101 protein-coding genes, 1 riboswitch and 1 other annotated feature (1 of these 103 running past the window's edge) are annotated in these 112747 nt (G+C 27.5%); of the genes, 95 read left to right on the top strand and 6 right to left on the bottom strand.

Going from position 1 to position 112747, the window contains the following annotated elements; genetic code table 11:
• The first annotated feature begins 33 nt into the window (after positions 1-33).
• The 13 genes from ABGF45_RS01960 to ABGF45_RS01900 all read left to right on the top strand — a co-directional run bounded on the left by ABGF45_RS01960 (position 34) and on the right by ABGF45_RS01900 (position 10810).
• The gene (locus ABGF45_RS01960; protein WP_245151249.1) at positions 34-348 is read left to right on the top strand and encodes a type II toxin-antitoxin system HicA family toxin; all 315 of its coding nucleotides are present in this window, start codon (positions 34-36) and stop codon (positions 346-348) included.
• A 33-nt stretch (positions 349-381) separates the two neighbouring features.
• Positions 382-807: a type II toxin-antitoxin system HicB family antitoxin gene (locus ABGF45_RS01955; RefSeq protein ID WP_134710309.1), complete on the top strand. Its 426-nt coding sequence runs from the start codon at positions 382-384 to the stop codon at positions 805-807.
• A gap of 145 nt (positions 808-952) precedes the next feature.
• The gene (locus ABGF45_RS01950; RefSeq protein WP_408112816.1) at positions 953-1105 is read left to right on the top strand and encodes a terminase small subunit; all 153 of its coding nucleotides are present in this window, start codon (positions 953-955) and stop codon (positions 1103-1105) included.
• Complete coding sequence (locus tag ABGF45_RS01945; protein WP_408112820.1) at positions 1039-1227, top strand: terminase small subunit; 189 nt, start codon at positions 1039-1041, stop codon at positions 1225-1227. The genes ABGF45_RS01950 and ABGF45_RS01945 overlap by 67 nt, the downstream gene beginning before the upstream one ends.
• 214 nt (positions 1228-1441) lie before the next feature.
• Entirely contained in the window at positions 1442-2530 is a 1089-nt protein-coding gene (locus tag ABGF45_RS01940; RefSeq protein WP_134744498.1) for a cysteine desulfurase family protein, read from the top strand.
• Positions 2527-3636 carry a tRNA 2-thiouridine(34) synthase MnmA gene (gene mnmA / locus ABGF45_RS01935; protein ID WP_134710317.1) on the top strand — a complete coding sequence of 370 codons (1110 nt, stop codon included), beginning with the start codon at positions 2527-2529 and terminating at the stop codon, positions 3634-3636. Before ABGF45_RS01940 ends, mnmA begins: the two co-directional genes overlap by 4 nt.
• Before the next feature lie 199 nt (positions 3637-3835).
• On the top strand, positions 3836-5053 hold the full coding sequence (locus ABGF45_RS01930) for an NAD(P)H-hydrate dehydratase (protein WP_408112817.1): 1218 nt from the start codon (positions 3836-3838) through the stop codon (positions 5051-5053).
• Entirely contained in the window at positions 5043-6140 is a 1098-nt protein-coding gene (alr, locus tag ABGF45_RS01925) for an alanine racemase (protein WP_408112818.1), read from the top strand. The genes ABGF45_RS01930 and alr overlap by 11 nt, the downstream gene beginning before the upstream one ends.
• A 9-nt stretch (positions 6141-6149) precedes the next feature.
• Entirely contained in the window at positions 6150-6503 is a 354-nt protein-coding gene (locus tag ABGF45_RS01920) for a type II toxin-antitoxin system PemK/MazF family toxin (protein WP_134710321.1), read from the top strand.
• 18 nt (positions 6504-6521) lie between these two features.
• A complete protein-coding gene (locus ABGF45_RS01915; protein WP_134744496.1) occupies positions 6522-7352 on the top strand; it encodes a metallophosphoesterase in 831 nt (276 codons plus the stop codon).
• 71 nt (positions 7353-7423) lie between these two features.
• A complete protein-coding gene (locus tag ABGF45_RS01910) occupies positions 7424-7954 on the top strand; it encodes an adenine phosphoribosyltransferase (RefSeq protein WP_280633446.1) in 531 nt (176 codons plus the stop codon).
• Between the two features lie 45 nt (positions 7955-7999).
• Positions 8000-9499, top strand: a complete 1500-nt coding sequence (locus ABGF45_RS01905; protein WP_408111856.1) for a shikimate kinase — start codon at positions 8000-8002, stop codon at positions 9497-9499.
• A gap of 81 nt (positions 9500-9580) precedes the next feature.
• Positions 9581-10810 (top strand): DEAD/DEAH box helicase, encoded by a 1230-nt coding sequence (locus ABGF45_RS01900; RefSeq protein ID WP_408112803.1) that lies wholly within the window; start codon positions 9581-9583, stop codon positions 10808-10810.
• Positions 10811-10864: 54 nt separating this feature from the next.
• Here ABGF45_RS01900 and ABGF45_RS01895 read toward each other — a convergent pair whose 3' ends face one another.
• Positions 10865-11644, bottom strand: coding sequence for an endonuclease/exonuclease/phosphatase family protein (locus ABGF45_RS01895; protein WP_408112802.1), 780 nt, complete (start codon positions 11642-11644; stop codon positions 10865-10867).
• Between the two features lie 76 nt (positions 11645-11720).
• On the opposite strand from ABGF45_RS01895, the gene ABGF45_RS01890 reads away from it, so the two are divergent.
• The 26 genes from ABGF45_RS01890 to rplL all read left to right on the top strand — a co-directional run bounded on the left by ABGF45_RS01890 (position 11721) and on the right by rplL (position 35943).
• Entirely contained in the window at positions 11721-12611 is an 891-nt protein-coding gene (locus ABGF45_RS01890) for an N-acetylneuraminate lyase (RefSeq protein ID WP_408112801.1), read from the top strand.
• 11 nt (positions 12612-12622) lie between these two features.
• Positions 12623-13498, top strand: coding sequence for an ROK family protein (locus tag ABGF45_RS01885; RefSeq protein ID WP_408112800.1), 876 nt, complete (start codon positions 12623-12625; stop codon positions 13496-13498).
• Between the two features lie 255 nt (positions 13499-13753).
• The gene (locus tag ABGF45_RS01880) at positions 13754-15562 is read left to right on the top strand and encodes a BglG family transcription antiterminator (protein ID WP_408112799.1); all 1809 of its coding nucleotides are present in this window, start codon (positions 13754-13756) and stop codon (positions 15560-15562) included.
• A gap of 12 nt (positions 15563-15574) precedes the next feature.
• Positions 15575-16012 (top strand): PTS sugar transporter subunit IIA, encoded by a 438-nt coding sequence (locus tag ABGF45_RS01875; RefSeq protein WP_134710346.1) that lies wholly within the window; start codon positions 15575-15577, stop codon positions 16010-16012.
• A gap of 2 nt (positions 16013-16014) precedes the next feature.
• A complete protein-coding gene (locus ABGF45_RS01870) occupies positions 16015-16290 on the top strand; it encodes a PTS sugar transporter subunit IIB (RefSeq protein WP_134710348.1) in 276 nt (91 codons plus the stop codon).
• A gap of 9 nt (positions 16291-16299) precedes the next feature.
• Complete coding sequence (locus ABGF45_RS01865; RefSeq protein ID WP_134710350.1) at positions 16300-17556, top strand: PTS ascorbate transporter subunit IIC; 1257 nt, start codon at positions 16300-16302, stop codon at positions 17554-17556.
• Between the two features lie 6 nt (positions 17557-17562).
• Positions 17563-18297, top strand: a complete 735-nt coding sequence (locus ABGF45_RS01860) for a sugar isomerase domain-containing protein (protein ID WP_134710352.1) — start codon at positions 17563-17565, stop codon at positions 18295-18297.
• A 393-nt stretch (positions 18298-18690) separates the two neighbouring features.
• Positions 18691-19431 carry a DeoR/GlpR family DNA-binding transcription regulator gene (locus ABGF45_RS01855; protein ID WP_408112010.1) on the top strand — a complete coding sequence of 247 codons (741 nt, stop codon included), beginning with the start codon at positions 18691-18693 and terminating at the stop codon, positions 19429-19431.
• A gap of 8 nt (positions 19432-19439) precedes the next feature.
• Positions 19440-20342, top strand: coding sequence for a 1-phosphofructokinase (gene pfkB / locus ABGF45_RS01850; RefSeq protein WP_134710355.1), 903 nt, complete (start codon positions 19440-19442; stop codon positions 20340-20342).
• 9 nt (positions 20343-20351) lie between these two features.
• A complete protein-coding gene (locus ABGF45_RS01845; RefSeq protein WP_134710357.1) occupies positions 20352-22235 on the top strand; it encodes a fructose-specific PTS transporter subunit EIIC in 1884 nt (627 codons plus the stop codon).
• A gap of 457 nt (positions 22236-22692) precedes the next feature.
• Entirely contained in the window at positions 22693-24606 is a 1914-nt protein-coding gene (locus ABGF45_RS01840; protein ID WP_408132170.1) for a BglG family transcription antiterminator, read from the top strand.
• A complete protein-coding gene (locus ABGF45_RS01835; protein ID WP_245152869.1) occupies positions 24606-24878 on the top strand; it encodes a PTS sugar transporter subunit IIB in 273 nt (90 codons plus the stop codon). The genes ABGF45_RS01840 and ABGF45_RS01835 overlap by 1 nt, the downstream gene beginning before the upstream one ends.
• Before the next feature lie 111 nt (positions 24879-24989).
• Complete coding sequence (locus ABGF45_RS01830) at positions 24990-26360, top strand: PTS ascorbate transporter subunit IIC (RefSeq protein ID WP_408112558.1); 1371 nt, start codon at positions 24990-24992, stop codon at positions 26358-26360.
• Between the two features lie 9 nt (positions 26361-26369).
• Complete coding sequence (locus ABGF45_RS01825; protein ID WP_408112559.1) at positions 26370-27071, top strand: transaldolase; 702 nt, start codon at positions 26370-26372, stop codon at positions 27069-27071.
• A 223-nt stretch (positions 27072-27294) separates the two neighbouring features.
• Complete coding sequence (gene thiD, locus ABGF45_RS01820; protein WP_408112560.1) at positions 27295-28089, top strand: bifunctional hydroxymethylpyrimidine kinase/phosphomethylpyrimidine kinase; 795 nt, start codon at positions 27295-27297, stop codon at positions 28087-28089.
• A 112-nt stretch (positions 28090-28201) separates the two neighbouring features.
• Positions 28202-28900 (top strand): ATP-binding cassette domain-containing protein, encoded by a 699-nt coding sequence (locus tag ABGF45_RS01815; RefSeq protein ID WP_134710369.1) that lies wholly within the window; start codon positions 28202-28204, stop codon positions 28898-28900.
• Positions 28893-30530 (top strand): hypothetical protein, encoded by a 1638-nt coding sequence (locus ABGF45_RS01810; protein WP_408112561.1) that lies wholly within the window; start codon positions 28893-28895, stop codon positions 30528-30530. Before ABGF45_RS01815 ends, ABGF45_RS01810 begins: the two co-directional genes overlap by 8 nt.
• 12 nt (positions 30531-30542) lie before the next feature.
• Positions 30543-31772 (top strand): aminotransferase class I/II-fold pyridoxal phosphate-dependent enzyme, encoded by a 1230-nt coding sequence (locus ABGF45_RS01805; protein WP_134710373.1) that lies wholly within the window; start codon positions 30543-30545, stop codon positions 31770-31772.
• Positions 31772-32557, top strand: a complete 786-nt coding sequence (locus tag ABGF45_RS01800) for an SDR family NAD(P)-dependent oxidoreductase (protein WP_408112562.1) — start codon at positions 31772-31774, stop codon at positions 32555-32557. The genes ABGF45_RS01805 and ABGF45_RS01800 overlap by 1 nt, the downstream gene beginning before the upstream one ends.
• A 118-nt stretch (positions 32558-32675) precedes the next feature.
• Positions 32676-32825, top strand: a complete 150-nt coding sequence (gene rpmG / locus ABGF45_RS01795) for a 50S ribosomal protein L33 (RefSeq protein WP_134710376.1) — start codon at positions 32676-32678, stop codon at positions 32823-32825.
• Positions 32826-32834: 9 nt separating this feature from the next.
• On the top strand, positions 32835-33017 hold the full coding sequence (gene secE / locus ABGF45_RS01790) for a preprotein translocase subunit SecE (RefSeq protein WP_134710378.1): 183 nt from the start codon (positions 32835-32837) through the stop codon (positions 33015-33017).
• A gap of 12 nt (positions 33018-33029) precedes the next feature.
• A complete protein-coding gene (gene nusG, locus ABGF45_RS01785; protein ID WP_408112563.1) occupies positions 33030-33578 on the top strand; it encodes a transcription termination/antitermination protein NusG in 549 nt (182 codons plus the stop codon).
• A gap of 61 nt (positions 33579-33639) precedes the next feature.
• Positions 33640-34065, top strand: coding sequence for a 50S ribosomal protein L11 (rplK, locus tag ABGF45_RS01780; protein ID WP_134710382.1), 426 nt, complete (start codon positions 33640-33642; stop codon positions 34063-34065).
• Between the two features lie 41 nt (positions 34066-34106).
• Positions 34107-34805 carry a 50S ribosomal protein L1 gene (gene rplA, locus ABGF45_RS01775; protein WP_134710384.1) on the top strand — a complete coding sequence of 233 codons (699 nt, stop codon included), beginning with the start codon at positions 34107-34109 and terminating at the stop codon, positions 34803-34805.
• Between the two features lie 50 nt (positions 34806-34855).
• Positions 34856-34979 (top strand) — a sequence feature (ribosomal protein L10 leader region).
• A gap of 34 nt (positions 34980-35013) precedes the next feature.
• A complete protein-coding gene (gene rplJ, locus ABGF45_RS01770) occupies positions 35014-35547 on the top strand; it encodes a 50S ribosomal protein L10 (RefSeq protein WP_134710386.1) in 534 nt (177 codons plus the stop codon).
• A gap of 15 nt (positions 35548-35562) precedes the next feature.
• On the top strand, positions 35563-35943 hold the full coding sequence (gene rplL, locus ABGF45_RS01765) for a 50S ribosomal protein L7/L12 (RefSeq protein WP_134710388.1): 381 nt from the start codon (positions 35563-35565) through the stop codon (positions 35941-35943).
• Positions 35944-36293: 350 nt separating this feature from the next.
• Here the strand turns inward: rplL and ABGF45_RS01760 are convergent, their stop codons facing one another.
• Positions 36294-37706, bottom strand: coding sequence for a cation:dicarboxylate symporter family transporter (locus tag ABGF45_RS01760; protein ID WP_134743819.1), 1413 nt, complete (start codon positions 37704-37706; stop codon positions 36294-36296).
• Between the two features lie 30 nt (positions 37707-37736).
• A complete protein-coding gene (locus ABGF45_RS01755) occupies positions 37737-39074 on the bottom strand; it encodes a CoA-disulfide reductase (RefSeq protein ID WP_134710392.1) in 1338 nt (445 codons plus the stop codon).
• Between the two features lie 350 nt (positions 39075-39424).
• Between ABGF45_RS01755 and ABGF45_RS01750 the strand changes: the two genes are divergently transcribed.
• The 3 genes from ABGF45_RS01750 (at position 39425) to ABGF45_RS01740 (ending at position 44429) form a co-directional block, all read left to right on the top strand.
• Entirely contained in the window at positions 39425-40138 is a 714-nt protein-coding gene (locus tag ABGF45_RS01750) for an epoxyqueuosine reductase QueH (RefSeq protein WP_134710394.1), read from the top strand.
• Between the two features lie 45 nt (positions 40139-40183).
• Positions 40184-40281, top strand: a riboswitch (SAM riboswitch).
• 67 nt (positions 40282-40348) lie between these two features.
• Entirely contained in the window at positions 40349-41524 is a 1176-nt protein-coding gene (gene metK / locus ABGF45_RS01745) for a methionine adenosyltransferase (RefSeq protein WP_134743820.1), read from the top strand.
• Between the two features lie 1282 nt (positions 41525-42806).
• Positions 42807-44429 carry an ABC transporter ATP-binding protein gene (locus ABGF45_RS01740; RefSeq protein ID WP_134743821.1) on the top strand — a complete coding sequence of 541 codons (1623 nt, stop codon included), beginning with the start codon at positions 42807-42809 and terminating at the stop codon, positions 44427-44429.
• Positions 44430-44564: 135 nt separating this feature from the next.
• On the opposite strand, the gene yaaA is transcribed toward ABGF45_RS01740, so the two are convergent.
• Entirely contained in the window at positions 44565-45278 is a 714-nt protein-coding gene (gene yaaA / locus ABGF45_RS01735; protein ID WP_134743822.1) for a peroxide stress protein YaaA, read from the bottom strand.
• 82 nt (positions 45279-45360) lie between these two features.
• Between yaaA and tadA the strand changes: the two genes are divergently transcribed.
• From tadA to ABGF45_RS01580, 31 genes are all read left to right on the top strand, one after another.
• Positions 45361-45816 carry a tRNA adenosine(34) deaminase TadA gene (tadA, locus tag ABGF45_RS01730; RefSeq protein WP_134710406.1) on the top strand — a complete coding sequence of 152 codons (456 nt, stop codon included), beginning with the start codon at positions 45361-45363 and terminating at the stop codon, positions 45814-45816.
• A 9-nt stretch (positions 45817-45825) separates the two neighbouring features.
• Complete coding sequence (locus ABGF45_RS01725) at positions 45826-49278, top strand: DNA polymerase III subunit alpha (RefSeq protein ID WP_408111739.1); 3453 nt, start codon at positions 45826-45828, stop codon at positions 49276-49278.
• An 8-nt stretch (positions 49279-49286) separates the two neighbouring features.
• Positions 49287-50246 (top strand): 6-phosphofructokinase, encoded by a 960-nt coding sequence (gene pfkA / locus ABGF45_RS01720; protein ID WP_134710407.1) that lies wholly within the window; start codon positions 49287-49289, stop codon positions 50244-50246.
• Between the two features lie 11 nt (positions 50247-50257).
• Positions 50258-52015, top strand: coding sequence for a pyruvate kinase (gene pyk, locus ABGF45_RS01715; protein ID WP_134710409.1), 1758 nt, complete (start codon positions 50258-50260; stop codon positions 52013-52015).
• A 233-nt stretch (positions 52016-52248) separates the two neighbouring features.
• Positions 52249-52932: a cell division ATP-binding protein FtsE gene (ftsE, locus tag ABGF45_RS01710; RefSeq protein ID WP_134710411.1), complete on the top strand. Its 684-nt coding sequence runs from the start codon at positions 52249-52251 to the stop codon at positions 52930-52932.
• Entirely contained in the window at positions 52919-53845 is a 927-nt protein-coding gene (ftsX, locus tag ABGF45_RS01705) for a permease-like cell division protein FtsX (protein WP_167554136.1), read from the top strand. Before ftsE ends, ftsX begins: the two co-directional genes overlap by 14 nt.
• Positions 53835-55208, top strand: coding sequence for a murein hydrolase activator EnvC (locus ABGF45_RS01700; protein ID WP_134743823.1), 1374 nt, complete (start codon positions 53835-53837; stop codon positions 55206-55208). The genes ftsX and ABGF45_RS01700 overlap by 11 nt, the downstream gene beginning before the upstream one ends.
• A gap of 105 nt (positions 55209-55313) precedes the next feature.
• Positions 55314-56537, top strand: coding sequence for a S41 family peptidase (locus ABGF45_RS01695; RefSeq protein ID WP_134743824.1), 1224 nt, complete (start codon positions 55314-55316; stop codon positions 56535-56537).
• Positions 56538-56551: 14 nt separating this feature from the next.
• A complete protein-coding gene (gene uvrB / locus ABGF45_RS01690; RefSeq protein ID WP_134743825.1) occupies positions 56552-58528 on the top strand; it encodes an excinuclease ABC subunit UvrB in 1977 nt (658 codons plus the stop codon).
• A gap of 8 nt (positions 58529-58536) precedes the next feature.
• A complete protein-coding gene (gene uvrA, locus ABGF45_RS01685) occupies positions 58537-61374 on the top strand; it encodes an excinuclease ABC subunit UvrA (protein WP_134743826.1) in 2838 nt (945 codons plus the stop codon).
• 62 nt (positions 61375-61436) lie between these two features.
• Positions 61437-62324, top strand: coding sequence for an aspartate carbamoyltransferase catalytic subunit (locus ABGF45_RS01680; protein ID WP_408112564.1), 888 nt, complete (start codon positions 61437-61439; stop codon positions 62322-62324).
• An 8-nt stretch (positions 62325-62332) separates the two neighbouring features.
• The gene (locus ABGF45_RS01675) at positions 62333-63601 is read left to right on the top strand and encodes a dihydroorotase (protein WP_408112565.1); all 1269 of its coding nucleotides are present in this window, start codon (positions 62333-62335) and stop codon (positions 63599-63601) included.
• Positions 63589-64683 carry a carbamoyl phosphate synthase small subunit gene (locus ABGF45_RS01670; RefSeq protein ID WP_408112566.1) on the top strand — a complete coding sequence of 365 codons (1095 nt, stop codon included), beginning with the start codon at positions 63589-63591 and terminating at the stop codon, positions 64681-64683. Before ABGF45_RS01675 ends, ABGF45_RS01670 begins: the two co-directional genes overlap by 13 nt.
• Complete coding sequence (carB, locus tag ABGF45_RS01665; RefSeq protein WP_408112567.1) at positions 64676-67870, top strand: carbamoyl-phosphate synthase large subunit; 3195 nt, start codon at positions 64676-64678, stop codon at positions 67868-67870. The genes ABGF45_RS01670 and carB overlap by 8 nt, the downstream gene beginning before the upstream one ends.
• Positions 67870-68604 carry a dihydroorotate dehydrogenase electron transfer subunit gene (locus tag ABGF45_RS01660; protein WP_408112568.1) on the top strand — a complete coding sequence of 245 codons (735 nt, stop codon included), beginning with the start codon at positions 67870-67872 and terminating at the stop codon, positions 68602-68604. The genes carB and ABGF45_RS01660 overlap by 1 nt, the downstream gene beginning before the upstream one ends.
• Positions 68604-69512, top strand: a complete 909-nt coding sequence (locus ABGF45_RS01655; RefSeq protein WP_408111736.1) for a dihydroorotate dehydrogenase — start codon at positions 68604-68606, stop codon at positions 69510-69512. The genes ABGF45_RS01660 and ABGF45_RS01655 overlap by 1 nt, the downstream gene beginning before the upstream one ends.
• On the top strand, positions 69505-70203 hold the full coding sequence (gene pyrF, locus ABGF45_RS01650) for an orotidine-5'-phosphate decarboxylase (protein WP_408111735.1): 699 nt from the start codon (positions 69505-69507) through the stop codon (positions 70201-70203). Before ABGF45_RS01655 ends, pyrF begins: the two co-directional genes overlap by 8 nt.
• Position 70204: 1 nt before the next feature.
• Positions 70205-70879, top strand: a complete 675-nt coding sequence (gene pyrE / locus ABGF45_RS01645) for an orotate phosphoribosyltransferase (RefSeq protein WP_408111734.1) — start codon at positions 70205-70207, stop codon at positions 70877-70879.
• A gap of 90 nt (positions 70880-70969) precedes the next feature.
• Positions 70970-71929: a metal ABC transporter solute-binding protein, Zn/Mn family gene (locus ABGF45_RS01640; RefSeq protein ID WP_408111733.1), complete on the top strand. Its 960-nt coding sequence runs from the start codon at positions 70970-70972 to the stop codon at positions 71927-71929.
• A 287-nt stretch (positions 71930-72216) separates the two neighbouring features.
• The gene (locus tag ABGF45_RS01635) at positions 72217-72924 is read left to right on the top strand and encodes a metal ABC transporter ATP-binding protein (RefSeq protein ID WP_408111732.1); all 708 of its coding nucleotides are present in this window, start codon (positions 72217-72219) and stop codon (positions 72922-72924) included.
• Position 72925: 1 nt separating this feature from the next.
• Positions 72926-73780 (top strand): metal ABC transporter permease, encoded by an 855-nt coding sequence (locus ABGF45_RS01630; RefSeq protein ID WP_408111731.1) that lies wholly within the window; start codon positions 72926-72928, stop codon positions 73778-73780.
• A 1-nt stretch (position 73781) separates the two neighbouring features.
• Complete coding sequence (locus ABGF45_RS01625; RefSeq protein WP_408111730.1) at positions 73782-74618, top strand: metal ABC transporter permease; 837 nt, start codon at positions 73782-73784, stop codon at positions 74616-74618.
• Positions 74619-74635: 17 nt separating this feature from the next.
• A complete protein-coding gene (locus tag ABGF45_RS01620; RefSeq protein WP_408111729.1) occupies positions 74636-75277 on the top strand; it encodes a metal-dependent transcriptional regulator in 642 nt (213 codons plus the stop codon).
• Between the two features lie 14 nt (positions 75278-75291).
• Entirely contained in the window at positions 75292-75924 is a 633-nt protein-coding gene (locus ABGF45_RS01615; RefSeq protein WP_408111728.1) for an SGNH/GDSL hydrolase family protein, read from the top strand.
• A gap of 227 nt (positions 75925-76151) precedes the next feature.
• Complete coding sequence (gene rpoB, locus ABGF45_RS01610; protein WP_134710448.1) at positions 76152-79793, top strand: DNA-directed RNA polymerase subunit beta; 3642 nt, start codon at positions 76152-76154, stop codon at positions 79791-79793.
• Between the two features lie 25 nt (positions 79794-79818).
• Positions 79819-83355 carry a DNA-directed RNA polymerase subunit beta' gene (gene rpoC, locus ABGF45_RS01605; protein ID WP_134710450.1) on the top strand — a complete coding sequence of 1179 codons (3537 nt, stop codon included), beginning with the start codon at positions 79819-79821 and terminating at the stop codon, positions 83353-83355.
• A gap of 140 nt (positions 83356-83495) precedes the next feature.
• Positions 83496-83903 (top strand): 30S ribosomal protein S12, encoded by a 408-nt coding sequence (gene rpsL / locus ABGF45_RS01600; protein WP_134710452.1) that lies wholly within the window; start codon positions 83496-83498, stop codon positions 83901-83903.
• Positions 83904-84022: 119 nt separating this feature from the next.
• Positions 84023-84493, top strand: coding sequence for a 30S ribosomal protein S7 (gene rpsG, locus ABGF45_RS01595; protein ID WP_134710454.1), 471 nt, complete (start codon positions 84023-84025; stop codon positions 84491-84493).
• Positions 84494-84558: 65 nt separating this feature from the next.
• The gene (gene fusA, locus ABGF45_RS01590) at positions 84559-86610 is read left to right on the top strand and encodes an elongation factor G (protein ID WP_245151234.1); all 2052 of its coding nucleotides are present in this window, start codon (positions 84559-84561) and stop codon (positions 86608-86610) included.
• Between the two features lie 20 nt (positions 86611-86630).
• On the top strand, positions 86631-87824 hold the full coding sequence (gene tuf, locus ABGF45_RS01585) for an elongation factor Tu (protein WP_134710457.1): 1194 nt from the start codon (positions 86631-86633) through the stop codon (positions 87822-87824).
• An 86-nt stretch (positions 87825-87910) separates the two neighbouring features.
• Positions 87911-88540, top strand: a complete 630-nt coding sequence (locus ABGF45_RS01580; RefSeq protein WP_134710459.1) for a thymidine kinase — start codon at positions 87911-87913, stop codon at positions 88538-88540.
• A gap of 36 nt (positions 88541-88576) precedes the next feature.
• On the opposite strand, the gene rocF is transcribed toward ABGF45_RS01580, so the two are convergent.
• Positions 88577-89485 carry an arginase gene (rocF, locus tag ABGF45_RS01575; protein WP_134710461.1) on the bottom strand — a complete coding sequence of 303 codons (909 nt, stop codon included), beginning with the start codon at positions 89483-89485 and terminating at the stop codon, positions 88577-88579.
• Positions 89486-89560: 75 nt separating this feature from the next.
• Between rocF and ABGF45_RS01570 the strand changes: the two genes are divergently transcribed.
• On the top strand, positions 89561-91054 hold the full coding sequence (locus ABGF45_RS01570; protein WP_134743829.1) for a Mur ligase family protein: 1494 nt from the start codon (positions 89561-89563) through the stop codon (positions 91052-91054).
• 9 nt (positions 91055-91063) lie between these two features.
• Entirely contained in the window at positions 91064-92893 is a 1830-nt protein-coding gene (locus ABGF45_RS01565; RefSeq protein ID WP_134743830.1) for a glycerophosphodiester phosphodiesterase family protein, read from the top strand.
• 63 nt (positions 92894-92956) lie between these two features.
• Here ABGF45_RS01565 and ABGF45_RS01560 read toward each other — a convergent pair whose 3' ends face one another.
• Positions 92957-93733 (bottom strand): DeoR/GlpR family DNA-binding transcription regulator, encoded by a 777-nt coding sequence (locus tag ABGF45_RS01560; protein ID WP_134710467.1) that lies wholly within the window; start codon positions 93731-93733, stop codon positions 92957-92959.
• A gap of 291 nt (positions 93734-94024) precedes the next feature.
• On the opposite strand from ABGF45_RS01560, the gene ulaG reads away from it, so the two are divergent.
• The 20 genes from ulaG to ABGF45_RS01460 form a co-directional block, all read left to right on the top strand.
• Positions 94025-95086: an L-ascorbate 6-phosphate lactonase gene (gene ulaG, locus ABGF45_RS01555; RefSeq protein WP_134710469.1), complete on the top strand. Its 1062-nt coding sequence runs from the start codon at positions 94025-94027 to the stop codon at positions 95084-95086.
• A 26-nt stretch (positions 95087-95112) separates the two neighbouring features.
• Entirely contained in the window at positions 95113-96570 is a 1458-nt protein-coding gene (locus ABGF45_RS01550; protein ID WP_134743831.1) for a PTS ascorbate transporter subunit IIC, read from the top strand.
• Between the two features lie 9 nt (positions 96571-96579).
• The gene (locus ABGF45_RS01545; RefSeq protein WP_134710473.1) at positions 96580-96867 is read left to right on the top strand and encodes a PTS sugar transporter subunit IIB; all 288 of its coding nucleotides are present in this window, start codon (positions 96580-96582) and stop codon (positions 96865-96867) included.
• Between the two features lie 25 nt (positions 96868-96892).
• Complete coding sequence (locus ABGF45_RS01540; RefSeq protein ID WP_134710475.1) at positions 96893-97354, top strand: PTS sugar transporter subunit IIA; 462 nt, start codon at positions 96893-96895, stop codon at positions 97352-97354.
• Entirely contained in the window at positions 97341-98384 is a 1044-nt protein-coding gene (locus ABGF45_RS01535; RefSeq protein ID WP_134710477.1) for a hypothetical protein, read from the top strand. Before ABGF45_RS01540 ends, ABGF45_RS01535 begins: the two co-directional genes overlap by 14 nt.
• The gene (locus ABGF45_RS01530) at positions 98385-99227 is read left to right on the top strand and encodes an L-ribulose-5-phosphate 3-epimerase (RefSeq protein ID WP_134743833.1); all 843 of its coding nucleotides are present in this window, start codon (positions 98385-98387) and stop codon (positions 99225-99227) included. It abuts the gene before it with no gap.
• An 8-nt stretch (positions 99228-99235) separates the two neighbouring features.
• Positions 99236-99922 carry an L-ribulose-5-phosphate 4-epimerase gene (locus tag ABGF45_RS01525; protein WP_408112569.1) on the top strand — a complete coding sequence of 229 codons (687 nt, stop codon included), beginning with the start codon at positions 99236-99238 and terminating at the stop codon, positions 99920-99922.
• A gap of 16 nt (positions 99923-99938) precedes the next feature.
• Positions 99939-100592, top strand: coding sequence for a fructose-6-phosphate aldolase (fsa, locus tag ABGF45_RS01520; protein ID WP_134710483.1), 654 nt, complete (start codon positions 99939-99941; stop codon positions 100590-100592).
• Positions 100593-100675: 83 nt separating this feature from the next.
• A complete protein-coding gene (gene tkt, locus ABGF45_RS01515; RefSeq protein ID WP_134710485.1) occupies positions 100676-102649 on the top strand; it encodes a transketolase in 1974 nt (657 codons plus the stop codon).
• 168 nt (positions 102650-102817) lie between these two features.
• Positions 102818-103663, top strand: coding sequence for a hypothetical protein (locus ABGF45_RS01510; RefSeq protein WP_408112570.1), 846 nt, complete (start codon positions 102818-102820; stop codon positions 103661-103663).
• Positions 103660-104850 (top strand): CpaF family protein, encoded by a 1191-nt coding sequence (locus tag ABGF45_RS01505; RefSeq protein ID WP_408112571.1) that lies wholly within the window; start codon positions 103660-103662, stop codon positions 104848-104850. Before ABGF45_RS01510 ends, ABGF45_RS01505 begins: the two co-directional genes overlap by 4 nt.
• The gene (locus ABGF45_RS01500) at positions 104840-105541 is read left to right on the top strand and encodes a type II secretion system F family protein (protein ID WP_134710491.1); all 702 of its coding nucleotides are present in this window, start codon (positions 104840-104842) and stop codon (positions 105539-105541) included. Before ABGF45_RS01505 ends, ABGF45_RS01500 begins: the two co-directional genes overlap by 11 nt.
• A gap of 187 nt (positions 105542-105728) precedes the next feature.
• Positions 105729-106400 carry a type II secretion system F family protein gene (locus tag ABGF45_RS01495; protein WP_280633447.1) on the top strand — a complete coding sequence of 224 codons (672 nt, stop codon included), beginning with the start codon at positions 105729-105731 and terminating at the stop codon, positions 106398-106400.
• Between the two features lie 8 nt (positions 106401-106408).
• Complete coding sequence (locus ABGF45_RS01490) at positions 106409-106588, top strand: Flp1 family type IVb pilin (protein ID WP_134710496.1); 180 nt, start codon at positions 106409-106411, stop codon at positions 106586-106588.
• Positions 106566-107093 carry a hypothetical protein gene (locus tag ABGF45_RS01485; protein WP_134710497.1) on the top strand — a complete coding sequence of 176 codons (528 nt, stop codon included), beginning with the start codon at positions 106566-106568 and terminating at the stop codon, positions 107091-107093. Before ABGF45_RS01490 ends, ABGF45_RS01485 begins: the two co-directional genes overlap by 23 nt.
• Positions 107090-109723 (top strand): DUF5702 domain-containing protein, encoded by a 2634-nt coding sequence (locus ABGF45_RS01480; RefSeq protein WP_134710499.1) that lies wholly within the window; start codon positions 107090-107092, stop codon positions 109721-109723. The genes ABGF45_RS01485 and ABGF45_RS01480 overlap by 4 nt, the downstream gene beginning before the upstream one ends.
• Entirely contained in the window at positions 109723-110166 is a 444-nt protein-coding gene (locus ABGF45_RS01475) for a hypothetical protein (RefSeq protein ID WP_134710501.1), read from the top strand. The genes ABGF45_RS01480 and ABGF45_RS01475 overlap by 1 nt, the downstream gene beginning before the upstream one ends.
• Positions 110147-111211: a hypothetical protein gene (locus ABGF45_RS01470; protein ID WP_134710503.1), complete on the top strand. Its 1065-nt coding sequence runs from the start codon at positions 110147-110149 to the stop codon at positions 111209-111211. Before ABGF45_RS01475 ends, ABGF45_RS01470 begins: the two co-directional genes overlap by 20 nt.
• Complete coding sequence (locus ABGF45_RS01465) at positions 111201-111722, top strand: prepilin peptidase (RefSeq protein WP_134710505.1); 522 nt, start codon at positions 111201-111203, stop codon at positions 111720-111722. The genes ABGF45_RS01470 and ABGF45_RS01465 overlap by 11 nt, the downstream gene beginning before the upstream one ends.
• A protein-coding gene (locus ABGF45_RS01460; RefSeq protein WP_134710507.1) for a WG repeat-containing protein crosses the window boundary here: on the top strand, positions 111719-112747 show its 5' portion. Its footprint extends 228 nt past the window's final position; the window shows 1029 of its 1257 coding nt (coding positions 1-1029); its start codon is at positions 111719-111721; the stop codon falls past the right edge of the window. The genes ABGF45_RS01465 and ABGF45_RS01460 overlap by 4 nt, the downstream gene beginning before the upstream one ends.

The following is a 112747-nucleotide window of genomic DNA, read 5'->3' as shown; positions in this document are numbered from 1 at the left end:
TTTTAACTGTCAATCTCCCGGGATTATACTTATATGAGTATAGGTAAAGTTCAAAAATTACACAAAAATAGATTAATAGAAATATCTAAAATTATTAAAAAAACGCTTGATATTATACACACTATTGTGTATAATAATGATTGTAAGGAGGGAGTTATGCCGATGAGCTCAAAAGAGATGATTAAACTTCTTAAGAAAAACGGCTTTATTTACGTAAAAAGTGGTCGTGGTTCTCATAGAAAGTTTATGAATCCCGAAACCGGTAAGGTGACTCAAGTTCCGTACCATTCTAAGGAAATACCTAAAGGATTGGAAATGGAAATACTTAAACAAGCAGGGTTGAAATAAACCCTGCACCCTTACAAAAAAAAGGAGAATATTATGTTTTTAACTTACCCAGCACACTTTTATAAACTAAAAAATAAAGATATGTATTTTATATCTTTCCCTGATTTAGGAGCTACACAAGGAAATAGTATAGAAGATTCTATAGAAATGGCACAAGACTACTTAGGGACTTATTTACAAGAATACTATGAAAAAGGAATTGAAATGCCAGTATCATCGGGGATAGATGGATTAGAAATAAATGAAAATATAGAGTTTGCAGAAGAATACGACTTTGAAAAATCGTTCACTTCATTGGTTGGTTTAGATATCGCTGAATACACTAAATTAGCAAAAAAACAAACAGTTAGAAGGAATGTGTCTATTCCCATGTATTTAAATGAGTATGCTAAAAGGGAAAAAATAAATGTTAGCAGATTAATTACTTCTTTACTTGAAGAAAAATTTGAAGAGATTTAAAAAATAAAAAATGAACAACAAACTATGATAATATAGTATTGTAAAAAATATAGACAATTAAATAAATAAGAATTTTTTTAGGCAACCATATTACAACAAACAGATATTATATCTGCGTAAGGTTGTCTTTTTTGTGTTTATTTTTATGAAAGGAGCTGATGAATTGAAGTTAACAATTAAACAAAAACGATTTGCTGATGAATATATCATCAGTGGGAATGCGACAGACGCATATTTGAAAGCTTATCCGGGCACAAAAAAGAAACTACCGCTAGGGATAATTCGTCTAGATTGCTAACAAATGCTAACATTACTTCATATTTAGAACAAAGGGAAAAAGAAATAAATGATAAAGCTATAGCCAAACAAGAAGAAGTCTTAAAAATACTTACTGCTCATGCAAGAAGAGAAACGAAATAATATGGAGTAACTAATTAACTTGCTATATGTGTACATATGTGGAAGCTTAATATGATTGTTTAGTATATATCCATTTCTTAAAATAATTTTATCGTTTAAGTTTTTATTCATTATTACTTAAAAATTAGCTTAGTTTATAAATTATTACACCCAAAACTATTATTCTTCACAAAAAAAGATGATTCTAGTATAATTGATATAGAAAGAGGTTAATATGACATATTTAGACTACGCTGCATCATCATTGAAAAGAAAAGATGTATTGCAGGATTTAATAAATAAAATTGAAGAATATGATGGGAATCCAAGTAGTACTCATTGTTTAGGAAGAAATAGTAATAAATATTTAGAGAAATCTAGAAAAAAAATTGCGAGTTTTATTAATGCTAATCCTAGAGATGTTTATTTTACAAGTGGAGCGAGTGAGTCTAATAATACAATTATAAAAAATTTTGATAAATCCGATATTCAAATTATCAGTACTAAAATTGAACATAAATCTGTATTGGAGTCATTAGAAAATGTGAATGCTGAAGTTATATTAATTGATGCTGAAAAATCTGGAAGAATTAATTTCGAAGAGTTAAAAAATAATATAACTGAAAAGACAAAACTTGTATGTGTTATGTATGTAAATAATGAAACGGGAATAATCCAACCTATTGAAGAAATAGGGGAATATTTAAGAGGTAGAAACATATGGTTTCATGTTGATGCTGTCCAAGCCTTAGGACACATAGATATAGATGTGGATAAAATTAATTGCGATTCTATGAGCTTATCCGGTCATAAATTAGGAGCTATGAATGGATTTGGAGTTTTATATTTAAGAAATAAGGTAAAAAAATTTATTCACGGTGGGAATCAGGAAAACAATCAAAGAGCTGGAACATCTAATTTATTGGCAGCAATTTCTATGGCGAGTTGCATTGAGCCAACTATTTTGGAGAGAGATAGAATATGGAATGTTAAGGAATATTTTATAGAAGAATTAACAAATATTCCATTTGAAATAAATGGAGATCAAAAATATTCTACAAATCATATTGTTAATATATATTTTCCATTTGTTAAAAGTGATTTGTTGTTGACTTATTTGGATATGAATGGTATATATGTTTCATCCGGTTCTGCATGTTTGGCAGGTGCGTTAGAACCTAGTTATGTAATTGAAAATATGTATGATAAAAATAGAGCAAAAAGATCTATTAGATTTAGTTTTGGTTTTTCAAATACTAAAGAAGATATAGACAGAGTTATAAATGTTTTAACTGAGTTTTATGAAAGAAAGAGTGCTAAATGAAAGAAAATAAAGATATTAAAGTTGTAGTAGGAGTTAGTGGTGGTGTTGATTCATCAGTAGCTGCATTATTATTGAAACAACAAGGGTATGATGTAACTGGGGTATTCATGAAGAATTGGGATGATACTGATGATAATGGTTTTTGTACAGCGGAAGAAGACTTTAAGGATGCAATAGCAGTTTGTAATGAAATAGGAATACCTTATTATTCTATAAATTTTGAGGATGAATATTACAATCGTGTATTCTCATATTTTTTAGATGAATATAAAAAAGGTCGTACGCCAAATCCTGATATTATGTGTAATAAAGAAATTAAGTTTAAGGCTTTTTTAGATTTTGCAAAAGATTTAGGTGCTGATTATCTTGCTACAGGCCATTATGCAAGAATAAGAAGAAATGAAGATGGCACGGTAGAGATGTTAAGAGGACTTGATGATAATAAAGATCAAACTTATTTTTTATCACAATTAACTCAAGAGCAAATCAAAGATGTAATGTTTCCAATTGGAGATTTACAAAAGTTCGAAGTAAGAGAAATAGCCAAAAAGTATAATTTAGCAACTGCAACAAAAAAAGATTCTACAGGTATTTGTTTTATTGGAGAAAGAAATTTTAATGAATTTCTTTCCAATTATTTACCTGCAAAACCGGGAAAAATTGTTGATGTTGAAAGCGGAAAGGTTTTAGGGAAACATCAAGGATTAATGTATCACACAATTGGTCAAAGAAAGGGATTGGGTATCGGTGGAGATGGCGAAGCTTGGTTTGTATGCGGTAAAGATTTAGAAAATAATAATTTATTAGTATGTCAAGGAACAAATAATGAAAATTTATTTTCAAATAGACTTTTAGCATCGGGTTTTGTTTCGTCAAATAAAAATTTTCAAAAGAAAGATTTTGAATGTACAGCCAAGTTTAGATATAGACAAAAAGATATAAAAGTAAAAGTTAAATTTTTGGAAGATGATAAATTAGAAATAGTATATGATCACATAAAATCTGTAACACCAGGGCAAGCTGCTGTTTTATATGATGGAGAAGTTTGTCTAGGCTCTGCAATAATTGATGAAGTTTATAGAGATGGTAAGAAATTACAAGTTTAATAAATGTTTTTATTTTTAGTACTTTTTCCTTTTGAATTCAATATTTTTTTGTTTTGGGATTTCATCAAAAAGTTTATAATCATTTGAAGAAAGTTATTTATGTAATTTATGCAATCTTCTCATATTTTCTAAATTTACAAAATAATTTAATAGTGATATATTTAATATATATTATATCATTATTATAAAGGAGAATTTTATGATAGGAATTGATATTTTTAAAATTAAAAGAGTTGAAAAACTTCTTACTAGAGAAAGATTTTTAGATAAGTTTTTTACTGATTCTGAAAAAAAATATTTAGAATCTAAAAATTTAAGTCAAAATAGTATAGCAGGGATTATTGCGGCCAAAGAAGCGGTTACAAAGGCTTTTGGAGTAGGAATTTCTGAAGAGCTAGGTCTATTGGATGTTGAAATTCTTCATAATGAAAAAAATGCTCCTTATGTTAATATTGAAAAATATAAAATTAAGTTATTGATGGATAAAGAAAATATACAAAGTATCAATATTACAATAAGTCATGATGGAGAATATGCTATAGCGGTATGCAAATTGTTGGAAATAAGACATAATAAATTTTCCAATTCAATGCTTCCTGAAAGAAAAGAAAACTCTAATAAATATGATTTTGGTAAAATATTGATAATTGGTGGCTCCAGAGGAATGGTGGGCTCTGTTTATTTAGCATCAGAAGCTGCTTTGAAAGCGGGAGCAGGTTTAGTTTATACTTTAGTTCCTGAATGTGTCGCCGATACGTTAGAATGTAAGACGACGGAGCAGATAATTCTAACTTTAGGAGATAATGGTAAATCATATTTTGGTGATTTTAGAAGAGAAGATTTATTAAATATAATTCAAAATAAATCTGTAGTTGCTATTGGTCCGGGTATGGGAGTTTCAGAGAATTCTAGAAAAATTTTAGAAATAGTATTAAACAATTTTGATGGACCTGTTATAGTTGATGCGGATGCTATAAACATTCTTGCAAAATATCCGGAACTTATAAAAGATAATATATACATAACACCTCATGAAATGGAATTTTCAAGAATATCAGGATATTCCTTAAATGAAATTTTTTATGATAGAGAAGGCTTTATTCATAATTTTTTAGATAGATATGATTTAAATATTTTATTAAAGGGTAAAAACAGTATTGTTGCAGATAGAAATCAGATATATATAAATCAAACAGGAAATAGTGGAATGTCAACAGCAGGAGCTGGAGATGTTTTGACAGGAATTATTGCTGCGTTTTTAGCTAGAGAAAATAGTATTGAAATGTTTAAGTTAGCATGTTTTATTCATGGAATGGCTGGGGATTTAGCCTCAAAAAGATTTGGAAAAACAAGTTTGATAGCTAGAAATATTATTGAATATTTACCATATGCAATAGGAGAAATTGATGGTGATTGATGCAAATGTACTTGAAATTGATTTGGGTATAATAAAAAAAAATGTTGAAATACTAAGGAGTTTATCTAATAAGAAGTTTTTTGCTGTAGTTAAGGCGAATGCATATGGTCTTGGTGCTGTTGAAATTTCAAAATTTATTGAAGATAATGTTGATATGTTTTGTGTTGCGAATATCAATGAAGCAATTGAACTTAGAAAATCGGGAATAAAAAAAGATATTTTAATTTTAGGATATATTCACCCTAAAAATTATAAATATCTTAATGAATATAATATAATTGTAAATATTTATGATTTTGAAATTGCTAAAGAAATGAATAAACTTGGAAAAACTATTAGAGGGCATATTAAAATAGAAACCGGTCATAACAGATTAGGATTTAAGCCTACAGAAGATAATTTTGACATAATTAGACAAATAGATTCTTTAGAAAATATAAATATTGAAGGTATGTTTTCTCATTTATCGAGTGCTGATGAAGCAGACAGAGAATATACTTACTTACAATATGATAAATTTCAAAAAGCAGTAGATGGATTATCTGATATAAATGTTAACTGGATAAAGCATATATCAAATGATGCAGGGCTATTGGCTTATGATGTAAAATATGATGGTTTCAGATCGGGGATTTCACTTTATGGAATGTATCCATCACAATATATGAAAGAAAAATATAATGTTGGAATTGAAAATTCATTTAGATTAATTTCAAGTATTTCATTTATAAAAGAACTTGAAAAAGGTGAAGGAGTTTCATATAATCATACATTTATCGCAGAAAAGAAAATGAAAATAGCAACAGTTTCTATCGGATATGCTGATGGGTATTTTAGAATTGTATCAAATAAGGGATTTGTATTGATTAATGGTAAAAAAGCTAAAATTCTTGGACGAGTGACAATGGATCAATTGATGGTTGATATAAGTGATATTGAAGCTAAATTACATGACGAAGTTGTACTTATCGGAAAATCCGGAGAAGAATATATTTCTCCTGATTTAATAGCTAAGTGGGCTAATACAATTTCTTATGAAATAATGACATCTATTTCTAATAGAGTTTATAGAGTTTATAAAAAATAAGGAGAAAAATTGAAAGTAAAAAGAGGTGATGTATTATATGCTGATTTAAGTCCGGTTGTGGGGTCAGAACAAGGCGGGATTAGACCGGTAGTTATAATACAAAATGATATGGGAAATAAATATAGTCCAACTGTTATTATCGCAGCTATCACTTCTCAACAAAATAAAACTAATTTACCTACACATGTTCAAATTTTGTGTGATATCAATTTACCTAAAAATTCGGTAGTTTTATTGGAACAGATAAGAACTATTGATAAGAAAAGATTGAGAGATAAAGTTGGGAGTTTAGATGGTAAAACTATGAGAAAGATAGATAGGTCACTTATAATATCATTAAATTTGCAGGACTATATGGATTAAAATTTAGGAAAACAATTTATGATTTATTTAATTATTTTTATTACGATTTTAATATTTTTAGTCTACATATTATTTGAAAATGCAAATCCGATGGTAGATACATATATTATAGAAAGAGATTTGCCAAGTTCAATAAAACAATTGAACTTATTACATATTTCAGATTTACATAATTACAAATTTGGTGTTAAACAGTCTAAGATAAAAAAAATAATTAAAAATAATTATGATTTAATTTTCATTACAGGAGATATAATTGATAGAAGATACATAGGGCATGAAAATGCAATGGATTTAATAGATTTACTTAACGGTAATATATTTTTTGTAACAGGTAACCATGAAAAAGGATATAAAGATTTTGACAAGTTAAGAAAGATGATGATCTCAAAAGGAGTGAAAATCTTAGATGATGAAGTCATAAGTTATAAAGGAATTGATATTTTAGGAATAAATGATCCCTCAGAATATATAAGTTTAAATAAAAAAGTTAAGAAAAATACTAGAAAAGAAATTGATGAAAAATTAAGTAGTATAATTAAAAAGTCGAAAAATGATTTTAGAATTTTACTTGTACACAGACCTGAATTTTTTGATATTTATGCTAAATATAATATTAATTTGATTTTTTCAGGACATACTCATGGAGGTCAAGTAAGAATATTTAATAAAGGTGTTTTTTCATCTGGACAAGGATTTTTTGGTAAGTATTGTGGAGGTATTTTTACTAAAAAAGATTCCGTAATGTATAATTCTAGGGGGTTAGGTAATAACTTTCCTTTTGCAAAAAGAGTTTTTAATAGACCGCAGATAATAGAAGTTATAATAAAAAATACAAATAGCAATTAAGCTTGTAGTATTTATACATTTATTGTAGAATAATATATGGACATTTCAAATAATTGGTTTTCATTATGAAAATGGAGGATATAATGGATTTAAAATCTAAAATTAGAGTCATTGAAGGATTTCCTAAAGAAGGGATTAGTTTTAAGGATATTACAACATTATTAAAGGATAAAGACGCTTTTAAGGAAACAGTTGATATGTTATGCGATAAAGTTAAAGATTTAGAATTTGATTATATTGCAGGTATTGAGGCAAGAGGATTTATCTTTGCAGTTCCAATGGCTTATAAATTAAATAAAGGATTTATACCTGTTAGAAAACCTGGTAAATTACCGGGAAAAGTCATTACAAAAGAATACGACTTAGAGTATGGTAAAAATCAGATTGAAATTGATGCGGATGTTTTAAAATCAGGAGATAGAGTATTATTAATTGATGATTTATTAGCAACAGGTGGTACAGCGAAAGCTGCATTAGAAATTATTGAAGAAACAGGAGCAAAGGTGGTTTGTGCTGGCTTTTTAATAGAATTGGAAGATTTAAAAGGAATTGAATTATTTGGGGATTACAATACATTTACTTTAATAAAATATGAACACTAAAATTAAGGAATCAAATTTGATTCCTTTTTTTATAAAAGAGGAATTATGAATTTAAATAATGAAGATAAATTAAAGAAAATTGAATATATAAAAGATAAAATTTCCACAATTGATGAGCAAATTGTAGAGTTAGTTGATGAAAGATTTAATATGGGAGATGTTCTTTTTGAGTATATCTATAAAAATAATATTGACTTGATAGATAAGGAATGTAATCAAATTAATTTTTCTGAGAAAACAATGGAATATGATGAGTATATTACTGAGTTTTTAGATTATTTAACAGATATAAGTGAAAAAAGAAATAATTATATCTTGAAAAAATATAATTCTAAATATGCCTATGTAGGTGAAAAAAGCAATTATGATTTAACAAAATTTATATATGAAAAGTTTTTGGATGAAAAATATTATAGATTTAAACCGGAAGAAAATTTAATTGAAAATTTAATAAAAAGAAAAAATTTCATAGGATTAAATATTGCCTCACCATATAAAACTGAAATTATTAAGTATTTGGATAATGTTACAGATCAAGTTCAAGAAATAAAAGAAGTTAATTTAGTGCAATTTTATAGAAATAGAAAATTTGGATTTAATACTGAGTATTTTGGAATTATTAAACTGTTAAAAAGACACGATATTGAGCTAAAAGATAAAAATGTCTTAATTATAAAAAAAGATGAATCTACTAAAACTATTGAATATGTACTAAAATCATTAAACGCAGGAAATGTGGTTATTCATAATTTAAATAATTCAAATGTAATTAATTTTAAAAATTTTAATATAGTATTTAATCTTACAAAATTTTCGTCTTTAGAAGTAACTCCGGAAATTAATTATAATGATACAAATTTAGATTTTTTAATAGATATTTCAACCAGCACAATTTTTTCTAAATTATATCTTGATGCAAAAAATCATGGAATTAAAGTTATAAATGGCGTATACAAAACAATGTATCAAGAAAAGAAAAGTATTGAGATTTTATCTAGGAAAAGATTTGATGATGAAGAATTTGAAAAAATTGTTACAGAATTTGTAAAATCTAAATTGAATATAGTTCTAGTAGGAATGCCAGGTGCCGGAAAAACAACAATTGGTAAAAAGCTTGCAAAAATTTTAGATAGAAAACATATAGATTTGGATAAAGAATTTGCAAGTGAATATGGAATTAGCCCTTCAAAATATCTTCTTGAAAGAAGTGAAGAGTCATTTAGAGAAAAAGAGTCAGTAGTCGTAAAAAAACTTGCTAATTTAACAAATACAGTTATATCGACAAGTGGAGGCGTTGTTCAAAAATTAGATAATTATTATTATTTAAAAACAAATTCAATTATTTTTAGAATTGATAGAGATTTGGAAAAGCTTTCTACTAAAAATAGACCATTATCATATGGTGGTATAGAAACTTTAATTAAGATGAGAGATGAAAGAGAAGAAAAATATAAATACTTTACTGATTTTGTTGTGAAAAATTATGGTGATTTTAATGGGGTTGCATATTTAATAGCCGAACAATTTAAGGATTTACAATTTTAAAAAATTTAGTGATATATTTTATATACTATAAAATATAAATAGACATTATTTAAAATATTTAATGGCTAATTTATATTTTTTATGTTACATAGTCTAATAATTTGTCCGGCATCATTAGTTCTTAATTGGGAAAGTGAGTTTTCAAAATTTAGTGATATAAATGAGTTACTTGTAATTCATGGAAATAAGGAATCAAGAATTGTGAAAATATCAAATATAAAGGATGAAATAGTAATAACGTCTTATGATTATATAAAGAGAGATATTGATTTATATAAAGAAATAAAATTTGATACGCTTGTTATTGATGAAGCTCAGTATATTAAAAATTATAAAACAAAGGTTTCAAAAACGATTAAACAAATTATTTCAGAATATAAGATAGCTTTTACTGGTACTCCTATAGAAAATACTTTGTTAGAATTATGGTCGATATTTGATTTTCTTATGAGAGGATATTTATTTAAATATGAAAAGTTTTCAAATTTATTTGAAAAGCAAATAGTTTTAAATAATAATGAAAATTCTAAACAAAAATTGAAAGATATGGTAGAGCCTTTTATACTTAGAAGGTTGAAATCAGAAGTTTTGGATGAATTGCCTGAAAAAATAGAAGAAACTTATTATGTTGAGCAATCTGAAGAGGAAAAGAAAATATATTTGTCGAATTTGATGATGGTTAATAAGGCGATATCTTCTAAAGAAGATAATAATAAAATTGAGATTTTAGCTATGCTTACAAAATTAAGGCAAATTTGTATAGATCCAAGATTATTATACGAAAGCGTAACTGATGTTTCTTCTAAAATTAAAGTGTCTATAGAATTGATTCAAAAATCTATAGAAAATAAAGAAAAAGTAATCTTATTTTCTAATTTTACATCTGTTTTAGATTTATTAAGTCAAGAGTTAAATAAAATTAATATAGATTATTATACATTGACAGGCTCTACTAATAAAATTATGAGAAAAAAATTAGTTGATGATTTCCAATCTGATGATACACCTGTATTCTTAATATCTCTAAAAGCTGGCGGCACAGGTCTTAATTTAACAAAAGCAAGTGTTGTAATCCATATTGACCCTTGGTGGAATTTGTCTGCACAAAATCAGGCAACAGATAGAGCATATAGAATTGGTCAGAAAAATGTAGTTCAGGTTTTTAATTTAATAACAAAGGATACAATTGAAGAAAAAATTCAAAAACTACAACTATCGAAGAAAGATTTAAGTGATATATTTATAGAAAATTCAAAGGGTTCATTTGCTAATATGAGCAAAGAAGATTTATTAGAATTATTTAAATATTAAATTATGGAGACAAAAAGCATAATATGCTAATTGTCTCTATTTTTTATTAAATTTTTAAATTTCAATTTTTACTAATACTTGATAGTGGTCGGATGTAAAAATATCATCAAATTTGTCCCTGATAATTTCGCTACTTAAAATTTTAATGGGATTTTGAGTAAACACATAATCAATAGGTTGTCCTTCAATTTCATCACTATAATTGTGAATTGTAAGGGTGTTTTCTTTATTTTTAAAATGATTAAAGCTATTATCAAAATCTTTATGATTTAGTAATTTATCAATATATCCGTCTATTGGTCTAGTATTGAAATCGCCCGTAATTATAACAGGTATGTTAAATGCTAAACTTAATAATTTACTAGAATTTATTATTAAATCTGAAGATTTTATTCTTGCGTTAATTCCTACATGGTCAAAATGGGTGTTCATGAATACAAATAAATTTTCATTTGTAGATTTATCGCTAACAATTCCAAAAGAACAAATTCTTGCTAAATCGCCGTCCCATCCGATATTAAATTTTTTTGTAATATTTTTTGATAGCCAAAATGTATTTGTGTGTCTTAAATTAAATTTATTATTTTTTACAAATATTGGGTTCATTTCTTTTCCGTCGGTTTCATCTCTAAAAACTCCGTAAAAATCATATTTATTTTCAAGTAAAATTTTTAAATCTTTTAGCTGATTTTCTTTAACTTCTTGAAATCCAATAAAATCCGGAGAATATTTTTCGATAACTTTTTTTACACTATTTTTTCTAATATTCCAAGAATATTTATCAAATTCGTTTTCATAACGAAGATTAAAACTCATAATTTTATATTTTTTCATAATTTCCTCTTTAAATTTTTTTTGTTTAATACTATTATAGTATATGTATTGCAAATATTAAATTTTTGGAGGGAAAATGTTAAGAGAAGACTTGAAAGGCTTGTATTCAGCTTTATTGGTGCCATTTAATGAAGATGGAAGTGTAAATGAAGAGGGACTTAGAAAAATTATAAGACATAATATTGATAAAATGAATATCGATGGACTTTATGTTGGAGGCTCAAGTGGTGAAAACTTTTTACTGGGAAAAGAAGAAAAAAAACAAATATTTGAAATTGCAAAAGATGAAGCAAAAGATCAAATTAAATTAATTGCTCAAATTGGTAGTTCAAATATTTATGAGGCAATTGAATTAGGAAAATTTGTAACAGATTTAGGTTATGATGCGATTTCAGCAGTAACACCATTTTATTACAGATTCAATGCTGATGAGGTTTATAATTACTATAAAGAAATTACAGAAAATGTAGAAAATGACTTAATTATTTATTCTATTCCACTATTAACAGGTGTTGATATGGGAATTAAAGATTTTGAAAGATTATTTAAGCTACCAAGAATTGTTGGAGTAAAATACACATCAGCAGATTTTTATTTATTAGAAAGATTAAGAAAGACATTTAAGCAACAACTAATTTTTTCGGGGTTTGATGAAATGTTAGTGCCTGCGGTTGCGAATAATGTAGATGGGGCAATTGGTTCAACATATAATGTAAATGGAATTCGCTCAAGACAAATTTTTGATGCCGTAAAATCTAATGATTTACAAAAAGCATTGGAAATTCAAAATTTGACAAATGATTTTATTTCAGCTGTTTTAAATAATGGACTATATCAAACATTAAAATATATTTTACAAAGAGAGGTAAAATTTGATAAGCAATTTTATTCAAGAAAACCAATGGCTCAAATTACAGAAGAACAAAAGCAAGAAGCAGAAAATATTTATCAAAAATTTATTAAATAGTGGAGTAAATAATGATTTTAACATTAGACATAGGTGGAACCAATATTAAAACAGGAATATTTGAAAATTCAACATTCACACAATTAAATTCCTACGAAACGGGTATTAAGGATAGCTCTTTTAACATGCTTGACAGAATTTCATTCATAATTGATGAAACTCTTAAATCTTATGAAATAAATGGAGTTGCAATATCCACTGCTGGTATAGTTGATAGTATAAATGGTAAAATAGCCTATGCTAATGAAAATATTCCAAACTACAAAGGTACCGAAATTTCAAAATATATTATGAAAAAATATAATTTACCATCAACCGTTGAAAATGATGTAAATTGTGCGTTACTTGGAGAGCTTACTCAAGCAAAATATAGGGATGTACAAAATGCGTTAATGTTTACTATTGGTACTGGAGTAGGAGGAGCTTTATATGTAAATGGAAAACTTTTATTCGGACATTCATTTAGTGGTGGAGAAGTAGGATATTCAATATTTAACGGGCAAAATATTGAGAAAATAGCTTCAACAACATCTCTTGTAAATAATGTTAAATCAAGAATTAATATTGAAGAAATAGATGGGAAATGGATATTTGATCAAGCTATAAACCACAAAAATCAAATTTGTGTTGAAGAAATTGATAAATTGGTTAAAAATATTGTTAATTTAATTCTAAATTCTGTGAGTTTGTTAAATCCTGAGTATGTAATTTTGGGTGGGGGAATCATGGAACAAAAAGAATATCTTCAACCGATAATTCAAAAAAAATTCGATAAAATGTACACAAATAATTTTGTAAAGAAGTTTACAAAAATTGTATTTGCTGAATTAGGTAATACAGCTGGAATGTTTGGGGCGTATGAGGTTTATAGGAATAAAATTAAATAAATTTATAAGATAAAACGAGGTAGTTGTAAAATAATAGATACCATTTAAATTATAAAAATTTAATAAAAATTTAATAAAAATATAAAACAAGCTATTACAAAATAAAATTTTAAGGTGCCCCAAAAAAGTTGGACTTAAAAAACCAACTTTGAGGAGGTCAGTTCATTTTTAGTTATTTTGTAATAGCTTTTTTTATTTTGTGTCAATCAACAAATAATATTCATATATTTTATATTATTAAAATAAGGAGGGAAAATGTTTACATATAGAGAAATAGATATATTGTTATTGCTAATGAAAAATAAATATATAAAACTTGAGGATTTATCAATAAGATTAGATGTTTCTACAAGAACTATAATAAGAGATATTTATAATATAAATTTGTTGGGGAAAAAATTTGATTATAATTTAGAGTCGACAGATAAAGGATATACATTGAATTTTAATATCGAAGATTCAGAAAAAAAATTACGAACACATTTAGTCTCTTCTAAACTTAAAAATATTAATAAAAAAATATTTTTGCTTATTTTATCAAATAGTAACATGAAGATATATGATTTAGCTGAAATTTTATTTGAAAGTGAATCTGGTATTAATAATAAATTAAGTATATTAAAAAAGGCTGTTTTAAAATATGATATTGAATTAAAATATACTTCTACTAATGGATTTAAGATAGTTGCTGAAGAAATAGATTTAAGAAGATATTTATTAGAAAATTATATGATTATAAAAGATAATATTTTTTATGGAACTTTATTTAATTTAATTGATGAAAGTGTTATAGAAAAATTAAAAAATATTGTTAAACAGGAATTGATAAATTCGAATTTAATTATAACAGATGGTGATTTTTCAAACTTAATATCCTTAATAGTAGTAAGTATATTTAGAAATGGAAAAATAAATAAATTTGAGTATATCAAAGATAAGGAAGTTTTTATAAATATATTTAATTCTATAGAAAAAAAATTAAATATTAAATTAGGTGAAAATGAAATACGATATATAATAAAAAATTCTATATTTAGCAATGTAATAAACCAAGATTATTTGAATAATGGTATAAAAAAAATTATAGAAAATTCATTAAAAAGATTGAGGGAAACATCCTTAAATGAATATGTGTTTGATACAAAATTTTACGACTCTATTTTTTCTCATTTGAGATTACTAATAAAACGAAATTTAGATAAAAAAAATAATATAATTAATCCATTATTAAATGAATTAAAGAAGAAATACATTATAGAAATTAGTGATGCTTATATCATAAAAGAAGAAATTTACAAAGAATTTCATATTAATATATCTGAAGATGAGATAGGATATTTAGCGATATATTTAGGTGCGACTAAAAAAAACAGTGAAAGGAAAAATAGTGCAATAATAATATGTAATTATGGAATAGGAACATCAAAAGTTGTAGAGATGAAAATAAAAGAAAAGTATAAATCAATTAATGTAATTGGAAATTATCCTTTATCTTATTTAGATTTAGCTATTGCACAAAAGCCGGATTTTATAATTTCTACAGTGGAAATTTTACAAAATACAAAAGGGATACCTATAGTGGATGCATCAAAAATTTTATATGATGAGGAAGTTTTAAATTTTAATATTATTGAAGATAATACTTTAGAAAATATATTATACGAAAATTTATTTTTTGAAATTAATGTAAATACAAAAGAGGAATTTTTTAATGTTTCTAGAAATTTAATTTTGAAAAATTTTGATGTAAATGAAAAAGTACTTGATATTGTGTATGAACATGAAAGTATCGTTTCGACAGAAATTGGAAATCTTGTTGCTATTCCTCACGCAATTGCAAAGGGAGATTTTAAATCGTTTATAGGGATTTTTAAATTGAATAAACAAATTTTATGGAATACAGAAAAAGTACAGTTTGTATTTTATATATTATTAAATGAAAAAGAGAAAAAATATATTAAATCATTAGGAAATTTATATGAATATATATTACAACCTAATAATATATCAAAAATGAAAAATTTATATAATTTGAAAGATTTTATAAAGGAAATAAGGAAATAAGGAAATAAAGAAATGAAACAATTATCAAAATTTTTAAATGAAAAAACAATACAACTTCAAAATAATATTAGAAGCTGGGAGGATGCGATTAATTTAGCATCGTTTCCCTTGTTAGAATCAAAAAGTATTGAAAAAAAATATATTTATTCAATGAAAGAAGCTGTTAACACTTATGGGACATATATGGTTTTAAGAGACTATTTTGCATTGATGCATGCAAGACCTGAAAATGGGGTTAATAAAACAGCAATGTCAATGCTTATATTAAATGAGCCGGTCACTATGAAAGACCAGAAAATAAAAATATTTTTGATTTTAGCAGCAAAAGACAATAATTCTCATATAGAAGCATTATCAATGATTACTGAACTTTTTTCAAATGATCAAATGTTTAATAAGTTTTTAAGTTCAAATAAAGAAGAAATATTAAAAATTATAGAAGGGAGGTAACTATGAAAATTTTAGCGGTTTGTGGATTTGGTGTTGGGTCTTCAATGGTTTTAAAAATGACCATAGAAAAAGTTGCACGAAATTTAGAATTAGATGCAGATGTAGAAAACACAGATATAAGTTCAGCTAAAGGTATGCATGCAGATGTAATATTTACTAGTGCTGAATTTGCTGAAGAATTATCTAAAGATACAAATACTAAAATTTATTCAATAAAAAAATATATGGATAAAGAAGAAGTAGAGAAAGCGTTAAATGATTTTATAAATAATAAATAAGGAGGATATATGTCATTTATTACTAATAATATTTTGAAAAACCCACCTATACTTTTAGGTTTAATATCAATGTTAGGGTTAATCATTCAAAGAAAAAATTTATCAGACATTTTAAAAGGAGGGCTAATAGCTGCATTTGGTATGTTAATTTTGAGTTCAGGAGTTAATATGCTTATAGGTGCAATAGCTCCTATAAATACGACTTTTTCTAATACATTATCAGCAGGTGCAATAAAAGAAGGTTTAAATGATATAAGTTTTACTCAAGTACATGGTGGAGAAGTTGGATTGGCAATGTTTATTGGTCTAGGTTTACATTTATTAATTGCAAGATTTACAAGAGTTAAAACTATATTTTTAACAGGACACATGATTTGGTGGTTTCCATTTATATTTGTAGCGGCAGGAGTTGAAGGTGGGTTAAGTGGAATTTCATTGATTTTATTTGGAGCTATAATTTCGGCTTTATATTGGTCATTTATGCCATGGGTAATGAGAAATTATGTGTGGGATGCAACAGGAGATAAATCATTTTTAATTGGACATCCAACAGGAATATTATCATTAGTTTCAGGATTTGTTGCTAAAAGACTTGGAGATAAATCAAAATCAACAGAAGATTTAAGATTACCAAAAAATTTATCATTTTTTAGAGAAATATCAATAACAGGCTGTATTGTAATTATCATAATGTATTTAGTTATAGGCTTAATATTACCAAGTATATTGCCTGAAGGGCAAAATCTATTAATGTATTCTATACAACAAGGCTTATCATTTGGAGCAGGTTTACTAGTGATGCTATATGGAGTTAGAATGCTTATTAATCAGATAATACCAGCATTTCAAGGAATATCTGAAAAAGTTATACCTAATGCAATACCGGCCTTTGATTGTCCAATATTATTTAATTATAAACCAAATGCAGTTATAATAGGTTTTATTGTTGCTATGATTACTTCAACAGTATTAATTATTATTTCTAATACATTTAATCTGTTTGGAGTTGTATTGGTTCCTTTAGTAATTACAAGTTTCTTTGAATGTGGTTCAGCATCAGTAATAGGTGAGGGACAAGGTGGATTAAAAGGTTCAATTATTGGGACGTTTATAGCTTCAATTGTTATGGTATTAATTATGGCTGTTTCTGTAATAATATTTAAGACAACAATTCAAAATTGGTTGTTAATATTTGGTGGAAATGATTTTTCAATATTTGGAGCAATAGCCAAATTTATATCTGAATTTATATCATTAGTATTGTAGGTTATTATGTTTGAATATTTTGATAAAATAAAAAAAATTTTATATGATGTAGAAAAAAATGAATGTGAAAATATAAAGAAATTTAAGGATTGTTTAGTAGAAGCTACAATAAATAAGAATAATATTTATATATTTGGAGCTAGTCATGCCGGGATATTAGTACAGGAAATGTATTACAGAGCGGGAGGTTTAATAACTGTAAATCCTATTTTTGGTAGAGAAATTTCTTTAACTAATCAACCTATTACAATAACTAGTAAAATGGAAAGACTTCATGGTTATGGTTCTATTTTAGCGTCTACAATTAAGTTTAAAAAGAATGATTTGCTTATTTTACACTCAGTTTCAGGAAGAAATCCTGTAACGATAGAATTGGGAATTTACGCTAAAGAAAAAGGAGTTAAAATAATAGTGTTAACAAATTTGAACTATTCTAAAAATTCAAAGTCAAGACACAAATCCGGGAAACTTTTATATGAAATAGCGGATGTAATTATAGATAATCATGGAGATATAGGAGATGCAACAATAAGTATAAAGGAAGGATTAAATGTTGCTCCGACTTCAACAGTAATAGGTGCAACAATATTAAATACGGTAATAAGCGAAACTGCTAAAGAACTCTTAAAAAATAATATTGATCCTTTACCATTTTTTTATAGTGCTAATTTAGATGGAGGGGATGAAAAAAATAAACTAGTAGCAAAATATTATAAAAATAATATTATTTATAAATTTTAATAAAAAGACATTGTTTCAAAATAGATAACAGATTTAAATTATAAAAATATTGCACAAAGACAAGCTCTAGATTTTAATATCTAGGGCTTGTTTTTGTGTAATATTAATATGAATAAAAAACATAAAATGATTAAATTATTAATTAATATAGACATGTTGTTTCGATTTTTGACTGATAAATTTTGTGAGTAATATTTTTTATTAAAATGGAGTTAAATATTCACGAAAAAAGTGACATAATCTGAGTACAAATTTTAATGTAAGAAAAAGATTTTATAAATAACTAAAAATTATATCATAGTTCAATTTATTACAAATAATGATTGAATGTGATTTAATTTGATTGACTTTGATTGTTTAATGTGTTATCCTTAAACCAAAAGAGGTGATTATATGCTTAAAGAAGAAAGATTATCTAAAATTATAGAGCTTTTAAATAAAAATAACACATTAAAAACTGAAGAAATATCTGATTATTTAAATGTTTCGTTAGCAACTGTAAGAAGGGATTTAAATGAATTAGATGAATCAAAAAAAATCAAAAAAATTTTTGGTGGTGCAAAATCAATCAAAAATATCAATTATATAACTACTGAAGATAGAATGGACGATAAAATAAATGTCAATATTAAACAAAAGCTTGCTATAGGGAAATTTGCAGCTGAATTGATACATGATAATGATTTTGTGTATATGGATGCTGGTTCAAGTGTTGAAGCGATGATTACATATATTCATGCGAATAATGTTGTATTTGTTACAAATTCAATATGGATTGCAAGAGAATTATCTGCTTTGAAATATAAAGTATATATTTTACCGGGAGAAATTAAATTGAGCACAGACTCAATAATAGGAGTATCTGCAATTCAGTATTTGGCAAATTTTAATTTTACTTTAGGTTTTTTTGGAACTAATGGTATTCATAAAGATTTTGGATTCACTACTCCGGATATTAATGAGGCTATGATTAAGTCGGAAGCGATAAAAAGATGTAAAAAAACGTATATTTTAGCGGATTCAAGTAAATTTGATAAAGTTTCACAGGTAAGTTTTTGTAAAGATTTTTCAACCTATATAATTACTGAAAAATCAGAAAATCAAGAATTTATTGGTGAAATTTTGAAAATATAGGGGGAACTATGATTTATACATTAACATTAAATCCTGCAATTGATCATGTTGTAAAACTTGATAAATTGGAAATTGGTGAAACAAATAGGATGCATGAAGAAAATATTAGTGCCGGTGGAAAAGGAATTAATGTAAGTAAGATTTTAAAAAATTTAGGAGAAAATAGTATTGTATTAGGATATATAGCGGGATTTACAGGAAATGAAATAGATAGAATATTAAAAGAGGAAGGTTTATCAACTGACTTTATATATATTAGAGATGGATTTACAAGAATAAATACAAAAATAAAAAGTGAAAAAGAAACTGAAATAAATGGGCCGGGATTAAAAATTTGCAAACAAGAAATTGAGAAATTGTTTGATAAACTTGATGATATAAAAGATGGAGATTATTTATTTTTATCAGGGAGTATACCTTCATCCATGGATAATGGGTTTTATGCGAAAATTATGGAGAGATTATTTTCTAAAAATGTTAATATCGCTGTTGATACAACAGGGGGTGCATTAGTAAAAACACTAAAGTATTCTCCTAAAATTATAAAGCCTAATCTTAGAGAATTAGAAGAGTTATTTAATTGTCAGATAGCAGAGAATGTTCAAATTGAAAGATATTCTAAAAGATTACAAGAAATGGGAGCTAAAAATATAATAATTTCAATGGGTGGAGATGGAGCGTATTTTTTATCTGAAAAAGGAGATAGCATCTTTTTAGAAGCACCAAAAGGAAATGTAATTGATACGGTTGGATCAGGAGATTCTATGCTTGCCGGTTTTATTTTTGCATTAAAAAATAATTTTTCTTTAGTTGAAGCATTTAAATTTAGTGTTAGTTGTGGCTCTGCTACAGCATTTTCGGAAAAATTGGCAACAAAAAATGAAATATATAAAATATATAAAAATTTATAGGAGGAATAAATGAAAATCATAGAATTATTACAATTGCAAGGAATTAGTCTTAGACAAAGTTCTGCAACAAAAGAAGAAATGATTTCAAAATTGGTTGATTTAATGTCTGAGACAGGAAGTCTAGTAGATAAAAATCAATACATGAAAGATGTGTTAAAAAGAGAAGAGTCGGGGACAACCGGTATAGGTGAGGGGGTTGCTATCCCTCATGCTAAATCAAAAGGGGTAAAACATCCTCAATTAGCAGCAATGACTGTAACCAATGGAACAGATTATGATTCACTTGATGGAGAACCAACAAATTTATTTTTTATGATAGCTGTACCCGAAAATTCATCAGATGAACATTTAAAAGTTTTGTCAAGACTTTCAACAATGCTTATGGATAAGTCATTTAGAGATGAATTATTAGATGCTAAAACTAAGGAAGAATTTTTATCAATTATTGAAAAAAAAGAAATTGAAAAGTTTCCTGGTGAAGCAAATTCAGTTATTAATAATAAAAAAGATGTATACGATTTACTTGCGGTAACGGGTTGTCCAACAGGTATTGCTCATACATATATGTCTGCGGAAAATTTGATAAATAAAGCTAAAGAAATGGGATATAATCTAAAGGTTGAAACACATGGTTCTACCGGTGTGGAAAATCAGTTAACTGATGAAGAAATTAAGTATGCAAAGGGTATTATAATTGCAAGTGACATTAATATAGATAAAAGTAGATTTAACGGTAAAAGGCTTATTGTTACAAAAGTATCTGATGGTATAAACAAGCCGGGACAACTAATTAATAATGTATTAGATGAGAATAGACCTGTTTATAAGGCGGAAAAAATATCAGAAACTAAAGTAGAACATAAAAATTATAGTATTGGACAATCAATATATAAACACTTAATGAATGGTGTATCTCATATGTTACCATTTGTTGTAGGAGGAGGTATATTAATTGCAATAGCGTTTTTACTTGATGATTATTCAATAAATCCTGCGAAATTTGGTTCGAATACACCTTTAGCAGCTTTATTTATGCAAATTGGTGGAGCAGCATTTAGCTTTATGTTACCAGTACTTGCTGGATTTATAGCTATGAGTATTGCTGACAGGCCTGGTTTAGCTGTTGGTTTTGTTGGAGGTTATCTAGCAAATACAGGAGGAGCAGGATTCTTAGGAGCATTAGCAGCGGGATTTATTGCGGGTTACTTAATTGTATTTTTAAGAAAAATTACAAATGTTTTACCTAAATCTATGGATGGGGTAAAACCTATGTTGATATTCCCTGTATTTGGAATATTAGGCATTGGAGCTATAATGTTGTATTTATTAAATCCGCCACTAGCTTCTGTAAATTCGGCAATTAGTAATTGGTTAAATAATATGGGGAGTGCATCAAAATTAGTTTTGGGAATAATTTTAGGTGGAATGATGGCTGTTGATATGGGTGGACCAATTAATAAAGCGGCTTATGTATTTGGTACGGCATCTCTTGCATCAGGTTCTTCAACGGTTATGGCAGCGGTAATGGCAGGTGGTATGGTGCCTCCATTAGCTATATCATTAGCGATGATATTATTTAAAAATAAATTTACATCAAAAGATAGACAAACAATTCCAACTAACATAATAATGGGTTTATCATTTATTACAGAAGGAGCTATTCCTTTTGCAGCAGCAGATCCTCTTAGAGTTTTACCGGCTTCAGTAATTGGTAGTGCATTAGCAGGATTATTGTCGATGTTATTTGATTGTTCATTAAGAGCCCCTCATGGTGGAGTTTGGGTTATTGGTGTAGTGCAAAATCCATTAATGTATCTGCTAGCAATTGTATCAGGTGCGATAGTAGGAGCTATAATTTTAGGAATATTGAAGAAAAAAGTTATAAATGAATAGTAATAACTAAAAAAAGATAGAAGATTTAGGTAAATTATTAAAAATACTTAAATTTTTCTATCTTTTTTAATTTATATCATCCTTAAATTTTATAAATTTAATATTAGTATGAGTATAGTTAGTGTGAAATGAAATTAGTTAATACATAATTTATGAATATTAAGTATAAGTAAGAACATTTATTAGTCTATTTAGTATTTTAATCATACTTATTTTATTTATGCTTAAATTAATCATGAAGAATTTATATTCTTTGAGTAAATTAACTTAATTGATAAGTTTATATTGACTTAAATAAGTTGTGTTTTCGATTTCACGTGTAGAGCAAAACATAATATTATAATTTAAATAAATAATATATTTACTCATTGTGCAAAATATTTTTTTTTGTGCAATATTTTGTTATTTATGATGTCGTTTACATTTGCTATAATTGATTTAAGAAAAGGGAAAAGATATGAAAAAAAGACAAAAACAAATTTTAAATTACATTTTTAATAATCAAAATATTGACTTTTATTATATTTTAAGAAAATTTAATATTTCAAAACGTACTCTTTATTATGATATAGAAAATATAAATTATGAAATTAAAAAATTTGGAAAGGTCGAAAAAATAGATAATTTGCTGATATATTGCGGGAGTGATGAAATTAAAAATGAATTTAATTTTAATACGAAAAATTTTGAAGATATTGAGTATAGAAGAAATAAAATTATAGATAAGATTTTTAATGATGATGTTGAAAATTTAGATTTATTATCCCAAGAATTGCTTGTAAGTAAAACTACAATTTTAAATGATTTAGAAAATATCAAAACCAAATTAGAAAAAAATAAAATAAAACTCATATATGATTCAAGGTATAAAATTTTTGGAAATGAAAATACGATTAGGGAGTTTTACTTAAAACATTTAATGCTTGACGAAAATTTATTAAAATATCAAGATGATGGAATATTAAAAATAAATAGAGAAGCAAATTTAAAACTTACAGATTTTTCTATTTCTTCTCTTTCTAAATATTTATATTTTTGTAGAAAAAGAATAAATAATGGATTTATATTAAAAGAGCTAAATTTTAATATTTTAGAAGTGAAAAATATATATTATTACGATATAGTTTCTAATATTATAGACCTTGAGGATGAATTAGAGAATATATATTTTGTAGCATATATAGCGAGTTTAACTAATACTAGAGATAAAGAAATTAAAACGGAGATTAAGGATTATATTGAAGAATTAATTTTAAATTTTGAGAAATTTTCGGCTATTCATATAAAAGATAAAGATAATTTTATAAGGCAAATATCTAATCATTTATTGTCTTCATATTATAGAATAAAATTTGATTTTCCTATAATAAACCCTTTATTGGGAGATATAAAAAACAAGTATCATTATTTATATGATATTGTTAAGGATTCTATAAATCAAATGGATAATGATGTTTTTAAAAATTTACGAGATGATGAAATTGGATTTATCACAGTATATTTTGGTTCCAACATCAATTATTTCTTAAATGAAAATATAAAAGTGATTATTGTGTGTCCAAATGGATTAATGATATCTAAATTAATTGAGATGCAAATTATAAATTACTTTCCATCTGTTGAGATATTAGCTTCTATATCAAGTAGAGATATCAAAAAAATAAATAAAAATTATGATTATATAATTTCTACAATTGATTTGAAAGAATATAAAAACGTAATTTTAGTAAATCCAATATTTTCGAATCAAAATATTGCAGAACTTTCAGAAAAATTAATAAGATTTGACAATTTTATAAGTGAAAATGCAATATCAAAATTGATGGAAATTATCAAACAAAATGCAAAAATTTATAATGAAGAAAAATTATCAAGAGAAATATTTAAATTTTTTATAAAGAAAAAAGAATTTAAAGAAAGGAAAGCTCCATTGTTAAGTGAATTATTAAATGAAAAGAGAGTAAAAAAAATAAAAGAGGTTGATGATTGGAAGATTGCTATAGGTGAAGCAGCAAAACCGTTAATTCAAGATAAAAGCATTGATGAATCTTACGTGAAATTGATGATAGATTCAGTTTTAGAACATGGACCATATATTGTTTTAGAAGATGGATTTGCTATGCCCCATGCTAATGGGGGAAAGGGAGTGAATAGATTATCTGTAAGTATAATGGCTTTAGAAAAACCGGTTGATTTATTAGGGAAAAGTGTAAGTGTATTTTTAGTTTTAGCAACAACTGATTCTAAAACTCATTTAAGAGCTTTGTCAGGATTATCTAAAATTTTGGAGGATGAAGAAAATATCAAAGTTTTAGAAACTGGGGATTATAAAAAAATTATTAATTTAATAAAGAAAAAGGAGGTGGAATAATGAAAATATATACAGTATGTGGAAATGGGATAGGAAGTAGTCTTTTACTAAAAATGAAAGTAGAAGAAATTGCAATGGAAAATGGAATTGATGTTGAAGTAGAATCAGTAGATTCAAATGCTGCAGTAGGAAAAGATGCAGACTTATTTATAACTGTTAAGGAATTTGAAAATATTTTTCCTAGTGATAAAAAAGTTGCAATTATAAGAAGTTATACAAATAAGAAAAAAATTACAGAAGATGTATTACCAATATTAAAAGAAATGATCTAATGATTTGTTGGGATATGTAAATAATTTTAGAATTTTAAACCGTCTTATTGGCAATAAAGAATTATAGTCTATCTTTAACAACGTAATAACATTATATTTAAGGAGGATTTTATGAATGGTATTTTATCTTTTATTAAGAATATTTTAGAACAACCGGCATTTTTAATGGGTTTGTTTGCTTTTGTTGGATTAATTGCACTAAAAAGACCGGCACACAAAGTTTTTTCTGGAACTATAGGACCGATAATAGGATATTTAATGTTAGCAGCAGGGGCGGGAGTTATAGTTTCTAACTTAGATCCTTTAGCAAAAATGATTCAAAAAGGATTTAATATTACAGGTGTTGTACCTAATAATGAAGCAGTTACATCGGTTGCACAAAAAGTATTAGGTGTGGAAACAATGTCTATTTTAGTTGTAGGTTTAGCTATAAATTTGATTATTGCACGTGCGACAAGATATAAATATGTATTTTTAACAGGTCATCACAGCTTTTTCATGGCGTGTTTATTATCAGCAGTATTGGGGGCAATAGGATTTAAGGGTATTGAATTAATTGTTTTTGGTGGATTTTTCTTAGGAGCATGGTCTGCTATTTCTCCAGCAATTGGACAAAAATACACATTGAAGGTTACAGATAATGACGATATCGCCATGGGACATTTTTCAAGCTTAGGTTACTATGTTAGTGCATTTATTGGAAGTTTAGTAGGAAAAGGGTCAAAATCAACAGAAGAAATAAAAGTTCCTGAATCATTAGGATTTTTAAGAAATACTACGATTTCTACAGCATTAACTATGATGATATTTTATTTGTTTGCAGCTATGGTTGCCGGATCAGAATATGTAACTAAGGAATTATCAAATGGTCAAAATCCATATGTATTTGCCATAATTTCAGCATTGAACTTTGCTGTTGGTGTAGCTATAGTTTATGCCGGTGTAAGAATGATATTGGCTGACTTAATTCCTGCTTTCCAAGGAATTGCGAAAAAAGTTATACCAAATGCTATACCAGCTGTTGACTGTGCTGTATTCTTTACATATGCACAAACAGCAGTTGTTTTAGGATTTATTTCATCATTTATTGGTGGTGTTGTAGGTATGTTGATTTTAGGTTTTGCAGGAGGGGTTTTAATCATACCTGGTATGGTTCCTCATTTCTTCTGTGGGGCAACTGCAGGTATTTATGGAAATTCTACAGGTGGTAAAAGAGGTGCTATAATTGGTGCATTTGTAAATGGGCTTCTATTATCATTTTTACCAGCATTGTTATTACCGGTTTTAGGACAATTAGGATTTGCAAATACAACATTTGGAGATGTAGATTTTGCAGTTTTAGGAATAGTTTTAGGCAGAGTTGGAGAATTTATGCATAATACAGGAGTTTATTTATTAGCGGTTGTTGTATTAATTGTATTAATTTTACCAAGTATTTTTAGACCATCAGATAAACCAATTAATCATATTGTTGAAGATTAGGAGTAATATATGAAAGTTAAAATTTATGCAGATGGTGCAGATATAAATGGAATGCTTGAAGAATATAATAAAGGTGTTGTTTCAGGATTTACAACTAATCCATCTTTAATGAAAAAAGCAGGAGTTAAGGATTATAAAATATTTGCGAAAGAAGTTACAAGTAAAATAAAAGATTTATCGGTTTCTTTTGAAGTTTTTGGAGATGATTTTGAAACTATGAAAAAAGAAGCTTTGATATTGAAAGAATATGGAGAAAATGTTTTTGTTAAAATTCCTATTCAAAATACAAAAGGAGAATCCAGTATTCCATTAATTAAAGAACTATCATCATTAGGTGTTAATGTTAATGCAACAGCTATTTTTACAGTAGAGCAAGTTAAAGAAGTTGTCAATGCAGTATCTGAAGAATCAAATACAATAATTTCTGTATTCGCAGGAAGAATTGCTGATTTAGGAGTTAATCCTATACCTATTATGGAAGAAGCGGTAAAACTTGTTAAGACAAAGAAAAATATTGAATTATTATGGGCTTCAACAAGAGAGGTTTACAATATAGTTCAAGCTGATGAGTTAGGAGTAGATATAATAACTGTTCAAAATGATTTGTTGAAAAAAATAGCTGATTTTGGAAAGGACTTAAATCAAAGATCATTAGAAACGGTAATAGACTTTAATAAAGATGTAAAGTACTTAGGATTTTCAATTTTATAGAAATGTAAAGAGAGTTAGAAACTTTAAGTTTCTGATTCTTTTTTTGTAATACACAATTAAAATCACAAGATGATATGTTCTAGATATATTTATTTAAAATTCAATGTATATTTCATACACATTTTATGAATGCTTAAATTAAGTATGAAGAATTATAATTCTATTCAAATTTTATATTAAAAAATGCTATAATTAAATAGAAAAAAATTAAAAAGGAAATACAATGAAAAAAGTACTAACAATTGCTGGGATGGATCCGATTGGTGGAGCAGGTATGATGTCTGATATCAAGACTATGACAGCACATGATGTATATGGGATGTGTGCGATTACTTTGCTTAGTATTCAAAATACAATTGGATTTTATGAGGTGCAGCCAGTTGAATCACGATTTTTAGAAAAACAAATAGATGTAATTTTTTCTGACATTATTCCTGATGCGACAAAAACCGGAATGCTTTTAAATTCTGATTTGATAAAGGTTGTAGCTCAAAAAATGAAACAGTATAAACCCAAAAATTTAGTAATAGATCCTGTTATGATTGCTCATAGAAAATTTAAATTAATTGATGATGAAGCAATAGAAACTTTAATTGATGAATTAATACCTTTGGCGGATTTGATTACTCCAAATATTGGAGAAGGTGAAATTTTAGCAGGAATTACAATTGAAAATAAAAAAGATATGGAAACTGCTGCCAAAATAATATATGAAAAATTTGGAACTAATGTAGTATTGAAAAGTGGAGTTAGCGAAGAGGATGCTGATGACTTGCTTTATACTGATAAAGGAATATTTTGGATAAAAGGGGAAAAAGTTGATACTAAAAATACTAGAGGTACAGGAGATGCACTTTCTAGTTCTATTGTGTCAAATTTGGCGAAGGGATATGATTTGAAAACCTCTGTTAAACTAGCTAAAAAATTTGTTTATAATGCTTTGTCAGAAAAATTACAAATAGGAAGAGGAGTAGGATCTATTCATCATTCATTTGAAATTAAAAATATATTGAAGTGAAAATTTATAAATTAGGTTAATTTTATTAATTATTTGTAAAAAAAATAGTGATAATGTAAAATAAAGTTATAAAAATAGCTTTTTTATTTAGTTATTAGTAGGGGGAGAATTGATGAAATTAGTTATTAAAAATATTAAAAAATCTTTTAAGGAAAAAGATGTATTAATTGATGCAAGTTACCAATTTGAAAATGGTAAAATTTATGGTTTACTTGGTAGAAATGGTGCCGGAAAAACTACACTATTTAATATCTTATATAGAGAACTTGAAGAAGATGATGGAAATATCGGATTCTTTGATGATGAAAAATTAAGGGAACTTAAAGTTGAAGATATAGGAATGGTTTTTGCTGAAACACATTTACCAGATTTTTTAACAGCATATGAATATATTAAATTTATTATTGATATTAATAATCCGAATGAATTATTTAAAATAGATACATATTTTGATGAAATGAATATTGAACAAGAAGATAGACATAGACTCCTAAAAGATTTTTCATCAGGAATGAAGTCAAAAGTAGCGTTGTTGGCTATTTATATTCAAAAACCAAAAATAATTTTACTTGATGAACCTTTAACAGCGGTTGATGTCGTAAGTGCTGCAGAAATTAAAAGATTCTTTAGATCTCTTAAAAATGATCATATAGTTATAGTTTCAACACATATGCTTGATTTAGCTAAAGACTTATGTGATGAAATTGTATTGTTACATAATGGTAAGTTGCAATCATTGAGTAATCTTGAAAAAGATGAAAATTATGAAAGTAAGATTGTAGAAGCTTTGAAGGAAGAAAAAGATGTTTAGAGCAATTAGTATAATTAAGAAAAAAGAATTTTATTCTAATTACAATTTTTTAATTTATTATTTACAAAGAATACCGTTGATAGGAAAATTGTTTAAAAATAAGGCTTACAATATAACAGTAGCAGATGATTTGCTTTTCTTTATTTCAACAATTTGGCATTTTATAAAAAAAATATTTTCAAAGTTACTATTTTATGGTTTAATTCTGGGTTGGAATGAAAAAATTTTAAGAGAAATATTAAATGATTTTGGTAAAAAAAATGGATATAAAACTCTTGAAAACTTACAAAAAGGAGATTTTTTATTTTATTTGATTTCATTGAGTTTATTTTTAGGTGTATTTGTCTATATTTCATATTTCTATGAAAATACTAAAGAAAATTATTTATATATTAAACAAATGAAGATGAAGCCTAGAGATTATCATTTGAGCCTATTTTTTTATGATGCAATTATTTTCATTTTAACTTATACCATTTCAAATAAAATATTATTTTTAATATTTCGAATAAATATTGATTTATTAAAAATATTGTATTTTGTAATATTTGGGTATAGTATAAGATACTTAGCAGCTGTGATATTTCTTAAATTTAATTTTAAAAATAAATCATTTTTGAAAAAATTAAATATAGTTTCTTGGATACTTGCATCTATAGTATTAGTTGTCTTTGTAGCGGTAATATTTTTTATAAAAGATTTAATTAATTTCATTGCTTTATATGATTTTAAGTTTGCAATAATTGGTATTTTAATTTTTGTAATTTCAACATATTTAGCATTAAAAAGAGATAATATTGAAGAAGTTTCTTATAGATATTTGAATTATAAGGAACTTAATGAAGTTGATATTAAAGAAATTAATAAAAAAAATTATTCATTATCTGAAAAGAAAATATCAAAAGATGAAAAAGATTTTTCAAAATTTAGCGGAATAGAATATATTAATAAAATATTTTTCTATAGAACACTTGGAGCTATCAAGAAAAAACTTATAATTCAAGGAATAATTAAAGCTATATTCTTAATTGGATTTGCGGTTGGATCGTATTTTATATCCGCCCAAAATGAAAAAAAAATAATTGAAACTGCACCAACGTATTTTCCATTAGTGATATTTGCCGGATGTTATATGTTGTTTAATGCGGATTTTTTCATTAGATATTGTTTTATAAACATGGATTATAGTTTATTAAAATATAGTTATTATCGAAGAAAAGATTTTTTAATGAAATCAATAAAAATAAGAATGATGCAATTATTAAAACTTCAAGCTGTGATTTTTATGATTTTATTAACTTCAATTACAGTTATTACATATAATTTTAAATTTACAGTATTTGAAACTATAATTTGCTATATTTATGCAATTACTGCTCTTTTGTTTTATACATTACATTATTTATTTGCATATTATATTATTCAACCATTTAATAAAGATATAGAAGCTAAAAATCCATTGTATTCAATGCTTACCTGGTTTATCTATATGATATCGTATTTATCAATAATTTTTGGTGCGGTTAGTCCGGTTGTTTCATGGGGATTATTAGTTTTTTGTGTAATATATATTATTTTAGGATTTGTGGGAATTAAATATTTAGCGGTAAAGAGATTTAAATTGAGATAAAAGAGGATAAATATGGAAGAAATAAAAAAAATAACAGATTTTGAAAATTCAAGAGAATTTGGAAAATACATGCAAATGGTAAAAGGAGTTTCTGAAATTTTAGAAACGTTTGGAAATCCCTATTTTGTACCACATGACTCAGCATTAACCGATAAATCAATTATGAATGGTAAAGAAGTTTTAAACTTTGGAAGTTATAATTATTTGTGTTTATCAGGAGATCCGGAAGTTAATCAAGCTGCGAAAGAAGCGGTTGATAAATATGGTACAAGTGCAAGTGGTAGTAGATTATTAGCCGGTGAGAAAACTTTGCATAAAGAATTAGAAAAAGCAATTGCAGAATGGAAACATACAGAGGATGCTATAGTTTTAGTTGGAGGACACTCAACAAATGTAACATTTGTTGGGAATTTCTGTAATGAAAATGATTTGATTCTTTATGATATTTTGATGCATAATTCAGTAACTGAAGGTATCAGAATGAGCAGTGCTAAAGCTAAGAGATTTAAGCATAACGATTATGAAATGCTTGAAAGATTGGTAGAAAAAAACAGAGATAAGTATGAAAAAATTCTCATAATCGCAGAAGGTGTATACAGTATGGATGGAGATATTGCACCTATTGATGAATATGTAAGAATTAAGAAGAAATATGGATGTTTCTTAATGGTTGATGAAGCACATTCAGCATGTGTAATTGGTGAAAATGGGAAAGGAGTAGATGAATACTTTAATTTAGATCCAAATGATATAGATATAAAAATGGGAACATTATCTAAAGGGTTAGGAACTTGTGGAGGATATTTGGCAGGAAAGCATAGTTTAATTGAATATTTAAGATATTCTTTACCTGGGTTTGTATTTTCAGTAGGAATTTCACCGGTGTTAGCAGCTGCAACAAAGAAATCTGTTGAATTAATTCAAAGAGATAATAGTAGAGTGAAGAGTTTAAAATCTAATATTAAGTACTTTATAGAACAGGCAAAGTTAAGAGGATTAGACACTTGTCTTGCTAAAGAAAGTGCAATAATTCCTATATACGTAGGTGATGAGTCAATGTCATTTAAATTAAGTATGGAATTACAAGATGAAGGAATTTTTGTTCCACCGGCAGTTTATCCTGCTGTGCCTAAAAAAAGAGCTAGATTGAGATTTTGTTTAACAAGTGGTCATACATTTGAACAAATACAATACACCTTAGATAAAGTTCAAGAATTAATGAAAAAAGAGGGATTGTTATAGTGTCAAAAGTAGTTGTGATAACCGGTGCTTCAAAAGGTATAGGATTTGAAGCGGCTAAAGTTTTTAAAAAAAATAATTATAAGGTGTATGATTTAAGCAGAACGGGGAAAGATAGTGATATATCAAGTCATATTTACTGTGATGTAACAGATTATAATACTGTTGAGAGTGCTATAAATGAAGTAATTAATAGAGAAGGAAGGATAGATACAGTTATATCAAATGCAGGATTTGGGATTTCCGGATCAGTTGAAGGTCACTCATATAAAAATATAAGAAGTCAAATTGATGTAAATTTTGTTGGTTGTTCATTTTTAGCTAATGCAACATTAAAACATATAAGAAATACGAAGGGGCGTATAATTTTTATGTCTTCAGTTGCTGCGGTTATACCAATACCCTTTCAATCGATTTATTCAGCGACAAAGGCGGCGATTCTTTCATTAGCACAGTGTTTGGATAATGAATTGGAAGGTTCAGGGGCTAGAGCAATTGCTTTATTACCGGGAGATTTATCTACATCTTTTACAAAAAATAGAATAAAAAATGAATTCGAACCGGATTTTTATCATTTAAGAGTTGAAAATTCTGTAGGCAAAATGGAAAAAGATGAAATAAATGGAATGAAGCCTATTGTAATAGCTAACAAGTTATATAAATTAGCTACACAAAAGAATCCAAAAGTTAAGAGTAGTGTAGGAATATTATATAAATTTGCATTAGTTTTAGGTATGATTTTGCCTGTAAGATTAAAACAATTTATTATAAAAAAAATGTATGCTTAAAATAGGTGGTTAATTAATAAAAAGTCAAGTGAAAAACTTGACTTTTTAAGTGTTTAGATATAAAATATATTGATGTATCAGAGTTACCGTCTGATAATAATTACGTAGGAGGTATAATATGAGGGATAAGGTAAAACTTGCATGTTCGGAATGTAAACAAAGAAACTACGATACTATGAAAAATAAGAGAAATACTACAGATAGGATTGAACTTAAAAAGTATTGTAAATTCTGTGAAAAACATACTATTCACAAAGAAACTAAATAGGAGATTAGTATGAGTACAGAAAAAAAAGGATTCTTAAAAGGAATTAGAAGTGAATACGGAAAAATAGCTTGGCCAACAAAGAGTGAATTGTTAAAGGCAACATTTGTTGTTATTGTAACAATAGCTGTTGTTTCAGCAGTTACAAAATTGCTTGACATGCTATTTGGATTTATATTATCATTTACTGTTTAATAAGGAGTTAAAATGAACAACGAAAATATTGAACAAGCGAATTGGTATGTTGTTCATACTTATTCAGGATATGAAAATAAAGTTAGAAGTAAAATAGAAAATATGATTGAAAATGGGAAGGCTCACAATGTTTTTGATGTGAAAGTTCCTATGGAAGAGTATGAAGATATTAAAGGCGGAAAAAAAGTTTCAAAAGAAAGAAAGATTTTTCCAGGATATGTACTAATAAAAATGATTGTTGATTCTAAAAATTGGTATTTAATAAGAAATACAAGAGGGGTTACGGGATTTATTGGACCTGATGGAGAACCTGTGCCTTTGAGTGCGAAAGAAATTAGAGAATTTGGAATTGAAAAATCTGAACCGGTTCAAACTGTAAAACAAGTTGTAGAAATTGATTTAGAAATTGGGGATGAAATAGAAATTATTTCCGGACCGTTTAGCGGATTTAATGCAAAAGTTACAGCAATCAATACTGAAAAGCAATTTGTTACTGCATTAATTGATATTTTAGGTAGGGATACAGCAGCAGAAATAGAATTTACAGATATAAAACAATAATCGTTTTATTTAGTGGGAGGAAAGACCGCAATTAACCACATTAGTTATTTAGGAGGATATAATGGCTAAAAAAGTACAATCAATAGTTAAATTACAAATACCTGCAGCAAAGGCAACACCAGCACCACCAGTTGGTACAGCTTTAGGGCCAACAGGTATTAATATTATGGAATTTACAAAGGCATTTAATGCTAAGACACAAGAACAAGCAGGATTAATCATTCCTGTTGTAATCACAATCTATGCAGATAGATCATTTACATTTATTACAAAGACACCACCAGCACCTGTTTTAATAAAAAAAGCTTTAGGATTAGAAAGTGCTTCTGGTACACCAAATAAAGTAAAAGTAGGACAATTAACAAAAGCCCAAGTAAGAGAAATTGCTGAAACAAAAATGCCTGACTTAAATGCAGCATCATTAGAGGCAGCTGAAAGCATGATAGCTGGGACAGCAAGATCAATGGGGATTACAGTCGAAGAATAATAGTGGGAGGTTAACAACCGTTTAACCACAAGGAGGAAAATATGCCAAGAGTAGGGAAAAGATTTAAAGAAGTATCAAATTTAGTAGATAGAGAAAAATTTTATGAACTAGAAGAAGCTGTTGAATTAGTAAAAAAGGTTGCAACAGCAAAATTTGATGAAACAGTAGAATTGCATTTAAAATTAGGTGTTGACTCAAGACATGCTGACCAACAAGTTAGAAATACAGTAGTATTACCAAATGGTACAGGGAAAGATGTTAAAGTAGCTGTATTTGCAAAAGGTGAAAAAGTTAATGAAGCTTTAGAAGCAGGTGCAGATTTTGCTGGTGAAGATTTAATAGATAGAGTTCAAAAAGAAAATTGGATGGATTTTGATGTAGCTATTGCAACACCTGATATGATGGGACAAGTAGGTAAAGTAGCTAGAGTTTTAGGACCAAGAGGTTTAATGCCAAATCCTAAAGCTGGTACAGTAACATTTGATTTAGCTAAAGCTGTTAAAGAAGCAAAATCTGGTAAGGTTGAATACAGAACAGATAAGCAAAATATAGTTCACGTTGCTGTAGGTAAAGCAAGCTTTGGTGAAAAAGAATTATTAGAAAATATTAAAACATTGATTCGTTCAGTTATAAAAGATAAACCAGCTTCAGCTAAAGGTAAGTATTTAAGATCAGTAACAATTACAAGTACAATGGGACCTGGTGTAAAATTAAACACTGTTAGATTAATGGAATTATAATTTCTATAATTTAATATTGCATTATATTGAATAATGTGATATATTATACAAGTAAATTAAATAGGCTGCCAAAGACTATAGGTGGGTTTCCCTTAATTTCCTATATAGGAGCGATTATATGATTATTAACTCTCCTTATGTCTTTATGTCATAGGGAGATTTTTTATTAAAATTGTTCAAAAGTAGCCAAGAATTTTGGAGGTGAAAAGTGAGTCAATCAGCATTATCATTAAAACAACAAGTGGTAAGCGAGATTAAAGATGCTATTCAAAACTCTAAATCTGTAGTAATTGTAGAATACCGTGGATTAAATGTAGAACAAGTATCCGATTTAAGAAATAAGTATAGATCTGAAGGAGTTAGCTATAAAGTATATAAAAATACAATGGTTAAAATCGCTTTAGAAGAATTAGGATATGAAGGATTCGAAGAATATCTAGCAGGACCAAACGGTTTTGTATTCAGCAATGAAGATATGGTTGCAGGACCAAGGATTACAGTTAACTTTTCAAAAGAAAATGAAAAATTAGTTGTAAAAGCAGGTTTACTTGATGGAAAAGTTGTTGATGTAGAAGATGTAAAAGCATTAGCAAAATTACCAACAAGAGAAGTATTAGTAGCACAAGTATTAGGTGGATTAAATGCACCTATCGCTGGATTTGCAAATGTATTGCAAGGAACATTAAGACAAGTAGTTTATGCATTAAATGCAGTAAAAGAAAAACAAGAGCAAAATGCTTAATTTATGGAGGATAAGATGTCAGAAAAAGTAACAAAATTAGTAGAAGAAGTAAAAGAATTAACAGTTTTAGAATTATCAGAATTAGTTAAAGCTTTAGAAGAAGAATTTGGTGTTTCAGCAGCAGCACCAGTTGCAGTAGCAGCAGCACCAGTTGCAGGTGGCGAAGTAGCTGCAGCAGCAGAACAAACAGAATTTGATGTTGTTTTAGAATCAGCAGGTTCTGGAAAAATCAAAGTAATCAAAGTTGTTAGAGAAGAAACAGGCTTAGGATTAAAAGAAGCTAAAGAAATCGTTGATGGTGCACCAAAAACATTAAAAGAAAAAGTTTCTAAAGAAGAAGCAGAAGCATTAAAAGCTAAATTAGAAGAAGCTGGTGCAACAGTAGAAATTAAATAATTTAATTTACACATTAAAAAAAGAGCAGATGTATCTGCTCTTTTTTTATACTGTAAGTTAGTCACAATACTAGGGACAGTTGCAAAATAAAAGATAGCCCTTAAATTACAAAAAATTAATAAAACCATAAAACAAGCCCTAGATTTCAACATCTAGTGCTTGTTTTCGGTATAATATTAATATGAAAAGCAAAAATAATATACCATGCTTAAATTTTAATTTAAATCACGGGACAAATTCAATTTCTAAAGTATATAAATGTTTTGATTAAAACTTCAATTAAAAATTAAAAAGAAAAAGCTATTGCAAAATAACCAAAAAAGTTATTTCGCAACAGCCTCATGATATTATTATTCATTTTTTGAAGCTAATTTTGAATTAAATTTGTTCATATCCATCTTACCTTCCCAACGGTCTACAACAACTGCACATACCATTGAGCCGCATACATTTAACATTGTACGTCCCATGTCGACGATTGGATCAATTCCAAATACTGCACCTATACTATCAATTACACCTCCTAATCCGATACCGTTTAATGTAACTGTAGCTGCTACTGTAGCTGTTCCGGGTACACCTGCTATACCGATTGAACCGATGGTTACAACGATTACTAATAATACCAAGAATGATATATCTATTGTTACACCTGTTGCGGAAGCTACTAAAACACCAAGCATTGCAGGGAATACACCGGCACAACCATTCATACCAATTGTTGTACCTAATGTCCCGATAAAGTTAGCAGTTTGGTTTGATACACCCATTTCATTTTCTAATGTTGAGAGTGTATATGGTAATGTCCCGACACTTGAACGTGATGAAAATGCAAATAATAGTGTTGTAAATGCCTTTTTATAGAATTTGATAGGATTTACACCAACTGTTAGTAAAATTAATACATATACTAATAACATTATAATTACAGAAGTGTATAATGCAGTGATGAAGCCAATCATACCCATTATTGAATTAATACCATTTGAAATTATTGCATTTGCGACTAATGCGATTACGCCATAAGGCATAAATTTAATAATGTTAGTTAAAACACTGGTCACAGCAACTTTTGCTGATACTAGAAAATCCTTAAAAGGCTTTATTTTTTCCGGCTTTTTAGCTGATAAGAAACGCAATGCTGATGCAAATAAAGCAGCAACTATAACTACTGATACTATACTACTATTTGTAGACATTACTTGAAAAATATTATTAGGTATTAATTGTAAGAAAAATTGAGGAAAGCTTTGAGAAGCAATATTTTTCATTGACTCAATTTTTCCTTCTGTTAACTCCGCTGCGAAACCAGAAGCGTTTAGATTAAATATATTTACTACAATTATTGCAACTATAGCAGCTATAGCTGTTGTGCCTAAAAGTGTTAAAAATGATTTCCATGTTAAAGATTTAATGCTTCCACTTTTGATATTTGTCATTACTTCTATAATTGATAAAAATACTACCGGAACAGCAAGTAATTGAACAAGCTTTAAGAATCCACTACCTACAAGAGAATACCACGTAGTAATTTCAACACGAGCAAATTCTTTATATAGAGTATTTGTTGTTCCTAAAATGTCTAACCCTATTCCTAAAATTAAACCTATAACTAGAGATATTATCATTCTTTTTGCAAATGAAACTTTTTTGTCTTTTAATACTTTTAGTAAAAATATACTCGCAATTAAAAGTATTATAGCTATTATAGTATAGTAATTGCTGATTTTTAAGAAACCAGTAAAAAATTTATTATTTATCATAAATTTTCTCCTTAATTATAATTATGTTTTTTATTTGGCAGCATTTGCTGCTACATTTATTGCTTCCCATGTTGAAGCGAATGGAGGGGAGTATGCAAAATCAATAAATCCTAATTCGCTTGTTTTTAATCCTGCATAAATTGCTGTTGTTAATCCTGTCATACGTAAGATTGCATCTGATTTCCCAAATACCTGAGCCCCTAAAATAACTTTAGTATTTGCATCATAAACAAGCTTTATAGTTATTTTTGATTGACCGGGCCAATAGTTTGTATGATTATTTGTATTTACAATTGTAGTTTTAATATTAAAGCCTTTTTCAATTGCAAGTTTTTCTGTTAAACCAGTGCTACCGGCTTCGAAATCACCGACCTTAATTGAACAGCTTCCTAAAGTTCCGATAAACTCCTCATAATTTTTTTCATCTGATACAATATTGGTGCCTATTAATCTACCTAATTTATTTGCGGATGTTGCTAAAGGTAAGTAAATATCACCTATTATTTTGTGAGGGACTGTGGCACAGTCGCCGGCAGCAAATACATCTTTTATAGAAGTCCTTCCGAATTTATCAATAATAATTGCTCCATTAGGTAATTTGGCTAGATTTTCATCTTTAATGAATGATGTATTTGGTTTAAATCCTATAGCTAATATTACAGCATCCGCATCGAATTTATCATTAGTTGTAATAACCTTTTTAATAGCGTTATTTTCAGTAATCAGGTTTTCAAATTTTTCATTTAAAACTATTTTGATACCTTTTTCTTCTAATGCTTTTTGAATTTGATCAGAAAATTCTGGATCGAATGGTCCGTTTATTATTTTATCTGCACCTTGTATTAATGTAATTTTTTTACCTAAATGAGCTAGTTGTTCTGCTACTTCTATACCTATAAATCCAGCACCGACTATAACAATTTTTTCATAATTAGGTAAGTTTTTTTTCAATTTTTCAACATTTGATAATTTTGTAATGGTATAAAAATTATCAGAATTGATTCCATTTATGTTTGGAATAATAGGGACAGCTCCTGATGAAATCATAAGTTTATCATATGATTTTTCGAAAGTGATACCATTTTCTAAATTTTTAACTAGAATTTTTTTATCCTTGAAATTAATTTCTAATACTTCATGTTTTAACATTAGATTTATTCCGGATTCTTCTATTTGTTGAGGTGTACGAGCAAACATATTATTTGGGTCTTCAAATTGATTTCCTAAGTAATATGGTAATCCACACGCTCCAAATGATATGTAAGATTCTTTTTCTATTACAGTGATGTTAGTGTTTTTATTAACTCGTTTAGCTTTTGCTGCCACACTCATACCTGCAGCTATACCACCTATGATGATTATTTCCATTTTTCCTCCATAATTTAATGTTATTGATTCCTTTTTTATTTTATAATTAGTTTTTTTAATACTAATTAATAAAAGAATAAAAAAATCACTACAATGAAAAATATACCCAAAAGTTTTATTATTTATCAGTTGTTTGAATATTAATATTGATTTAGTTAAATCAAAAGTCATATCATAAACTTATATAGAAAAATGATTATTACAAATTTTTTCAAATATCTTATTATTTTTTTGATTTTCTTTATGATATTAATAAAAATTGAATTGTTTTATTTACTCTTAGAATGTATAATGTATATTGTTAATATAATTTATATATTAAATTTAAATAATATGATGAAGGGTAAAGTATGAGTGAACCACAAATACATAAGATTAATTATCAAATTAAGTTGGAGCAAATATTAGAAAAAGAGTCAAAAGTTGGTAGAATTCCAAAACTTTTATTACATAGTTGTTGTGCTCCATGTAGTACATATGTTTTGGAGTACTTAACACCATATTTTGATATTACAGTTTTATATTATAATCCAAACATTCATCCTACAGAAGAATTTTACAAGCGAGAAGCAGAACAAGAGAGATTTATAAATCTTGTTAATAAAGTAAATAAGATTGAACTTATGAAAACAGATTATAATCCTAAAGAATACTTTTCAGTTGTTAAAGGCCATGAGCTCGATAAGGAAGGTGGTCCACGATGTGGAATTTGTTTTAACCTTAGACTTGGATATGCTGCCAAATTTGCAAAAGAACATGGATTTGACTATTTTACAACAACTCTTTCTATTTCACCATATAAAAATTCACAATTGATAAATCATATTGGTGAAGAATTAGAAAAAAAATATAATGTAAGATATTTGTATGCTGATTTTAAGAAGAAGAATGGATTTAAGCGTTCTTTGGAGCTTTGTAAAAAATTTGATATATATAGACAAAATTATTGTGGATGTGTATTTTCATTAAAAGAGGCAAATGATAGAAGAAAGCAAAAAGAGTTAGAAGAACAAAAATTAATGGAACAGTTAAAAGAAGATATAAAAGGAGTAAATGCAAAATAGTTTGCATTTTATCTTTTTTTATCATACAATTATATTAACTTAATAATATTATCAAGAGAGACTGAGGGAATAGCCCCAATGAAGTCCGGCAACCTATTAAGTTAGGTGCTAAATGCTACAGGTGATCACCTGAAAGATAAGACAGACAGCCTTACTTTTCAGTGAGGTATTTTTGTTTTAAATAAAAATTATTTTAAGAAAGGAAGAGTTATGAAAAAATTATTAACATCAGAATCGGTTACACAAGGTCATCCGGATAAAGTATGTGACCAAATATCAGATGCTATTTTAGATGCTTATTTAAGTCAAGATGAAAATTCAAGAGTTGCATGTGAAGTCGTAGCTTCTTATAACACTTTGTTTATAACAGGAGAAATCACATCAAAAGGCAATGTAGATGTAGAACAAGTTGCAAGAGATGTTATTGCAAAAATAGGATACAATAAAAAAGAATATGGTTTTGAATCTAAAAATTGTGAAATTATTATAAAATTAAATGAACAATCTCCGGATATTGCATTAGGAGTAGATAATTCTCAAGAAGCTAAAGGACACAGCACTGACCCATATGATAAAATCGGGGCAGGAGATCAAGGTATGGTATTTGGATATGCAACAGATGAAACAGAAGAATATATGCCAATGCCTTTGATTCTATCCCACAAGCTAGCTAAAAAACTGGCGGAAGTTAGAGAAAATGGAGAACTAAGCTATTTAAGACCAGATGGGAAAACTCAGGTAACAGTTGAATATGTTGATGGTAAGCCTAAAAAGATAGAAACGATTTTAATTTCAACGCAACATGATGAAGACGTGACATTAGAAACAATTAGAAAAGATTTAATGGAAAAAGTTATTGCACCAATAATTGATAAATCTCTTGTGGATGAAAATACGAAATATCTTGTAAATCCAACAGGTCGATTTGTTATTGGTGGACCTGTAAGTGATAGTGGACTAACAGGAAGGAAAATAATAGTTGACACTTATGGGGGCTTTTCAAGACATGGCGGTGGAGCATATTCAGGAAAAGATGCATCTAAAGTTGATAGATCTGCATCATACATGGCAAGATATATTGCTAAAAATATGGTTGCAGCAGGACTTGCTAAAAAGTTAGAAGTAGGAGTTGCTTATTCAATAGGAATCGCAAAACCAGTTTCAATTTATGTGGATAGCTATGAAACAGGTGTTTTAGATGATGATAGATTGACAGAAATTGTTAAAGAAAAATTTGATTTAAGACCAGCAGCAATAATTGATACTTTAGGATTAAAAAAACCAATATTTGCACAAACTGCAGTATATGGACATTATGGTAGATGTGATGTAAATTTACCATGGGAAAGATTAGATAGAGTTGAAGAATTGAAGAAATTAATATAGTAAACCAAAAATCAACTTACGGCACTAGTCCTCGCTTCTTGAACTGTCCAAAAAAGTTGATTTTTGGTATAACTTTTTTGGACAGTTCACCTGTGGAACTAAGGAAGTGTCTACGTTGATTTTTGGCTTTTTATTAATATAAAATATATTTTGCAGTCAATATATGAAACTTTCATAAATTAAAAAGATTATTTCTAAAGTATGCTACCTAAATTTTTGAGTTGGATATAAAAATCTAAGCTAGATTTTAAAACCTATGGATTATTTATTCATACTTAAAGTGTTTATGCGGTTTAACTAGTTTTTTTTTCTTCGGATAATTAGTTATAGATGTAGTCTATATTGTTATTGGATATAAATTTGTAATTCTTATTATATAAAATTATGGTAGAAATGCGATAAAATGTTAATGTCAATATTGTTACATTTTTTTTATAATTAAAAGCAGACAGATTTCAAAATTTTACAGGTTTTGTCCGTAAAATTTTGAATATTTTGAAGAAAATAGCAGACAAAAAGCCTTTATTTGCCATTTTTGTCCGTAAATTTTAAGTAGGAATGTGAATTACTTCGATAAAAGCAGATGAAATTAATGAAATTAAACATTTCATCCGTAAAATATGCTGATAAAAGCAGATGAAAATGTTAAAAATAGAGATTTTATCCGTAAAATAGTTAAATATCTATAAGTTCGTGAATATAACCAATAGGTTTATATGATTTATGAGCAGTATAGCCACGTTTATGCTCATAAAAACTTGAATAGATTTGTAAATAATTTCCTTTTTTATTGTTAGTTTTTTAGAAATAAGCCATAAAATGCAATACTTATCATTACAGCACCATAGTACCATTTAGTTAATCTACACAGACACTTGGAGAAAAGAAATCCCTTATTTTATAGCACCATAGCACCATTTAGTAAATAAGAGAAAAATTTTTTTGTCAAGTTTTTTAGAATTTAAAAAATCTAGTAAATATGCCAGCTTAAAGTATGTGGGATATTAATTTAATCAAAAAAATCATGGTGCTAAATCATAAAGACGGGAAAAAATATATATTCAATTATAGTTTTGAAATATATTGACATATACAAAAAAATCTAATAAACTGATGTAGTAGGTAGTATTTTTAAATATAATATTAAATTTTAATTAAATATTTTCAAATGTTATCTACTAAATTTATTTTTAAATGAGGAAAATATGTGGTTCAAACCTAAAGTGATAGTTGCAGAATTTTTTGAGATATTAACAAAGTACGAAGTGATTTGAGGTTTGATATGGATAATTTTAAGAAATATAAATCTAAGACAATAAGTATAATTTCTTTTATTATATTTATTTTATTACAACTTATAACGTTAGTTCCGCCCATTATTATGAAAAATATAGTAGATGAATATATTCCTAAAAATAGTGTAGATAAGATTTTTTTAGGTATATTTTTATTTGTCCTAATTCCGTTTACATATATTACAATTCAGGCTATATTTAATTATATAACTATTGTATTTGCAAGAAAAAATGGTAATAAGTTATCTATAGATATTTTAAGTAATTTAATTAATCAAAATAAATCTTTTTTTGATAAAAATAATTCAGTCGAGTTGGCTACTTATGCTTCAAAGGAATCTGTAAATTATATAAATTTTTATGTATCTGAGCTTCCAAAATATTATGGCTTTATAATTATTTGTGTAGTGATTTTTGGATTAATATTAAGATATTCAATTTATCTATCTTTATTGCAATTATTTATTATACCTTTAGCTATATTTCCAATTAAAATAATATCTTCAAAATTAGATAAAAACATACGTAGTGTTTTAGAAAATAATGCTAAGTCAAATCAAATTAGAGCGGATATATTTAAAAGAATAGATACGGTAAAATCTTTAAGAATTGAGAACCAAAAGATTGATGAGGTTAAGGTAATAAATTCAAAAACATCAAAGATATGGGGGAAAATAGCAGCACTAGATATGATAACGGGTATTTGGATGACAGGATTTTTATCTATGTTATTTACCGGTTTAACATTTGGTATTGGAGCATATATTATTAGTCAAAATATCGAAATGATTTCTATTGGTGAATTGATATCTATACTCTCATTAGTTTCTATTTTGTATGTAAATATAAATAATATATTTAGAACTAATATTGAAATAAAAAAACATGATGCTGAAAATCATAAGTTATTTTCATATTTAACCTTAATAGGCGAGGATACGAAGGACAAGATAAATCTAAACAGCATAGATAGCATAAAAATTAACAAACTAAGTTTTTCATATAATGAAAATAAAAGTATAATAAAAGACTTTGATTTTGAATGTAAAAAAGGTGATTTTATAGGATTAATAGGGAAAAGTGGAGTAGGGAAATCTACCATTTTTAATTTATTACTTAAATTTTATGATGTGGAAAATAATATAATATTTTATAATGATATAGATATTAATAAAATAAACCCGTTAAGTATTAGAGATAATGTAACAAAAATTTCACAACAAATTGATTTATTTCCTGGAACTATTGAATATAATTTAAGACTTTCAAATAAAGAAGTATCGAATGAAGAAATACACGAAATATTAAAATTTGTTAAATTAGATAATTATATTTCAAGTTTAGAGGAGGGTATAAATACCGATATAGGAGAGGCTGGTAAGCTAATGTCCGGTGGAGAGATGCAAAGATTAGCATTAGCACAAGGTTTACTTAGAAAAAATAATGTATTATTATTAGATGAAATAACATCAAATATAGATAAGAATACTGAAAAAATTATTAAGGAAAATATATTGAAGTTGCATAATACTGGGGAATATATTATAATAGCAATCAGTCATAACAAGGAATTTCTTGAGGATTGTGATAAAATTTATGAACTTAAATAGAATTAAAATAATAATTTTTTAATGTCTTTATCATTAAAATAAGGGAAAATAGAAAAACTAAAATAAAAAAAATCAACGTAGGCACCTCCGCAGAGTTCGCAAGAACTAGAGGATTAGTGCCGAGAGTTGATTTTTTTATTCTTTAATAAACACTAACCTATTTTCTTCTGACAATTCTTCACTATATGACAATTCATCTTTAATCTTTTTTAATTTTTCTGTAGATTTAATATTATTTTTTGCAAGATATGATACCATCCATCCACGTCCTTTTTTTGAGGTTGTTGAATGAGTTTTTAATTTACCATTTTTATTTTCATAAAATTCAAAGTCTATCCAATTGTAGTTTGATTTATCGAATAAATCTGAAAATTCATTACTTGCAAGGTTTAATACAGTTTCACCATTTGGAATTTCTAGATTGTATAATGGTTTCCAAAAGGATTTTAGAGTTGTATTATCAATTTTTATTTTTGATAGAAAATCAAGTCTATAAGGCTTTATAAGTGTATTTGGAGAAATTGGACCATATAAAGCTGATAAAATAAGCAAATTTTCGTTTAAGTATTTTAATTGTTCATCATTAAATGAAGATGGGTTCATGATTTTGTAAGATAAACCATTATACATAAAAAGAGCTAGATAAGTTATATTTTTACTGAATGATGAAATGTAGCCTTTTACTGTTTCTAAAATACTGTCATTAATTTTTAATTTTTTCTTTAACTCTTCATCTGATAATTTTTGTAATTCATTAATTATTTTGTGAGTTTCTTCTGTTAAAATCCAATCTGTATTAATTGGATTATCTAATTTCATATCTTTTGTAGGTGAGAATATTATTTTCATAGTAATCCTTTCTAGTTTAATACTTTAATTATAGCAAAAAATACAAGAGTTTATGTGATATAATTTATATAAGTGAGGTTTTATGGATTTAGAATACTTTATGAATGAGGCAATAAAAGAGGCTAAAAAGGCTTTAGAAAATGGAGAAGTTCCAATTGGAGCAGTTGTGGTTTTAGATGGAAAGATTATTGGGAGAGGACACAATATGGTTGAAACTAATAATCATGCATTTGAACATGCAGAAATAAACGCAATAAAAGAAGCTGAAGATTATATTGGAGATTGGAGACTTGATGGTGCGGTTTTATTTACTACATTGGAGCCATGTATAATGTGTGCAGGGGCAATAATTCATAGTAGGATTAAAACTTTGGTATTTGGTGCGAAGGATGTGCAAAGAGGATTTGCAGGCTCTATATTAAATGTTGTTGATGATGGTATTTTTAACCATAGAGTTGAGGTTGTTTCAGGAATTAAATCTCAAGAATGTAAAGAATTAATAGATAATTTTTTTAAGGAAAAACGTAAGAAGAAGTAGGTGATATACATGGAATTTACACATTTACATTTACATACAGAATATAGCCTTTTAGATGGTTTTGCTAAAATTGACAAAGTATTAGATAGATGTGTTGAATATGGAATGAAATCTGTAGCGATTACAGACCATGGAGTGATGTTTGGAGTTATAGATTTTTATAAAAAGGCAAAAAAAAGAGGAATAAAACCAATTATTGGGTGTGAGATATATTTAAGTGAGGGCTCTTATTTAGAAAAAACACCTCAAAATAAAAAAAGATATCATTTAATTTTACTTGCTGAAAATTGGATAGGATATCAAAATTTAATAAAAATTGTTTCAGAGAGTTTCATCAATGGATATTATTACAAACCTAGAGTTGATAAAAGTGTATTGAAAAAATATTCTGAAGGGATAATAGCATTGTCAGCTTGCATGAGTGGTGAAGTCCAAATTCATATAAGAAATAATGAAATAGAATTTGCTAAAAAATCTGCTTTAGAATATAAGGAAATATTTGGTGAAGATAACTTTTATTTAGAATTACAAGATCATGGGCTTTTAGAACAAAAGAAAATTAATAAATATCTAAAAGAATTTAGTAAAGAATTAGAAATTCCACTAGTTGCTACAAATGATGTTCATTATACAGATCAGGAAGATGCAAAAATTCAAGATATTTTAATGTGTATATCAACAGGAAAGACTGTTGATAATCTTGATAGAATGAGATTTCCAAATTCTCAATTTTATTTTAAGAGTCCTAAAGAAATGGAAAAATTATTTCAGGATACTCCAGAGGCACTTATAAATACACAAGTTATAGCAGAAAGATGTAATGTTGATTTTAAGTTTCATGATATGCATTTACCATTTTTTGATATTCAAGAAAATCATGAACAATATTTAAGAGAACTTGTGTTTAGCGGACTTAAAAATAAATATAATGAATTAACTGAAAATATAATAAATAGAGCTAATGAAGAACTTGATATAATCAATAAAATGGGTTTTACGGATTATTTCTTAATTGTATGGGATTTTATTGACTATGCTAAAAAGCAAGGTATAGCTGTAGGACCTGGAAGAGGGTCAGCTGCCGGGTCAATAGTTTCGTATTCATTGGGAATTACAGGATTGGATCCTATAAAATATGATTTACTTTTTGAAAGATTTTTAAATCCTGAGAGAGTATCAATGCCTGATATTGATATTGATTTTGATTATGAAAGAAGAAATGAAGTAATTGAATATGTAAAAGAAAAATATGGGGAAAGTAATGTGGCTCAAATAGTTACATTTGGAACGTTAGCTGCCAGAAATGCAATTAGAGATGTAGGTAGAGTTACATCAGTTAATAGTGATGTTGTTGATAAAATTGCAAAGCAAGTACCTCAAGAAATAAATATGACTATAAAAAAAGCTCTTAATATCTCGGAAGATTTTAGAAAGTCTTATGAGGCTTCCGATGAAAATAAAAAACTTATTGATACAGCGATGCAAATAGAAGGAATGCCGAAAAATACATCTACTCATGCAGCAGGTGTAGTAATAGCATCTAAACCATTAAATGAATTTGTCCCATTATATATAGGAGATAAATCTATTCTTACTCAATACAATATGACGGAACTTGAAGAATTGGGTTTATTGAAAATGGATTTTTTAGGTCTTCGTACGCTGACAGTTATAAGTGATTCTATAAAATTGGTAAAATACAATAAGGGAATAGATATAGATATTGAAAATATAGATTTAAATGATAAAGAAGTTTTGAATATTTTTAATGTTGCAGAAACAATAGGGGTATTTCAATTTGAATCAGAAGGAATGCGAGCGTTTTTGAAAGAATTGAAACCTACGAGGTTTGATGATCTTATAGCAGCAAATTCACTATTTAGACCTGGCCCCATGAATGAAATTCCAAATTATATCAGAAATAGACACAATAAAGAGTTAGTAACATATCTTCACCCTTTATTAGAATCTATTTTAGAGCCAACATACGGAACGATAGTATTTCAAGAACAAGTTATGCAAATTGTACAGAAGTTAGCAGGTTTTTCATTAGGAGAAGCTGATAATTTAAGACGTGCAATGGGGAAAAAGAAAATGAAAGTCATGGAAGAAAATAGAGAATATTTTATTTATGGAAGGATTGAAAATGGAGAAATATCAGTTCCGGGATGCCTTAGAAATGGAATTGATGAAGATATAGCAAATAAAATTTATGATTTGATGATTGATTTTGCAAAATATGCATTTAATAAATCACATTCTGCGGCATATTCCTTTGTTGCATTTCAAACAGCTTGGCTTAAAGTTCATTATCCGGAAGAGTTTATGGCATCATTATTATCTTCTGTAATGGGAAGCTCAGATAAAGTTTATCTTTATATAAAAGAAGCAAAAAAAATGGGAATAGAAATATTATTGCCTAGTGTAAATTCATCTTATAAAAATTTTTCGGTAGAAGGCAGAAAAATCAGAATTGGACTTTCTGTAATAAAAAGCTTAGGAGTTAATATTGTTGAAGCAATAGTAAATGAAAGAAAAAAGGGCAAATTTAAGGATTTTGATGATTTTGTTGAAAGAATGGTAAATAATTCAGAAGCCAAACTAAACAAAAAATCTTTAGAATATTTAATTTTTTCCGGAGCTATGGATGGATTTGGACTGAATAGAGCACAGATGGTTTCAATATGTGAAAGAGCTGTAGAGAGATATTCAAAAAGCAATAACAATATAATTGGACAGGAAGATATATTTTCAATGATAAATGGAAATAATTTTAAAATTGAAGTCCCAAAAATACCGGAATTTTCAAAGGTAGAGATGTTAAAAAAAGAAAAAGAATATATAGGGGCATATATTACAGATCACCCTTTTAGTTCGTATGAGAAATTAGTTTCCAATTATGTTGATTTTACTACATTAGATTTAATTGAGGAAAAAGTTAAATATGATAAAAATGTAATATTTTCTGGCATAATAATTTCAGTTAAAGCAATTTTTACAAAACAAAATAGAAAAATGTGTTTTATAGAGTTAGAAGATATTTACGGAAAAATAGAAGCTGTTGTTTTTCCGCAAATATATGAAAAATACAAGGAAATATTAATAGAGGATAAGGCGGTTCTCATAAATGGAAAATTACAAATAAATGATAATAGAGCTGCAAATATAATAATTAATAATATAAGAGAAATAAATAACGAAATTTTTTCACAAAATAGTGAAAGAAATGGTATAATATACGAGGACAAAGTTCTATATTTAAAAATGAAATATTCAGATAAAAATATATATTCTAAAATTAGAAATGAATTACTTAAATATAAAGGAAAATCTGAGGTAGTTATTTATTTTTATGATATAAGTAAATCAGTTTCATTAAAAAATATAAAAATAAATTTAGATTTAACTTTGATAAATAGTTTAGTAAATTTACTAGGCAATGATAGTGTAATAATAAAGTAGGAGGAAGTATGAAGACAATTGGTATCTTGACTTCAGGTGGAGATGCACCTGGGATGAATGCCGCTATTAGAGCTATTGCAAGAACTGCATTTGCAAATGGTTTAAGAGTAAAAGGAATAAGAAATGGTTTTGATGGTTTAATCAAAGGTGATATATATGAAATGAATATATCATCTGTAGCAGATATTGTTCACAAAGGTGGTACAATTTTAGGTTCTGCAAGATCTTTGGAATTTAAGACTAAAGAAGGTCAAGACAAAGCTATGGAAATCATTAAAAACTTTGATATAGATGGAATAGTTGTATTAGGTGGAGATGGATCATTCCAAGGAGCAAATGTATTACATGAAAGAGGAATTAAGACAATAGGGATACCATGTACCATTGATAATGATATGGGATATACAGATTGGACAATAGGGTTTGATACAGCCGTTGAAACATGTAAAGAAGCTATAAGCAAATTAAGAGATACATCATCATCTCATGGTAGAGGAAATGTGGTTGAAGTAATGGGAAGAAACTGTGGGGACATTGCACTTTATGCAGGTGTTGCAGGAGGTGCGGAAAGTATTTTAGTTCCTGAAGTTCCGGTTGATATGGAACAGGTTATTTCAAGAGTTCAAAGAGGTAAAGCTAGAGGTAAATTACATCATATCGTTGTTGTAGCTGAAGGTATAGGAAATCCACAAAATATAGCAAAAGAAATCCAAGATAAAACAGGAGTTGAAACAAAATTAACTATTTTAGGTCATGTTCAAAGAGGTGGAAGCCCTGCATTAAGAGATGCAATTATGGCAAGTGAAATGGGGGTTAAGGCTGTTGAATTGTTGATGGAAGGTAAGAGCTCTTTAGCAATTGGTATTAAAGGAGGTAAAATATTTTCAATGTATATACCAGATGCTATAAAAATTAAGAGTGAATTTAACACGGAATTATACACAATAGCTAGTATATTAGCAAATTAGGAGGGATTATAATGAAAAGAACAAAAATTGTATGTACAATTGGACCGGCTTCTGAATCAGAAGACAAATTAAAGGAATTAATGGAAATGGGAATGAATGTTTGTCGCTTGAATTTTTCACATGGCGATCATTCAGAACATTTACAAAGAATTCAAAATATTAAAAAAGTTAGAGAAAAATTAGGCAACTATACTGCGATTATGTTGGATACAAAAGGACCAGAAATTAGAATTGGTACTTTTAAGGATGGTATGGTTGTAAGTTTAAAATCCGGGGATAAATTTACACTAACAACAAGAGATATTGTTGGTGACCAATCAATCGTTTCAGTTTCATATAAAGATTTACCAAAAGATTTAGTTCCGGGAAATAGAGTTTTAATTGATGATGGTTTAGTAGAATTTGTCGTAGATTCAATTGAAGATACAGAAATTCATACAACTGTTGTTAACTATGGTGATATTAAAGATAGAAAAGGATTAAATGCACCAAGTATCAAAATTAATCTACCAGCATTAACAGAAAAAGATATTAATGATATTAAATTTGGTGTTGAAAACGGAATTGATTTTATTGCAGCATCATTTATTAGAAAAGCAGATGACGTTTTAGCAATTAGAAAAGTTTTAGAAGAATGTGGCGGAGAACATGTACACATAATCTCAAAAATTGAAAGTGAAGAGGGTGTTGAAAACTTAGATGAAATCATTGAAGTATCAGATGGTATAATGGTTGCTAGAGGGGATTTGGGTGTTGAAGTTTCAAATGAAAGAGTTCCTTTGGTACAAAAAGAAATTATTAGAAAATGTAATTTATTAGGAAAACCTGTTATAACAGCTACTCAAATGTTAGATTCAATGATAAGAAATCCGAGACCAACAAGAGCTGAAGTAAATGACGTTGCTAATGCTATTTTAGATGGTTCTGATGCAATTATGTTATCAGGAGAAACAGCAGCAGGTAAATATCCGGTTGAAGCTGTAGAAACGATGAAAAGAATTGCATTACATATTGAATCATCAATTGACTATAAAAAAGCTGTTGAATCAAGAAAAGAATGGATTGAAAGTGATCCAACTAATGCAATTTCTAATTCGGTATCAAGAATTGCAGAGCAATTAAATGCTAATGCTATTGTTGCAGCTACAACATCAGGTGGTACAGCAAGATCAATTTCTAAATTTAGACCTGAAACTCAAATTATTGCTACAACACATATCCCAGAGGTTGCAAGAAAATTATCATTGGTATGGGGTGTTTATCCAATATTAACAAAGAGAGTTGAATTAACAGATCAATTAATTGACAATTCAATTTCAGAAGCACTGAAAAATAAATTTATCAATGAAGGTGATTTAATAGTATTATCAGCAGGGATTCCAGTTGCGACACCTGGTTCAACAAATATGTTAAAAGTTCATACTGTTGCTAAAATTCTTTCACAAGGACAACCAATAGGAAAGAGTTCTGTAGTTGCGAGAGCTTGTGTTGTTGAAACATCAGAACAACTAAAGGATAAATTTATGGATGGAGATATTATTGTTGCTAAGTATACAGATGCAGAAATGATTCCATTCATTGAAAAATCAGCAGGTATTATTGTAGAACAAGGTGGTTTGACATCTCATGCAGCAATTACAGCATTAAATTACAAATTACCGGCAATTATCGGTGCTGATTTGACAAAAGAAAAGATTGAAAATGGACAATTAATAACATTAGACGCTTATGCAGGTATCGTATATGACGGTTCAGCAAAAGTTATGTAATAAAAAAATTTAAGTATAATTTAAAATATTAAAATAAACAAGGGGGTATAGCAAAATAACTAAAAATGTTATTTTGTAATTCTCCCTTGTTTTATTTTTTTTTATTTATTTTTTTGAAAACTTTCGCATTAAATTTTATTTTATTAAAATAAATTAACTTTTTTGTAACTTGTGTAATGTTTTTTAATCTTTTTGTAACTTTTTGTGTTATAATATTTTTTGGGTAGGTACATATGATTAGATTTGAAAATGTTAATAAAAAATATTCAGATAAAATTGTAGCGATAAACAATGTTTCATTTGAAGTAAAAAATGGAGAATTTGTATTTATTACAGGTGCAAGTGGAGCAGGAAAATCTACAATTACTAGATTATTATTAAAAGAGATAGACCCGGATGGTGGGAAGTTATATCTGATGGATGAGGATATTACAAAAGTTTCAAGAAGAATGATTCCAAAAATAAGAACAACAATAGGAGTAGTTTTTCAAGATTTTAGATTATTAGCAAATAGAACGGTTTATGAAAATATAGAATTTGTTTTAGATGTAAAAGGTTTATCAAGAAAAGATAAAAGAGAAAAGATAGATGAAGTGTTAGATATTGTTCATTTAAAGCATAGAAAAAAGGCTTATCCGAATGAATTATCCGGAGGGGAAAAGCAAAGATTATCTATAGCTAGAGCGTTATCCATTGAACCAAAGATAATATTAGCTGATGAACCAACCGGTAATTTGGATCCTAATACTGCGTGGGAAATTATGGATTGTTTTGAAGAAGTTAATAAAAAAGGCACAACTGTAGTTATAAATACACATTCAAAGGAAATTGTTGATAAAATGCAAAAAAGAGTAATTTCTTTGGCAAACGGAAATATTATTAGAGATTCCGTAGGAGGTTATGATGAAAGCATTTAGAAAATTAATTAATACCCTTAAAGAGGGACTTAAAGGAATATGGAAACATAAAAATTTAGGTCTTGTATCAATAACATCGACATTTTCTACACTTTTTGTAATAGGTATTATAATTATTATTACAGTGAGCATAAATAATGTAGCTTTACAGATACAAGGTAAAGTAAATGATGTTGAAATTTTTATAAAAAAAGATGCTACAGAAGTGCAAATTGCAGAGTTAAAACATAAAATAGAAACATCTCCAATAAAAAAGATTGTAGAATATAGATCTTCAAAACAGGCTTTGTCTATAATGAAACAGAGTTGGGGTGACAATTCTAAGTTGCTGGATAATTTAGAATTGGAAAAAGTTTTACCATCATCATTCATAGTAAAATTAGAAGATATATCTCAAACTAAAGAATTTGCAAAATCTTTACAAAGTGACAATATCATTGAAGAAATAAATTATTATAAAGATTTAGTTGATAAAGTTTATAAAGTATCAAATTATGTAAAAATATTTGGAGCGATTTTGGTTGCTGTATTGATGGTAGTATCATTGTTTATAATTTCAAATACTATAAAATTAACAGTAGTTTCTAGGATAAATGAGATTGCGATAATGAAAAACGTTGGTGCAACTAATAATTACATAAGAATACCATTTATTATAGAGGGTATTTTTTATAGTTTATTAGCATCTATATTATCATTTATGGCTGTGTATTACCTATATAGATTTGTTTATATAAATTTTGGGGCGAGATTACAAAGTAACTTTACAATATTAAGTTTAATTAACCCTGAATTGTTGAAAGTAAGTTTATTCCAAATTATTAATTCATTGGGATTAGGAATAGGTGTAATAGGATCAATTTTCTCAATAAGGAGATATTTAATTAATAGAGAGGTAAAATATGTCAAGTAGGAAAAAATATATAAGATTTACAGCTTATGTTTTATCTATGATTTTGTTATTTGGAAATACAAAGTTTAATCACGCTTCTAATTTAAATCAAAAATTAAATAATACAAAAGATTCTTTAAATAAAATTGATTATGATATTGAAGCTAGAAATTATAAAATTGATAGTTATCAAGAAGAAATTGATGTAAATAAGGATGTTAAAAAGTCAATAAATGAAGAACTTTTGAAATTGCAGAAAGATAAAGCCTCTCTAGAGGAGCAGGTTGGTTTTTTAAATGGTGAGATTCAAAAAACTTTAAATAAAATCTATGAAAATGAAACTCAAATTTTAGAAATAAAAGATAAAATAATTAAAAATGAAAAAGAAGTAGAAGAAGTAAAGAAGAAAATATTAAAAAATACAAAATTATTAAAAGAAAGATTAGTAATTATGTATAAAATGGGAGATGCTCAAAAAGTAGAGGTTTTATTATCATCGAAAAATTTTAATGATTTTTTATCAAGAAATAAGATGATGACAACAATTACAAAAAATGATAAAAGTTTAATTCAAACATTAAAAACAGATAAAGAAAAATTAGATAAATTAATAAATGAATTAAATGGTCAGAAAAAAGTTTTAGAAATTACAAAACAAAATCTAAAAAAAGAAAAATCTGATTTAGATTCTCAGAAATCAGTTAAAGATAAATTGTTAAATGAAGTAAGAGCTAAAGAAGGGGAAAAATCTAAAAAGATTGAAGAATTAGATAAATATATAAGTGACTATGAATCAAAAATAAGTGAAAAGATTTCTGAAAAAAGGAGTTTACAAGAAAAAAAAGAATCTTTACAAAGTGAAATTGCAGATTTGGAAAGAAAAATTGAAGAAGAGGCTGAAGAAGCAAGATTGGAAGCTCTTAGAATCAAAAAAGCGGAATTGGATGAAATAAATACTTCAACTCACAATCATGGCAATGGTCAATTAGCATGGCCAACTGATGCAACTTATATTTCAAGTTATTTTGGATGGAGATCCGGTTTTACATTACAAGATGGTTCTTGGTATAATGGAGGATTCCATACTGGAGTGGATTTAGCCGGACCATTAGGCACAAATATATATGCAGCAGAAGATGGGGTTGTAACATTTGCCGGATGGAATGATTATGGTTATGGGAATTTAATTATAATTGATCATGGCAATGGAATGACAACAAGATATGCTCACCTAAATAGCGTACCTGTTTCGGTTGGACAACGTGTAAGTAGAGGACAATATATTGCTCCTATGGGAACTACGGGATATTCAACCGGTTCACATTTGCACTTTGAAGTAAGAATAAATGGAGAAGCACAAAATCCATTGTCTTATATTAGGTAATAAGATTAGGTACTATTACAAAATGACATTAGGCTATTTTGTAATAGTACCTTTTGTATTATATGTAATATGTAATATAATATATGTATAATTTTTGGAGGTAATATGAATAAAAAAGTTAAAATTATTATGTATTCATGTATTGTTGTTTTAATTTCTTTGGTTAGTTTTAATTTTGGAAGAAAGAGTATGCAACAAGATATAAAAAATACAACAATAAATTCAAGCAAAAAAGAAATTAAAACATTAAATTTTGATAGAGTTAATAAAAATATTTCATCTTTAGTTGATTTGATAGAGATAAAATATTTACACAAATTTAAATATGAAGATTTAGAACAAGGTATATATAAAGGTATGATTGATTCATTGAAAGATCAATATTCAACATTTTTTAATGAAGAAGAATTTAAGGAATTAATGAATCATACTTCAGGAGAATTTTCAGGGGTTGGTATACAAGTAGGGGTATCTGAAGATGGATATATTGAAGTTATTGCACCAATAAAGGGATCTCCTGCTGATAATGCAGGTGTTAAACCGGGAGATAAAATTTCTAAAATAAATGGTGAAGTATTTTTAGGAAAAGATTTAAATAAGGCCGTTAAAATAATGAGAGGAAAAGAAGGCGAATCAGTTGTTCTTACAGTAAAAAGATTAATAGACAATAAAGAACAAGATATTAATATTAAAATTACAAGAGCTGTAATTAATTTAGAGTCTGTATATCCAAAAATGTTGGATAATAATATTGGATATGTTTTAGTAACAAATTTTCAGGAAAATACAGCTAAAGAATTTGAAAAAGCTATAAAGGACTTAAAATCTCAAGGTGCTCAAAAATTGATTTTGGATTTAAGAAATAATCCAGGAGGACTTTTGGATTCGACGGTAAACATTGCAAATATGTTAATGAATAAAGGGATACTTATAACTGCTAAAGATAAAAATGGAAATGTGGAAAAATACGAGACTAAAGATGGTACATTAACAGATATGCCGATGGTAACATTAATTAATAAAGGTTCTGCATCAGCATCAGAAGTTATGTCCGGAGCATTAAAAGATAGAAAAAGGAGTATACTTGTTGGTGAAAATTCATATGGTAAGGGAGTAATTCAACAAATATTTCCATTTAATATAGATAATAAAAAAGAAGGATTAAAGATTACTATAGCTGAGTTTTTCACACCTAATGGAAATCAAATAAATAAAAAAGGTATAAAGCCTGATTATGAAGTGAAAATTCCGGGAAACGTGAAAAAAATAGGAGTTGATAATTTAGAAAATGATACACAACTACAAAAAGCTATTGAATTATTAAAATAAAGAAAAGAGTAATAATGACAGAATTTAATTTACAATCAAAATTTAAACCGATGGGAGATCAATCAAATGCAATAAAAACTTTGGTTGAAGGATTAAATAATGGAGATAAATTTCAAACATTAAAAGGTGTAACTGGTTCAGGTAAAACCTTTACTATGGCTAATATAATACAAAATGTAAATAGACCTACTTTAGTTTTAGCTCATAATAAAACTTTAGCTTATCAGTTATTTCAAGAGTTTAAGGAATTTTTTCCAAATGATTCTGTTGAATACTTTGTATCATATTATGATTATTATCAACCTGAAGCTTATGTATTTGCAACAGATACATATATTGCTAAAGATTCGTCAATAAATGATGAAATTGATAAAATGAGACACTCTGCAACGGCTGCTTTATATGAAAATAGAAATGTAATTATAGTGGCATCAGTTTCTTGTATTTATGGTTTGGGAGATCCGATTGATTATGAAAAGATGACAGTATCTTTAAGACCCGGAATGGAAATAGAAAGAGATGAAGTTTTAAAGAAATTAATCAATATACAATTCATGAGAAATGATATCGATTTTTCAAGAGGTACATTTAGGGTTAGAGGAGATATTGTAGATATATTTCCTGCTAATGCTACTGAAAATATATATAGAGTAGAGTTTTTTGGGGATGAAATAGATAGAATCTCAGAACTTAATTACTTAACTGGTGAAGTCATAAAACATTTAAATCACATCATGATTTTCCCGGCATCTCATTATGCAACTTCTAGAGATAAGATAAGTCTTGCAGTTAAGAGTATAGGTGAAGAACTACAAGAAAGATTAAAATGGTTTAATGATCATAATAAATTATTGGAAGCCCAAAGATTAGAGCAAAGAACAACCTATGATATTGAAATGCTTACAGAAGTTGGATTTGTATCGGGTATTGAAAATTATTCAAGACATTTAAGTCAAAGAGCTCCCGGTTCTAGACCATTTACATTATTAGACTATTTTTCAAAAGATTGGCTTTTGCTAGTTGATGAGTCACATGTTACTTTACCACAAGTTAGAGGAATGTATGAGGGAGACAGATCCAGAAAACAAAACCTTGTAGATTATGGATTTAGGTTACCATCAGCACTTGACAATAGACCTTTAAAGTTTAATGAGTTTGAACATTTGATAAATCAGGCTATATTCGTTTCAGCAACACCTGGAGAATATGAAAAAAATCATCAAAGTATAGAAGTTGAACAGGTTATTAGACCAACAGGATTGTTAGATCCTATAGTTGAAGTTAGACCAACAGAAAACCAAATTGATGATTTGTTTAATGAAATTACAGAAAATACAAAAAATGGGTATAGAACGCTTGTAACAACATTAACAAAAAGAATGGCAGAAGATTTGACTGATTTTATGAAAGATCATGGTATAAATGTTACCTATTTGCATTCAGACATAGATACAATAGAAAGAGTTGAAATTTTAAGAGATTTAAGACTTGGGAAATATGATGTTTTAGTGGGGATTAACTTATTAAGGGAAGGTTTAGATCTTCCTGAAGTGTCTTTGATAGCCATTATGGATGCGGATAAAGAAGGATTTTTAAGATCTGAAACATCTTTAATCCAAACTATTGGTAGAGCTGCGAGAAATGAAAATGGTAGAGTAATAATGTATGGGGATTCTATTACAAAATCAATGAATGTAGCGATAACTGAAACTAATAGAAGAAGAAAAATTCAAGAAGAATATAATAGAAAACATAATATAAAACCAAAATCAATTATAAAAGAAATTACAAATATCGTTACTGTATCAATGGCGGCTGAAAATTCTGAAATATATAAAACGGATACAAAATCTGTATCAACAGAACAAATGCATGAAATCATTGTAAATCTTGAAAAAGAAATGATTTCTGCTGCTGAAGTTTTGGATTTTGAAAAAGCAGCAAATTTAAGAGATCAAATAAGAAAATTAAAAAAAGAGTATGGAATTTAGGTGATTAGATGAGTTTAGAAAAAATAATAATAAAAGATGCAAGGGTAAATAACTTAAATCACATTGATCTAGAATTACCTAGAGATAAGATGATTGTTTTTACTGGACTTTCCGGTTCAGGAAAATCTTCTTTAGCGTTTGATACAATTTATGCAGAAGGGCAAAGAAGATATGTAGAGTCATTATCATCATATGCTAGACAATTTTTAGGTCAAATGGATAAACCTGAAGTAGAATCTATAGAGGGTTTATCCCCTTCTATTTCAATTGATCAAAAAACTACTAATAGGAATCCACGTTCAACAGTTGGAACTGTAACTGAAATATATGATTATCTAAGATTGTTGTTTGCAAAAGTTGGTCTTCCTCATTGTCCTGTATGTGGAAAAGAAATAAAAGCTATGTCTATCGATCAAATGGTTGATAGAGTATTAGAACTTGAAGAAAGAGATAAAATTTTAATTTTGTCATCAGTTATTGTTGCAAAAAAAGGTGAACATAAAAAGATTATTGAAAATATAAAGAAACAGGGATTTACAAGAATAAGAGTAGATGGAAATGTTTTAGATTTATCTATTGATGAAATCGAATTGGAAAAAAATAAAAAACATGATATTGAAATAGTTGTTGACAGATTAGTTATTAAAGATGGTATTGAATCAAGATTAGCCGGTTCGTTAGAAACTGCCTTAGATTTATCTGACGGAAGGGTTGTAGTTAATGTCATAAATAAAAAAGAATTTGTTATGTCATCATCACTATCTTGTCCTGATGGACACATGTCTTTAGGGGAAATATCTCCAAGATTATTTTCATTTAATGCTCCTTTTGGGGCATGTAGTGCATGTGACGGTTTAGGATATCATAAAGCGGTAGATCCGGAACTGGTAATACCTAATTATGAGGAATCTATCGATGATGGTGCCATTAAACCATTTGCAACAGCAAAAAAAGGGACGTTTTACTACGAAATATTTAGAGAATTAGCAAGGTTAAATAATTTTGATATGCAAACACCATTATCAAAAGCACCTAAAAAATTAATTGATGAAATACTTTATGGTTCGGATAAAAAATTAAAAATTAATTTTTCGTCACATTTTAAAGACGGTGGGAAAGATTTTAAAGTTGTAATGTGGGAAGGAGTGATTGAAAATTTAACAAGAAGACAAAATCAAACTTTTTCTGATGCAATGAAAAATAAAATAGAAGAATTTATGTCAGAGAATCAATGTGAAGTTTGTCATGGAAATAAATTAAAACCTGAAGTTTTAGCCATTACAATTAATGATAAGTCTATTATTGAGGTAACTGATTTATCAATTAGAGATGCATACAAATTTATAGAAAATATTAAATTTAGCGAGTCGCAAAGTATTATTGCTCAGCCTATAATTAAAGAAATTAAAGCAAGATTAAATTTTTTAAATGAAGTAGGATTAGATTATCTTACAATGTCAAGACAAGCGGGCACCCTTTCAGGGGGAGAATCTCAAAGAATTAGACTTGCTACACAAATTGGGGCTGGATTAGTAGGAGTTGTTTATGTTTTAGATGAACCAAGTATCGGTTTACATCAAAGAGATAATGAGAAATTGCTTAAGTCATTAAGAAATTTAACTAATTTGGGAAATACATTAATTGTTGTAGAGCATGATGAGGATACTATGAAGGAATCCGATTTAATTGTTGACATTGGGCCAGGGGCAGGTGTGCATGGTGGTAATGTCGTTGCTAAAGGCACTTATAATCAAATAATGAAGAATACTAAATCTATTACTGGTCAATATCTTTCGAGAAAAAAATTCATACCTGTTCCTGCTAAAAGAAGAAAACCATCTGGATTTATTGAAATAAAAGGGGCTAGACAAAACAATTTAAAAAATATTGATGTAAAAATTCCTTTAGGAGTAATGACATTAATTACAGGAGTTTCAGGATCTGGAAAATCATCACTGATTAATCAAATTTTTTATAATGGACTTATGAAAAAATTACATGGTTCAAGAGTTATAGTTGGAGAACATGATGAAATAACAGGTGTGCAACAAATTGATAAAATTATACAAATTGATCAAAGTCCGATAGGTAGGACACCACGTTCAAATCCTGTGACATATACAAAGACATTTGATAATATCAGAGATGTTTTTGCGATGACAAATGAAGCTAAAATGAGAGGATATGATAAAGGCCGATTTTCATTTAATGTAAAGGGAGGACGTTGTGAAAATTGTGATGGCGACGGTGTAATAAAAGTTGAAATGCACTTCTTACCGGATGTTTATGTTCCATGTGAAGTGTGTGGAGGTAAAAGATACAATAGGGAAACACTTCAAGTAAAATATAAAGATAAAGATATTTCGGATGTATTAAATATGACTGTTGAAGAGGGGCTTGAATTTTTCAAAAACCATGAACCAATAAAAAGAAAACTTCAAACATTAAATGATGTTGGGTTATCATATATCAAATTGGGGCAGCCATCAACACAACTTTCAGGTGGGGAAGCTCAAAGAATTAAGTTATCTAGCGAACTAGCTAAACGTTCAACAGGTAAAACTCTATATGTTTTAGATGAACCAACAACAGGTCTTCATACGGCTGATATTCATAAATTGGTTAAAGTATTAAATGATTTAGTAGAAGCAGGTAATTCGGTTGTAGTAATTGAACATAATTTAGATGTAATAAAAACAGCTGATTATATCATTGATTTAGGACCTGAAGGTGGAGATGGTGGTGGTATGATTGTCGCAGAAGGTACACCTGAAGAAATAGTAAAAGTAAATGAATCATATACAGGAAAATTTTTAAAACCTTATTTGGAAGAAAAAAATAAATAAAATATTGATTTATATAATTTAATATGTTATTATATTCCAAGAAAAAAATTAGGAGAAATAATATGCTAAAAAAATCAATTTTAACAATGGATAAATTAAAGAAAAAAGATATTTATAACATTTTAGATGATGCATTATTATTTTCTAATTCTTTTAAAGATTGGCATTTATCTCGTAAGAGATTAATTGCCAATCTTTTTTTTGAGCCAAGTACCAGAACACACTATTCATTTATATCAGCAGAGAATCAGTTGGGATTAAATATTGCAGATTTTAATCCTCAGACTAGTTCTCTTACAAAGGGAGAAAGTCTTTACGATACGGTAAAGACTTTTTCTTGTATAGGATATGATGCAGTTGTTATTAGACATACTCAAGATAATTATTTTGAAGAATTGGAAAATATTGATGTACATATAATTAATGCTGGAGATGGTAAGGGAAATCATCCAAGTCAATCGCTTTTAGATTTGTATACTGTTTATGATGAATTTAATACTTTTGAAAACATTAATGTATTAATTGTAGGAGATGTGAAGCACTCTAGAGTAGCACATTCAAACATACATGCTTTTGAAAAGATGGGTGCAAATGTTAAAGTTACCGGACCATTAGAACTTATGGATAAAGATGATAAGAGATATGTTAATTTTGACAAAGGGATAAAGTGGGCAGATGTAGTTATGCTTTTAAGAGTTCAATTTGAAAGACATGGAGAATTGTTAAAAATTAAAAAAGATGAATATCTTGAAAAATATGGTTTGACTATTGAAAGATATGAAAAAATGAAAAAACATGCAATAATAATGCATCCCGCTCCAGTTAATAGAGGCATAGAAATAGATGATTTACTTGTGGAATGTGAAAAATCAAGAATATTTAGACAAATGACAAATGGTGTATATATTAGAAAAGCCATGATTAAATATATTTTTGATGAAGAATTTTAGGAGTATTTATGATTATAAAAAATGCAAAAATTGTTGTAAAAGGCAACGAAACAAGAATAGTAGATATTAGGATAGAAAATGATAAGATAAGTAAAATTTTAGATAATATTGAAAATGTGGGAAATGAAAAAATAATTGATGCTGGAAATAATTTAACAATTCCCGGAGGAATTGATGTACATGTTCATTTAAGAGAGCCGGGATATGAATATAAAGAAACTATTAAAACCGGTACTATGGCAGCAGCTAAAGGAGGATATACAACGATATTACCAATGCCGAATTTGAATCCTCATCCGGATAATGTAAAAGCCTTCGAAAAATATTTAAATAAAATAAAACAAGATGCAGTAGTGAAAGTAATTCCTTATTCATGTATTACAATTTTATCTAAAGGTGAAGAACTTGTAGATATGGAAGCTCTAAATAAAATATATGGAGTTAGATATTTTACAGATGATGGAGTTGGTGTAGATACAGAGAAAATTATGAAATTAGCAATGATAAAGGCTAAAGAAATAAATGGTCTTATAGCGGCACATACAGAAGATATGAGTTATAGAAAGCTAAATTCATGTGTTCATGATGGTGAAAATGCTAAAAAAAATGGATGGGTGGGAATCCCGTCAGAAACAGAATTTAAGCAGATTGAAAGAGATTTAAGATTAGCGGAAGAAACAGGAACTAAATATCATATTTGTCATATTTCTGCAAAAGAATCCGTTGAACTGTTAAGAAAATCAAAGGATAGAGGAGTTGATGTTAGTGGGGAGGTAACTATTCATCATTTATTATTAACCGAGGATGATGTTAAGGATACAAATGCTAAAATGAATCCACCACTTAGAACAAAAGAAGATAGAGAATCTTTAATAAATGGATTATTAGATGGAACAATAGATTTTTTAGCTAATGATCATGCCCCTCATTCAGAAGAAGAAAAAAAACAAACTATGGAAAAAGCTCCATTTGGAATTGTTACTATAGAAACTGCAATACCACTTTTTTATACAAATTTTGTAAAAAAAGGAATAATAACTTTAGAACAATTTATTGAATTTACTTCATTGAAGCCGGCGAAAAGATTTGAAATAAAAGGAAAAGGTAAAATTGAAGAAGGATATGATGCAGACATTGTTATTCTTTCAGATGATGAAGAAGTAATAAATAAAGAAAAATTTTTATCAAAAGGGAAAAATACTCCATTTGATGGATATATTTGTCAAGGATTTCCTAAAATTACAATATGTGGAGGTAAGATAGTATGGGAAAAGTAAGGTATTTGATATTAGAAGATGGAAGCTATTTTGAAGGGAAAGCATTTGGTGGAGATAATTTTAAAATTGGTAAAATTATCTCTAATACGTCAATGTTAGGTTACCAAGAGATACTTTTAGATAATAAAAATTCAGGTAAAATAGTTACATTAACTTATCCGGTGATTGGTAGTTATGGAATAACTAGAGAAGGTTTTGAAAATATGAATCCTTATATATTTGGAATTATTGTTGGAGAAAAGACAGATTGTCCAAGTAATTGGAAAAGTCAAATGACATTGAATGAATATTTACAAATTAAAAATATTCCTGCTATAGAAGGAATTGATACGAGAATGTTGGCAAAAAAAATAAAGAAATCCGGAGAGTTAAAGGCGACTTTTTCTGACACAATAGAAAATTTGGAAGATATAGTTAATGAGCTTAAAATTTCATTATTAGATGAAAACTTTATTGAAAAAATTTCTGTAAATAAGCCATTTAGAATTTCAAATAATGGAGATAAAATTTTAGTTATTGACAATGGTTGCGTAGAAGAAATTTTAAGGGAATTAAATTGTAAAGATAAAGATATTTCGGTTGTACCTTATAATTTTTCTTCAGAAGATATATTAAAAGTTCATTCAAAAGGGGTTATTATTTCAGATGGGCCGGGAAATCCTGAATTAATGACAAAGCAAGTTGAAAATATAAAAAAATTAATAGGAAACATTCCACTTTTTGGAATTGGACTAGGGCATCAATTAATTTCTCAAGCATTAGATATTAAAGTGCGAAGATTAAAATATAGTAAGAGAGGTGGAAATTATCCGGTTAAAAATATTTTAACTGGAAAAATTAAAAATGTAGAAATGAATAATGAATTTACATTAAAAAAAGAAAACTTAAGAAAAGATGTGCAAATAACACATATAGATGTAAATTCTGGAGATGTTGAAGGAATAAAATTAGATTCTAGTTTTATAAATAGTATTCAATATAAACCTGTATATTTCGAAAATGAAAAAATTGAAGAATATGAAACTTTTTATAGTAATATTGCTAAATTTGAAATAAGTAAAAAGGAGAAAAAAAATGCCTAAAAGAACTGATATAAAAAAAATATTAGTAATAGGATCTGGTCCGATTATAATAGGTCAAGCTGCAGAATTTGATTATTCCGGATCGCAAGCGTGTCAATCACTAAAAGAAGAAGGTTATGAAGTTGTTTTGGTAAACTCAAATCCTGCAACAATAATGACGGATATTAATATTGCTGATAAAACATACATAGAACCGTTAACTGTTGAATTTGTTTCAAGAATAATAAATATTGAACATCCTGATGCAATTTTAGGTACATTTGGTGGACAGACAGGATTAAATTTAGTTGTTGAATTAGATAAATCCGGTGTACTGGAAGCTAATAATGTTGAAATAATCGGTACTACATTAGATGCTATTGAAAAAGCTGAAGATAGAGAAAAATTTAAAAATTTAATGATAGAACTTGGAGAACCCATCCCTGATTCAACAATTGTTCATACATTGGAAGAGGCTCGAAAATTTGCAACTGAAATAGGATATCCGGTAGTTGTTAGACCTGCATTTACACTTGGAGGAACAGGTGGAGGATTTGCAAGAAATGATGAAGAGCTAAGAGATATTACAGATAATGGATTAAAATTATCTCCGGTAGGTCAATGCTTGATTGAAAAAAGTATTGCTGGATTTAAAGAAATTGAATACGAAATGATGAGGGATAATAATGATAATGCAATAGTTGTATGTAATATGGAAAATGTTGATCCTGTAGGAATTCATACAGGTGATTCAATAGTTGTTGCACCTACTCAAACTTTAACAAATGATCAACATTTAAAATTAAAAAAGGCATCATTAAAAATTATAAGAGCGTTAGGAATAAATGGGGGGTGTAATGTTCAATTAGCTTTAGATACTGATACGGATAATTATTATGTAATAGAAGTGAATCCAAGAGTATCTAGATCATCAGCATTGGCCTCAAAAGCTACAGGCTATCCGATAGCAAAAATAGCGGCTAAAACTGCGGTAGGAATGACTTTAGATGAAATTGTAAATCCTGTTACAAAAATTAATTATGCTGCAAAAGAGCCTTCAATAGATTATATAGTAGCAAAATTTCCAAGATTTGCTTTTGATAAATTTACTAGTGCGGATAGGAGGATGGGAACTCAGATGAAGGCTACCGGGGAAGTAGTTTCAATGGGGAGAAATTTTGAAGAAGCAATATTGAAATCCATAAGATCAAATGAAATGAAGACGGATCATATTATATTAAAAGATATTCCACAAACTGAAGAAGAACTTTATAAAAAGATTAAGTTTAGAGATAGCGAAAGAATATTTGCCATCATGGAGTATCTAAGAAAAGGATATGATTTGGAAAAAATTTATCAATTGACAAAAATTGATAGATTCTTTTTAGAAAAATTAAATCATATTAAAGAGTTAGAAGAAAAAGTAGATAATAAAGAGTTTGAAAATCTTAAAGAATTTAAGAAATATGGATTTTCAGATAGCTATTTAGCCAGAAAATGGGATATAACTGAACTAGAATTATCTGAAATGAGAAAGAAAAAGGGGATTATACCTGTATTTAAGAGAATTGATACTTGTGCGGGTGAATTTGAATCCAATACTCCATATTTCTATTCAACTTATGCAGATGAAAATGAAAGTGAATCATCAGACAATAAAAAAGTTATAGTTTTAGGTTCCGGACCAATTAGGATAGGTCAAGGTGTAGAATTTGACTATACTACGGTAAATTGTGTAAAAACATTAAAAAAATTAGGATATGAATCAATAGTAATAAATAACAATCCTGAAACGGTATCGACAGATTTTTCAATTTCAGATAAATTATATTTTGAACCGTTAACGGTTGAAGATGTTATGAATATCGTGGATTTAGAAAATCCTTTAGGTGTTATTGTTCAATTTGGGGGACAAACTGCAATAAATCTAGCTTCATCACTTGAAAATAGGGGGGTTAAAATTTTAGGTACATCTCTTCAATCAATTGATAAAGCAGAGGATAGGAAATTATTTGAAGAAATGTTACAAAGATTAGAAATCCCACAACCTAAAGGATATACATCAACAACAGTTGAAAAGTCTGTAAAAATTGCAAACGAAATAGGATATCCCGTTTTAGTTAGACCATCATATGTTTTAGGTGGTAGAGCTATGGAAATTGTAAAAAATGATGATGACTTAAGAAAATATATGAAAGAAGCCATAAAAGAAATTACGCATGATTCTCCTATTTTAGTAGATAGATATATTAAGGGAAAAGAAATAGAAGTTGATGCTATATCTGATGGAGAAACGGTGTTTATACCGGGTATTATGGAACATATTGAAAGTGCGGGAATCCACTCTGGTGATTCAATGTCCGTATACCCAACTCAAACCTTAAAACAAGAAATTAAAGATAAAATTGCAGAATATTCAATAAGAATAGGGAAGGGATTTAATTTCGTAGGACTATTCAATATTCAATTTATTGTTGACGAAAATGATAAAGTATATGTACTTGAAGTAAATCCTAGATCAAGTAGGACGGTGCCGTTTTTATCTAAAATTACGGGAATTAAAATGTCAGATATTGCAACTAAACTTATCATGGGGAAAAAATTAAAAGATTTTGGGCTTAAGGATGGCGTGTATAAAGAATCATCAAAAGTTTTTGTTAAAGCACCAGTATTTTCATTTGCAAAATTACGTTCGGTAGATACAACATTAGGCCCTGAAATGAAGTCTACAGGTGAGGTTATGGGATCTGATGATAATTTAGAAAAGGCTTTGTATAAAGCGTTAGTATCAGCGGGAATAAAAATCCCAACGTATGGATCTGTTTTATTAACAGTTTCCGATGAAAATAAAGAAAATATTTTAGAACTTGCAAAAAGATTTGCAAAAGTAGGATATAGAATTTATGCAACACCTGGTACTTATACATTTTTACAAAAAAATAAAATTTACTCTAAAAAAGTATCAAAAATAATGGAAAATGAAGAAGAAAATGTTTTAGATTTAATTGTTAAAGGAAAAGTAAACTTTGTAATTAACGCAATATCACAAAATAAAGAAGCTGCAAATGATGGATTTATGATTAGAAGAGTTTCAGCTGAAAATTCAATACCATGTTTTACATCTTTAGATACAGCTAATGCAATACTAAAGGTAATAGAATCACAAACATTTAATTTATTATCAATGAATGAATTGGAGAACTTATAATGATAAAATATCAAATTATAAAATCAAATGAATTGATTGCTAAAGATACATATAAAATGGTTGTATTTTGTGAAAATACCTCAGATATTAAACCTGGACAATTTATAAATATTAAAGTTGAAGGATTTTCACTTAGAAGACCAATTTCTATATGCTCGATAGATGATGATACATATACAATAATATATAAAATTTTTGGAGATGGCACAAAAAAAATGTCTAAAATGAAATCAGGAGATTGCATTGATGTAATGGGATTTTTAGGAAATTCATTTCCTATTTTTAAGAATCAGGATGAAATTTTAATTATAGGAGGTGGTATAGGAGTTCCACCATTATATGAAGTTGCTAAACGATATAGAAGGTTAGGAAAAATTGTAAATGTTGTTTTAGGTTTTAATGATAAAGACTCAATATTCTTAAAAGATGAATTTTCTAGATTAGGCTGTAATATTTATGTAGCTACAATAGATGGAAGTTTCGGATTTAAGGGAAATGTAATTGAACTAATTAAACATTTTAATTTAAAGGGATTTGTGTACTCTTGTGGTCCCAATATAATGTTAAAAGCTGTTGAATCAAATTTTAGAGATGGTTATATTTCTAAAGAATCAAGAATGGTTTGTGGAGTAGGAGTTTGCATGGCATGTGTATGTAAAGCAAAAAAAAGTGAAGATAATTATTATAGAATTTGTAAAGAAGGGCCCGTATTTAAGATTGGAACGGTGGAATGATGGATATAAGTACTGAAATTAATGGTTTAAAATTCAAAAATCCAATTATGCCGGCAAGTGGTTGTTTTGGCTTTGGAGAAGAATTTTCAGAATTTTACGATTTAAATATTTTGGGAGGAATAGCAATTAAAAGTATTACCCCGGAAACTAGATTTGGAAATCCAACACCTAGAGTTGCAGAAACTCCATCAGGAATGCTTAATTCAATTGGATTACAAAATCCTGGTTTGAATAAGGTTATAGAAAATCAGCTTGTATTTTTAGAACAATTTGATACTAGGATTTTAGCTAATGTGGCAGGGGCAACAGAAGAAGATTATATAGAAGTTATTGAGGCATTAAATGATTTAGACGTTGTAGATGCATTTGAATTAAATATTTCATGTCCAAATGTTAATCATGGTGGTATTGGATTAGGAACAAATCCGGAATTGGCATTTAATATTACAAAATTAGCAAAAAAATATTCAAGAAAGCCTTTATATGTAAAATTATCACCTAATGTTACAAACATTGTGGAAATAGCTCAGGCGGTTGAAAAAGCGGGAGCAGATGCAATAGTAATGATTAATACTTTAATTGGAATGAAAATAGATATTAAGTCAAGGAAACCTCTTATAGCTAGAAAAATTGGCGGATTAAGCGGACCGGCAATTAGACCTATAGCTATAGCGATGGTATATAAGGTATATGAAGCGGTAAATATCCCGATAATTGGAGTTGGAGGGATTGAGACTTGTGATGATGTAATAGAATTTTTAATGGCTGGAGCGTCAGCTGTTCAAATAGGTATGCAAAATTTTATAAATCCTTATGTTTGCAAAGAAATCATAGAAGAATTGCCAAGTAAATTAAAAGAGTATGGTTTTAATTCAGTTAAAGAAGTTATAGGAGTAGCACATGAATAAATGTATTTTAGCATTAGATTTTGAAAATGCAATCGATGCGGTAAGTTTTTTGGATAATTTTGATGAACCTATATATGTAAAAGTAGGAATGGAGCTATTTTATGGATCTGGTTTGCAATTAATAAATGAAATAAAAAATAGAGGGCATAATATTTTTGTAGATTTAAAATTACATGATATACCTAATACTGTTAAAGGTGCAATGAGAAATTTAGCTAAATTAGGTGTTGATATGGTAAATGTACATTGTGCAGGTGGGATAAGCATGATGAAAGCAGCTATTGAAGGACTGGAAGAGGGAAAATTAAATAAGAAAAGACCGTTATGTATTGGAGTTACACAATTAACATCCATATCACAAGAAATTATGAATGAAGAACTTTTAATTAAGGGAAATATTACTGATACGGTACTACATTATGCAATAAATGCAACAAAAGCGGGATTAGATGGGGTTGTATGTTCGGTTTATGAATCAAAAATTATTCATGAGGTATGTGGTAATGATTTTCTAACAATTACACCGGGTATAAGACTTAAAGGTGATTGTAAGGATGATCAAAAAAGAGTTGCAACACCTGAATTAGCAAAAGAAGAGGGCAGTGATTTTATAGTTGTTGGTAGAAGTATAACAAGAAGTAAAAATCCAAATAAAACATATATTAAAATTGAAAATATTATGAGAGGTTGATATGCAAGAATATAAGAAGGAATTTATTGATTTTATGCTTGAAAGTAATGTTTTAAGGTTTGGAGATTTCACACTTAAAAGTGGAAGAAAATCACCATTTTTTATGAATGCGGGATTATATAAATCTGGAAGTCAATTAAAAAAAATTGGAGAATTTTATGCAAAAGCCATTAAAGAAAATTTCGGTTTAGAATTTGATGCTATTTTTGGACCGGCATACAAAGGAATTCCATTATCAGTTACAACATCTGTTGCAATTTATGATTTATATGGTAAAGAAGTGGTTTATTCTTCAAATCGAAAAGAAATAAAAGATCATGGAGATACAGGAATATTTTTAGGCGATAAACTTAATAGTAAAATGAAAGTTTTAATTATTGAGGACGTAACAACCTCTGGAAAATCAATTGAAGAAATATATCCAATAATAACACAAAATAAAAATATAGAAGTAATCGGTTTAATTGTATCATTAAATAGAATGGAGTATGGAAATTCAAAAGATAAAACAGCATTAGAGGAAATTTCTGAAAAGTATAGAATAAAAACTTGTTCAATTGTATCAATGGATGAAGTTATAAAATATTTAAGAGAAAATACTGAATTAATAAATAAACAAATAGAAAACTCTTTAGATGATTACTATAATAAATATGGAGTAAAATTTGAAAAATGAAAAAATATTTGGTTTACCTAAAAAAATGCTTTACAATAAATAAATAAAGTGTTAATATATCCATATAGAAAGAAAATAAAGGAGATTTTTATGAAAAAAGGTAAACATATATTACTCTCAATTATGCTTTTATTAAGTATAGTTGTAGTTGGTTGTCAAGCACAAAAAACAAAAGAAACTAAAATGGAAAAAGAAAAAAATGTTAAGACATCTGAAAAGAAAACTGTAACTGTTACAACTTCATTTTTACAAGATATGGTTGATGTTTTAATTGGAAACAAAGTTAATACAGAACTTGTGATTCCAGCTGGCGAAGATCCACATTTATATGTAGCTAAACCGGAAGATTTAGGAAAAATACAAAAAGCTGATTTACTTTTATATCATGGACTTCATTTTGAAGGTAAAATGGTAGAAGTATTAGAAAAAAAAGGTGTAGCTGTAAGTAAGGATTTTGATAAATCAAAAATCAATCAAATGGAAGAAGATGGAAAGATGCAAATTGACCCACACTTTTGGTTTGATTTAGGATTATACAAAGATGCATTTACAGTTGCAAAAGATTCTTTAGTAAAATTATTACCTGAAGAAAAAGAAAATTTGGAAAAAAATTATAAAGCTTATGTTGCTAAATTAGCAGAATTAGATAAAGAAAATAAAGAAAAATTAGGACAAATTCCAAAAAATAGTAGATATTTAATTACTCCACATGATGCATTTCAATATTTCTCGAAAGCATATAAAATTGAAGTAATGGCACCTCAAGGTGTAAGTACAGATTCTGAAGTTGCAAATAAGGAAATAGAACAAACCGCAAAATTTATTGCAGAACACAAGATAAAAGCAATATTTGCTGAAAGTACAACAAATCCTGAAAGAATGAAAAAATTACAAGATGTTGTAAAATCAAAAGGTTTTGATGTTAAAGTTGTAAGTGGAGATGGTAACGAATTATTCTCCGATTCATTGGCACCAAAAGGTGAAAAAGGTGATAATTTCTTAGATATGTATAGACACAATATTGAATTGATTGTTAATAACTTAAAATAGACGTATATAATAAACATATATATTGCTAAAAAGATTAGATTTGCTATCTTTTAGCTTTCTCCCTATTAAAATTAGATAAAAATAATCCCTACAAAACACTATGATATGCTATTTATAAATTAGATAGGTAAAAAGTACTTATTAAGAAAGTTATAGTTTTATTAGTGTTGTTGGGATTATTTTTATTTATAGCATATTTAAATAATATAAAGAATTAAGAAGTTAAGAATGTTATAATAGTTATAATATAATATTAAAGATGGTAAATAATTTAAAATGAGGATAAAATGACAGATATTATTAAAATTGAAAATTTAACTACATCATATTTAGATAAAGTCGCGATAAAGGATATAAATTTAAATATACCTAAAGGAGTTAGATGTGCTATTGTTGGTCCAAATGGAGCGGGTAAATCAACATTGTTAAAATCAATCTTGGGTTTAGTTAAATATGATAATGGAAATGTTGAAGTTTTTGAAAAAACAATAAAGGAAGTAAGTAAAAATATAGCGTATGTACCACAAAAAGGATCGGTAAATTGGGATTTCCCAATATCTGTTTTTGATGTTGTTTTAATGGGAAGATATGCATATATTCCTGTTGGAAGAAGACCATCAAAAAAAGATAAAGAAATAGCAATGAAATCTCTAAAAATAATGAATATGACAGAATTTAAAAATAGACAGATTTCCGAACTTTCTGGAGGACAAAAACAAAGAGTTTTTTTAGCTCGCGCATTATGTCAACAAGTGGATTTATATATGTTGGATGAGCCATTTACCGGAATAGATATAACAACAGAGAAGCTAATTGCTGATAAGTTTTTTGAATTACAAAAATTAGGAAAGACAGTTATTGCTGTTCATCACAATTTGAATACTGTTAAGGATTATTTTGATTATATAGTAGTTTTAAATGAGAAGGTTGTATATAGTGGAAGTATTGATAATCCGGAATTAGATAAAAAATTAGAGATTGCATTTAGGGGTTGATATGGAAATATTAAAAACATATTCTTTTCAGATTGTAGCTATTGGAACTATAATTTTAGCTATTGTTTCTAGCTTTGTTGGAAGTATAAATGTTTATAAGGGACAAAGTTTAATAGGTGATGCTATGGGGCATTCAACATTTTCAGGTATTGTGCTTTCTTTCATATTGTTTTCCAGTAGAAATCCGGTTATTTTATTAGGTGGAGCAATGCTATCAAGTGCAATTTCTTATTATTTAATCCAATTTGGAAGAAAACATTCAAAAATAGGTTTAGATGCTAATATGGCTATATTTTTGTCAGGATTTTTTGGCTTAGGAATGGTTTTAAAATCATATATCCAAGGGAATAAGGCATTTTCAGGGGTTTCACAAGCTGGATTAGAAAACTATATTTTTGGACAAGCAGCATATTTATTAGAAGAAGATGTTAAGTTGATTTTAATTGCATCTATGATTTGTATTTTTATAATATTATTCTTTTTAAAAGAATTTAAGGTTTATTTATTTGATAAAGAATATGCTAAATTAATTAGAATAAATACGGGATTATTAGATTATTTAATATTATTTATGACTATATTAGTTATTGGAGTGGGAATTAAAGCTGTTGGAGCTATTTTAATTAGTTCATTTTTAATTATTCCTACCGTAAGTGCCAGTCAATGGACAAATAGATTTTCAATATTGCTTTTGATTAGTTCGGTTTTTGGAGCAATTTCGGCATTTGTAGGAAGTTACGTCTCAACAGTATTTGCTGGCTTTTCAACGGGTCCGTCCATTATATTAATTTCAGGAATTTTGTTTGTTATTTCATTTATTTTTGGTCGAAATGGCATAAGAAGAAAGGTGGGGTAAAATGACAGATGCATTATTGGTTTTAATTTTTACTGCCATTTCATGTAGTTTGCTTGGCGTTTTTATGGTTTTAAGAAAATTGTCCATGGTAACAGATGCTATAAGCCATACTGTTTTGTTAGGGATAGTTTTAGTATTCTTTTTTGTTAACGACTTAAGATCTCCGCTTTTAATATTTGGAGCAACAGTTATAGGTGTGTTAACGGTTATATTAATTGAATCTTTGGGTAATTTAAATACAATAAAATATGAAGATAGTATAGGTGTTATTTATCCGGTTTTATTTTCAATTGCAGTAATTTTAATTAGTAAGTATTTCAGAGGAGTACATTTAGATACAGATATTGTATTAGTTGGAGAAGTAATATTTTCAAGTTTAGAACATGTAGAAATTTTAGGTTTCAATATTTCTAAAAGTGTATTGCAATCAGGGATTACGTCTATAGTTGTATTAACATATATTGTTTTGTTATTTAAAGAATTAAAGGCTACTACATTTGATAGAGATTATGCAAAATTAATAGGAATTAATACTTTATTTATATTTTATTCTTTGATGACAATGAGTTCATTTGTATCGGTTATATCTTTTGAAGCTGTAGGAGGAATGCTGGTAATATCATTTTTTATAGCACCTGCAGCAACGGCTTTGATAATAACTAAAGACTTGAAATATACATTATTGTATACAGCAATTATTGCGACTATAAATTGTATAATAGGATATATTTTTTCGCTATATTTAAATGCATCCATGTCAGGAATGTGTGCATTTGTAAATATGCTTACATATATTGTCTTTTTATTATATAATAAATATAGGAATAAAAATAATTAGAATTAGAGAGGGTTCAAATGGAAGTAAATGCACAAAGAGAAGACTATTTAACAACTATTTTCAAATTAAATAGAACAGGTGGAGGTGCAACTAACAAGTCTATAAGTGAATGGCTTGATATTAGCCCTGCTTCTGTAACTGAAATGATAAAAAAATTGAAGACAGATGGTTTATTAAAAGATTCTAAAAAAATAGAACTTTCTGAAGTAGGTGAAAAACTTGCTAAAGATATTCTTTCAAAACATAGACTATGGGAAACATTTTTACAAAACGTTTTAGATTATGATTGGAAAGATGTTCATGAACATGCTAAAAAATTTCAATCTGTTACTAATGATGAATTGTTTAATAGATTAAATAAATATTTAGGATTTCCTGATTATTGTCCACATGGATCAATAATCTATGTAAATAGTGAAGAATCTAATCACGACTTGATTCGTCTTTCAAATGCAATTCCTAATACAGAGTATAGAATTCGTAGAATAAGAGATAATAGAGATTTATTAAACTACGTTGAAAAAATAGGATTCGATATAGGAGATAAAATATTTGTAGAAGGATTTGATCCTTTTGATGATACGGTCATTGTAAATGTTAATGGGAAAAATTTAAGAATTTCTCCTAAAGCTAGTGTAGATATCTATTTAAAAAAATAATGCAGGAGAATAAGTTGAAAAAATTAACTTTAATTGGTGATAGTATAACAGAATATAACTATAGAGCTGCAAAAAATTGGGCAATGTGGTTAGAAGAAAATACTGATTATGAAATACAAAATTTAGGAATTAGTGGAACGGGGTTTTATGTTACAAGTCCATATATCAATAGAATTTCAAAAATAGATAAAGATGTTGATATTATAGGGGTGGCAATTTCATTTAATGATTTAAATCATGAAATAACTTTACCATCAGGCACTGCTGATGATGAGGGTAAGAATACATTATGTGGTTGGGCGATAAAATTTTTTGATGAATTAATTTATAATTTTCCTAATACCCCTATAATTGTATATTCTCAAGGACCATGGCAAAAATATAGACTTGGAGTAAAGGAAAGTGATCAATATTTAAGAAGTATATCTAAAATATGCGAAGACAGAGGATTACCATTTTACACTGATTTATATTTTAAAGGGTCGGTATTAAGACCTTGGATTGAAGAAAATAGAAAAAAATACTTTACATCAGACAACTATGAATTAGGAGATTATGGGGTAGTTGACAATATCCATCCTAATTCATTAGGACATAAAGTTATTTATAAGTATTTAAAACATTTATTTGAAATAAATACAATATAATTTTTCTAAATGCATTATAAAAAAATATGAAAAATTTTCATTTATTAAGAAAAGTTAATCTTTACAGAAAAAAAGATTGACTTTTTTATTTTTAAATGATACATTTATTAAATACTAATATAAAAAATGATAATGGGTTATTAGGCTAATTTTTCATTTTTAAAAGGTATTTGATAGTTGTAAAACGGCCAAAATCCGCAAAATATACTTAATGAGAGGTGGCATATATGAATAATCATACAACAGTGTATGGTATAAGAAATAGAGAAAGTTTCTCTAGAATTCCAGAAACATTGCAACTACCTAATTTGTTAGACATTCAAAAAGGTAGTTATGAGTGGTTTTTAAAACACGGATTAAAAGAAGTGTTTGAAGATATATCTCCAATTGTAGACCATTCAGGAAATATACATTTACAATTTTTAGATTATCATTTTGATGAAAAACCAAAATATTCAGAACAGGAATCTAAAGATAGAGATGCAAACTATGCTAAAAAAATGAAAGTAAATGTACGTCTTATAATTTTAGAAGATGGAAAAACTAAAGAAATAAAAGAAGAAGAAGTTTTAATGATGGATGATTTTCCACTTATGACTGATAATGGTACATTTATTATAAATGGTGCAGAAAGGGTAGTTGTATCTCAATTAGTTAGATCACCGGGAGTATATTACAGTGAAGATTTTGATAAAAACGGAAAAAAAACAATTTCTTCTACGATTATTCCTAATAGAGGAGCATGGATTGAATATGATACAGATGCATATGGTGCTTTGACAATTAGAATTGATAGAACAAGAAAATTACCAGCTACTACATTAATTAGAGCTCTTATTTTAGATAATAATGATGAAATAAAAGAAGTATTTGGTGAATCGGAAGTTTTAGGTGAAACATTAGAAAAAGAAGTTTCAAGGTCTAAAGAAGAAGCATTGATTGAAATTTACAAAAAATTAAAACCGGGAGATCCTGCATCAGTAGAAGCTGCAAGTTCTTTGTTACATAATCTATTTTTTGATACAAGAAGATATGATTTATCAAAGGCGGGCAGATATACATTTAACAAAAAATTAGCAATAAGAAGCAGAATTAGGGAAAAATATGCAGCTAACGATATTGTTGATGAATATGGTGAAATTTTGGCATCCAAGGGAGAATTTATTACTCTAGAAAAAGCAATTGAAATTGAAAATGCAGGTATAAATTCTGTAGATATTAAAGTTTCCGAAGACAGCTCTGAAATAGTTAGAGTTGTAGGTAATCATTATGTTGATATAAAACAATTTGAAGAAATAAAGGATCTTGATTTATCAGAATTAAGGTTATCGGAAAAAGTTTTTTATCCAGAAATGAAGAAAATTATTGAATCATTTACAGATGATATGACTGATAAGCAAAAAGTTAAATTAATTTCTGATAATAAGGAATTAATTTCTTCAAATACAATAACAATGGAAGATATTATTGCAAGTTTTTCATATCAATTAAACTTATACCAAGGGGTTGGGAAAATTGATGATATAGATCACTTGGGAAATAGAAGAGTTAGATCTGTGGGTGAATTATTACAAAATCAATTTAGAATTGGTCTTTCAAGAATGGAAAGAGTAATAAGAGAAAGAATGACAACATCTGATCCTAATATGTTAACTCCAAAAGGATTATTAAATAATAGACCAGTTTCAGCTGCAATTAAAGAATTCTTCGGTTCATCACAATTATCTCAATTTATGGATCAAACAAACCCTATTTCAGAATTAACGCATAAGAGAAGACTATCTGCTTTAGGACCTGGTGGTTTGTCAAGAGACAGGGCAGGTTATGAAGTTCGTGACGTTCATACTTCACATTACGGTAGAGTATGTCCAATTGAAACACCTGAAGGACCAAATATCGGTTTGATTACATCTTTAACAACATATGGAAGAATTAATGACTATGGATTTATTGAAACACCATATAGAAAGGTTGAAAAAGGGACCGGTAGGGTAACGTCTGAAATCCACTATTTAACAGCTGATGAAGAAGATATCTACATAAAAGCTCAAGCTAATGAACCTTTAGATGAAAATGGTGTATTTATAAATGAAAGAGTTTCCTCAAGAGGTATAAATGCGGTTAATGACGTTTATCCAAAAGAGGAAATAGATTATATGGATGTTTCACCACAACAAATAGTTTCAGTAGGGGCATCATTGATTCCATTCTTAGAAAATGACGATGCAACTCGTGCATTGATGGGTGCAAACATGCAAAGACAAGCTGTGCCTTTATTAAAATCAGAAGCTCCAATTATAGCAACCGGTATAGAGTATAGAACAGCTAAAGACTCAGGAGTTGTAATTGTTGCTAAAAATTCTGGTACAGTAAAATACGTAGGGGATGAAAGAATTCAAATTGAAAAAGACATCCCTGATGAAAATGGAAAATATGATGAATATACAGTACTAAAATTTAAGAGAGCCAACCAAGGTACAACATTTAACCAAAGACCAATTGTTAAAATCGGTCAACACGTTGAAGCTGGAGAAATAATTTCAGATGGACCTTCAACAGATTTAGGAGAATTAGCTTTAGGTAAAAACATCTTGATAGCATTTATGACATGGGAAGGTTACAATTATGAAGATGCCATGTTATTAAATGAAAAATTGGTTATTGATGATGTTTTAACATCTGTTCATATCGAAGAACACACAGCTGAGGCTAGAGAAACAAAATTAGGACCTGAAGATATCACTAGAGATATACCAAGTATTGGTGATGATATGAGAAAAGATTTAGATCAAGATGGTATTATAAGAATCGGTGCTGAAGTACAAGCTGGAGATATCTTAGTTGGTAAAGTAACTCCAAAAGGAGAAACAGAATTATCACCGGAAGAAAGATTATTAAGGGCTATCTTTGGCGAAAAAGCTAGAGAAGTTAGAGATACTTCTTTAAGAGTTCCTCACGGTGAAGCTGGTGTTGTTGTTGATATTAAGAAATATTCAAGAGATAATGGAGATGAATTAGCTCCGGGAATTAATCAAGTTATAAGGGTTTATATTGCAACAAAGAGAAAGATTTCTGTTGGAGATAAGATGTGTGGTCGTCACGGTAATAAAGGGGTTGTATCAAGAATATTGCCAATTGAAGATATGCCATTTTTACCAAATGGGGATCCGGTTCAAATAGTTTTAAATCCATTAGGGGTGCCTTCACGTATGAATATTGGACAAGTACTAGAAGTTCACCTGGGTATGGCTGCGAAAAAACTGGGATGGCATGTAGCTACTCCGGTATTTGATGGGGCTTCAGATAAAGATATTGAAGAAGCTTTAGAAGCGGCAGGATATAGCAAAACAGGTAAAATCCAGCTTAGAGATGGTAGAACGGGAGAAACATTTGCAAATAATGTTACAGTAGGTTATATGTATATGTTGAAACTTCACCATCTAGTTGATGAAAAAATTCATGCAAGATCTACGGGACCATATTCTCTTGTAACACAACAACCATTGGGTGGTAAAGCACAATTTGGTGGACAAAGATTTGGTGAAATGGAAGTTTGGGCATTAGAAGCTTATGGGGCAGCACATACATTACAAGAAATGTTAACTGTAAAATCAGATGATATTATCGGCAGAGTTAAGACGTATGAAGCAATTGTAAAAGGTGAAAATATTCCGGAACCGGGTACACCTGAATCATTCAAGGTTTTAACTAAAGAATTACAATCATTAGCATTGAATGTAAAATTATTAGATGAAAAAGGCGAAGAAGTTATTTTAGCTGAAAATACAGAAGAAAATGATGATTATCGTCAAATCGAAAGAATGGTTGAAGATAAAGAAGATTATCCAGAACAATCATTTATAAATTAAGAATAACAGAAAGGAGCATTTCTTAATGGCAAGTTTTAAAGCGATGCAAGTTGGTTTAGCTTCTCCGGACATGATTAGAGATTGGTCAAGAGGAGAGGTAAAAAAACCTGAAACAATTAACTACAGAACATTAAAGCCAGAAAGAGAAGGTCTATTTTGTCAAAAAATATTTGGACCAATCAAAGACTATGAATGTGCTTGCGGTAAATATAAAAGAATAAGATATAAAGGCGTAGTATGTGAAAAATGTGGTGTTGAAGTTACGAAGTCAAAAGTTAGACGTGAAAGAATGGGACACATTGAATTAGCTACACCTGTATCTCATATTTGGTACTTTAAAGGAATTCCTTCAAGAATGGGATTACTGTTAGATATGAGTCCAAAATCTTTAGAAAAAGTTTTATATTTTGCAAATTATATTGTAACTGATCCGGGTGATTGTGATGAAGTTTCATATAAACAGGTATTAACTGAAACGGAATATAATAAATTGTATATTGAATATGGTGATGATTTTACTGCTTCAATGGGTGCGGAAGCAATTGAAAAATTACTGTCAGATATAAATTTAGAAGAGTTACATGCAGAATTAACAGAAGAGTTAGAAACAGCTTCCGGTCAAAAAAGAGTAAGAATATACAGAAGACTTGAAGTAATAGAATCATTCTTGCAATCAAAAAACAGACCTGAATGGATGTGTTTACATGTTTTACCTGTTATTCCACCCGATTTAAGACCTATGGTTCAATTAGAAGGTGGTAGATTTGCTACATCAGACTTGAATGATTTATATAGAAGAGTAATAAATAGAAATAATAGATTAAAGAGATTGTTAGAAATTGGAGCTCCTGATATCATTGTAAGAAATGAAAAAAGAATGCTTCAAGAATCAGTAGATGCTTTAATTGATAATGGTAGAAGAGGTAAACCGGTTACTGGAGCTTCAAATAGACCATTAAAATCATTATCCGATATGTTAAAAGGTAAAACAGGTAGATTTAGACAAAACTTATTAGGTAAGAGGGTTGACTACTCTGGTCGTTCGGTAATCGTTGTTGGACCGGAATTAGAATTTTACCAATGTGGTTTACCAAAATATATGGCATTAGAATTATTTAAGCCATTTATTATGGAAAGATTAGTTTCTAAATATGAAGCTAAAAATATTAGATCTGCTAAAAAATTAATTGATAGAAAAGACCCTATTGTATGGGGAGCATTAGAAGAAGTAATTAAGGATCATCCGGTATTACTTAACCGTGCACCTACACTTCACAGATTAGGGATTCAAGCTTTTGAACCGGTATTAGTAGAAGGAAAAGCTATTAAATTACATCCTCTTGTATGTACAGCTTATAATGCTGACTTTGATGGGGATCAAATGGCTGTTCACGTACCATTATCAGCAGAAGCTCAAGCGGAAGCTAGATTATTAATGATGAGCACAAATAATATTTTGGCTCCAAAAGATGGTAAACCTATTACAACACCTACACAAGATATGGTTTTGGGTTCATATTATTTGACATCAGAATTTACAGTAGAAGATACAGACTATGTATTTAGTGATTACGATGAAATGATTAAAGCTTTAGAAAATAAAATAATTCATTTACATTCCAGAATTGGTGTAAAGATTAAAAAAGATGAAAAAGATAAAGGTAAGGTTGTAAGATCAACAGTAGGTAGATTTATCTTTAATAGTGAAATTCCTCAAGATTTAGGATTTGTCGATAGAAATAAAGATCCATATTCATTAGAAGTAGATGTTCTTGTAGATAGTAAAATGTTGTCTAAAATTATAGATAAAGCATTCCATAAATATGGAAATATAAGAACTGCAAGATTATTAGATTATATTAAGAAAACAGGATATAATTATTCAACAAAAGCCTCAATTTCAATTGGTATGGCGGATGTTATAACTCCTGATGATAAAGAAGCTATAATTAAAGCTGCGGATGATAAGATTGTTGAAATTGAAGAATATACAAATATGGGATTATATACTGAAGAAGAAAGATATAATCAAGTAATTAAAACATGGGAACAAGCTACAGAAGATGTAACAAAAGCTCTAATGGAAAACTTAGATAGTACAAATACAATAGCTATCATGGCTAACTCCGGAGCTAGAGGTAGTGTTAGACAAATAAGACAACTTGGTGGTATGCGTGGACTTATGGCATCAACAACCGGTAGAACAATTGAAATTCCGGTTAAAGCTAATTTCCGTGAAGGTTTATCGGTACAAGAGTTCTTTATCTCAACACACGGTTCTAGAAAAGGACTTTCAGATACTGCTATTAGAACTGCTGACTCAGGTTATCTAACAAGAAGACTTGTAGATGTTTCTCAAGATGTAATTATTAGAGAAGATGATTGTGGTACGGATTCATATATTACAGTTAAGGATATACTTGAAGGTAAAGAAGTTATCGAAAAGTTAAGAGATAGAATTGTTGGTAGAACATCATTTGAAGATATATTAAATCCTGTTACAGGACAAATTATTGTTCATAAAAATGAAATAATTACTGAAGAAATGGCTGATGAAATTACTAAAGAACATGTAATGGAAAAATTTGGTGGGGATTCAGAAATTATTCAAATTAAAGAAGTTAAAATTAGATCGGCACTTGAATGTAAATCGGAATTTGGCGTATGTTCAAAATGTTACGGTAGAAATTTAGCTACAGGTAAGGAAACAAACATTGGAGAAGCGGTAGGTATTGTTGCTGCTCAATCAATTGGTGAACCCGGTACACAGCTTACAATGCGTACGTTCCACTCTGGTGGGGTTGCCGGAGGAGGAGCTATTACTCAGGGGCTTCCTAGGGTTGAAGAATTATTTGAAGCGAGAAGACCAAAGGGGCAAGCTATTATTGCTAAAAATTCCGGAACTGTTACTGTTGACGATAGTGAAGAAAGAATTAAAATCTTTATTAATGATGGTGAGGAAACATCTAAATATATTTTGCCTTTCAATGTAAATCCTAAACAGGGGATAGTTGATGGTGGACATATCGAAAAGGGTGATAAAATTACCGAAGGTTCTATAAATCCACATGAATATCTAGAATTATTAGGAACTCAAGCTGTTCAAGACTATATAATTAAAGAAATTCAAAAAGTTTATAGATTACAAGGGGTAGATATTGATGATAAACATATTGAAATTATCATTAAACAAATGCTACAAAAAGTTAATATTACTGAAAGTGGAGATTCTGAATTCCTAGTAGGAACAATGCCAAATAGAAGACACGTCGATAATAGAAATAAAGAATTAATTGAACAAGGTAAAAAACCGGCAGAATACGAATATGTGTTGCTTGGTATTACCAAAGCAAGTATAGCTTCAGATTCATTCTTATCGGCTGCATCATTCCAAGAAACAACAAGAGTATTAACTGATGCTTCAATAAAAGCTAAGACGGATGATTTAGTCGGATTAAAAGAAAATATAATTATTGGTAAGTTAATTCCGGCTGGTACAGGTCTAAGTAAATATTCAACGATTTTAGAAGAAGAAAAAGAAGAAATAAGTACTGAAAAATAGTACAAAAGTTGACATAAATTAATAGTTTTGATAAAATATATTAGTCAGTGGGCATATTATATTTAAATATAATATGTCCATTGATTAAGACTATTTCAACATATGTTGATATATAAATTTAAGTAAAAGGAGGTGCAAGAATGCCTACAATTAACCAACTAATTAGGAACAATAGAAAGAGTGAAAGCAAAAAGTCAAATACTCCTGCTTTAGGTTATAATTTTAATACTCTAAGAAAGAAAAATACTCAAGTAAATTCTCCTCAAAAGAGAGGTGTATGTACATCAGTTAGAACAACAACACCTAAAAAACCTAACTCAGCTTTACGTAAGATTGCCAGAGTAAGATTGACAAATGGAGCGGAAGTTCTATCATATATTCCTGGTATCGGACACAACTTACAAGAACACTCTGTTGTACTTATAAGAGGTGGTAGAGTAAAAGACTTACCTGGGGTAAGATACCACATTATTAGAGGAACATTGGATACAGCTGGAGTTTCAGGAAGAAAACAAGCTAGATCTAAATATGGTGCTAAGAAGGCTTAATAGCACAAAAATATAAAATAAAAAAATTAAGTGCTTTTGTTTAGATTTATATATCAGCAAGCACTATCGATGAAAAATCGAGTACCAATGAATTATTATATGGTAAGGAGGGAAGAACAGTGCCAAGAAAAAATAGTGTACCTAAAAGGGACGTACTACCAGATCCAATATATGGAGATAAAGTAGTAACTAAGCTAATCAATAATGTTATGCTTGACGGTAAAAAAGGTGTTGCTCAAAAAATTGTTTATTCTGCATTTGAAAAATTAGCAGAAACAACAGGTGAAGATGCACTTGAAGTTTTCCAAAAAGCTTTGCAAAATGTTATGCCGCTTTTAGAAGTTAAAGCAAGAAGAATAGGTGGGGCAACATACCAAGTTCCTATGGAAGTAAGACCTGCAAGAAGACAAACTTTAGCTTTAAGATGGTTAGTAACATATTCAAGAGCTAGAGGCGAAAAAACAATGATGGAAAGACTAAGCAAGGAAATTTTAGACGCAGCAAATAATACCGGATCAAGCGTAAAGAAAAAAGAAGAAATGCACAGAATGGCTGAAGCTAATAGAGCTTTTGCACATTTCAGATATTAATATAAATTAATAAGGAGAAAGAAGTGCCAGATATTAGTTTAGAAAAAATTAGAAATGTTGGGATAATGGCTCACATAGATGCTGGTAAAACAACAGTAACAGAGCGTATATTATTCTATACAGGTAAAATTCATAAAATGGGTGATACTCACGAAGGGACTGCGGTTATGGACTCCATGGCTCAGGAACAAGAAAGAGGTATCACAATTGCTTCAGCTGCAACAACAGCATACTGGAAAAATCATAAAATTAATATTATCGACACACCAGGGCACGTTGACTTTACAGTTGAGGTAGAAAGATCTTTAAGAGTTCTTGATGGATCAGTTGCATTATTTGACGCTAAGAGTGGGGTAGAACCTCAATCAGAAACAGTTTGGAGACAAGCTGATAAATATGGTGTTCCAAGAATTTGTTATATTAATAAGATGGATGCAACAGGTGCTGACTTTATAATGTCAGTAAATACAATTAGAGATAAATTAAAAGCTAATGCAGTTCCAGTTCAATTACCAATCGGTAATGCACATACATTTAGAGGTATTATTGATTTAATTGAAATGGATGCAGTTGTTTACGATGAAAATGATGAAACAGGAGAATCAGCAAAAGTTGTTGAAATTCCAGAAGACCAATTGGAATTAGCAAAAGAATACAGAAATCAATTAATAGAAGCTGTATCAGATTCAAACGAAGAAATTATGATGAAATTCTTAGAAGAAGAAGAAATTACAGTTGAAGAGTTAAGAGATGCTGTAAGAGTTTCAACAATTAATAGAGATATCTATCCTGTATTATGTGGTTCAGCATACAAGAAGAGAGGTGTTCAATCTCTTATCGATGCTATGGTATATTACTTACCGTCACCAGTGGATGTACCTGCTATTAAAGGTACAAAACCAAAGAAAACAGAAGAAGAAGAAACTATAGAAGATGAAAGACATCCAAGTGTTGAAGAACCATTCTCAGCTTTAGCATTTAAGGTTGTGGCTGACCCATTTGTAGGTAAATTAACTTACTTTAGAGTTTATTCAGGTCACATTGAATCAGGTTCATATGTATATAACTCAACAAAAGGTAAGAGAGAAAGATTAGGACGTATCCTAGAAATGCACTCAAACCAAAGAACAGAGTTAGATCATATTTCTGCAGGTAATATCGGAGCAGCAATTGGATTAAAAGATACAACTACAGGTGATACATTATGTGATCAAGATAATCAAATTATCTTAGAAAACATGGAATTCCCAGAACCGGTTATTTCTGTTGCTATTGAACCTAAGACAAAAGCATCTCAAGAAAAGATGGGTATTGCTTTGGGTAAATTAGCAGAAGAGGATCCAACATTTAAGACATATACAAACCAAGAAACCGGCCAAACAATCATAGCAGGTATGGGTGAGTTGCACTTAGAAATTATCGTAGATAGATTGTTAAGAGAATTTAAAGTTGAAGCTAATGTAGGTAATCCGCAAGTTTCATATAGAGAATCTATTACTAAAGAAGCAGAAGCTGAAGGTAAATTTGTACGTCAATCCGGTGGTCGTGGTCAATATGGTCACGTAAGACTAAGAGTTAAACCAAATGAACCGGGTAAAGGTATAGAATTTATCGATAATATTGTCGGTGGGGTTGTTCCTAGAGAATATATAGGTTCTGTAGAAAAAGGTGTTAGAGAAGCTTGTGAAGCTGGTGTATTGGCAGGATATCCAATATTAGATATTATTGTTACTTTATACGATGGATCATATCACGAAGTTGACTCATCAGAAATGGCTTTCCAAGTTGCAGGGGCTATGGGATTAAGAGCAGCTGTAGAAAAAGCTGGTCCAGCTTTATTAGAACCTATCGAAAAAGTTGAGATTGTTACTCCGGAAGAATATCTTGGAGATGTTATGGGTGACGTTTCATCAAGAAGAGGTAGACTTGATGGTATGGGAACAAGAGAAGGTGTTCAAATCGTTGATGCATTTATTCCATTATCGGAAATGTTTGGATATGCAACATCATTACGTTCAAACACACAAGGACGTGCAACATACTCAATGCAATTTGACCACTATGAACAAGTTCCAAATAGTATAAAAGAAAAAGTATTAGAAGGCAAAAAGTCATAATAAAAAATTAGGAGGAAAAAATGGCTAAAGAAAAATTTATTAAAGACAAACCACACGTAAACGTTGGTACAATCGGTCACGTAGACCACGGTAAAACAACAACAACAGCTGCTATTACTCTTGTATTAAACAAGAGAAATGGTACAGGTACATTTGTTGATTATGCAAATATTGATAAAGCACCTGAAGAAAGAGAAAGAGGTATTACAATCAATACTTCTCACGTTGAATATGAAACAGCAAAAAGACACTATGCTCACGTAGACTGTCCAGGGCACGCTGACTATGTAAAGAACATGATTACTGGTGCTGCTCAAATGGACGGTGCTATCTTAATCGTATCAGCAGCTGATGGTCCAATGCCTCAAACAAGAGAACACATCTTATTAGCAAGACAAGTTGGGGTTCCAAAAATTGTAGTATTCTTAAACAAAGAAGATCAAGTTGACGATCCAGAATTAATCGAATTAGTAGAAATGGAAGTTAGAGAAATGTTATCAGAATATGATTACGATGGAGATAACACACCATTTGTAGTAGGTTCAGGATTAAAAGCTTTACAAGAACCAGATGGAGAATGGGGAGATAAAATCGTTGCATTAATGGATGCAGTTGATGAATGGATTCCAACACCAGAAAGAGATAATGATAAACCATTTATTATGCCAGTTGAAGACGTATTTTCAATTACAGGTAGAGGTACAGTAGCTACAGGTAGAGTTGAAAGAGGTGTTGTTAAAGTTGGTGATAGTGTAGAAATCGTTGGTTTAGTAGACAAACCTCAAACAGTTGTTGTTACTGGGGTAGAAATGTTTAGAAAACAATTAGACTTAGCAGAAGCTGGAGATAATATCGGTGCTCTATTAAGAGGGGTTACAAGAGATGATATCGAAAGAGGTCAAGTTTTAGCAAAACCAGGTACAATTCACCCACATACAAAATTTGAAGGCGAAGTATACGTATTAACAAAAGAAGAAGGTGGTAGACATACTCCATTCTTCTCAGGATATAGACCACAATTCTATTTAAGAACAACAGACGTTACAGGTGATATCAAATTAGCTGACGGTGTTGAAATGGTTATGCCTGGAGATAACGCAACATTTACAATCACATTAATTTCTCCAATCGCTATCGAAGAAGGATTAAGATTTGCGATCAGAGAAGGTGGTAGAACAGTTGCTTCAGGTGTTGTATCAAAAATTATTGAATAGTAAACATTTAAAAGTATCAGAAGAAATTCTGGTACTTTTTTTTTATTTAAGATATAATAGTAAAAGATTAATTTTTGGAGAGTATTATGGCGAAATTATATTTTAGATATGGTGCAATGAATTCGGGAAAGTCAACTTCACTAATGCAAGTAGCACACAATTATGAAGAAAGAGGAATGAAAGTAAGGTTACTAAAACCTTCAATTGATTCTAAAGGTGATGATAAACTTGTTTCAAGACTTGGAGTTACAAGAAAAGTTGATTACATTGTAAAAGAAGATGATGATTTATTTGAAAATTTTTCTAAAATTGAAAATGGAGAAAATATTTCATGTGTGTTAGTTGATGAAGTACAATTTTTGAATAGTAGACAAATTGATCAATTAATGAAAGTTGCAGTTATAAAGGATATTCCTGTTATATGTTATGGACTTAGAACTGATTTTCAAACTAATGGATTTGAAGGTTCATCAAGATTACTTTTAATAGCTCATTCTGTAGAAGAATTAAAGACTATTTGCAGATGTGGAAAGAAGGCAGTTTTTAATGGAAGAAAGATTGATGGTCTTTTTGTATTTGAGGGTAGTCAAATTGCAATTGATGGGGAACATGAAGTAGAATATGAATCGATGTGTGCTAAATGTTATTTTGATAGATTAGAAGAGGAAAAACAAAGGAATAGTGATAAACAGCAAGTGATTGATAAAATTATTTAATATAAAAAGGTGTTGACTTTTCAACACCTTAATTTTTTATAATTTAGATAATTCTAAAGAAAATACATTCAACATTTTAATTACGTTTTTTAATGTTATATCATTAATATCCTTCATAGGATTAAATTCAACGAAGTCAATAGAACGCACCAATTTTGTTTGTATTATTGATTTTATGAGTTTTTCAGATTGTTCTATATTCATTCCGTCTTTTTCGGGCGTACCAGTTCCGGGAACAAGTTTCTCGTCCAAAGAATCTATATCATAACTTAGGTGTATATTTTTTGTATTTTTTTCTTTTAATTTTAGCAACAATTCTTCGATACAAGCTTCTATACCTTTTTCTTTAATATCATTCATATACCAAACATTAACATTGTGTTTTTCTAAAATTCCATATTCTCCATCATCAACACTCCTTGCTCCTAATATATAAACATTATTGCCATTGATTTTTTTTCCATTAAATAAAATGTTATTTAACTCTGTATTTCCTTCACCTAAAGAAATACTTAATGGCATTCCATGTATATTTGCAGATGGAGAGGTTTCTATTGTGTTTATATCCGTATGAGCATCAATCCAAATTACAGCTAAATCTTTATTATGAAATTTAGATGTTGCGGCAATGGATCCTATGCCTAAAGAATGATCTCCTCCTAAAACAAATGGTAAAATACCTTCTTTCAATGTTTCATATAACTTATTTGCAAGATCTTTATTTGCGTCGAGTATACCTTTATAGTATTTTAATTTTTTACTTGTAGCAAATTTTTCCTGCTCACTATATTTATCTACATTAGTGTTAAATATTTTTTTTATTATATTACCTTTTTTTTCAAAAATATCAATTATATTATTTTGTATCATTGTATCAGGACCAAGTTCAACTCCAGGTCTGTCGGAACCATAGAAAATTGGAACTTTTATAAAATTGATTTTCATATTTTCTCCGTAAAATTTATTATAATATGTAGTATAATATATATTATACTACATAAAATTTTTTTAGGAGCAAAAATGAAAAAATTAAATGATATTATCGAGATTTTAAAAAAATTTAGTTTATTTATAGATTCTAATATAGAAGATATAGATATAGAAGAAATTACTTATGATTCCAGAAATGTTAAAAACAATACATTATTTTTTTGTAAAGGATTAAATTTTAAGGAAGAATATTTATTGTCATCAAAAGAAACCGGTGCTGTATGTTATGTTTCAGAGAAAAAATATGATGTTGATATGCCTTATATTTTAGTTAATGATATAAGAATAGCAATGATGGAAATTTCTAGATTTTTTTATGATTATCCTGATAGAAAAATAAAAACTATCGGTGTTACCGGTACAAAAGGCAAATCTACTACGGTAATGTATATTAAAAATATTTTAGATGAATATTTACGTAAAAATTCAAAAAAACCTGCCGGATTAATTTCATCAATTGATGTTTATGATGGTATATCAACAATTGGAGCATCTTTAACTACACCGGAAGCTATTGATTTATATAGATATATTAAAAATGCTGTTGATTCAGGGTTAGAATATATGATAATTGAAACATCATCACAAGCATTAAAATATTATAGGGCGAATAATTTAGATTATGACGTTACAGTTTTTTTAAATATTGGAGAGGATCATGTAAGTCCATTAGAACATGATTCTTTTGAAGATTATTTTAGTTCAAAGTTGAAAATATTTACAAATAGCAAATTTGCCATTTATAATAAAGAAATGGATTATGTAGATAAAGTTGAAAAAATCATAAGAGAAAAAAATCTAGACTCAAGGACATTTTCAAAGAAAGAAAATTCAGATATAAACTTATTAGATTATGAGTTTAAAAATAATTATTTGGAATTTAAAATTAAATACAAAAATAAAATTGAAAAATACGAAATTCACCAATTTGCGACTTATAATATAGAAAATGCAATGGCTGCAATTTTAGTTTCTAAACATTTTGATGTTGATTATGATTTGATCTTTAATGGATTAAAAACAACAGAAGTGGATGGGAGAGAAAGTATATTTATATCAAATGATGAAAAATATGTATTGTATGTTTCCTATGCACATAATGAATTGAGTTTCCAAAAAACTTATGATTTCATTAAAGAAAGATTTAAAAATTATAGTATAATTTCAATTTATGGTATAAGTGGTAATGTTGCTGAAAATAGATTAAACGGATTAGTAAAGACATCAACTAAAGTTTCAGATTATATATATATTGTACCAGAGGATTCTGGATATACTTCTTATGATGATATTTCTAAAAAAATAATTAATAAGATAAGTCCGATTACAAGTAATTATATGAAAATGGATGATAGGGAAGAAGCTATTAGATATGCTTTTGAAAATTCCAGTGATAAAACAGTTATATTTATTGCAGGCAAAGGAAATGAAGATTTTCAAAAAATTAATGGAAAAAAAATAAAAATAAAAAGCGATTATCAAGTAGCAAAGGAAATAATCAAAGATTATAATTTAAGAGATTGAGAGTATATCATGAAAAAAAATTTTATTAATAACATAAAAAAAATTAAATCAAATAAAGAATTAATATGGGCATTTTTAAAATATCAAATTATAACTAAAATTTTTTTGATATTGGTAATTTTTCCAGTCTTAAAATATCTTTTAAGATTAGTATTATTGTCAATGGGCAGAAGGTCAGTAACAAGTGGTGATTTTGTTAGTGGTTTATTAAGTTTTAGAGGTACCGGTATTCTTATATGTACCTTGCTTATTATTTTCTTTTTAACAATTTTTGATATAAATACTTTTATAGTATCAAGTGCATTGTATAAAGAAAATAAATTTAATCCGGGCTTAAGAAATATGATTTTACTTGGAATTAAATCATTTAAAAATTTATTGAATATTTCAGGAGTTTTTATAGCTATTTATGTAGCTTTAGCTTTTTCCTTATTAGGATTTAGGATAATATACACTCCTATTACAAATTTTCAAATACCAAATTTTATTAAAGAATTTTTATTCTCCAATGATATATATTTTTTAGCATATTATATAATTGGTTTTATTATAATAATTACTCTAATAATTTATATATTTACTTTTCATTTTTTAACTATAGAGGATATGTCTTTAGTTGATGCCATGAAGAGCTCTCGAAAATTAATATTAGAAAATAAAAAAGATTTTATTATAAGGTTTATCATACTTAAGATGTTAATGTGGTTTATAGTATATGTAGGATTTAACTTTTTAATTTTAACAATTATTAATTATATTAATAGCTTAAATATTTCTATGTTTATATCAAGGGTATTTACCATATTTTTATCTTTTAGTTTATATCAATTTTTGACGTTAGTTATACTTATGATAGCACCATATTTTATAAGTGAATTAACAAATCTTTATTATGATTATAGAAAAAATAATCTTGATAATGAAAAATTTATAAAATATTACTCTATAGAAAAACAAAATGTAAAAAGCAAGATAGATTTTAAGAAATATGGAATTATTTTTGGTGTAGGTTTATTTGTATTTAATGTTTTATTTTCTATAATAAATTCTTATTTTTTTGATAATTTATATAGAGAATCTAGTGTGGTAAATATTGTTGCACATAGAGCGGGTGGATTTTTAGAAGTTGAAAATAGTATAGAAGGGCTGAAAAAGGCAATAGAATTTAAGGCAGCTTATAGTGAAATAGATGTTCAAAGAACCAAAGATGGACATTATATTATTAATCATGATAATACATTAAATAGATTAACAGGGGTAGATTTAAAATCAAGCCAATTAAATTTAAAAGAAATCAAAAAATTAAATTTAAAAACAAGTTCGAATTCTTTTAAGAAGGGGCAAAAGATTGCTACAATAGAAGAAATGTTGGATGTATCAAAGGGAAAAATTAAATTATTAATTGAGTTGAAGGGTGCTACTGCTGATAAAAAGATGGTTGATGATTTAGTAAAAATTGTTAAAGAAAGAGATATGATAAATGAAACTGTATTAATATCTTTAGACTATAATTTAATTAAATATATTGAAGAAAAATATCCTGAAATTTATAGCGGATATTTGTACTATTTTTCATTTGGTGATTTAAGTGATTTAAAATGTGATTATTTCTTAATGGAAGAAAATCAGGTGACAGAATCATCTTTAGAAAAAATAAAATTGATGGGTAAAAAGGCTATGGTTTGGACTGTCAATAGTTATTATAATATGAAAAAGTTTACTAATATGAGTTTAGACGGTATTATAACAGATAGGGTCGAAGAATTAAAAAATCTTAAGGAAATCTTAAGTAAGAGAAGTGATTTTGAAATTATTTTAGATAATTTCTTATTTAATTAATAAAATATAAAAAACTGTATTAATCTTTCACTAAAAAGTAATTGATAATACAGTTTTTACATTTTATTTTACAATCCCATTTTCATCTACTAAAATACATTCAATTCCAAAAAGTTTAAGAGATTCAATTATTTCTGGATCTGCATCAGAATTAGTAATTAAAATATCTACATCTCTTACATCTCCTGATACAAATGCACTTTTATGATTCAATTTAGAGCTGTCAACACATAATATAACTTTGTTAGCTCTTTCAATCATTGCTTTGTTGATTGCTACTTCATCAATATTAGCTGTTGTAATGCCTTCAGTAATGTGAAATCCACTTGCTCCTAAAATTGCTTTATTTGCCTGAGTATTTATTATATTATTTAGTGCGAATTCTCCCGTTAAAGCAGATTTTGGTTTTTTTATTTCTCCGCCGGTTAAAATTATTTTTATTTTAGGTAATGTATGCATGGTTAAAACATTTCCATTATTAGTAATTACTGATACAAACTTTGAAGGTTCTATATATTTTATACTTTGTATACTTGTATATGCCGAATTTATAAAAATTATATCGTCATCATTTATTAGTGTCGCAGCTATTTTAGCAATTTGATTTTTTTTGTTTTCCGTTATAGATTTTCGTATTTCATTTGAACTTATAGCTGAAACATATCCATGGTATTTATATATTAAATTTTTATTATGTAGATACTCAATATCCCTTCTAATAGTTGGAAGGGAAACGTTTAATTTTTCTGCTAGATTAATATTTGTTGATTTTTTTAATTCATTTATTAATAGTAATAAATTTTTTCTTCTTTTATTAATTATATCTTTGCTATGTTTCATAATTTTCCTTTTAAATAATGTAATGAGGTTTAAATCTGTATTTTTATTAGATTATACTCTTTGAAAATATTTTAGTCAAATATTAAAAATAATTAATAATAAGGTTTTCGTATTTAATATTTCAAAAGAACATAAAAAATAATCAAAACTTATTTATATTTTCTTTTTTATTCAAAAGAAAATAAAAAAGAAAAATTTTATGTTTTTATTTAAATAAAATAATTGACTTAAAGAAAGAAATGTTTTACAATCCATTTGTAAAGGTAATCATAAAATTATTAGGAGGGTATTATGTCAAAAATTGATGAAATTACAAGGGAGTCATGGATACTAAAAACATTTCCTGAATGGGGTACATGGCTAAATGAAGAAATAGAAAACGAAATTGTTGCTGAAAATAAAGTTGCTATGTGGTGGCTTGGAAATATGGGATTATGGGTTAAATCTCATGGGGGAGCAAATTTGTGTGTGGACTTATGGGTTCAAACAGGAAAAAAGACTCAAAAAAATAAACTTATGAAAGAAAAACATCAACATCAAAGAGCAGTTGGATGTGTAGCACTTCAACCAAATTTAAGAACAACACCATGTGTTATTGATCCATTTGCAATTAAGGAATTAGATGCTATAATATCTACACATTCGCATAGTGATCATATTGATATAGATGTTGCAGCTGCAATAATGCAAAATACTAAAGATACGAAATTTATCGGACCTAAAAGCTGTACCGATATTTGGAGAAAGTGGGGTGTTCCTGAAGAAAGACTTGTTACAGTGAAACCTGGTGATGAATTTGAAATAAAAGATACGAAACTTAAAGTATTTGATTCATTTGATAGAACTATGCTTTTAACTGTAGATGAAGATGTTGTATTAAAAGATAATATGCCACCTGAAATGTCAGAATTAGCAGTTAATTATTTAATAGAAACAAGTGGCGGAAATATTTATCACGCAGGCGATTCACATCATTCAAACTATTTTGTAAAACATGGTAATGAAAATAAAATTGATGTTGCAATAGTTGGATATGGCGAAAATCCTAGAGGAATGACTGATAAATTAACATCATCTGATGTTTTAAGGGTAGCGGAAGAATTAAAGACACAAGTTGTTATACCTGTTCATCATGATATTTGGTCAAATTTTTTAGGTGATCCAAAAGAAATAATGATGTTGTGGAACTATAAGAAATATAGATTAAATTATAAATTTAAGCCATATATTTGGCAACCTGGTGGAAAATTCATTTTCCCTGATAATAAAGACGATTTAGAGTATATGTATCGTAGAGGATTCGAAGATGCATTTACAATTGAACCTGATTTGCCATATAAAGCATTTTTATAAAATAAATAATTAGGATGGAGGAAAAAATGGAATATTTGGAAATGGTATGGAAATTTATAGTATTTAATATACTAACTAAACCTGCATATTTAATAGGTTTTATGGTTCTTTTGGGATATATTTTGCTAAAGAAACCTTGGTATGAAAGTTTAAGTGGGTTTATAAAAGCTACAGTAGGGTATTTTATATTAGCAGTAGGTTCTGGTGGACTTGTAAGGACTTTCAGACCAATTTTAGTTGGATTAAAGGAAAAATTTAATTTATCAGCTATGGTTATTGACCCATATTTTGGACAAAATGCTGTGCAATCAGCTATGACAAAATTAGGAAGGTCTTTTTCTCAAGTTATGATACTTCTTCTAATTGCTTTTATATTTAATTTGATTTTAGTAAGATTACAAAAATTCACAAAATTAAGAGCAGTATTTACAACAGGGCACGTTCAAATGCAACAAGCGGCAACAGCTTTTTGGTTAATATTATATGCATTTCCGGGACTTGGAGATACACCAATGTTAATTATAATGGCTATTTTACTTGGAACATATTGGGCTGTAGGATCAAACCTTACAATTAAACCTACACAAGAAGTTACTGATGGTGCAGGATTTGCACTAGCTCATCAACAAATGTTTGGAGTATATTTGATGAGTAAGCTATCAGAATATATCGGGAAAAAATCAAAAAATTCTAAAAAATTAGAGGATATAGAATTACCAGGTTGGTTATCAATTTTTAATGATAATATGGTTTCAACGTCATTATTAATGACAGTATTTTTCGGAACTATATTATTAATTTTAGGACAAGACTATTTAATAGCTGCAAAATTCTTAAAACAAGGAGATTCATTTGCTTTTTATATACTAACGACTGCATTACAATTCGCAGTATATTTAGCAATATTGCAATTAGGTGTTAGAACATTTGTTACAGAACTTACGGTTTCATTCCAAGGTATCTCAAATAAATTGTTACCGGGTGCTGTACCGGGAATTGACTGTGCAGCAGTTTATGGTTTTGGATCTCCAAATGCAATAACAATAGGATTTTTATTTGGTGCATTAGGACAATTCTTAGCGATAATAACTTTAATTTTATTAAAGAGTCCTACAATTGTAATAGCAGGATTTGTACCTGTATTCTTTGATAATGCAACTATTGGGGTTTTTGCGAATAACAAAGGTGGATTAAAGGCTGCTATTATAACACCATTTATAAGTGGTTTAATTCAAGTATTTGGTTCAGCATTTATAGCATCATTAGTTGGGTTATCATTACATGGTGGATATTTAGGAATGTTTGACTGGGCAACAGTATGGCCTGCATTTACAATTATAATGAAATATTTAGGATATGTGGGAGTTGGAATAATTACTATAGTTTTATTGATTATACCTCAGTTACAGTATAAAAAAGATAAAGAAAATTATTTCTTGATAACTTCTGATTATGAACAATACAAAAAAAATAAAAATAAATAGGAGATAAAAATGAAAGTTTTAGTTTGTTGTGCTAATGGAGCAGGGACAAGTTTATTAATGGAAATGAAAGTTAAACAAGCATTTGCTGAATTAAATATAAAAGCTGATGTTTCTCATACATCATTATCAGAAGGTAAAAATTCATCAAGAAATTATGATGTAGTTGTATGTAGTTTAGCATTTGAAAAAAACTTTGATGAATCTAAAAATTTAGGAGTTAAAGTTATAGGGATTAAAAATATTTTATCATTAGATGAAATTAAAACTAAGTTAGTTGAAGCAGGTATTGCAAATTAATTTTAGATTCGGAAAGTAGGAAGTAATGTACGATTTAAGAAATTTAACAATTGATGATATAGAGCTTAATATTGACTCAAAGGATTGGATAGATTCAATAAGAAAAGCATCAGTTAAATTAATAGATAGAAAGATTATTGAAGAAAAGTATGTAGATGCGATGATAGATAGTGTACTAAAATTTGGACCTTATATAGTTATAGCTAAGAATGTTGCTTTAGCTCATGCAAGACCCGAAGATGGTACTATTGAGACAAAATTGTATTTTACAACATTAAAAAATGATATTGAATTTGGTGAATTTGATAATGACCCGGTAAAACTATTGATAGTTTTATCTGCTAAAGATAGTGACAGTCATTTGGAGTTATTGTGTCAGTTAGGCACTATATTAGAAAATAGAGAAATAGTTGAAAAGCTTTTAGATGCTAAAACAAAAGAAGAGTTTCTAAATGTTATTTTGGAGGCTTTAGATGAAATTCAATAAACAAATAATTGCAGAAATGGAAAAAGCATATTCTGTTAATAATTTTATTGTTGACGGAAAATTAAAATTTATAGTTGGTACTGAAAAAAATGGGCCATTAAACTTATTTGATGCAAATGGTAAATATGAGGAAACTATTGTAGAGGAATATGGAGGGGTAATGTCAATTATCCCCGTTCCAAATCAAGAAAATAGCTTTTTAACCACATATAAATTTTATTCTCCAAATGATGGATATGATGCTAAAATTGTTCAGGTAAAAAAACGTAATGGAAATTGGACTGTTAATGTGATAACTGATTTACCATTTGTTCACAGATTTGATATTTTAAGCAATGGTAAAGAAAACTATTTAATAGCATGTACAATAAAAAGTGGATTTGATTTCAAAAATGATTGGAATCAGCCCGGAAAAATTTATATTGCAAAATTACCTGAAAATTTAGATAACTTTAATGAAAAAAATCAATTAAAGGTTGAAGTATTAAAAGATGGATTAACAAAAAATCATGGATTTTATAAGGTAAATGGTGAGAAAGAATATGCTCTAATCACATCGGAAAATGGAATATTTAAGGTTATCCCACCTCAAAAAAGCGATGAATGGTTAATAGAAAAAATTTTGGACCAATCGACGTCAGATTCTTTAATATATGATTTAGATGGTGATGGAAAAAATGAATTAGTAACATTTTCAGAATTTCATGGCGATCATCTAGATATTTATAAAGAGGTTAGTGATAACAATTATGAAAAAATATATTCATATAAAAAACCTATAAGATTTTTACATGCACTTAATGTTCAAGTTATAAATGGTAAACCTTTATTATTTGTTGGACATCGTGGTGGTGAAAGAGATTTATTTGCATTAACATTTAATGATACTCTTAATACATTTGATAGAATTGATATTGATAGTAAAATTGGACCTGCTAATGTATCATCTTATATTTTTGAAAATAAGTATAGAATTGTATCAGCTAATAGAGAAACTAATACTGTTACATTTTACACATTGGAGGACTAAATGAAATATCAATTAGGACTTTATGAAAAAGCATTACCTAGTAATTTAACTTGGGAAGAAAAATTTAATATTGCCAAATCTGCGGGTTATGATTTTTTAGAAATTAGCATTGATGAGACAGATGAAAAGTTAAGTAGATTAGATTGGACTAAAGAAGAGATTAATTCATTGATTAGTATTATGCAAAAAACAGATTTTCCTATTAGATCAATGTGTTTAAGTGGACATAGGAAATATCCTTTGGGATCATTAAATGAACAAACCCGTCTGAGAAGTATTATGATTGCAGAAAAAGCTATTAATTTAGCGGATAAATTAGGAATTAGGATAATACAATTAGCAGGATATGATGTTTACTATGAAAAAAGCAATGATGAAACTAAAAAACTATTTGAAGTAAATTTAAGAAAAATGGTAGAAATGGCATCTGCTAAAGGAATATTATTAGGTTTTGAAACTATGGAAACTGAATTTATGGATACAGTATCAAAAGCGATGGAATATGTAGAGAAAATTAATTCACCATATTTAGGGGTGTATCCTGATTGTGGTAATTTGAATAATGCGGCAATAAAATATGATAGAGATATTTTAGATGATATAGATGCCGGTGTGGGGAAAATACTTGCTTTTCATATTAAAGAGACTGTTCCGGGGAAATATAGAGATATGCACTTTGGTGAAGGCGATGTAGATTTTGATAAAATATGTAAAAAATTATATGAATTAAAGATAAATAGATTCGTTACTGAATTTTGGCATTTAGGTGAAGATAACTATATAGAAATTGTAAATGAACAATGCAAATTTGCTAAAAATGTTCTTGCTAAATATTACAATTAGGAGGGATTATGCTTGAAGAATTGAAAAAAAGAGTTTATGAGGCAAATTTACTTCTTCCAAAATATGATTTAGTAAAATTTACTTGGGGAAATGTAAGTGAAATTGATGAAGATAGCAAAATTGTCGCTATTAAACCCAGTGGCGTTGATTATGATAAATTAAAAGTTGATGATATAGTTTTAGTGAATCTTGACGGAGAAATAGTAGAGGGGGATAAAAAACCTTCATCGGATACGAAAACACATTTGGAGATTTATAAAAAATTTCCGGAAGTAAAAGGTATAGTTCATACTCATTCTCCATATGCAACATCATGGGCTCAAGCCGGGATAGATATACCATGTTTTGGAACTACGCATGCAGATTATATTTATGGCGATGTACCGGTTTTAAGAAATTTAACTCAAGAAGAGATTGATGATGATTATGAAAAAAACACAGGATTATTAATAGTTGATTATATGAAAGATAAAGAATTTACAAAAACTCCAGCTGTTTTATTGAAAAATCACGGATCATTTGTTTGGGGGGAAGATTGTTTTGATGCGGTGCATAATTCTGTTGTATTGGAAGAAGTTGCAAAAATGGCTACTTTTACAATTTTGATAAATCCAAATGCTGAAAAAACACCAAAAAGAGTTCAAGATAAACATTATTATAGAAAACATGGTAAAAATGCTTATTATGGACAGTAATTGATAAGGAGATAATATGAAGTTTTTTTTAGATACGGCAAATGTTGATGAAATAAAAAGAATAGACGATCTAGGTTTGGTAGATGGGGTTACTACAAATCCTACACTAATTTCTAGAGAAGGAAGGGATTTTGAAGAAGTAATCAAAGATATTTGTTCATTTGTAAAGGGACCGGTTTCTGCAGAAGTTATAGGTTTAACATCTGAAGAAATGGTTAAAGAAGCTAGAATAATTTCTAAATGGGCAGATAATATTGTTGTTAAAATTCCGATGACTGAAGAAGGATTAAAAGCAATTAAAATTTTATCACAAGAAGGAATAAAAACTAACTGCACTTTAATTTTTTCAGTGGCTCAAGGGCTGTTAGCTATGAAAGCCGGAGCTACATATATAAGTCCATTCATTGGAAGAATAGATGATTTAGGTAAATCCGGTATAGAGTTAGTTGAAGATTTGAGATATATAATAGATATGTATAATTTCAAATCGGAAATTATAGCTGCATCTGTAAGGACATTAGCTCATGTTGAGGAATCAGCAAAGGCAGGGGCACATATTGCAACAATACCTGGAACATTATTCCCTAAATTATGGAATCATGCTTTAACTGATAAAGGAATTAATGATTTTTTAAGTGATTGGGAAAAATATAAAAAATCTATGAAATAATTTTATATAACGGGAGAAAATGAAAATTGTCATATCTCCCGTATATTTTATAAAAATTTAGTGTAATTTTAGAGAGGAATATTATGGAAAAGAAAGTTATTGATACGATAAGAGTATTATCTGCAGAAATGGTTTTAAAAGCAAATTCTGGACATCAGGGGACTCCAATAGGGGCTTCTCCAATAGGATATGTTTTATATAATGATGTAATGAAATATAATCCTAAAAATCCGAAATGGTTTAATAGAGATAGATTTATTTTATCAGCAGGTCATGCATCAGCTTTACAATATTCTTTATTACATTTATTTGGTTTTGATTTAAGTATGGAGGATATAAAAAATTTCAGACAATTGGGCTCAAAAACACCGGGACATCCAGAATATGGATACACAGATGGTGTTGAGGTTACAACCGGACCATTAGGACAAGGTGTTGCTAATGCTGTTGGCTTTGCAATGGCGGAAAAACATTTAGCTGCAAAATATAATACAAAAGAAATAAAATTAATAGATCATTACACATATGTGTTAGCTGGTGATGGATGTTTGATGGAAGGTGTGTCAAATGAAGCATCATCTTTAGCGGGTACATTAGGACTTGGAAAATTAATCATGTTGTATGATTCTAATAAAATTACGATTGATGGAACAACTGAAATAGCATTTTCTGAAAATGTTGCAAAAAGATATGAAGCATTAGGATGGCAAGTATTAGATGTAAAAGATGCAAACGATATTAATGCGATTAGAGAAGCTATTGAAGATGCTAAAAAAGATAGTAAAAGACCAACATTAATAGAAATTCATTCTAAAATAGGATATGGAACTAATAAGGAAAATACATCAGCTGTTCATGGTAATCCCTTAAAATTGAATGATATAGAAGAAATGAAGTTAAATTTAGGATATAATGTTAAAGAAATGTTTACAATCGATAAGGATGTAAGGTCATATTTGGATAATGTAATATCAAGACATAAAACATATGAAGATGAATGGAATAAATTATTAAATGAATATAAAAATAAGTATCCTGAAAAATATGAATCATTTATAAATGCTGTTAATAATTCTTATGATTTTAGTTTTCTGAATGAAGAAGATTATTATAAATTTGATAAGGATTTGGCGACTCGAGCTTCTTCCGGAGTTGTAATTAATAAAATTGCAAAATATTTTGATGGATTTTTTGGAGGTTCTGCTGATTTAGCCGGTTCAAATAACACTACAATAGAAGATGAAACATTCTTTTCGAAAGAAAATCCTATTGGAAAAAACATTCATTATGGTATAAGAGAACATTCAATGGCTGCTATGGCGAATGGAATAAGCTTACACGGAGGTTTATTACCATATACAGGTACATTTTTATCATTTGCTGATTACATGAAACCTGCTATAAGATTATCTGCTTTAATGCATCAAAAAGTAGTGAATATATTCACTCATGATAGTATTGGATTAGGAGAAGATGGTCCTACACATCAAGCTGTTGACCAATTACCAATGTTAAGGTCAATACCAAATTGTATAACTCTTAGACCTGCTGACAACAGAGAAACTGCGGCATCATGGTCATATATATTACAATCTAAAGGTAGACCTGTTAATTTAATACTAACAAGACAAGTTGTGCCATCAATAGAAAATACAGGAATCAATTTATTTAAGGGAGCATATATCTTAAAAGATTTTGGAGATAATCCTGAAGTTATATTAATGGCATCAGGCTCAGAGCTTCAATTAGCATATAAAGTTGCTGAAAAATTATTTGAACAAGGAAAATCTTCAAGAGTTATTTCTTTCCCTTCAATTGAATTATTTGAGGAACAATCAGATGAATATAAGAAAGATTTATTACCGGATAATATAAAAAATAGGGTATGCATAGAAGCCTCATCAGAAAAATCATGGTATAAATACTTAGGCATAGATGGGTTATTAATAGGAATGGAAACATTTGGAACATCAGCACCGGCTGAAGTTGCTTTTGAATATTTTGGGTTTACAGTAGATAAAATTTTACACAAAATTAATAAAAAATATTATAACTAATAGTAAAAAAAGATAGTATAAATTATTTCAAGTTAAATAATTTAGCTATCTTTTTAATATTTAAAAGTTCTAAAAATAATTTTAAATATTAATTTTTTGTAACAATAATGACAGTTACAAATTCTAAAAATATGTTAATATAAATATATAAAGTTTAAGGAGGTAATTTTGAAAAATATAAAAATATATATGCTTGATTTTGTTTATTCACAGCATTTATGTAAATTATTAAACCGTTATGATGATATAAATTGTAGTATTGTCGAAGAATATAATAAAAAAGATACAAATTATATATATGTTACAGACTTTTACGTTGAAGATAATATTAATTTAATAAAGTTAACAAGCGAAAAGGAAAAGTATCAAAATGTTGACAATATATATCAAATGATTATTAATAAATATACTTTAATTAATCATTATTCTAAAGAAGTTAAAATAATTTCATTTGTAAATATTACAGAAAATAAGCCTTGTAACAAATTAGCCACTGATTTATATAAGGAATTTAATAAAAAATATAATTCTCTTTTATTAAATTTTAATTACTATTACAATTATAATTTGGTAGAAAATGAATTAGGAATAGACTCTTTATTATTTGTAGAAGAAAATAGTGGAGATGTTGCTGTTAATAGTTATAAAAATTTTAATTATATTGGTGCTTCTTCTATACCGATTGAAACAAATAAACTTGAAAATACTAAAAAAATATTAAAAACTATAAAAAAATTAAATTATAATTATATTATAGTCGATTTAAATTTTAATTTAACACAAAGAAATTTAGAAATCTTAAAATATTCAGATATAATTATATATTATTTTCCTACAAATTCCGACGAAATTTTTATTTCAAAAAACATTCAAAATATAAATAATTTTCTAAATAATACCAATGATACAAAATTGACAATTGAAATTAGGCCTATAAAATCAGGATATAATTTAAGACTTAATAATGAAAATATAGAAATCAATTCTTTATCAAAAATGGTTGATTTAATATGATTGATTATAAAGATGTAAAAAAATATATTAAGAGTTATGAAATTATAACGCTTAATGATAATCAATTAAATCAGTATTTTAATAATGCAATCTTAAATTATTGTAATGCAGAAAAAATAACAATTGATATTGATGAAATAAAAGTTATTATAAAAGATTTATATTTTGAATATAGAGGGTTAAGCATAATAGATAAACTGTTAGAAGATGATGAAATAAATGAAATAATGGTTAATTCATTTGATAATATTTTTATAGAATATAAAGGAAAAATGGTAAAAAGTAATCTTAAATTTTCTAATGATGAACATTATAACAGGATTATACAAAAAATAGTTAGTGATGCTGGAAGAGAGGTTAATGTTTCAAATCCAATAGTTGATGCAACATTATACGATGGGTCAAGAGTTAATATTGTTCTTCCTCCAATTTCTAAAGATAATCCTTCAATGACTATAAGAAAATTTTCTAATAAAGTAATTACTATAGATGATTTAATTCAATTTAATACAATTGATGATAAAGTTGCTAAATTTATTAATGATATAGTAAAAGCTAAGTATAATTTAATAATTAGTGGAGGGACTTCAACAGGTAAGACAACTTTTTTAAATGCTATTTCAGAATTTATTTCAAATGATGAAAGAATCATTACAATAGAGGATTCTAGAGAACTTAATTTAATTAATAAAGAAAATTTAATAAGCTTAGAAACTAGAAATTCTAATAATTCTAAAAGAGGGGAGATTAACATTAAAGAACTTATTAAAACATCATTAAGAATGAGACCTGATAGAATAATTGTAGGTGAAGTTAGAGCTGATGAATCATTAGATATGCTGCAAAGCATGCAAACTGGACATGAAGGAGCTTTAACTACTATTCATGCCAATTCTGGAAGAGATTTATTGTCAAGGCTTGAAACAATGGTTTTAAGAGCGAGTGATGATATTCCGTTGGAGGCTATTAAAAGATTAATTAATTCTTCAATAGAAATTGTTATTCAATTAAAAAGAGTTAATTATTTAAAAAGAAGAGTTGTAGAAATATCTGAAATAATGCAGGCTGAAAATGGAGATACCATTATAAATCAAATTTATAAATATAATTATAAAACTGATAAATTAGATAAAATAGGAGAAATTAAAAATGTAGAAAAACTTGAAAGGTTAAACAATGAAAAATAAACAAATTTTGAGCTATTTTATATCATTTTTTTTAGTATTTTTGTATACATATATTTTTTTTAATTCCTTAGTATTTTCTATTATATTTTCAATTTTAGTATCAATAAAATTTTATAAACATATTTTTGAAGTTTTTGAAAAGAAAAATTTAAGATTAAAAAGAATAATGTTTAGAGAATTTTTAGATATTTTGAATTCAAATATTATTTCCGGTGAAAATTTTTATAATTCATTAAAAAACACATCGAAAGAAATAAAAAATATTTTCCATGATAATACTTATTTAGTTAAATATCTTGATGATTTAGTTTTAGATATTGAAAATGGTAAAAATATCTCGACTGCCTTAAGTGATTTTAAGAAAAGAGCTGATTTAGAAGAAATAGACATTTTTGTAGATAGTATAATTTTATCAATTCAAATGGGTATAGATTTATCTAAAATTATAAATAATAGTAAAAATATGTTATCTGACAATATAAGTTTGGAGTTAGAGCTATCAACTATAGTGGATAATTCCAAAAAAGAATTTTTAATAATGATTTTTTTACCGATTTTTGTATTGCTTTTAGTTAATAATTCTTCTATTCATGGATTAAGACTATCAGATTATTTAATAAGAGTTCCTGTGTTTATTTCATTTGTTTTTGCATTTTTTTTAGGTGATAAAATTGTGAATTTGGAGGTGTAATATTAAATATTTATTTTTGATTTTATTTACAATTATTATTTTAACATCAAATATATTTTATATTATAAATTATAAAAAAATAATTTCTATTAAGGATACTTTTGATTATAAATCTGAATGGAAAAATAATTTAATTTTACCTTTTAATTATTTGGTAAATAAATATTATTACTTTTTTTCTAAACTTGTGTCTCCAAAATTAAAAATTGTAATTAAAAATTTATATGGAGAAGAAAATCTTAAATATCAAGAAATTTTATTTATCAGTATTAAGATTTGTATTTTATATAATTTAATTATTTTATTTTTATTTCTAATTTCGATATTTTATAATTTTCTATTGTTTGTCCTATTTTTAATTTTTATATTCATTTTTAATCATTATATAAATACTATAAATATTATTAAATATGAAAAACAGAAAAAGAAATTCAAAAATGATTTGCCGGCTTTTATATCAAGATTATCCTTAATGATAAATTCAGGAATACAGTTGAGAGTCGCTATAGATTTTATAACTAATAATTCAAATGGTGAAGTTGTTGAAAGCTTAAAATTAGTAAATTCTTTGATAAAAAATGGAATGAGTGAAGTAGAAGCTTACAATCTTATATTATCTAGAACTGATGATTTACTGATCAGAAAATTTATCAGTAATATTATTCAAAATATTGAGAAGGGAGGTGATGACTTAGAAAATATTTTAAAAATGGTAAAAAAGGAAGGTGATGAATTTAGAAAAAATGATCTAATACTTAAAACTCAAGAAGCAAATAGAAAACTGTTAATTCCAAATATAATTATTTTTATAGGAATATTACTTATGGTAATGATCCCGATTTTATTAAATGTTGCATAGGAGGAAAAATGTTAAGAAGAATATTTAATTCGTTTATCAAGAACAACAAAGGAGAAGTTAATATGATAGCTATAGTTTTAATATTATTAGTTGTAATTATATTAGCTGTTATATTTAAGGATGGATTAGCTAATTTATTAAAATTAATTTTTACAAGATTAGAAAATGATATTAGTAATTTTCAATAAAATAATAAAAAATGAGAAAGGAGGAGTACAATTTATAGAATCAGCAATTATATTTCCGGTTTTACTATTGTTTCTTAGTTTGTTGTTTGTTATATCTATAAAGATATTTAGTGCTAGTTTATTAGCTGAAAAATCATATGTTGAAGGTAGAAAACTTTTATTAAAAACGAAAAGTGATTTTAGATTGGCTAAAACTATTTCAAAAGAAGAAGTATTAAAGACTAATTTAGATTTACGAAATTTTTCAACAAATTTTATAAAAGATAAAATTAAATTAAAATTGTATGAAAATATATTTTATAATATTGTAAATATCAATAAAAATCAAGAATTGATAATAAGCACTAAAAAGATTTATCAATCTGATATAAATAGGAAATTAGATTTTGCGAAAGAAATATTGAATGATGTTAAGGATGTAAAATTTGGAAAATATACACTAAGTGGAATTTTTGATTGTGTAAAAGGATTAGCGGATAATATAAAAAATAAAATGATAAAATGATATACAAAAATAGGGGAGTAATATCAATATTTTTAGCTTTAATAATTCTTCCTGTATATTCATTTGCAATATTGACCATTGATATTGTTAAAATTTTTACTGCACAAACGCAGTTGCAAATAACCAATGAAAAAGCTATAAATTCTGTATTATCATATTATGATAAAAATTTGTACAAAAAATTTAATATTTTTGGAATAAATTATGATAAAAATTTTTTAACAGCTTATTTAGATGATGTATTAAGAGAAAATATAGAAAATGATACTAGCAAGTTCTACAATTCTTCACTAAAATCATCAGCGATAAAAATAAATGAGTCAGATTATTTATTGAATAATTCTAATTTAGAAAGACAAATAATTGATTACATGAAGCTTAAGGGACCGTATATGCTAAGTAAGGGAGTTTTAAATTTAATTGATATTACAAAAAATACAAAAAAATTTAATCATGTATTAGAAAAAAAATTAAACTATGAAGAAGAATATTCAAAAGTAAATGGAGGTTTAGATGATTTATTTAGATATATGAAGCAGTATGATGAGAAATTTGAAGAAATAAACTTAAATTTTTTTAATATAAATAAAAATTTAGATAAGTTAAAAAAAGAATTGAAAGAAAAATATAATTTGAATATTGGAAAAGACTTTAAGGGGGGATTTGATAAATTAGAAAAAACAAAAAAGATAGAAATTAATAATATAATAAAGGAGTATAACACTGCAAATTATAAATTAAGATCTGATATATCAATATTAAAAGTTTTATATGAAGATATGATTCATTCACTTAAATCTTTAAGTGAGTCATCAGACAATTTGCAAAAAAAGCTTAATGACTGGGGAAATTCAATTAAATATATGGAAAATTCAGAAGTTAAAAATAATTTTACTGCTGATTATAAATCAACTAAATTCGGTTTTACAAAGGATAATATTTATAGATTATTGAATAAATTAACTGAAACGCAGGGAAATATTGATAAAATGTTAAATATTTTAGATCCAAGCAATTCAGTTTATAATCTTAATATTGATAAAATTTCAAAAACAGTTGCTAAATTTGATATTAATCACATAAAAAAAATGCCCAGTTTGCGAAATTTTAAGATATATAAATTTGCATTAAACAATTTTAAATCAAAAATAGACTCAAAAAAATCATATGAAGCTAAAAAAAATAGAAAATTTTTAGAAAAATTTGGAGAAAATTTAGATGAAGTAAATAAAAAAAGTACAAATAAATCTTTAACAGATTTTATAAACTCTGAAAATAAAAATAAAATTATTGATTATTCATCATATGAAAATTTTAATATTAAAAATAAAAATAATATATCTAACTATAAAAATATACTAAATAATATCTCAGAAATATTTCCTTCTAACATATCTAAAAGTTTAGAAAATATATTAATATCACAATATATAATTGAAAAATTCAATAATAAACTTAAATACAATGAAGAGTTTAATAATCAAGTTGAGTATATTTTATTAGGAAATGACTTATTAAATAAAAATGAATCGAATATTAATAATTATATTTTTGGAATAAGATTTATCTTAAATTCTATTTATGCATATACAAATTCTGATTTAATAAATGAAGCAAATATAATTGCTACTGCAATAGCAGGTTTTACAGGATTTGGAGTTCCATTAATCAGATCTATGATACTTGCTTCAATGAGCTTTGGAGAAAGTATTATAGATTTAAAAACTCTAAATTCAGATAAAGCTTTAGAAGCTTTTAAAAACAAATCTAATTGGATTGTTTCTATCAAAGGATTACCAAAACTTTTGGGGAAGACTGTGAAAGATATTTCAAGTAGTGCTATAGATAATATTTATGAAATAATATCAGATTATACTGATGATAAGGTTGATAAATTAAATAAAAACTTAGATGAATTTATAAACCAAACTATAGATGGTGTAAGTCAGTCAATTATATCTGAAATTATTTCACCTCTACAAGTGGCGATTATAAATTCTGTAAATTTAGAAAAAGATGAGATTAATGAAAATATTAATGAAGCAATAAGAGATATTGAAAACTCTATAAATTCTGACGAATCCAATATAAAGGAGCTTAAAATAGACATTTTAAATTATCTCAAAAATAATATTAAGATATCCGAAAAAATAAAAGAAATATCAATGGATAATTATTTTGTGGATTTAACTAAAAAAATAGAATTTAAAATTATTAATTTTACATCTAAATATTCAAGAGAATTAAAGGATAAAATAAATTCAATATTAGATAAAAACAAAATTGATCAAAAAGAAAAAGTAAATAATTATATAGATTCATATGTCAAAAAATTAGGTTACAGCGGAGAAATTAAAACAAGAGGCGGTACAAGTGGAATGAGTTTTAAATATAAGGATTATTTAATATTATTAGGGTTTATTAGGCTATCAAGCGGAGATCGAGAAAATATAATTAAAAGAATAGGGCTTTTGATAGATTATGAAATAAAAAAAATTGATTCGAAATTTGATATTACAAATTTAATTGTAAATTTGTCTTTTGAAACGAAAATTGATATAAATACTTGGTTATTAAAAAAATACATATTTTTAGAAGAAATAAAAAGAGAGATTAATGGAGGTTATTAATGAAAAAAATACTAATTTTATTTACTATTATAGGGATTATTTTAACGGGTTGTCAAAATAAAGATTTAAGCCAAGGTGAAGATGAATTTGAGTTTAAACAAAAAATATCAGGAGTTAATATTTATTTACCTAAGAATTGGTTAACAAAAAGAGGCATATATGGCGATTATTATAATGAGATACAAAATTTTATATTATATAAAGATATTGAAACAGATAATCCTGAAAAAGAAATTATAGAATCGTTAAATTTTTATAGACATGATGATTTTAAAATGACTGAGGAATTTTCTAATTTATTAAGTAATAATGAGATAGAAATAGAAAGAAAAAATAATATTTTCAAATATATTAAAGGTAAAAAATTAGATAAAGTTATTGTGCTTATTGCATCAAAAAACAAAGAAAATTTGAATGACATTTATGAAAAAGTATTTAAATAGGGGATCTTTAACTATAGAAGCAAGTTTAGTTTTTATTCTATTTACAATAGGATATTTTATCGTAAATAATGTTGCCATTAGTATAATGACAGAATCTTTGACAAGAAAGGCATTATTTGAAACTGGTTTGGAATTTAGCACATATATAGAAGTTATAGATAAATTTGAATATACAAATTCATTAAAAACAACAACTTTTGATATAAAAGAGTACGAAAATATAATTACTGATGGGATAGGGAAAGAAATAAGTTTTGAAAATTTTAATGTTATTATAGCAGATTTGAAAAGATTATTAAAACATGATATGAGTGGTGAGTTTAAAAGAATAGTTTATAACAATATATTAAAAAAAATATTTTTAGTTAAATTAAATGATATTTCTAAAAATTTTAATTTAAATAAATCCACTATAATAAATGGAATTACGGGAATAGAGTTTTTTAATTCAAAAATTTTAGAAAACTCAAATAGATTAGAAATAAATTTGAAATATAAAAATGAAATTGGTAAATTTGGGTTTTTATCATATAAAAATGAGGTAATTCAAAAGTTTTTAATAGATACTTGGATTGTAAATCATAATAAAAAACATAAAAAATCTATTTGGGATGAAACAAATTTTGAAAGAGGCAGATATTTTGCCGGAAATGTTAGAAAAAATGACAAACTAATTGAAATAAAAATAGGAAAGGGTATTGATTTGTTTGATTTTGAAAATAATACTGCGATTAAAGTTTACTCAATAAATATTTTTGAAGAATTTTATTCAAATAAAAATTTAGATAAATATCAAATAAAAGAAGAATTTTTTAATTTGATTAAAACATATAAAAACAAATTTAAAAAAGACTTAATAAAATACAAAGAAATAGAAAGTATTTCAGGAAGAAAAATAAAACTAAATAATCCCAAAACTAAATTAATTTTAATCTTACCTGAAGAAGCTAAAAAATTAAGTGATATAGAGGTATATATTAAAAAGATAAATGATATTATACCATATGAAATAAGATATATGGAGAAAGCGTTTAATGATAATTAGTTTAATATTTTCATTATATATGAAAAATAAAAGGTATATAAATTATAAATATATATTTATAGCTTTAATGATTATAAATTTTTTAAATTTTAATTTATTCAATTATCATGATTATTTTATTATATCTATTTTATTGATTTTAAGCTTTATTGATATAAAAGAAATGATAGTTCCGAATTCTTTGGTATTAATTTTATCATTGTTTTCCTTAAAAAATTTCAATTATAATTTGCAAATCGAATTTTTTGATTATATTACAATAATATCTTTTATACTTCTAATATTTTACTCAGGAATCAAATCACAAATAGGAATGGGAGATGTGAAACTTTTAATATCTTTATATTTAAATAAAGGATTTGAATTTACGGGGCAGTTATTTTTTGTCATATCTATATTAGTTTTTTCTACATCAATATTTCTTTATTATAATTATAGAAAAAGTACAATCTCATTCCCTATGGTTCCTTTTATAACATTATCATACGTTTTACTAATGGGGGTATTATGAATAAATATATAAATTTTTTATTAATTTTATTTGTGTTTTTTTTGTGGATATTTATAACAAATAAAGATAATGAAAACATTAAAATTTCTAAAGAATATATAAAAAATGGTGATATGTATTTTGATAAAAAAATTTATTTAGATGCATTAGAAAATTATAAAAAATCATATGAATTAATTAATGATAAAAATATAAAAATAAAGATTTTTGAATCATATTTAGGTTTGGGCAAAAACAAGGAAGCTTTTTTATATCTAAATTCATCCAATTTTGATAATCAATTTATTTTAAAAAATCAGGAAAGAATATTGAATAAATTCATAAAACAAAAAGATTATAAAAATTATAATAAATATCTTAAACTATCGGACAAAAGCATTTATGAAAAATTTAATAATAAATATTTCGGAAAAATAATATATTTTGAAAACTTTTATGATGATGTTAATTATATTCCTTTGGATAAAGATAAATTTATAGTGAAAAATAGTGGTTGGAAATTTGTTAATAACAAGGGAAAGTTTGTTAGCCAAAGATACGATAAAATTTATGGATACGAAAATAATTTTATGACCGTAAATGACAAAAATATAAATATTATTATTGATAATAATAAAAACATAAGAGGAAAAATTATAAGTGGTAATATCTACAACTTTCAAAATAATTATATTGTAAAAAAAGAAAATGGAAAGTATATTTATATAACACGTTCTGGTGAGGAAAAATCATGTAGCTTTAATAAAGCTAGTAATTTTCAACAAAATTATGCAGTTGTAAATAATAAAATTATAAAAATAATTGATAAAAACTTTAATACAGTAAAAGTGTTGAAAGGAAATGACTTTAAGGTAGATATAAGAAACAATGCTATTTATAACAATAAAATAATTATTAAAAATAATAATAAATATATGCTATATGATATAAAAAAAGATCTATATTCAGCGGAATATGAGGATATTGATTTTGATTATGAAGGATTAATAGCTGTTAAAAAACAAGGCAAATGGGGATACATTGAC

The sequence above is a fragment of the Helcococcus sp. KG196 genome (genome assembly GCF_046035495.1).
GTDB classification, from domain to species: Bacteria; Bacillota; Clostridia; order Tissierellales; family Peptoniphilaceae; genus Helcococcus; species Helcococcus ovis.
The sequence above is the reverse complement of the archived record's forward strand: the minus strand, read 5'-3'. Positions and strand labels throughout refer to the sequence as shown.

Coding starts and splice junctions, on each gene's coding strand:
- ABGF45_RS01825 (WP_408112559.1), top strand. CDS start 26,370: ATGAAAGTTAAAATTTATGCAGATGGTGCAGATATAAATGGAATGCTT.
- ABGF45_RS01805 (WP_134710373.1), top strand. CDS start 30,543: ATGGAAGAAATAAAAAAAATAACAGATTTTGAAAATTCAAGAGAATTT.
- ABGF45_RS01485 (WP_134710497.1), top strand. CDS start 106,566: ATGATATTAGTAATTTTCAATAAAATAATAAAAAATGAGAAAGGAGGA.
- ABGF45_RS01760 (WP_134743819.1), bottom strand. CDS start 37,706: ATGATAAATAATAAATTTTTTACTGGTTTCTTAAAAATCAGCAATTAC.
- tadA (WP_134710406.1), top strand. CDS start 45,361: ATGGATTTAGAATACTTTATGAATGAGGCAATAAAAGAGGCTAAAAAG.
- ABGF45_RS01885 (WP_408112800.1), top strand. CDS start 12,623: ATGATTTTAACATTAGACATAGGTGGAACCAATATTAAAACAGGAATA.
- rpoC (WP_134710450.1), top strand. CDS start 79,819: ATGGCAAGTTTTAAAGCGATGCAAGTTGGTTTAGCTTCTCCGGACATG.
- ABGF45_RS01845 (WP_134710357.1), top strand. CDS start 20,352: ATGAAAATCATAGAATTATTACAATTGCAAGGAATTAGTCTTAGACAA.
- ABGF45_RS01900 (WP_408112803.1), top strand. CDS start 9,581: ATGTTACATAGTCTAATAATTTGTCCGGCATCATTAGTTCTTAATTGG.
- rpsL (WP_134710452.1), top strand. CDS start 83,496: ATGCCTACAATTAACCAACTAATTAGGAACAATAGAAAGAGTGAAAGC.
- rocF (WP_134710461.1), bottom strand. CDS start 89,485: ATGAAAATCAATTTTATAAAAGTTCCAATTTTCTATGGTTCCGACAGA.
- ABGF45_RS01560 (WP_134710467.1), bottom strand. CDS start 93,733: ATGAAACATAGCAAAGATATAATTAATAAAAGAAGAAAAAATTTATTA.
- ABGF45_RS01950 (WP_408112816.1), top strand. CDS start 953: ATGAAAGGAGCTGATGAATTGAAGTTAACAATTAAACAAAAACGATTT.
- ABGF45_RS01670 (WP_408112566.1), top strand. CDS start 63,589: ATGGGAAAAGTAAGGTATTTGATATTAGAAGATGGAAGCTATTTTGAA.
- ABGF45_RS01915 (WP_134744496.1), top strand. CDS start 6,522: ATGATTTATTTAATTATTTTTATTACGATTTTAATATTTTTAGTCTAC.
- secE (WP_134710378.1), top strand. CDS start 32,835: ATGAGTACAGAAAAAAAAGGATTCTTAAAAGGAATTAGAAGTGAATAC.
- ABGF45_RS01545 (WP_134710473.1), top strand. CDS start 96,580: ATGAAAGTTTTAGTTTGTTGTGCTAATGGAGCAGGGACAAGTTTATTA.
- ABGF45_RS01630 (WP_408111731.1), top strand. CDS start 72,926: ATGGAAATATTAAAAACATATTCTTTTCAGATTGTAGCTATTGGAACT.
- rplL (WP_134710388.1), top strand. CDS start 35,563: ATGTCAGAAAAAGTAACAAAATTAGTAGAAGAAGTAAAAGAATTAACA.
- ABGF45_RS01500 (WP_134710491.1), top strand. CDS start 104,840: ATGAAAAATAAACAAATTTTGAGCTATTTTATATCATTTTTTTTAGTA.
- pyk (WP_134710409.1), top strand. CDS start 50,258: ATGAAAAGAACAAAAATTGTATGTACAATTGGACCGGCTTCTGAATCA.
- ABGF45_RS01530 (WP_134743833.1), top strand. CDS start 98,385: ATGAAATATCAATTAGGACTTTATGAAAAAGCATTACCTAGTAATTTA.
- rplA (WP_134710384.1), top strand. CDS start 34,107: ATGCCAAGAGTAGGGAAAAGATTTAAAGAAGTATCAAATTTAGTAGAT.
- ABGF45_RS01655 (WP_408111736.1), top strand. CDS start 68,604: ATGGATATAAGTACTGAAATTAATGGTTTAAAATTCAAAAATCCAATT.
- ABGF45_RS01490 (WP_134710496.1), top strand. CDS start 106,409: ATGTTAAGAAGAATATTTAATTCGTTTATCAAGAACAACAAAGGAGAA.
- ABGF45_RS01840 (WP_408132170.1), top strand. CDS start 22,693: ATGAAAAAAAGACAAAAACAAATTTTAAATTACATTTTTAATAATCAA.
- ABGF45_RS01565 (WP_134743830.1), top strand. CDS start 91,064: ATGAAAAAAAATTTTATTAATAACATAAAAAAAATTAAATCAAATAAA.
- alr (WP_408112818.1), top strand. CDS start 5,043: ATGGTGATTGATGCAAATGTACTTGAAATTGATTTGGGTATAATAAAA.
- ABGF45_RS01625 (WP_408111730.1), top strand. CDS start 73,782: ATGACAGATGCATTATTGGTTTTAATTTTTACTGCCATTTCATGTAGT.
- mnmA (WP_134710317.1), top strand. CDS start 2,527: ATGAAAGAAAATAAAGATATTAAAGTTGTAGTAGGAGTTAGTGGTGGT.
- ABGF45_RS01810 (WP_408112561.1), top strand. CDS start 28,893: ATGTTTAGAGCAATTAGTATAATTAAGAAAAAAGAATTTTATTCTAAT.
- rpmG (WP_134710376.1), top strand. CDS start 32,676: ATGAGGGATAAGGTAAAACTTGCATGTTCGGAATGTAAACAAAGAAAC.
- ABGF45_RS01855 (WP_408112010.1), top strand. CDS start 18,691: ATGCTTAAAGAAGAAAGATTATCTAAAATTATAGAGCTTTTAAATAAA.
- ABGF45_RS01540 (WP_134710475.1), top strand. CDS start 96,893: ATGTACGATTTAAGAAATTTAACAATTGATGATATAGAGCTTAATATT.
- fusA (WP_245151234.1), top strand. CDS start 84,559: ATGGCTCACATAGATGCTGGTAAAACAACAGTAACAGAGCGTATATTA.
- rpoB (WP_134710448.1), top strand. CDS start 76,152: ATGAATAATCATACAACAGTGTATGGTATAAGAAATAGAGAAAGTTTC.
- ABGF45_RS01470 (WP_134710503.1), top strand. CDS start 110,147: ATGAAAAAGTATTTAAATAGGGGATCTTTAACTATAGAAGCAAGTTTA.
- ABGF45_RS01580 (WP_134710459.1), top strand. CDS start 87,911: ATGGCGAAATTATATTTTAGATATGGTGCAATGAATTCGGGAAAGTCA.
- ABGF45_RS01860 (WP_134710352.1), top strand. CDS start 17,563: ATGTTTGAATATTTTGATAAAATAAAAAAAATTTTATATGATGTAGAA.
- ABGF45_RS01890 (WP_408112801.1), top strand. CDS start 11,721: ATGTTAAGAGAAGACTTGAAAGGCTTGTATTCAGCTTTATTGGTGCCA.
- ulaG (WP_134710469.1), top strand. CDS start 94,025: ATGTCAAAAATTGATGAAATTACAAGGGAGTCATGGATACTAAAAACA.
- pyrF (WP_408111735.1), top strand. CDS start 69,505: ATGAATAAATGTATTTTAGCATTAGATTTTGAAAATGCAATCGATGCG.
- ABGF45_RS01725 (WP_408111739.1), top strand. CDS start 45,826: ATGGAATTTACACATTTACATTTACATACAGAATATAGCCTTTTAGAT.
- ABGF45_RS01895 (WP_408112802.1), bottom strand. CDS start 11,644: ATGAAAAAATATAAAATTATGAGTTTTAATCTTCGTTATGAAAACGAA.
- ABGF45_RS01875 (WP_134710346.1), top strand. CDS start 15,575: ATGAAACAATTATCAAAATTTTTAAATGAAAAAACAATACAACTTCAA.
- thiD (WP_408112560.1), top strand. CDS start 27,295: ATGAAAAAAGTACTAACAATTGCTGGGATGGATCCGATTGGTGGAGCA.
- ftsE (WP_134710411.1), top strand. CDS start 52,249: ATGATTAGATTTGAAAATGTTAATAAAAAATATTCAGATAAAATTGTA.
- yaaA (WP_134743822.1), bottom strand. CDS start 45,278: ATGAAAATAATATTCTCACCTACAAAAGATATGAAATTAGATAATCCA.
- ftsX (WP_167554136.1), top strand. CDS start 52,919: ATGAAAGCATTTAGAAAATTAATTAATACCCTTAAAGAGGGACTTAAA.
- ABGF45_RS01750 (WP_134710394.1), top strand. CDS start 39,425: ATGAGTGAACCACAAATACATAAGATTAATTATCAAATTAAGTTGGAG.
- metK (WP_134743820.1), top strand. CDS start 40,349: ATGAAAAAATTATTAACATCAGAATCGGTTACACAAGGTCATCCGGAT.
- ABGF45_RS01835 (WP_245152869.1), top strand. CDS start 24,606: ATGAAAATATATACAGTATGTGGAAATGGGATAGGAAGTAGTCTTTTA.
- ABGF45_RS01680 (WP_408112564.1), top strand. CDS start 61,437: ATGCTAAAAAAATCAATTTTAACAATGGATAAATTAAAGAAAAAAGAT.
- ABGF45_RS01620 (WP_408111729.1), top strand. CDS start 74,636: ATGGAAGTAAATGCACAAAGAGAAGACTATTTAACAACTATTTTCAAA.
- uvrA (WP_134743826.1), top strand. CDS start 58,537: ATGAGTTTAGAAAAAATAATAATAAAAGATGCAAGGGTAAATAACTTA.
- ABGF45_RS01505 (WP_408112571.1), top strand. CDS start 103,660: ATGATTGATTATAAAGATGTAAAAAAATATATTAAGAGTTATGAAATT.
- ABGF45_RS01700 (WP_134743823.1), top strand. CDS start 53,835: ATGTCAAGTAGGAAAAAATATATAAGATTTACAGCTTATGTTTTATCT.
- pyrE (WP_408111734.1), top strand. CDS start 70,205: ATGCAAGAATATAAGAAGGAATTTATTGATTTTATGCTTGAAAGTAAT.
- ABGF45_RS01570 (WP_134743829.1), top strand. CDS start 89,561: ATGAAAAAATTAAATGATATTATCGAGATTTTAAAAAAATTTAGTTTA.
- ABGF45_RS01955 (WP_134710309.1), top strand. CDS start 382: ATGTTTTTAACTTACCCAGCACACTTTTATAAACTAAAAAATAAAGAT.
- tkt (WP_134710485.1), top strand. CDS start 100,676: ATGGAAAAGAAAGTTATTGATACGATAAGAGTATTATCTGCAGAAATG.
- ABGF45_RS01830 (WP_408112558.1), top strand. CDS start 24,990: ATGAATGGTATTTTATCTTTTATTAAGAATATTTTAGAACAACCGGCA.
- ABGF45_RS01695 (WP_134743824.1), top strand. CDS start 55,314: ATGAATAAAAAAGTTAAAATTATTATGTATTCATGTATTGTTGTTTTA.
- ABGF45_RS01475 (WP_134710501.1), top strand. CDS start 109,723: ATGAAAAAAATACTAATTTTATTTACTATTATAGGGATTATTTTAACG.
- ABGF45_RS01740 (WP_134743821.1), top strand. CDS start 42,807: ATGGATAATTTTAAGAAATATAAATCTAAGACAATAAGTATAATTTCT.
- ABGF45_RS01940 (WP_134744498.1), top strand. CDS start 1,442: ATGACATATTTAGACTACGCTGCATCATCATTGAAAAGAAAAGATGTA.
- ABGF45_RS01910 (WP_280633446.1), top strand. CDS start 7,424: ATGGAGGATATAATGGATTTAAAATCTAAAATTAGAGTCATTGAAGGA.
- ABGF45_RS01960 (WP_245151249.1), top strand. CDS start 34: ATGAGTATAGGTAAAGTTCAAAAATTACACAAAAATAGATTAATAGAA.
- ABGF45_RS01535 (WP_134710477.1), top strand. CDS start 97,341: ATGAAATTCAATAAACAAATAATTGCAGAAATGGAAAAAGCATATTCT.
- rplK (WP_134710382.1), top strand. CDS start 33,640: ATGGCTAAAAAAGTACAATCAATAGTTAAATTACAAATACCTGCAGCA.
- ABGF45_RS01930 (WP_408112817.1), top strand. CDS start 3,836: ATGATAGGAATTGATATTTTTAAAATTAAAAGAGTTGAAAAACTTCTT.
- ABGF45_RS01880 (WP_408112799.1), top strand. CDS start 13,754: ATGTTTACATATAGAGAAATAGATATATTGTTATTGCTAATGAAAAAT.
- uvrB (WP_134743825.1), top strand. CDS start 56,552: ATGACAGAATTTAATTTACAATCAAAATTTAAACCGATGGGAGATCAA.
- ABGF45_RS01525 (WP_408112569.1), top strand. CDS start 99,236: ATGCTTGAAGAATTGAAAAAAAGAGTTTATGAGGCAAATTTACTTCTT.
- pfkB (WP_134710355.1), top strand. CDS start 19,440: ATGATTTATACATTAACATTAAATCCTGCAATTGATCATGTTGTAAAA.
- nusG (WP_408112563.1), top strand. CDS start 33,030: ATGAACAACGAAAATATTGAACAAGCGAATTGGTATGTTGTTCATACT.
- ABGF45_RS01550 (WP_134743831.1), top strand. CDS start 95,113: ATGGAATATTTGGAAATGGTATGGAAATTTATAGTATTTAATATACTA.
- pfkA (WP_134710407.1), top strand. CDS start 49,287: ATGAAGACAATTGGTATCTTGACTTCAGGTGGAGATGCACCTGGGATG.
- ABGF45_RS01905 (WP_408111856.1), top strand. CDS start 8,000: ATGAATTTAAATAATGAAGATAAATTAAAGAAAATTGAATATATAAAA.
- ABGF45_RS01815 (WP_134710369.1), top strand. CDS start 28,202: ATGAAATTAGTTATTAAAAATATTAAAAAATCTTTTAAGGAAAAAGAT.
- ABGF45_RS01465 (WP_134710505.1), top strand. CDS start 111,201: ATGATAATTAGTTTAATATTTTCATTATATATGAAAAATAAAAGGTAT.
- carB (WP_408112567.1), top strand. CDS start 64,676: ATGCCTAAAAGAACTGATATAAAAAAAATATTAGTAATAGGATCTGGT.
- fsa (WP_134710483.1), top strand. CDS start 99,939: ATGAAGTTTTTTTTAGATACGGCAAATGTTGATGAAATAAAAAGAATA.
- ABGF45_RS01480 (WP_134710499.1), top strand. CDS start 107,090: ATGATATACAAAAATAGGGGAGTAATATCAATATTTTTAGCTTTAATA.
- ABGF45_RS01865 (WP_134710350.1), top strand. CDS start 16,300: ATGTCATTTATTACTAATAATATTTTGAAAAACCCACCTATACTTTTA.
- ABGF45_RS01660 (WP_408112568.1), top strand. CDS start 67,870: ATGATAAAATATCAAATTATAAAATCAAATGAATTGATTGCTAAAGAT.
- ABGF45_RS01640 (WP_408111733.1), top strand. CDS start 70,970: ATGAAAAAAGGTAAACATATATTACTCTCAATTATGCTTTTATTAAGT.
- ABGF45_RS01675 (WP_408112565.1), top strand. CDS start 62,333: ATGATTATAAAAAATGCAAAAATTGTTGTAAAAGGCAACGAAACAAGA.
- tuf (WP_134710457.1), top strand. CDS start 86,631: ATGGCTAAAGAAAAATTTATTAAAGACAAACCACACGTAAACGTTGGT.
- ABGF45_RS01755 (WP_134710392.1), bottom strand. CDS start 39,074: ATGGAAATAATCATCATAGGTGGTATAGCTGCAGGTATGAGTGTGGCA.
- ABGF45_RS01870 (WP_134710348.1), top strand. CDS start 16,015: ATGAAAATTTTAGCGGTTTGTGGATTTGGTGTTGGGTCTTCAATGGTT.
- ABGF45_RS01635 (WP_408111732.1), top strand. CDS start 72,217: ATGACAGATATTATTAAAATTGAAAATTTAACTACATCATATTTAGAT.